Raw genomic sequence first — 114575 nt, 5'->3', positions numbered from 1 at the left:
TGCCGCTCGGTGTCCTTCGCGCCCATGTAGACGGTGCACTCCATGCCGAGCAGGGCGGCGGCGGTCGCGGTGGCGACGCCGTGCTGGCCGGCGCCGGTCTCGGCGATCAGCCGGGTCTTGCCCATCCGACGCGCGAGCAGGGCCTGTCCGAGTACATTGTTGATCTTGTGGGAGCCGGTGTGCGCCAGATCCTCGCGCTTGAGCAGCAGCGTGATCCCGAGTTCGGCGGAGAGGTTCCACGCTGGCGTCATCGGGGTCGGTCGGCCGGCGTAGACGGTCAGGAGCCGGTCGAGCTGCCCGCGGAACCGGGGATCGGCCCACGCCTCGCGGAACACCGCCTCGACCGCCTCGCACCCGGGATCAGCGACTCCGGGACGAACCGGCCGCCGTACTCGCCGAAGCGCCCGAGGTCGGTCGGCTCGCGCATGGCCGAGCTGCTCACCTCCGGACGGCCGGCGGCCACGAGAACTTCCCGCATGCGTACCTCCACAGTTCTATAACAGTTCTAGAACTGTGGCAGGCCAGCCGGGCGTCGTCAAGCCGCCGCCGGCCTTCACGCCGAGTTCGCGGCCACACAGACCACCCACGTCGACTTCACCGCCGGATACGTCACCGCCGACGACAACTACACCTGGATCTGCCAGCCCTGCTTCGAGGACTTCAAGGCGTCGTTCCAATGGAACGTCGTGTCGGCCCGGACCGACTCGTAACCGCCCTCACCAACTTCTGAAATACGGCCTAGCACCCCTGGGACCTGCGCTTTGTCGTCATGCTTGCGGACCGTGTCCCACGAGCGAGTAGCGCAAGAACCGCCAGAGGGTCCGTTCGCGGCCTGCCGCTGAAGTCATGGTGGGGGAGTAGCCGGCCGTCGCCAGTCCGCGTAGGTCGGCGATCCCCTGGTGGGGCTGGCTGAGCGTGGGGCGTAGGTGGCCCGACGCGACGCGGGCGGCGACGTGATCAGCGTCCTCCCTCGCTGGCTGGTCCGAGCGCCACCGGTGGCACGAGCCGCGGGCGGATTCGTTGTCGCGGATCTCCGCCCGAGACGGCCTCCTTCGGACCCACGATGACGTGGGGGACGAATGATGAGACGCGTTCACGGCCGGCGCGGGCGGAGCTGGAGGTGAGTTCCGCCCGTCCGCGGGCAAGCGCGGCGGCGGCACCGGTGCTGCGTCGGCCGGTCGCGCCGATGCTCGCGGCGCCGGTCGACGCGGTGCCCGAGGGTCCCGGCCTGGTGCACGAGCCGAAGTGGGACGGGTGGCGGGCGATCGCCTTCCGCGAGACCGACGGGGTGTACCTCCAATCGCGGGCCGGCCGGAACTTGACCACCTACTTCCCGGACATCACCCGCGCGATCCGGACGGCCATCCCGCCAGGCGTGGTCCTCGACGGTGAGCTGATCGTCTGGGAGCGTGGGCGAACCAACTTCGCGCAGCTGCAGCGGCGCGTCACCGCCGGCCGCACCCTGCTGCGCCTGGCACGCGAGTGCCCCGCGCACTACGTGCTGTTCGATCTGCTCGCGGACGCCGGCGGACAGGTAATCCTGGACCTGCCGCTGTCGCAACGTCGGGTCCGGTTGGAGCAGCTGCTCGCCGACGCGCCGGCGCAGCTCACCCTGACCCCGCAGACGGCCGACATGCGGCAGGTGTCGGACTGGTTGCTGCACTGGACCGTCGCGGCGGGCATCGAGGGTGTGGTGAGCAAGCGCCTGGGCGGCCGGTACGAGCCCGGCCGGCGAGGCTGGTCGAAGTTCCGGACCCGGATCGTCACGGACGCCATCGTCGGTGGGGTGACCGGCAGTATCCGCAGCCCGGAGACCGTGCTGCTGGGCCGGTTCGACCGGCGGGGACGGCTGCGATACACCGGCCGCACCCACCCCCTGACCACCATCCAGGCCGTGGAGCTGGCCGCGCTGCTCGCGCCGCCGCGGCTGCCACGCCGCGGCGTCGTGGCCCACCCGTGGCCGCAGCCGCTGCCCGCGTCCTGGTCCGGCCAACTGGACCAGCCCGAGCCGCTGCGGTACGTACAGGTGGAGCCGACCGTGGTGGCGGAAATCGACGCCGACGTGGCGTTCGAGCACCAGCGGTGGCGCCACCGGGTGCGGTACGCCAGGGCCCGGACCGACATGTCGGTCTACGACGTGCCGCTGCTCCTCGGCGAGGGCGAAGACCCGTTCGGGACGCCGAGCGGCTGACGGGCGGAACCGGCGACAATCCCTGGCTGGCTGGCTTCACAACCTCAGTCACCCAGGTTCTGGCTTCACAACCTCAGTCACCCAGGTTGAGGACGGCCGTCTACCCCCCGGGGGCGGCCGCCGGCCGTCGCTCTACGGCCCGCTGAAGCGAGCGACGACCGGGGCGTGGTCCGGCACGATGGCAGCCTCGCGGCTTCGGGTGGACACGCCGATGGAGGTGATGTCGTCGACGAGGGAGTCGATGCCGACCAGGCGCAGCTGCAGGTCGCGGGTGGCGAGGATGTGGTCGATGAACTCGCCATGTCCCTGGTAGATGCGGGAGTAGGCGCGGGCTGGGGGCAGGCGGCGCCCAAGGTTGGGACCGCGTCGCCTTTGTCAGGGCGGTGAACGTCCCCGTCGGCGGGTCCTTCAAGCAGCACGGTGGTGACGGCGTCGGGTCCGTCGTTGAGGTCCCCGCACAGGATCGTCGGCATGCCGGGCTGTCCGTTCACCGAGGATTCGGCGAGGACGTCATTGAGGTGTACGCGCAGGGCGACGGCTTCGGCGGTACGGCGCAGCAGGGCGTAGCCGGCGCCGCGGGCGCGCTCGTCCTCGTTGCGCGGATAGCGTCGTCCGCCCGGGTAGGTGAGCAGTTTGCTCTTGAGGTGAGCGGTCAGCAGCCGCAGGCCAGGGCCACCGCAGTCGACGTGCACCTGAACCGCTCCGCGGCCCAGGTGCGTGAGCGTCCCGCCGTCGACATCAGGAGACCGCCGGCAGGCCGGCCTGCGGCAGCGCGATGATCTGCGCCTCCTCGGTGAGGGCGTGCCGGGCGAGGACAGCAACACGGATCCCACGACCGTCCGAGTGGGCGGACACGACCGCCTGCCAGGGATCGCCGAGGCCGCCCGGAGATCGTCAGCGGCCGCCCCTGAGCCGATCTCTTGCAGGGCGACGACGTTGGCGCCGGTGCCGGAGATGAGCCCGGCCAGATAGGTGAGCTTCGCGGCGTAGGTTTCCGCGGCTGAGGGATCGGTGTCGTCGGGCCGGAACAGGCTTTCCACGTTCCAGGTCATGACGATCAGGTCGTTGCCACCGTCGCTCCCTGCACTCAGGTCCGCTACCAGCCTCAACGTCGCACTGCAGGCCGCCGGGAGATCCTCGACTGCCGCTACGTCGCCATGTCGACAGCCACGAGCAGGCCAGCTACAGGAGGGCCGCGAATGCTGACGGCGCCGTGCGGGGGACCGGGTGTGGAAATCAGTCTTCGCGGAAGTGCCTTCACCCCTTCACAAGGAAGACCTTCGATGGACATGATCGTTGGAGATGGTCGCTGTCCACCACGGGTTGCCCAGGAGGCCTACATGCGAGACACCCAGATGTCCACCCGATCCTCACTGCGGCGACGTGTCGCCGCGACGGCCGTCGCCGCGCTCGCCGGCGCGTGCCTGGTGGCCGTGAACGCGCAACCAGCGATGGCCACGCCTCCGGGAATCCCCTCCAAGGCGACGGCACAGTCACAGCTCAACGCCCTGACGGTGGCGGCGCAGGGCTCGACCAGCGGCTACTCCCGCGACCTGTTCCCGCACTGGATCACCATCAGCGGCACCTGCAACACCCGCGAGCAGGTCCTCAAGCGCGATGGCACCTCCGTCGTGGTCGACAGCTCCTGCGCTGCCACCTCCGGCCGCTGGTACAGCCCCTACGACGGCGCCACCTGGTACGCGGCCTCGGACGTCGACATCGACCACGTCGTGCCCCTGGCCGAGGCGTGGCGCTCCGGCGCCAACTCCTGGACCACCAGCCGGCGGCAGAGCTTCGCCAACGACCTCACCCGGCCCCAGCTGATCGCCGTCACCGACAACGTCAACCAGTCCAAGGGCGACCAGGACCCGTCCACCTGGCAGCCGTCGCTGTCGTCGTACCGGTGCACCTACAGCAAGATGTGGATCACCGTGAAGTACAGCTGGGGCCTGACCCTGCAGTCGTCGGAGAAGTCCGCGCTGCAGACGATGCTCAACACCTGCAGCTCCTGACCGCGCGGTTCCGGCCGGCGGCGCCGCCCTATCGGGCGCAACCGCCGGCCGGGCCTTGAGCCGTCACTGGGGCGGGGACGAGGTGGCGTCGCCGGCTTGCTTGCGCCAACTGCCGCCGGCGTCGGCGGCGAGGAGACGCTGGACGATCGCGAGGGCTTCGGGCTCGGTGTCGAACTCCCACCGCAGCACCCGGCCCGTCTCGGCGTCCCCGGCGCGGGCGACGACCTTCCATCGGACCTGGCGGGTCAGCCACACGTCGCGGCGGCCCAGGCGCCCCCAGATCCCGTTCCACCATCTTGCCGCCACGTCTTCCACCACGGCGTCGTACAAGTGTTCGACTGGCGTGTGTCAGCTAAGTCGGTGGTCAAGGGCGGTGTGGCGGCGGCCAGCGCCGACGGTGCGCACGGCGGCGGAGAGGGCGCGACGGGAGCCGACGAGGACGACGAGCTGTTTGGCGCGGGTGACGGCGGTGTAGAGCAGGTTGCGTTGCAGCATCATCCACGCGCTGGTGGTCAGGGGGATGACGACGGCGGGGTATTCGGAGCCCTGTGAGCGGTGGATGGTCATGGCGTAGGCGTGGACGAGTTCGTCGAGTTCGTCGAAGTCGTAGTCGATGCTTTCGTCCTCGTCGGTGCGCACGGTCAGGGTTTGTTCGTCTGGTGAGAGGGCGGTGACGATGCCGAGAGTGCCGTTGAAGACACCAGCTTGGCCCTTGTCGTAGTTGTTGCGGATCTGGGTGATCTTGTCGCCGATGCGGAACACCCGCCCGCCCATTCGCCGCTCCGGCTGGCCCTCGCGGTGCGGGGTGAGGCGCTGCTGGAGCAGGGTGTTGAGTGCGCCGGCGCCGGCGGGGCCGCGGTGCATGGGGGTGAGGACCTGAACGTCCCGACGCGGGTCGAGGCCGAACTTCGCGGGGATGCGGGTGCAGGCGACGTCGACGGTCAGGGTGGCGGTGGCGTCGGTGTCATCACAGGCGAACAGGAAGAAGTCCGGCAGGCCTTCCAGGAGGGGTGAACGGCCGGCGTTGATGCGGTGGGCGTTGGTGACGACGCCGGACTGGGCGGCTTGGCGGAAGATCTGCGTCAACCGCACCCGGGGGATGGCGGGGGCGGCGAGCAGGTCGCGGAGGACCTCTCCGGCGCCGACGGAGGGGAGTTGGTCGACGTCGCCGACCAGCAGCAGGTGCGCGCCGGGTGGGACGGCTTTGACGAGCTTGTTGGCCAGGATCAGGTCGAGCATGGAGGCCTCGTCAACGACGAGCAGGTCCACGTCGAGGGGGTTGTCCCGGTCGTAGGAGGCGTCCCCGCCGGGGCGTAGTTGCAGCAGCCGGTGCACGGTGGCCGCGGGGTGGCCGGTGAGCTCGGACAGGCGTTTGGCGGCGCGGCCGGTCGGGGCGACGAGGGTGACCTTGGCTCTCTTGGCGGCGGCGAGTTCGACGATCGAGCGGACGGTGAAGCTCTTGCCGCAGCCCGGCCCGCCCGTCAGCACCGCCACCTTCGATGTCAGAGCCAGGCGGACGGCCTGTTCCTGCTCGGGGGCCAGGTCGGCGCCGGTGCGCGCCTTCAACCACGCGAGGGCCTTGCCCCAGTCGACGCCGGCGAAGTGGGGTAGCCGGTCGGCCCGGTCGTTGAGCAGGCGCAGCAGGGAGCCGGCGAGGGACTGCTCGGCGCGGTGGAACGGCACCAGGTACACCGCCTGCACCGGCTCACCGTCCGGGCCGGGCAGCGTCTCGCGGACGACGCCCTCGTCGGCGGCGAGGTCGTCGAGGCAGCGGGTGACGAGGTCGCCGGGCACGTCGAGGATCTTCGTGGCGTCGGCGACGAGCTGCGCGCCAGGCAGGTAGCAGTGGCCGCTGTCGGTGGCCTCGGACAGGGTGTACTGCAGGCCGGCCATGACCCGCTGGGGGCTGTCGTGGGGGATCCCGACGGCCTGGGCGATGGTGTCGGCGGTCTTGAACCCGATGCCCCACACGTCCGCCGCCAACCGGTACGGCTCCTTCGTGACCACGCCGATGGACGCGTCGCCGTACTGCTTGAAGATCCGCACTGCTAGGGACGTCGACACCCCGACACCTTGCAGGAAGACCATCACCTCTTTGATGGCCTTCTGCTCCTCCCACGCCGCGGTGATCTTCGCCGTGCGCTTCGGCCCCAGCCCGGGCACCTCCACCAGCCGGGCGGGCTCCTCCTCGATGACCCGCAGGGTGTCCAGGCCGAAATGCGCCACGATCCGCTCGGCGAAGACCGGCCCGATGCCCTTCACGAGGCCGGAGCCGAGGTAGCGCTGGATGCCCTGGATCGTGGCCGGCAGGACTGTGGTGTAGGAGTCGACCTCGAACTGCCGGCCGTATTTCGGATGCGACGACCACCGCCCCGACAACCGCAGGCTCTCCCCAGGCTGCGCCCCCAACAACGACCCCACCACGGTCAACAGGTCCGCGCTGCGGTCGGTAGCCACCCGGGCGACGGTGTAGCCCGTCTCCTCGTTGACATACGTCAGCCGCTCCAGCACCGCGTCCAGCGTGGCAAGCGGCACACGGGCGGCGGCGGTCACGGCAACCATCGTGCCGGCTGCCCGATCCGCCCCGCCACCCGCCCCGACCGGCGGCACCGCCTGCGGCGGTCAGTCCGCTCGCCATACGCGGCGGGCGAGGTACCGCAACAGGTCCAGGATGTGGCGCTTATCCTCCGCAGGCACGGAATCGTTCGCCAGCCGCCGGGTCGCCCTGCTGTCGGCCTCGACCTCACCCGCGCCGCGACCGGGCGCCTGGCTTCCGGAAGGTCCCCGGGCAAGCGACCCTGCGGCAGTGTGGCTCACGGTAGACGCGACCACCTGGTGATCAACTCTCACTTCAGCGATGCCTGCGATCACCGCTGGCACTGGCCTTGACCGCACGCGACCAGGCCGCGGCGGTCGCCGGACGTTGGTAATGCCATCCGGACGCCGCGCCGGCCGGACTACCTCGCAAGCGCATGGGCTCCGGCCTGCTCCGACGGCGGCGACCGTCAGGAGGTGACCGGCGTCGTCGTACCTGTGGGGCTTGCCGGTGGTGACGACGGGTCGGTGGATGCGGAGCCGCTGGGCGCCGGGCTGCTCGGCCCCGGGGTGCCGCCCGACGGGGTCGGACCAGGTGTGGACGGGGCCGGGGTGGGGCTGCCGGACGGGCTGGGAGTGGCGGTGGTCGGCGGCAACGAGGGGGCGCCGGTCGATCCGGGCGTCGGACGCACCGTCGGCTTCGTAATCGGTGGCCTGGTGGCCGGGCTCGTGGCCGTCGGCTTCGGGGCGCCGGTCGCCGAGCGCGGAGTCGCCGGGTCGGCGGTCGGCTGGCGCAGCGATTCGGTCTGGGCCACCGGAACGGTCGGTGGGGCGACGTCGGTGGGAGACGGACCGGAGGCGACGTCCACACTGGGCGTCGCCGGGAGATCCGGCGTGGGGGTGGCCGGTGCCGGCCGGAGGTCCGGCGCGCCGGCGGCCCGCGCCTGCACGGCGCCGCCGGAATCAGCCTCGGCGTCTCCGATCAGCGCGAAGCCGAGACCCGCTCCGCCGACCAGCAGGGCGGCGAGGGCTCCGGTCGCGACGGGCAGCGCAGCCGAACGGGGTGGGCGGGGACGCCGGTGGGCGGGCAACGAACGCTCCTGACCTGCTGGGACGACTGAGCTGGCGCGACGACGCCGACCCCCGACCCTGCCGCCCGGCATGCGCGACCGCCAATGGCCGGACGGCGGAGGTGACCGGGATCACCACCAATGAGGCATGCGGCGGCCGAAGCAGCCACCAGACCGACATGTCGGACGAGCGCGCCGATGCGGCGGAGATCAACGCCCTGTTGCCCGGCTCGCCGAGCCGGAAATGCTGACCGGCATGGAGAAGCGCGGGCGGTCGGCGGCGTGGACCTGGCCACCGACCCGCCGGCCTGGCTGACCGGCCCGGCCAGGGACCGGCGCATCGCGCTGGACGCCGGGCAGCCTGGTCGGCCTGGTCGCAACGACCGGGCAGGCCTGCTACCCGCTCACCGTCAAGAAGGTGCTCACCGCCGGGGCGGCGAACCGGCTGTGGCTGACCGAGATCACCGAATACACCACCGCCGATGGGCCTACGCCACCGAGCTACCAGCGTCGGCGCGTTGCCGCATCCCAACCCAGGCGGGCAGCCGCTGTGATCGGCTGTGAACGGCGCCTGTAGGTCGTGGGCGTTGTGCCGCGCCAGCCACTGTCGGCGGTACGGTCGGGCGACCGTTGACTGCAGAGGAGGCGTCGTGGCGGGCCCGACACAGGAGCGAATTGAGCACTACGTGCGAATGTTCGAGCAGCTCAGGGAAGCTTCGGCGGATTTCGAGGAGTCCATGTGTTGGACGGTGGTCCGCCCTCACCGGGCGCGGTTGACAGTGGAGGAAGTGCTACGCCGGTTGCGCGGTGACCTGGACACAATGACGACGTGCCGGCCGGTTGATGTCAGATACGACGACGACGCGGTCTTCCTCGAACAGCGCGGCGACGCGGTCATCATCGTGGGGTACAGCGTCGACAGCGATGAGGAGGACGCGCTGCGGCGGCTCAGCCAGGACGCCACCGTTCATGAGGTGTTCTGGCTGATTAACAACTTCAACAGGCTTTACTACGCCGTCGACGGTGTGTTGGTCCCCGAGCTGGACGTGCTGTGCCCGCAGGACCGATGGGGTGCCGATCCGGACGCCTTGACCGACCACCTTGACGCGTTGCGTGACCTCCGCGATCGTGAGCGGGGTCCGTTCCCCGACTGGGAGACCGCCATGGCGACCGTGGAGTCGTTGACCGGCCTGGGACTCGATGCTGGCTGGTTTGACCGTCCCCAGTTGTTTGCGAAGATCAACCGCCGTTAGCTGGGCCCACGCCGGTTCGGGATCATCCGAGGTCGGCGGCGCCCGCACTCATTAGCCGCTGGTCGGGCGTTCGTTCATGGCCAGCAATGTCCGACTCCGAATAGAGGACGTCCGGGTCGGCGTGAGTACGGCCGCTCAGCACTCAGCGATCCCACTCCCAGTCCTGGACGGTTTGATGTACAGGGACCATGTTGATCCACATCTCTCCGTAGAACCGAGATCCACCCAACTGGTCCAGCAGCTTCTGTGCCTCCGTCTCGGTCGTGAAGGCCCCCGCCTGGAAGCGCGATCCGGGCTCACGCTCGTCCGTGTACTCGACCAACCAAGCAATGGCCGGCTGCCGGTAACCGGGCGGAGGTGATGCGCTGGCGTCCGTCACGGTCCCGATGGTGCCAGAACGGCCACTCGGCCCGTACTCTCATGGCCGCGAGGTGCGCGCTGTCAGGCGATGCGCGGGCATCGATCAAGGTGGTGTCGCTGCCTCGGCCGCCGGCGCGGCCCCTTGGGTCGGCACCGTTGCATTGAGCGTTGGCAAGATCGAGGCAGGCTTGAGCGGTGAAGTCACGACCCGTCCCGGCCCGTGGCTGCCTCCGAAGTCGGCGTTCGTCGGGTTCCGTTTCCCTGCGGAGGTGATCGTGGGCGCGGTCCGCTGGTACTTCAACCTCTCGTATCGCGACGTTGAGGAACTGCTGGTCGAACGTGGCGTCGAGGCCGATCACGTTACCGTCTACCGGTGGGTGCAGCGGTTCACGCCGCTCCTGGCCGACGCCGCCCGGTTCTGCCGCCACTCGCCAGCTGACCGCTGGTTCGTCGACGAGACCTACGTCAAGGTCAACGGGGTATGGCGCTACGTGTACCGGGCGGTCGACCAGTACGGACAGGTCATCGAGGTGCTGGTCTCGGCACGTCGCGACGCCGACGCGGCCCGGCGGTTCTTCCGCCGGCGCTGTCGACGTTGAAGGTGACACCCGGGGAGGTGGTCACCGACGCCGCGCCGGTCTACCCCGGTGTGACTGGGCGAGCTGATCCCGCAGGCGTGGCACCACGTCGAGCGGTACGCCAACAATCCGATCGAGGCTGATCACAGCCAGCGGAAACACCGCTTGAGACCGATGCGCGGACTACGAACGGACGAGACAGCGCAGGTGATCATCGCCGGGCACGCATTCATGCAGAACCTCCGACACGGCCACTACGAGCTCGCCATCGACGCCCCGCTGGCTACATGGCTCGCCGCGGCGTTTACCGAACTCGCCCAGACGATCTGACACTGCCCGACGAGGAGATCCGCTTCAGCGCCAGCCGCCCCGCCTCATCGCCGCTGCTCGCATAGATGATCGGGCGCACCGTCCCAGACGGTTCCTACTATGGCGACAGGGTAAGTAACCTCTCTGATGACCTGTTTGCCCTCGGTCTCGACCGAAAACTGCATCGACAACGGCTCATCCCCGATCTCGACCGAGCACTCAATTCGAGCTTTGACGTCGATCCAGGCGGTACCGCCGGGGCGTATTGGCGCGGACTGACCGGTATCACGGATCAGGACACCATGCCTCTGTGCCGTGGCCGCACGAACCGTGATCGGCGCCGGGCCAGCGTTGATCACCACCAATTGCCCGTTTACTTGGAGGACGCCCTTACCGTCCGAGCCTCCACTGCCGACTGATGCAGGGAAGGCCACGAGTGAGATCGAAGACCTCCGCTCCCGCTGCTGGCGCGAGTCGCGCAGCTCGCTGACAACGACGCCGCCAAGCACAACACCGACTACGAACGCAGCGACGAGCCGCAGGACCATCTTCTGTCTGGCCATCAGGCGGTCGGGGCTGGCGCCGCCTGCCTCGGCTGGCTGATCGTTGTACTCGTCCAGATCGATCACGTCACGCTCCGCCGACATGGCGTCAGCCTAGGGTCTGACTGACGGTGCGTGGGCCCCGCCGACGGCGGCATGAACCGCTGATCCTCACGGCCGGGTGCGATGGCTGACAGCGACCATCTCATTAGCAACAGCCTCAGGCGTAGGCCACCGTGCCATCCACGTGCCAGTAGCCAGTACCCCGGACGGTCACCAGGGGGCACGAACGGTCGCGGACTTCCAGCCCTCGACCTGGCCACCATGTTCTTGTCGGTCGTGATCTTTGTCCTTCCAAACTGACGGTGCGGGTTGATTGCCCTCGCCCGCTCCACCGGCTCCGGTCCAAGTCAGAGGCGGTCTTCCAACTTGGATCGAAGCATCCTTTCGGTCTGGACGGTCGGTTCGTGCACGAAGGGGTTCTGGAGCACTCGCAGTCGTATGGAGGCCACCTACGAACGGCTCAGCTGGACGCTTCGGGCGACGGCGATTACCTGGTCGATGGTGAACGAGCGCGGCGCCATCAACGTGAACCCGGATCCGTCAGCGAGCGTGGCGGTCAGCCGCCAGAACTGCGTGGCCTGGACGAGCCGGGCCGGCCGCTGGTTGACCGTGACGTTATTCGCCTTTTCGAATCCCTCGACGTCGGAATCCCGGCCCGTGTCCGGCTTCGGCGTCCATTGCACGTGCAGGTCAAGGTTCGGCTCGGCCGGGTCACGGTACGAGATGATCGAGCCGCCGTCCTTGAACCCACCGAGTCTCCAACCGTCGGGGACCAGGCCGACAGTGACCTTGAAGCCGACGCGTTGGGGCTGGTCCACCACCTGCCGGGCGAGTTGCAGAACGGCCTCCGCGCTGGCATGCCGGCCATTGCCGACGATGATCACCCACACGCCAGGTCGGCGCTCCCAGGTCAGCTGGACGGAGGCCACGCCCGAGCCGTCCGGGACCGAAACGATGCGGCCCGGCCGGCCGTCCACGCTGATGTCACGCTGCCCCCGGATTGGCTGGCCCTCGCGCGCTGTGCCGATCGTGAGCACCACGTCGCTACCGTCCGGCGCCAGATAGACGGCGATGATCGGGCCACCCGGATCAGCGGTGAACGACGGCTTACCAAGCATCGGCAACGCGTACGGGAACTCTGGTGCAGTCACGGCGACCAGCTTGATCCGGTCTGGCGAGGTCGAGTGCGTGCCGGTTGACCCGTCTGCCGTGACAGGCGGGCGGGTGGTGTTCTGTCGCGCCTCCGGCATGACCGCGATAGCCGTCGCCGCCATCGCGGCCAACCCCACCCCCGTGAGGGCCAGACGAGCGAGGAGCGGCCCGCGGCGAAACCTGGCCGCGCCAAGCCGGGTGAGTAGGGGGGACGGCCAGCCGGAGTACGACGCGGCGGTCGAGGCGTCCGAGATCTCGGCGAGCAGTCTGGTACGGGCGGCGCGCCGCGCCTCGTCTGACAGGTCAGGCCCGTCTGGCCCGTGCGTCTCCAACAACATGATCTCGTTCACCGGTCCTCCTGTAGCGAACTCAGCGCGGCGCGGGTCAGACGGCGGGCCCGGTTGATCCGCGAGCGCACGGTTCCGATCGGGATGTCGAGCGCGGCGGCGATCTCGGCGTACGAGAGTTGGGCCCAGGCCAGCAGCAGCACGTCCCGGTCCGCGGGCTTCAGCGCCGCCGGTGCCGCGGCGAGCTCGGCCCGCAGTGCCTGGGCATCCAAACGGTCATCGGGCAGGTCGTCCGCATGCGAGCCGGTCTCGAGGAGCCTGGCCCGGGCGAGCGCCCGATACCGGCGGTCCTCCTGGCGCACGTGCCGGTGCAACACGTTGGTGGCGATGCCGAACAGCCACGGCCGCACGTCGAGCTGCATTGGCCGGTAAGAAGCCCGCCGCCGGAACGCGACCAGGAACGTCTCGGCTAGCAAATCGTCGGCCGGCTCTCCGATCCTGTGGGCCATCGAGAAGTCGGCGTGCCGTAGAATCTGCATGGCGACCCGGGGATGCACGTCCAGGTCGACGAGCAAGCTCGCACAAGTCCGGCGGGCATCGTGCACGGTGATCCGCCGCACCCCGGCTCGCCGACATCGCTCCCACGCCCGGTTGAAGTTGCGCGGTTCGATCGGCGTGCCGTGGCGGGTGGTGAAGACCAGCGGGGAGTCCTGCCACTCAGGGCCGACGGCAGCCCGGTCCGCGGCCTGATCCGCCCCGGCGCATCCGAAGAGCTGTGAGGCAGATATCCGGCAGCGGAAGGACTGCATCGGATTCTCGGGTCTTGGTTTCCCGGCGCAGCAGTCTGTTACTGATTCGCTGGAGTTGCCACCGCACGGTCAATTCCCCCGCGCGCTCGTCGATCTCGTCCCACCCAAGACCCAGCAACTCCCCTCTGCGTAGTCCGAGAACCAGGATCAGCACCCAGGCCGCGTAGAGGGGATCATCGCCTGCCCTGGCAGCTTCCAGGAATTGGCGGGCCTCGTCGCTGTGCCACGCCCTCCCGGGCTTCTTTCGGCGGACCTGAAGTTTGACCAGGGACGCCACGTTCTTGGTGACCAGCTCCTCCGTGACTGCCTGGGCGAGGGCCGCACGAAGAGTGGCCCGGAGGCCCTTGATCGTGCTACCGGACGGGACAGCCCGGCAGCATGTGCCGGTCGCACAGCACAGTTGCTTTCCGCGTGGACGAGCAATGTCCTTCTCTTGCGCACAGCGCTGGCAGGTACGCGCCACCTGGTTGATCCACGTCTGGACATCCCGGACCTGCAGCCGATCCAGCCGCTTCGTCCCCAGACCAGGGGTGATGTAGAGCCGAACGAAGCCCTCGAAGGAGATGTAGGTCGCGGGTGCCAAGTTCGGTTGAACGATCTCGCGAAGCCAGTAGGAGAGGTGGTCGCCCACGGTCGGCACGCGCCGACCAACAGGGTGACGACGATGCGAGGTGCCGGCAGCCCGGGTCACCGACACGTTGAGAGTCGACGGGCGCGGCAACCGAGCACGAGCGGCATGGGCATGAACCCGGAGAAGGCGCCCGCGTCAGCTCGACGGCCAGGCGACCGTCGCTGACGGCTGCGTTCCTCTCGGTGAGTAAGAGCGACCGGCAATAGGTGTCACTTGAGGCGTCGGGTGGTGGGGCGGCTGTCCCACCGGTAGAGCGTTCGGGCACGGCGGATGAGTTGACGTACGGTGACGAGGGCGGCAGCCAGGTAAAGATAGAAGTCGATGATCTTCGCGTCGCGTTCGGTACAGCGGCGGATCTTGCCGTAGCCGTTCATCCACGAGTTCGTGCGCTCCACCACCCAACGTTTGCCGACCTGGATCGGGGCGGGCACGCCCTTGCGGGCGATCTCGCCGTGCAGGCCCAGTTCGTCGAGCAGGTCGCGGGTTGGGGTGTTGTCGTAGGCGCGCGGTCCAGGTGCATGGTCGCGCCTTCGGGCATCGGCCCGACCTGTGTCGCCGCCGCTTCGCAGGTCGGACGGAGCAGCGGCGAGTCATGCCGGTTGGCCGGCGCGGACACCACGGCCAGAGGGATGCCGTCGCCTTCGACCTCGGTGGAGCGCTCCAAGCCGCCGTTGCCCCGGTCCACCGGCGAGCGCCCGGCCCGCTCGCCGCCGCAGGGCGCCTTGGTAATCGCGCCGTCCACGCTGAGGTCCTGCAACGACAGGCCGATCATCTGGTCGTAGGCGGCCAGGGCCAACGCGTGGACCTTCTCGCCGATCCCGACCGCGGCCCAGTCCTTGCTCCGGCGCCTGGTGCGGTCCGAGCACCGGGTGGTGGCGATGCGTTCGTAGCCCGAGCCGTGCACAAGCGCGTCGATGACGTGCTCGCCTGCACGAACTGCCCGCCGGGGCGCAGGCCACCGCAGGGACGACGTCGCCCGGTTCCGGGTGGAGATCACCGTTCCGCAGGGCGCGCTGTCCGATCGCCGCAAGGCCGGCCTGGTCGCCGAAACGACGACCGTCGTGCTGGACGCGGCCGGGCTGTCCGACGCCGACGCGCAGCGCGTCTGGGTGCTCATCCACGAACGGCCCGACGGCACGTGGGGCGCGGGCGGGAAGATCGTGCGCTACGCGGATCTCGTGGCCCTCGCCGCAAAGTAGAGCAAGCCCGTCCGCCGATGCGGCGAGGCCAGCGCACGGAGGCGACGGTTTCGGGGTCAGCCAGGACCAGGGCCGACGAAGCCGTTGGGTTTCTGCGGTGGTGGCCGATGACCGGGGACGATGGTGGCGCGCCGCCGTCCGGCACCTGGACGGCATGGGCCGGCACCAAACCGGATCGTCGCATTTTGCAGGGATGGACCGGGAGCCGCGCGCGCAGGGTTGCCGGCGAGCTCGGCTGTTGCCAGAAGAGCCCACCGTCAGGTTCTTCAGTTCAGATACCGGTGCGGGCGTCAGACGGGTGAGACGACAACGTGCTTGACCTCTGCCATGTAGCGCCCGGCGGCCGCGGAGGCATCGTCCGGGGGGCTCCCGCTTTCACGCGCACGCATGTACGCCGCGTACCAGTCCCACCAGTCGTGCGGTGGGGCGATCGCCTCAAACGAGCCGTGGTGTTCGGCCGTCTCATGCAGGAGCTGCGCAAGATCTTCAACGTCCATCAGTCAAAACCTCCTCGGTCGTGCGGACTCGTCACCGTCCGGGTTGCCGCTCCTTGACCTCCTGCAGCAGCCATCCGTTGCCGTCCGGGTCGGTGAACGAGGCGAATGAGGCGTAGCTGCGACGGTCTGGGGCGGGGCCGTCCACCCGTTCTTGGTCGCCGGTGTCGTAGACGTTGTGGTAGACCTCGCTCACCTCCACGCCCCTGCTGATCAGGTCGGCGCGGGCTTGATCGATGTTGGAGACCACGAGGTAGGTGCCCTGGGCAGTGCCAGGCGCCGCGGGGGTGAGCCCGCGGCCGAGGTGGATCGAGCATGCCGACCCCGGCGGCGTCAGTTGCACGATCCTGAACTTCGGGCCGGCCTCGTAGTCCGCATCGAGCCGCCACCCCAAGCCCTGGTAGAAGCGCAGGGCGCGGTCGACGTCAGCCACAGGGATGACGACGACCTCGAGTTTCAAGAGCGTGGTCGGCTCCTTGACGACCTCCGTTGCGCCGCCCTGATCTTCCTGCGGGGTGCTCATGTCGACCTCCCGTGACGGATGCCCGGTTCGGTTCATGGCCCTGGATGAGCCCCCACCGGCCGGGGACCCGAGCGCCGGCTCCGGGTCATCCGTGGACCGGCTGATACGACAATTGTGGCTTGCCGGACACCGCCGATGAGGGCTGTTGGCGCAACACGCTCCCACCTCGGCAACCGCCCGTAGCTGCGTGGTCTTTGCCTTCGGCGGGTTTCCGTCCGGCGGCCGCCTCACGACCCTGACCGCGTACGAGCACCAATCCCTTGAAGTTGATCGATTAATTCGCGGGTGACGTGACGGTGATCCTCATGTTTGCCTGCGGTCTATGCGAGCGGGGGAGGCGGGGCTGGCGATCGACTGAGGTAGCGCCAGCACCACCGCGGTGGTGGCATGGCCCGACGGCAGCTGATCACCGCTGATGTTCGACGGCGTGCGCGCGCCGCCCAGCGCGGTGTTCCTGTCCCCGGACGGGAACCTGCTGACCGGGCAGCGATCGTGGCAGGGGGCCGTATCCCAGCCAGACCGGCTCATCCCCGCGCCAGGGCCCTCCGCCGAGCAGCGGCTCACCGTCGCCGGCGCGGAGGTCGACGCGCTGGACCTGGTCGTCGCGACCCTGCGCCGTGTCGCCGACGAGGCATAGCGGGCGGCGGGCTTCCCGGTGGAGGATGTGCGGCTGGTGGTGCCTGCCGGGTGGGGTCCGCGGCGGCGGACGTGGATGCGGCAGGCCGCCCACCGGGCCGGTCTGCCTCAGCCCCGCCTGTCGGGGCCCCCGTAGCGGTAGCGGGTCACCTGAGACGACCTGGTGGCAGCGGCCCGACCGCCGCGCCAGCGCCGGCAACCCCGATCAGGTCGGGTTCGCCATGATCCGCCCTGACCGTGGCACCCTGGAAGTATTCGGCCGCTCTCGGCAGCGCTACGGCGTGAACCCGGCCGGGACGTCCCCAACCCCGCCTTCGAGTTCGACGATGCCTTCGACCCCGACAACTGACCGGTCGAAGGGGCCACCCGTACCGGACAGCAGGCATCGCGAGCTGGGATCCGACCCGGCGGCGGGCTGGACGTGGCACGGCGGGCGAACGTCTTCGTTCGCCCGCGGGCTTGCGGTCCGGCTGCCAACTCACTGCACAGAGGCGCGCGGGCAACGTTTGGCCGACCGACCTACGCTGTTCACTTCTCTGCGGTGGGCGACGTTGTTCGCCCCCTTAGCCTCGGTCATGATCAACCCAGAGCAGCCGATCGAGGAGCTGAGCATGAGCCATCCCCAAGGGCACCTCCAGTCGGGAGAAATCGCCATCATTGGCCGGCGGAGTCTCCTTGCGTCCGCCGCCGCATTGGGCGGCGCGGCGGCGCTCGGTTCCGCCTCCGGCGCCAGCGCCGCCCCGGACAGCGCCGAGGCAGCCGGTACGGGCGTTGCGGACGGCGGGGCTGGTACGCCGCTCAGCTTCGCGGTGGTCACCGACACCCACGCGACTTCACCGGACACCACCCGTACGGAGCTGTTGCGTCGGATCTTCGCCGCGATCGAGAAGGCGACGCCGGACTTCGTGCTGAACTGCGGTGACATCACCGAATACGGCGGTGACGACGAATTCCAGACCTACCTGTCGGTCATCCCGCCCGCATTGCGCCCTCGCCTGCGGCACGTGCCCGGCAACCACGAGGCGCGCTGGGACGTACACGCCAAGGAGCTGTACCACCGGCTCTTCGGCCCGACGCCGTACTCGTTCGATGTTGCCGGGCTGCACGTGGTCGGGCTGGATCCGACCCAGGTGCTGCAGGAGCCCGGCGTCTTCGGCCGCGACCACCTGCGCTGGCTCGCGAACGACCTGCGCCAGGCCGGGCAGCAGCCGAGCCTGCTGTTCCTGCACTACCCGATCGGCGGCGCCAACTACTACGTGAACGATCAGGACGAGCTGCTGGACCTGCTGGCCGACTTCCCAGTACGGGCGATCTTCGCTGGCCACGTCCACACCGAGCGAGTCGACCGGATCAACCAGCTGACCCAGGTGGCGGCCTACGCGACCAAGGACGCCTACTACTACTGGGTCCGGCGGGAGGTCGTCGACCGGCTGCCGGTCCTGCGGGTGTGGCAGGTGACCGTCGCGCCCGACGGCTCGGAACAGCGCCGGGAGGTGACCACGATCCCGGTGGCCGACGCGGGTGTCGGCGTGGCTGCGGCGGCGACCGTGGTCGGACAGCCGAAGGGGGCGGCGATCGCGGTACGGGTAAGGCCCGGCCAGCCGGACGCGGTCGCCGCGGTCCAGACCCGGATCTACCCGCAGCACGTGTACGGCGGGCGGGACACCAGCGCGTGGACGGATCTGCCGCGCGTCGGTGACCAGTGGTGGGACGGCAACGTCGACATCTCCGCGGTGCCGCCGGGTGCGCACCGGCTGCAGGTACGGGTGACCGGCTCCGACGGCTCGTGGCACGAAGTGACCCGGGCGTTCGAGATCGCCCCCGGCGACCAGGATCCGCGGGAGCGGTGGGGGTTGCGGCTGACAGGCAGTGTGCAGGGAGCCCTCGCCGCGTACGGCGACCTGATCGTGGCGGGCTCGACCGGTGGCGACGTCGAGGCGTTCCGGGTGGGCCGTCCGGCCGACGCCGACGAGCAGGCGTTCCGGAATCATCCAGCGCCGCGAACGGCGTGGCGTACCCGGCTCGGCGGGACCTACCGGGGCTCCGCGTTCACCGGCGACGGTCGTACCGTCCTGATCGGATCCACCGACCACCACCTGTATGCGCTGGACACCCGCGACGGTGCGCCGAGGTGGCGGCACCGCACCGAGGAGCCGGTGCTGAGCAACCCGCTGGTGGCGATCATCGGCGGAGTCGAGACCGTTCTGTTCACCGCCGGGTTCACGCTGTACGCACTCGAGGCGGCCACGGGGCGGGTCCGGTGGACGGCTGACCTGCACGGCTTCTTCGCCGGCCGGGTGGCCTGCGACGGGGAGCGGGTGTACGCCGGCAGTGGCGACGGCAAGGCGTACGCGTTCGACGCCGCCACCGGTCACGAGCTGTGGTCGTACGCCACCAATACCCGGACCACGCCGTACCAGCGGCTCATCTACGGTCCGTGGGACAACGTCGTCACTTTGCTTCCCGGCGGGCTGGTGCTGGTCTCCACCGTCAGCAACGCGCACGCCCTGGATCGGGCGACCGGCGCGCAGCGCTGGCGGGTGTCCGGCGGGTTCGCATACGCGCCGCCGGTTGTCACGGCGTCCGGGCTGGTCCTCATCGACGAGTTCGGCCGAGCCCGGCGCGTCGACCCGCTCACCGGAGCGCAGGCGTGGCTGACCCAGCTCGGGCTGCGGGTTTTCAACGCCGGTCCCGTGGTCAGGGGGAACACCATCTGGGTGCCAACTGCCACCGGCCAGCTCGTCGGTCTGGCGCTGGCCAGCGGCGAGGTCACCCATCGCGTCGCGCTCACTACGGCCAACACCTTCAGCACGCCGGTCGTCGTCGATGACCTGCTGGTCAGCGGCGACCAGTCCGGCGTCGTACGCGGCATTGCCCTGCCCTGAGCCGACGCGGCCACCTCTGCGGGCACGGGTAGGCACACGACATGTGATCGTCGGGTGTGGCCCCGGTTGCTCATGGGGACAGCCCTTGGTTGATCATTCCTCTTGTCTGGGGGAAGAAGATCAATAGCGAGATCAGGTCCCAACTCGGACACCACCACTGACCGTGTCATCCCGAGGGGTGGTGGCCAGCGGGCGCAGCCGGCCACCACCCGCTTGTACGAGTTCGACGTTGACGGGCGCGTCCGATGCGGCCAGCCTGGGGGAAGCGGAGCGCGCGGTGTCCGGCGGGAGCACAACGTCGGCCGACGTTCCTCAGGACACTCGACGCCGCGGGCTGTAGGTGACCGGCCTCCCGATCCCGTCCGCGGGCAGAAGGGCCACACCACGGCGTCGGTCCCGTGCCAACGAAGGAACGGGCCGGTAGCTTCACGGCCGGGTGGGCGCGGGACTACCGTGGTCGCCGAGGACTACTGCATCCGGGAGCGGACAGATGCTCGATGTACGCGACCTCGATCTCGAGGAGATCGCCACCGCGCTGCAGGACCAGAGCGCGTACGAGTACCGCTGGCTCATCGACCCGGCCAGCGGAGAAATCATGATGTGGACGGCCGACGGCGGGATCGACGGGAAGACACCCGTGGACCTTGATGAACTCGATCTGGTCCCCATCGAGGGGTTACCGTCCTCCGTGTGGCACCGCGACATGGCCGACTTCGCCGAGCGGGTCAGCGACGAGCGAGCGGGACGCAGGCTCCTGCGGGCGATCCAGGGCAGGGGCGCCTTCCGCCGGTTCAAGGACGAGCTGTACGAGGAGTACCCGCACCTGCTGCCGGCCTGGCACGCCTTCCACCAGGCCCGGGCAACCCGCCGGGCCATCGACTGGCTCCTCGACAACTCCCTCATCGATGACGCCGCAGCGAGCAGCTGTCGGACAAAGCACCCCGACCCGGACGTGCCGTGAGACGACCAAGCCAACCAGCCAGCAGTGGCACACCCTGACGCCAGTTGCTCGGCCGTCGTCCGCTCGGCTCGGTGGTGCGGTCCAATGTGGCGGGTGCACCTGTCCGACCGAACCGGCTCCGAGCGGCATGTACCCGGCCGTCGAGCCGCTCGAACTGTGCGGTGGCTGCCTCGAACGCCGCAATCGCGTCGTCGTACCGGCCGGCGCTGTCGCGATCTCGCAGATCACACTGCTTCCACAGCGAGCGCTATCAAATGAACCGCCGAATGGCGACGATGTCACGACGCCATCCCTCCAATTGACTGATCTTGATGACGTCTCCGGCTGCTGGAGCCTGCACGATCATCCCAGCGCCGATGTACATGCCAACGTGGCGAGGGTTCCGCGGGCTTCCCATCGATCCAGGTATGAAGACCAGGTCACCCGGCTCCAGCAGCTGCGGAGAAGGCACGCCCCTGCCGGTGCGTACCTGATCGGTCGTCACGCGGGGGATGCTGATACCGGCCGCTCGGTAGGCCTGCTGGACCAGGGAGGAGCAGTCGCATTGGGTGTTCGGGTTGCCGGCGTGCGGATCTGTGCAGCTTCCCCCGAATGCGTAGGGAGTGCCAAGCTGCCGCAGCGCCCAGGAGATGGCCGCGACGACCGGCGCCGGGGTCGCCGGAGGCAGTGTGAACCCGTGCGGCAGTGACGCCGATGCGGCCGGCTCGCAGGATCCTGGTCCGCTGGTCACCGCGTCGACGAGTCTGTGGGAGTCGCCGGCCCATCGACCGTATGCGTCGGGGTAGGCCGACCGCTGCACAGCCTGCGCTGCCTCCGTCAGCGACATCTGCTGCCAGCCCGGCACACGAAGAAGCCGCTCGTAGAAGCCGCGCGCTTGGTATGCCGGATCCGTCAGCTGCCTCGTCGTACCCCACCCTTGGCTGGGGCGCTGCTGGAACACCCCCACCGAGTCGTGGTCGTTGGCCTCACCGAGGTGAGGCAGGTTGCGCAGCCCCGACTCCTGCAATGCGGTGGCCACGGCCACGATCCAGCCCCACCGCGGCACGCCTTGCGCCACGCCGACGTCGACGATGGTGCCGGCGATGTCCAACTGCTCGGCGTCATATGCCCCAAGGCCGCGGGCATCGGCACCAGGGCACGCTGCGCCGCCTCCCAGCGAACCGGACAGGAGAACCGGCAGCCCGAGGCAACTGACGAGAACCATCCCGACAACGGTGATGACGATTTTCTTCACTGTGGCTCCCCGGTAGGTCGATGCATCGGTGCAGCACTCCACCGGACGGCAGGCGTCGGTGCTGGAGACAGAAATGGCGGGTCGGGTGCCGCCGGGAAGGCGGCACCCGACCGGTGCGTCACGAGCGCTCCGCCGGCCAACCGCTGATGGCGCTGGGCGGGATGCTGGCCTGCAGCGCCTCCCCGATGAGGTGGGCGAGGGTGTAGGTGGGGTCGGCATCAAGGGCCCGGTCGACGGCGAGCAGGGCGAGCGCGCCGTTGCCGTGTTGCCAGGCGGTGTAGGCGAGCAGGCTGGCGGGCGCAGCGACCAGCCCGGGTTCGGCGCGCCGGGTGATGTCGGTCCATAAGGTGAGCCGGCTGGGGTGGTCGCTGCTGTGGGCGCCGGCGTAGTCCCGGACTTCGCGGTGCTGCAGCAGGATGGTGAGCCAGGCCGCCTCGTCGTCACTGAGCGCTCGCCCGTCTTCGTAACACTGGTGGGCGTTGCGGACGGCGGCGTATCCGCGTTCGGCCAGGTCCGCGTCGCGCTCGAGCGCCGCCATCTCATACAGGGCCCTGGTGGTGGCGTCGCTCATGCGCTGGCGGACGTCGCCGTCAACGGCGGCTATCTGGGCGGCGAGGTCGGTCCGGCTGGGCAGGGCGACCATCCCGGCGAGGGTCGCTTCGGCGGCGAGGACGCTGCTGTCGGGGTGGCATGGTGTGCCGTCGGCGGGGCAGCAGGCGGGGTCGGGGCAGGTGTAGGACCAGAAGCGTCCGTCGGTGACCCGCAGCGCGTCACGTACGGCGACGCCGGCGGCGGTGAGCGCGTCGCGGGTGGCGTCGACGGTGGGGGTGACGCGTGCGGCAGGCCCGTAGCCGACGACGATCACGCCGGTGATGCCGTTCTGCCGGGTGATGGCGGTGACGACCTGGTCGGCGTGCGCGGCGACGACGTCAACGGGCGCGCCGGCGGCGGGTAGGTCGGCGCGCATGGCGAAGGTGACGCGGGCGTTGCGCAGGGCGGTGACGGTGAGGCTGTCGGTGGGGTGGAAGCCGAGGAGGTAGGGAACGGCGGCGATGAGGTCAGCGGCACCGCGGATGCGCATGGTCGGCTGTGTCATAACAATTCCTTCCGGCAGGGGTGGGGGAGCGACAGCGCAGGGCGGCCCTTCCCGCGGTGGGGACGGGCCGCTCTGGCGGTCAGTTGTCGGTGCTGTCGGCCTGCTCGGCATCGGCCGAGGCGAGTTGGTAGCGGGCGGGTTGTTCGCCGATGAGCTGTGCGGTGCCGGCGCGGGCGAGGGTGTCGAGGGCCTGGCCGATGGCGCCGGTGCTGCGGCCGGGGAGGTAGACCGCGATGCGGCTGGCGGTCCAGCCGGCGATGCCACGGTGCTCAGGCAGCCGGTTGTCCCGCATGACCTGAGCGACGAGCTGCGGCAGCTCGCCGGGGCGCAGCCGGGGCAGCCCATTGGCGAGGATCCGCGGTTGACCCTGGCGGCTGTGGGGCTGGTCGCGGCGACACGCTCCGCAGTAGGCGGAGGTGGTCTGCCCGCAGCCGGGGCAGACGCCGGCCAGCTGCGCCTGGCAGCCCCGACACCGCTTCGGCGGCTCCTGCTCTTCGCCGGTGGGGCCGGCCGTGGACGCGTCGATCGGTTCCTCGACGGCGGTCGGCTGCCCGGCGCTGTCGACAGGCGGCACATCGGAGAGTTGCCGCCGGGTGGGCGCCCCGTCGGCCGGTTCCCCGCCGTCGACGCTGGTGATGTGCCGGGCGGTGGACAGGGGAGCTGGATCGGTGGCGGGGCGGCCACCTGTGCGCTCACCCACCTGATGCCCGTTGTCCGGGCCGTCACCTGGGGCTGGGAGGGTGAGCTGCGCGGTTGGTGTCGGTGTGCTCAAGGCGTGTCCTTTCCACGAAAGAGCCCGACACCGGGGGCGGCGTCGGGCTGGGGAGGCGGAGTGTCAAGCGGGCAGGACCGGGTGTTCGCCGGTGGCCCCCGCCCCGTCGTGCCAGAGGGTGCGGTCGCGGGCCGCCCACCAGCGCAGCAGGGACGAGCAGGCAGTCGCCTCGTCCGCGGCGGCGGGCAGCTGGTGCACCAGGTGCGGTTGCTGGGCGCGGTGGGCGGGATCGGCGTAGGCGGTGGGCTGCCACCCGTCCGGGTGGGGGCGGATGTCGCCGATGACGGTGCCGGAGGTGGCCAGGCCCCACGCTTCGGCGGCGACCCGGTCGGGAACGACGATCCAGCTGTCGCCGTCTGCGCCGAGGGTGACCATCCCGTGGCGAGGGTTGTACGGCGCAGGGAGCAGGTGGCGGATGAGCGGGTCGGCGGAGATCGGTCGGTGTTTGCGCCAGGCGCCGTAGGCGGTGACGACGGCGTCGCGGCCGGCCTCGTGCCGTTCAAGCAGTTGGAGCAGACGCAGGGTGTCGGCGTCGAGGCTGTGCGGTCGGGCGAGGGTGGCGTAGCAGGTGAGGGTGTCCAGATGGTGGGTGCAGTGCTGGCGCAGCCGGTGCAGGGTTTCGGTGAGTTGGCGGGCCGTGAGGGTGAAGTCGTAGGCGGCGCGGTGCAGTGCCACCGCGATGTCGGCGACGGGATCGCCGGCGGCGGCGTCGTGCCGCCACAGGTGGTCGGTGAGCACGTCGTTGGTGGCGACGGCGATCGCGGTGAGAACAGGGTCGTAGGACACGGGGACCTCCTTGGTGGGCTGCCCGGCGGGGCAATGTCGGGGATGCGGTGCTCGTCGCTTGCGTCATGGCCGGCAGGTGACCTCGACGGCGCAGTGCCTCGGTGTCAGGGGCGTGGGGCGGCGTGGACGGCGACGATGTGCCGGTCCCGCGGCAGGGCGCGCAGATACGCGGCGGCGTGGGCGAGGTAGCGCAGCCGGTCGGCGAGGCTGTCGCTGGCGGGCTCGAGGAGCCGGCCGTCGTCGGTCACCATGGCGTCGCCGGCGATCGCCCGCTGCCAGTGCAGGACGCCGTAGGTGACCTCACCCGCCTGGTAGGCCTCGAGCTCCTGCAAGTGCAGGGGTACGCGGGCGTGGGGGTGGCAGTTATGGGCGAGCATGGCCAGCACTCGAGGTTGGGCTTCGAACCGCCGCAGCGCCTGCTCAGCCGTGAGCCGCTGGTCGGCGCGGAAGTCGCGTAGCGGGCGGGCGGCGGGGATGCGGGCGACGACGTGGGACCACACCCGCCACCGGTAGACAGCGTCAGCGTGGGCGAGGGTGGCGGCGGCGGTCAGGTCCAGCCGACGCAGCCGACCACCGGCGGCGATGGCGACCGCGGCGCGGCGGCGCACGGGATGGACGAGGTGACGGGCCGACCAGCGGCTGATCACGCCGCTGATCGCCCGGCGGCGGACGGGAAACATTTGCACCGGGATGCTGGTGGCGAGGCGCTGCCGGTCGAGGATCTCTGAGGCGGAGAACCAGTCGGCGCAGGTGCCGGCGGGCATGCAGACGATGACGAGTCGGACGTCGGACACGACAGGGTGCTCCCTTCTGCAGGGGGAGGGGATCCGCAGGGGTTGCGTCACAGGGCGCGGGAGGCGATCGCGGGCCGACCGTTCGGTGGGCGAGGGGAATCGCGGTGGCGCGGGTGACAGGGGTACGGAGACAAGGTGTGCGGTGGACCGTAGCCGGCGCATCTGTCAACGCGGCGGTATCGACAAGCGGCTGACCTGCAGCGCCAGGTGTTGGACGTGATCTGTCAGGTGCTGTCAGGTCGATGTCCGTGTGATCGAGTTGCGCGTGTGCAGGGCGAACACCCCTCTCAGCCGATGAGCGGGTGTTCGCCAACGAGCGATCGTGCCTCAGTAGCGACGTGGCCGGAGACGTCCCAGCAGGGCAGCACGAGGAGATCAGGGAGAGACTCAGACGGGGGCTGTCTTTGCGCCTGCGGGCCGGTTTGGTCCCGCCACGGTGGGCGATCCAGTGGCGTTACGAGCGCGAAGGAGACGGCGAGGGCGTTGATGAGTCCATTACCTGCAGAACGCGTTGCCGGAGGTCGTCCCGGGCGGAGGGCCAGGGATGGGAGAAGGCGGCAGCTTCCAGCGATTTGGGAAAGATCCGCCGGACGCTGTCCGGGTTCTCTTCACCGTCCTCTGGGGCCTGGTACGTGACGGGTGGACCCAGATGCAAGGCGATCGGCATCGCCACCCCGGAGAGCTGGTCGATGTCGACACCAGCCGGGCCCTTGGCGACATCCGCCGGACTCAACCACGAGCAGTTCACCCATGTATAGATGGTGCGCACGTCGCTCGCGGTGTCAGCCCAACCCGGTGCCACCCCGAACACCGACGCCACGCAGACCGGCCGCGGGCCCGGTTCCCGGGTGACTTCGGTACGAAAGGTCGGGTCGTGTTCGAGCGCCTCCACGACCCGCGCGGCGAGTTGGTCGCGCAGCGGCTCAGGCAGCTTCCGCCCACTGGGCGCGGACATCCACCACACGACGAAGACACCGGACGCCGCGGCGAACAGCAGCACCAACGCCAGCACCCGCCATCGACGCATGTGCGAGCCTCCCCGTTCGGATCACGCGAGCCCAGAGCGACGAACCCCGACGGCGCCCGCCGACCGCGCGCGTTCGGCGCCGCCCTGTCGTGCCGAGTACAGGATGTGTGAGGGGATCCGGGTCAGGGCGCACGACGCCCGACGGCCCGCTCTGGTGATCGAACGACGCTACGGTTGACGTTGCGGTCCGTCCCCTAGAAGGAGCGCCCAACCATGATCCTCCCGAAGGTTCGGGACCCTCGCTTCATCACGGTTCGTCGCGGTGGGACCCTCACTGATTCGGATCATCATCTCCTCGCTCTTTGGGCGGCGTCGTGCGCGGAGCACGTCCTTCACCTGTTCGAGTCGGTTCAGCCTGAGGACCCACGACCACGTGAAGCGATCGAGCACGCCCGCGCCTGGGTGCGTGGTGAGGTCAAGATGATGCAGGCTCGCGCGGCGGGCGGCCATGCAATGGGCGCGGCCAGAGACCTGCGTGGGGCAGCACGGCATGCCGCGTACGCTGCTGGCCAGGCGGGGGCCGTCGCACACGTCGCCGCGCACGAACTCGGTGCGGCCGCCTATGCGATCAAGGCCGCACGTGCTGCCGCCCGGAAAGGCGAGAGCGATGCCGCAGGGCGAGTTGAGTGCCGATGGCAGCGTGACCAACTCCCGGAGGCGATTCGCGAGTTCGTGCTCGACGACCAGCGGTTGCGGAACGACATCTGCTGGTCGGTGTTTGACTGCTGAGCGGGCGTGTGGCTGCGAGCCCACCCCAGCGCTCATCCGAATCTGCCGCCGACCGGGCGTCACGTTGCGGCCACGAATTCCCTGTGGCGCTCGAAGCGCGGTCGTGCCGAGTCGAGAATTCGAGATCCAACTCAATGAAAGTCCCTACGAACGTACGGGACTTGGCTTCGAGCCCTACCCGGCGACGTTGGTCACCGCCGGCTTGTCGCTGGTCACTATCGTTACGCCGGGCGCGGACAGCCCCTTCAGTCGAGGGTTGCTCGACGCGCTCAGAAAGGCGCTGATCAGTCAGGCACACGGCTGATCTTTCCGCTGCGACCTACCGCTGGGCATCCTCATCTGCCGCGAGTCGCGCTGTCGTGCCGATGTGAGTGCGTACGCATCCGCCTGGTATACCTGACGGCCACGTCGTCCCACGCGTTTCTACCTATCGCAATTGCGTTTTGAGCACCCTTAAATCCTCGGACCGTTCTCCAGGCTGAATCAAGAAATCTGAGAGCTTGGAGCTGTTGGACCGCATACACCTTTCGATGGATTCTTGATATGGCTCTAGCCAATCCAGAGTCATGCGGCCTTCCTCGTAGGCGGCACCCCAATAGAAGGGTTCACCCTTTTCGTCCGGCACAAAGGGCAGCGAGACGATCATATGGCCGACTTCCGTCAAGGCTGGACTGCCGTTTGTCTCTACCGCAACCTTGATCTTGTAGAGGGAGACTCCATGAATAGCGGAGGTCTCGGGATTCTGAAGGCGCACGAGAAAGCGGTCCGCCTCGTCCGGTGCTATCTGCTGGTTGATGCGGTGTTCAATTGAGTCGCCAGGCTTGGTATTTGCCGGAATCACTAGGTCGTACTTCCCGGAAACCGGAATCTCTCCCTGTGTGGCGCACAGGTCGACGCTCAACTGATCTTGGACGGAGAGGATGATCTTCCTCGTGACCACCCTTGCGTCTCCCTTGTTGTGGACTTTGATATCGATACTGGCTGGCTCGATCGTACCGTTGCCCGTCGTGTTTTCTACGGCCATGTCGATAGCTTCCAACGTGCCTTCGGCAGGAAATATGCGACCGACGAGCTTCTCCCCGACTGGAGTAACGGCAGCGCCAATAACGAGTAGTGCAACAGCTCCAACGGTTGCGATAACGCGGCCATTCAGCAATTCGTCGAGACCGCGTCCTCGCTTCTCAATCGAACGCCGACCACCGGCATCCCGACTCTGTCTTTTGGGTCGGGCGCGGTTAGCCATCGTATCGCGACCAAGTCATCTGAGACTCTCCCCCTGAATCAAGAGGTATAAATTCTTACTGCTGTCACTGTCTACCGTGGCAGTGTCGCGCAAAAGGGAGGTAATCAGCAATTGCGGACGAGAACAACGTGTGTCGGTTTCACGACAACACGGGCGCGTGCCCCGACACCGAGTTCGACTGACGGACGCAGAGTCCGCCCCACCGGATTGCCCCTGCGTCGAATCGCGGCTCTTCGAGGTTAGTGGGGGGTCGCGGAGGTCGGCAGTATCCTGAGTGGACCCCGGGTGAGGATGCCCGTAGCTCTGGGCGATCATGCCTGTTGTCGAAGCAAGATGATCACAAAGAAGAGCTACGGGCGTGGTTAACGATACGACGCGACTGCTGGGCCTTGACGGCCTGGCCGTGGTGGGTAGGCGCCCGGCTGCCGCAGAGCCACACCAACGCCGAGGTGGTACGCGCGGCGAGCGGCGCCGGGTTGGCGCGGCGCGATCTCAGCGAGCTGGCCCGGTTCCTAACCGCGCGAGATTCAGCGTGAGCGAGGGGCTCAGCCGCGGGCGTGCCGCCGCAGGATGTCCGCCAGTTCCTTCGGCCGACTGAGCGCGACGCAGTGACCCGCGGCGATCTCGTCGGGGGTGATGCCCAGGCGCTCGGCCACCTGCCGGCGCATGAAGTCCGGCGGGAAGAAGCGGTCCTGCGTGCACAGTACGAACCCGGTCGGCACGTCCGGCAACGCCTTGAGCGGCCACGGCGCCCGCATGGCGGCGGCTGAGGGGTGGTTCCGCTCCTTGCTCATCGCCTCCTCGGCCAGCGCCCGCGGCATGCCGTGATAGAAGGACACGTACGGGTCGTCGTTGCCGGTCAGGCCGCCGTCGCGGGCAGCCTGTTCCCGCACCGCGGCGCGGTAGCCGGTGTTGGCCCACCAGTCGTCGGGTGTCTCGCCCGGTGCTGGGATCATCCCGGCTACGAAGACCAGCGCGTCCACCGAAAGCCGGTCGGCGACCAGCGGTGCGGTGAACCCGCCGAACGACTGCCCCGCGACGACCAGGTCCGTCCGGTCGCCGACGGCCGCTACCACCGCGTCGGCGTAGTCGGTCAGCTGCGCCGTATCGTCGTCGGCTGGCAGGTCGGGGGCCACCACGTCGTGCCCGTGCGCCCGCAGCTCGGCCGCCACCAGGTGCCAGTACCAGCCGACGTCACCCGCTCCATGGATCAGCACGAAGGTACTCATTAGCCGGAGTCTAGGCACCGGCCGGCCGAAGACAGTGGCACCCCTACCGTGAATGTCGCGCCCTCACCCGGGGCGCTGCGCACGCCGACCGCGTCGGAGACGACCGGATCTGCCGATGTGCGGATGCTTGGTGCCGAGAAGAAGCGTCACCCGTGAGCCGATGCTTCGCGTGCGTCGAGGAGTTCCTCCCAGTGTTCCTGAGCCCAGGCGCACGCGGCGGCCATCGGCTGGAGCAGGCTGCGGCCCAGCGGGGTCAGTCCGTACTCGACGCGACGCACCGGCTCGGGGTGGCTGGTGCGCTTGATCAGGCCGTCGCGTTCCAGTGTCCGTAGTGACTTGGTGAGCGCTTTTGCGGTGATGCCACGCAGCGGGACTCGAAGCTCGGAGAACCGCCGCGGCCCGCGCTCCAGGCACCGGACGATCATGCCGGCCCACTTGTCGCCGATACGGATCGGCGACAGATCGGAGGGGCAGACCGGGTCGAACATTTCGGGGTCCAGGGGCGTCGTCACGGCCCCACGGTAGCCGGTATCCGATCGGTAACCGCGTGCCCGGATACGGTCTGCGGCGGCGTCGGCGATCGGGCCGGTCCAGGGAGGCGAGGTATCGGATGGGCAAGATTGTGGTTTTCGGTGCGGGCGGCCGGGCCGGACGGGCGGCCGTCGCCGAGGCGCGCCGACGTGGTCACCAGGTCACCGCAGTGGTCCGCGATCCAGGCAGGCACGGCGGCCCATCGGCCGACGGCGTGCACCTGGTGGCCGGTGACGTGACCGACGGGGACAGCGTCGCCCGGGTCGCCGCTGGACACGATGCCGCGATCAGCGCCGTCTATGACGCCGCGGCGCAGCCCGACACCTTCTACACCGGCGCCGCCCGCGCCCTGCTCGACGGACTGGCCCGCGCCGAGGTGGCGCGGCTACTGGTGGTCGGCCTGGCGTCGGTGCTGAAGACCAAGCACGGGGTGGCGCTGATGGACACGCCCGGCTATCCGCAGGAGTACCGCTTGTTCTACCTCGCCCACGCCGCCGGTACGCAGGTGCTGCGTACCGCGACCACCGGGGTGGACTGGCTGGTCGTCAGCCCTGCCGGCGACTTCGACCACGGCGGCGCACGCACCGGGCGGTACCGTACGGCGGTGGCCGACGCGGCCAGTCGCGTCTCGTACGCCGACCTCGCCGTCGCGCTGATCGACGAGATGGAGACCCCTACGCACCACCGGACTCACCTGGGCGTCGAGGCCGCCTGATGGCCGAGGAAATCTCTGACAGCCCGAGGCCCTGGGTGGCCGAACACATCCGCCGTTTCGTGGAGACCAACGGCAACGCCCGAACCGGCATGAACGACCTGTTGCTGACCACGCGTGGCCGCAGGTCAGGAAAGCTGCGCCGGACCGCGCTGGTCTACGCACGAGACGCTGATCGCTACGTTGTCGCCGCGTCCAACGCGGGAGCCGACCGGCACCCCGCCTGGTACCTCAATCTCCTCGCCGATCCCGACGTCACCGTGCAGGTCGAGGCCCAGACCTTTCCAGCGCGGGCGCGGACCGCCACGGCCGAGGAAAGGCCGAGACTGTGGCAGCTGATGATTACGATGATGCCGTCCTACCGGGAGTACGAGAAGGCGACCGCGAGAGACATCCCCCGTGGTGATCATCGAACCTTCTCCTTGATCTGGCGCGCTCACCACCAGCACCGCAATCAACGGGGGTTCGCGGCACTACACAGCGTCCGTCCACCGAGGTACTGTGCGACCTCATGTAGATCGCCACCAGGTCCGTTCGACAAATCCCCCCGGAGCTACCGGGCGAGGTCATGCCCGCTCAGCTACTCCTTCAGGTATCCGGTGGCGGGGTCGATCTCCGCGAGGAAGTTGCGGACGGCCTCCTCCATCTCGGGCAGGGTCATTGCGGAGCCGTCAGCTCTGGTGATCCCGAAGCCATAGTCGTGCGGCCCGCTGAGCCAGTCGAAGTCGTACTCGCCGGTCTTCTCAGCACGCTCACGAATGCGAAAGTCCTGCCCGTCGACCGTCATCATGATCGGATCATTCTTGGCATGGCGCGGTCTCGTGTGCTCGGGCGCGAGGCCCGGCTCCGGTTCGGTTGACATGCCTGCTCCTTTCCGCGGCCGCCCGCCGGGCTTGCCACGGTCGGTATTCACGGGGCCGGTTTGTAGGCCACCACCTCGACTACGCGCACATCTTCCGTCACGTCGGTCACCGTAGCGGCCCGGTACAGCCAGCCGTACAGACAAGACCGCCGGCCAACGCCAACACGACCCGACAGTGACGGACGGCCTGACCAGAGGCGGCCTGTCCTGATCAGCCGACCGTGATCTTCTTCTAACCACCAGGCCACCGCGGGCCGTCCACGCCAACCCTTGACAGCCGCTATTGAGACTCGTCCGGTAGCGCGCTCCATCCCGCTGCATGCCGACATGCGGGCCGCAGCTCGGCGCCACCAGGACCCCCTGTGTTTGGTCGCGCTAACCCGACGGCTCACCCACTGCCCCCGGGTTTGTCTCGCCGCGGCCGTGCAGGTCAAGCTCACCGTCACGCCAGTTGGGGTTGCGGGGATGGTCGCGGCCGTGGTCGCTGGGAAGCTCCGTGAGGTTCACCCGGCGCCATGCGTCGGCCGGCAGCCACCCCGCGGCGGCCGGGTCAGTGTCGTGGGTGGCGGTCGCCACGGGGACGGGGAGGTCCATGCGGCGCAGGGCGTGCTGCAGGTGGGCCTCGCGCCCTCCTGGGGGCAGCCAGAATAGCACCGGGTAGCGGGGGCCGCCCCGCCGGACGAGGTCTGCGTACCGGCCGAGCTTCGCCACCAACCGCGGCAGGGATTCGGTGCCCCGGTCGCACTCGAGGAAGAACCCCACCGTGCGGGCTGCGGTCGTCCAGAGCCCGTGGCCGTCGGGGTGGACGGTGAGGAACTGCCGGGCGGCCATGGCCTCGGACCACCAGCGGTCGAGGCTGGTGTCAGCGCTGGTGCGGGCGGCGTGGTGCAGGCGCACGAAGAACTCGTTGACCGCCACGAGGTGGGTGAGGGTGGGGCTGGCGGACAGGCGTAGCAGCCGTTCCCGGTGGCTGCGTTCGGTGGGGGAGGGGCGGCGGGTGACGGCGGCTTGGAAGCGGGTGCCGGCGAGCCCGAGGACCCAGTGCCAGGGGTGGCTGCCGCCGTCGGCCCGGGCGAAGCGGAACCGGTCGAGCAGGTCCAGGGCGCGCAGTTCGACCAGCCGGATCTGGCAGGTGCGTTCGGCGCGGAATGCGAGCCGGTGGATCTGGTCGGTGGTGAGGACCTGATGCTCGTCGAGCAGGTGCAGCAGCCACCGGTCCCTGTCGGTCAGGTGCGGGTAGATGAGGAGCAGGTTGTAGGTGGACATGCAACATCACCCCCTTCGAGGGGAAGGGCTTCCCGGTAGGGAGTCCGGACGGGCCGACCGCAAAGGGATCAGGCGTTCTCGCAGGTGGGGTGCCTGACAGCGGCGGGACATGACCGCGGGTGGGGGCTCGTTTCGGTGACACCCCCAAACGCGCCCCCATCCGCGCGCGGAAACGCACCCCCGCGCGCGGTCACCGTCGACGGCCCATGGACCGGCGGGCGGCGCGTTGGATGGCCGGCTCTCCGCTGCGGGCGTGGGCGGCGGCGCACGCCTGCCGGATCGCGGTGGCCTCACCGACCGGCGGTGCGGGCGGGTTGGTGGTGAAGGTGAACGCGGGCAGTTCCCGGTTGCCGACGAGCAGCCGTGCGGCGGCGGTGTGTACGTCGAGGTGGGCGAGGTCGTGCTCATCGATGTCGGGGCGGGTGTGGATGGCCAGGTCCTTCGCGTCGGAGGGGTCGACGGTGAAGTAGATCTTCGTGCGGGCGTTCGCCGACACCGCAGCCTGGGTTTCCTTCGGTAGTTGGGCCAGGTTCTGATGGGCCAGGACGAGGCCGAGGCGGAAGCCGCGGGCCTCGGCGAGCATGTCGTCGACCGAGCCGGGCAGGGTCAGGAAGTTCTGGCATTCGTCGATGTAGATCGTGGCGTCGCGGCGGGCCGTTTCCGGTTGGGTGGCGCGGGCGATGGCGGCCTGCCACGTGCGGGCGACGATGAGGGAGCCGAGGATCCGGGCGGTCTCCTCGCCGAGGATGCCCTTCGGCAGCCGGCACAGCAGCAGCCCGCCATCGAGGATGTCGGCCATCTGGAACGACGAGCGGGCGGTGCCGATGACGTCCTTGACGAAGTCGCGCAGCAGGAAGGCGCGCAGCCGGGCGAGGACGGGGCCGATGACCTGCGCCCGCAGCCCGTCGTTCATGGAGTCGTACCACTGCCAGAACCCGCCGAGGCCCTCCGGGTCGGTCAGGTCGTGGGTGAACCGGGCGCGGAAGCCGTGGTCGTTGAGCAGCGGGGGCACCAGCGACAGGGTGGGGTTGGCGTGCCGCATCAACGTCAGGCAGGACACGCGCAGGGTGTCGTCGATGCGCGGGCCCCAGTGCCGTTGGAAGATCTTGGCGAAGATGCCGACGAGATTGTCGACGGCCAGGTGCGCGTCGCCGGTGTCGTCGAGGGGGTTGAAGCAGGCGGGGTTGGGCTGGTCGGGGTCGATGATGGCGATGCGATCGGCGTAGGTGGCGGGTAGCCGGTCGAGGATGTCGGTGACGAGGTCACCGCGGGGGTCGATGACGACGGTGCCGCGGCGGGCGTGTACGTCGGCGAGGATCATGTTCAACAGCAGGGTGGACTTGCCGACGCCGGTTTTGCCGACGAGGTGCACGTGTTGCCGGGAGTCGACGACGTGCAGGCCGACGGAGTGCCCACCGACCTGGGAGCGGCCGAGGACCTTGACGCTGCGTCCACCCGACGGCACGGCCACCGGCGCGGGGACGGCCTTCGCGCGGGCCCGGTCAAGGCCGGGCACCGCCACGTCGCGGGGGATGGCGGCCAGGGCGGCGAGTTCTTCGACGGTGGCGAGGAAGCCGCGGCGCAACCGCCGGCCGGCGAGGACCGCGACGGGGCGTCGGGTGGGGATGCGGCGTAGCCGGTTGGGGCGGGTGTAGGTGGCCGCGGCGGCGTAGATGGTGTGGGCCACGGCGGCGAGGCGGTGGCGCTGCTCCTGCGTCCGGTCGGGTCTCGGGTCGGCGGCCACGGCGTAGCGGACGGCGATCTCGAAGTGCGGCACATTCACCGCCTTGACCACGGCGGCGCGGTGGTGGGCGTCCGCGATCGGATCCCGGCGGATCGCCCGGGCCTCGGGCCGAGCGGGGCGTGCGGGCGGGTTGAACAGTTCCACCAGCCACAGCAGCGGCGTCACCGCGACCGTCACGGCCGCGTTCAGGGCGATGGCTGCAGCGTCCGGGCGGGCGCCGGTCGCGGCTGCCCGGCGGGCGGCGGCGACCCGCCGCGTCGGGGCCGGCCTGGCGAGGACCTGAAGGCAGGCATGCTCCCGGGAGCGGATGGCGGCGCCGGCGGCGAGCAGAGCCCGCAGCGGGTCGTTGTGGTGCTCGGTGCGCAGTGGCAGCGTGTCCGGGTGCTGAGGCCACAGCGCGCCGCCGTCCTGATCGGCGAGGTCAGGAATGGGTGGACCGGCGTCGGCGGTGGTGAGGGTGCAGCCGGGCCAGGCGGCGGTGACGGCTGCTTCCACGGCGCCGTCGGCGACGGTGCCGGGCACCCACAGGCGGATGGTCAGGCTGCGGCCCGTCCACGTGTACTCCCAGCCGACGTGCGGGTGCCCGCGTAGCCACCACCAGCGGCGTGCCGGGGCGAGGACCCCGGCCATGGTGGTCCACAGGGCGGCGGCCGACTCGGCGTCGACCTCGGGCGGGGCGGCCACGGTCACCCACCGGGCGCCTGCGCAGTGTCGGCGGTGCCGCCATCGCAGTAGCTGGTCATGGCCGGCCACGGCCGCCACCGCGGCGACGGTCAGCAGAACAAGAGCAATCATGGGTCGCCTTCCACATGTTGATGCCTTCCAAGACGTCGACACCGTGCCGTCGCCGGGTCAACGGGTTGTGCTGGCTGCGGCCGCCCAGCTAAACCGGCGACAGGACGAGCTGCTCAGTCCGAAGTCGCTGACTGCGGCTACCTATCTCTGTGGCGGGTGCCGCCGCGGCCCTGCCAGGGGCGCCCTGGCAAGTGCGGCTTGCTGCAGGGCATGCCCGCCGCCTACCTCGCGCAGGACAGTCCGCGGTGGATCACCCCGCGGTGGAGGCCGGCCCGCACCAGGTCAAACCTGTGCGACGGCAGCACTCTCTGCCGCTACGCAAGATCATGGTTATGAGCCTGCAGACCAGAGCCACCGTGCGGAGCGGATGCCATCCGGGCAGCTCCGACAATTGATTCTTGGGACGACCTTCGCATGACCCGCGGCACACGACGGCGGGTCACGCCGTGGCCGCGGGCGCCAACATCAAGGCGCTGCAGCAGATGCACGTCGTACGGGTGGCAACTTGATCTCTGAGACCGAGCTGCCCGCCATGGCGTACCTGCTCGATCCTTGCCTGGCCTGTGGAATGCCCCCTCGGCACCTGCGGAGTCAGCAGCCGGCAGTCGACTGCGTGACAACTGGATGGGACCAATGACCAACAGGTAGGGCGACGGATGCATTGGCTCGCAGCCAGATTGGAGAGCCGTCATCGGCAGCCGGTCATCTCTCAACTGTCTGCCCACGGCGGCTCTGCTGACTGCTCATGCCCGGCGGCGACCACCCGAGGTGCCGACTGCTGGCTCCTCGACCGCCCGATCTACCAGGGGTGCCGGCAATCCAGCGGGACTGGTTACCGCCAGCCCATGCTCGCGCGCCGATGCCACCGCCCGGAACGGCACCCGCGTCCCACCAGCGACGAGCAGGCCTTCCCCGCGGCCCGCGGACACCAGCAGCCGTGCCTCGCCAGCGGTGAGCCCGAACGCGTCAACGACAGCGTCAATGGCCTGGCTGGACTGGCGCAGCAGCACCTGCGTCGCCGCATTGGACACCACCGCAACGCCCAGCTCGGTGGCGAGCAGATCGGCGGCGTCCTGCGTCACCACGGTGAGGCCGGCCGCCCGTTTGCGGGCGGCTTTGGCCATGCGGGCGAGAAACCGCGCACCTTCACCATCACGCATGAGCAGCCACGCCTCGTCGACCACCACCAGCCGGCGTCGCGTCGCCGCCCGGTTGTCCACGTCGCGCCAGATCGCATCCAGCGCCAACATCGTCCCGACGGTGCGGAGTTCGTCTGGGAGATGCCGCAGCGACCAGACGGTCAGGTGGGAGCGCGGATCGACCGTGGTGGGGCCGGTGAACATCTGCGAGTGTGAGCCGTGCGTCCAGGGAGCCAGTCGGGCGGCCACGCCGCGGGCGATCTCGTCCCCGTCGGTGAGGGTGGCGGCGAGATCGGGCAGCAGCGGAGCGGGCCGTTGCCACGTCGCGGGGTCGCTGGTGATGCCGGCCCGTCGGTAGGTGTCGATGATCGCCCGGTCCAGGGCGGCCTTCTCCGCTGCATTCAGGGCTGTCCCCGTCCCCGTCCCCAGCATGACGGCGATGACGGAGTGCAGGGCCAGGCCGCGGCGGGTCAACGTGTCGGGACGATCATCCGCGGGCAGGTCGAGCGGGTTGACGCGCACCCCGTGCTCGCCGAGTCGCACCACCGCGCCGCCGACGTGACCTGCGAGCGCCACGTACTCGTCCTCGGGGTCGATGACCGCTGCGTGCACCCCCTGGTACAGCTGGCGCAGCAGGTCGCACTTGACGAAGTAGGACTTGCCGGCGCCGGACCGGGCCAGGACCACCATGTTGTGGTTGTCCTGCGCCCACCGATCCCACATGAGCACCCCCGCGGAGTCGGTGTTCACCCCGTACAGCACCCCACCGACCTCCGGCAGCCGCCCCGGCGGCGGCGCGGCCAGGTCGGCGCTGGCGAACGGGAACGCCGCGGCCAGAGCGTCGGTGTCCATGACCCGGCGCATTCCGACCGCGTCGGCACCCAACGGCAGGGTGGTGGCGTAGCCGAGGTGGTGGCGGAAGGTGGTCGGCTGCAGATCCAGCAGCACCGCCGCGGCCGCCGCCCGCACGCCGGCCGACACGTCGGCGAGCTGCTCGACGGTGCGGGCGTGGACGGTGACGTAGACGCCGACGCGGAACAGCTTCGCCGCTCCACGTGCCACCCGGTCGGCGAGGTCGGCGGCGTCCCCGGCGGCGGCGTCGACGACGGGGTCGCCGAGGCGGCCTTTATCGGCGTCGAGGCGGCGGCTGGACTCCAGCCGGGCGCGCTGCTTGCGCAGCATCGGCGCCGCGAGGACCGGCGGGACCGGGTCGACGTGCACGGCGACGGTCACCCGCGCCGGGTAGGACAGCAGCGGCTCCAGCCACGCCGGGCCGACGTCGGCGGGGTAGCCGCACACGGCGAACGTGGCGGCGTAGCCGTCGCCAACCCGCACATGCCCCGGGGTGACCTGCAGCGCGGCAGGCGCCGGCGCCAGCTCATCTGTCATCGGTTGCTCCTGATGATCGGGGTGCCGGGAACCGCGCGGGGGCCCGGCACCGGCGGGTCGTAGGGGTCGGCGGCCGCGGCGAGGGCCGCCGTGACGGCGGGACCGTCGAGGACCTGCGCCGTGACACCGACGGCCGCCAGGGCACGGACCGCCGGCTCGTGGGCGCCGGCGACGGTGACGGTCACCTGCCGGCGCAGCGGTTCCCGCTCGGCGTCCAGGTCGCGCAGGAACGCCGCGTAGTCGGTGGCGGCGTCGCGCAGCGCCGGATGCGGCAGGGCGTCGGTGTGCACGGCGTCGGCGTAGGGGGCGAGCAGGTGGCGGTGGGCGGCGACGACGATCTGCGCCGGTGCGGTGAGCGCGTTCAGCCAGCGGCCGAACCCGTCGAGCAGCCCCCGCTGCTCGTCGACGGTCCGCAGGGCGATGTTCGTGGTGCCGCAGGCGACCAGCGTGCGGGCGGTCCCGTCGACGTGCACCGTGCCGTCGGCGGCGATGGCGACTGCGGCGGCGCGTAGCGGGGCGGGCACCGGCGCAGGGGCGTCCAGCACCGGTACGCCGCCGGGCTGCCCGGGGGCCTGCAGCCGGGGTGTGCGGCGCAGGGTGAGGCCGTGGCGCAGCCACACGTCAAGGGGAAGGCCGTCGCGGCGGCCCAGGGCGACCACCGCCGTCACCGCGGCGACGGGTACCGCCAGCGCCAGCCACACCGGCAGCGGCAGTGCCGGCCCGAACTGTGAGTAGACCGCCCAGCTGGTCGCGCCGACGCCGGCAAGGATCGCCAGCTGCCGGAACGACAGGCCCCAGGCGATGCGGTCGGGGGTGTCGATGTCGGCAGGTACCCGGGTCGTGTAGGGCTGCTCCATCCGTTGCCTCCCAGGGGTTGGTGAACGATCGGTGTGGCGGGGTCAGCGTCTGATGGGCAGCCGGCGGGTCACCGACTGCACCACCAGCGTGCGCAGCACCACTCCTGCGCTGCTGCGACCCGATCCGTTGTGCAGGGCGTAGCGGCCGATCAAGGACGGGATCTTCACGGTGAACCACAGCACGCCCGCGGCGATGAACAGGTTCACCACGTCCGTGCTGCCCGCCGGGGTCAGCAGCACGGTCATGTTGGCGTCCGAGTCCAGCAGCAACCGCACGCCGGTGGTGAAACACAACGCCTGCGCGACCGGCGTGGCCAGCGTGCCCAGCAGCGCACGCCACCACAGCTGCGCCGCCGGCTGCAGCTGCGGCAGGCAGTAGCAGGCCAGAGCCAGCGGCGCGAGACCCGCCAACACGATCAACGTCATGATCCGCACCAGCCAGGTGGCCAGCAGCAGGTAGAACAACACCACGATGATCACTGCGATTACCACCGCCACGACGGCGGACGCCGGGTCGGTCATCGCGGACACCAGATGCGCCCGCACGAACTCCACCGACCGGGGACCGCTCGAGGCGTCGCCGACAAACGCGGCAGTGACAGAGTTCGCCACCTCGATCAGCACCCGGCACACCGGCACCCCGAACGCGGACATGACGAACCCGAACACCAGCCGCGGAAGCAGGTCCTTCACCTCGTAGCGGACCTGCACCGTGCCGTGGACCATCGCCGTCAGGCCGGCCACCACGACCGCCAGCGCGAACGCCGCCCCCACAATCGCCGCCGAGCGGTCTGCCAGCATCCGCACCTGCGGGAACACCGTCACGTCGGGGGAGGTGAAGAAAGTGGCGCCGAGCAGCGACACCAGGGCCGACAGCATGCCCTGCACCCGCTGCGCGAGCCAGCCGACCGCGTCGTCGAGCAGCCAGCCGGTCACCTCAGCCGCCGAGGATGCCCTGCAGCACCCGCAGGATCACCGGCGCCAGCACCGCCAGGGCGTAGCCCATCAGCGCCGACTTCAGGTTCCCCTTGGCTTGCTCCACCTGCGCCGGATCGCCGCCGGCGGTCATGTAGCGCAGGCCCCCGATGACCAGGAACAGGGTGGCCACCGCGGCGAGGATGCCCATGATCCAGTTTTGGATGCCGTCGATGACCTGGGGGATGGTCTTGACCGGTGCGGCGTAGGGCAGCAGTACGACGGAGGTGAGCAGGGACGTCACAGGCATGGTGGGCTCCTTCACGGTGAGCCGGACGCGGCGGCACCCGGTGACCGGCCGGGTAGGGGCGCTCCTCCCTCTCGCGATCAAAGGTTGGTGGTCAGTACGCCAACCGGATCCCGACCGGCCACCGGCGGCTGCCGCCGCGGCGGGCACGCCATCAGCGGCATGCACCCGCCAATACCTGTGCTGTCAGACGCAACGAACTCCACGCCGACCTGACACAACCTGACAGACAGCCTGGATGCGGCAGGCCCGCGACGCCATGCGCGGTGCCGGGCTGCGCACCGACGAGGAATCCGTCATCCGCGGCCGGGACATCGTCCGTGACTGGGTCAAGACCGGCGCCGGACCTCGGACGCGCGATGCCATCCTCCGTCACGTCGCCGATGAGGACCTGCTCGCCCGGCAGGGCACCCTCGTCTTCGCCGTGCGCGCCATCGACCAGGCCGCCCACAGCTTCCAGCCCGCACTGACGGTCGACTTCTTCCACCTCTACGATGGCGACCGGGATCGCCGCCGGCTCCGCAACCCGGACGACTGGCAGAAGGTCGTCGCTCCGTCCCTCGCGCAGGCTGTCCGCGATCTGGAAGCCTTCGGCGTCCGCCGGGTACACGTCATCGGTGCGATGCGGTTACCCCTCTGGTTCGCGATCGGGGTACGCCTGCCCGACACCCGCGGATGGGCCTGTCCCTCGACCAACGCACCGTCGAGTGGTGCACCGATACGCCCCCGGCCGACGTTGACGCACGTGTCCTCAGTCGCGTCAGCCTCGACCAAGGGCCTGACCTCGCCGTCGCTGTCGCGTTCACCCACGACGCCACCGCCGACGTAACGGCCTACCTTCGCGACACCGTCGCGCCGATCGCGAGCTGATCGTGCTCGGACCCACCGGCGGTCCCGGGCAGACCTCGGTACCCGACGCCTTGATTGCTCGGCCACCATTGGAACCTCATGCCACCCGCGGTGGTGTACGAGCACCTTGAGCCCGGCTCCGCCCCATCACGACGGTCAGTTGAACAACGGACCGCGACCCATCGCATGGCGAGCGGATCCCTGCGTGGGGCGAGGCCAGCTGCGGCGATGACCTCTTCGTCGATGTCCGCTCAGTCCTGCTCGGTCAGAACGTGGTCGGTGGCGTCTTTGCCTGCACTGAGAAATACACCAATCGATCTGCGCCGCAACCGACAGCGATCCTTTCGTCACCGCGGCGCCCCGGGTCCCGGAGACGACTTACCGACACGGTGTCGGCACGATAGCCACACTGTTTAGGTAACTACGCAGGGATGGAGGTCGCTTCGAGTCCGGCGATGATCAGCGTGGGAAGTTGGCGGGGCGAAGTGCGGCTAGGACGTCCCTAATGAGCTCCTCCGACACGTCGTGGCGTTGCCGGCGGATCGCCGCGAGAATGCGCTTCGGCCCCCAGTCCGGAAACTCGTCCATCTTCGTGATGATCAGTTTCAGCATCTCGTCACTGGGCGGCGGCAACGGGTTGCCGTGGCGGTCGCGCCGCTGGATCGGCCGGAACAGGCGCTTGCCGATGTCGTCGTCGAGGACCACGTAGACCTCCCGCTGCCGTCGGTATGAGCCGACGCTAGGGTTGGCCGTTCGTGCGGGTCCATGACCGTGTGACCGCGCGAACATGACGAAGACGTGCACGAACCTGCCGTATCGGCGGAGCTGACCGGCTCGGTCGACGGTCCCGGATGTCTAAGCTGATGCTCCATCTTCCGTCCGGTCGCATGCGCGGGAAGGGGCCTTCGTCAGCTGTGGCCGTCCACGTCGCCGTCGTCGACCCGCTACCGATGTTCCAACAGGGCGTCGCCACCGTCCTGGCAGCGGCGGGATACGCAGTGGAGGAGCCTGCTGACGTGCTGGCCTGGGTACGGCGTGATTCCCGGGTCGTGGTGTTGCTGACCCTCGGCGGCGAGCGCGAGTGGGATCTGCTCGGACAGCTGCGGGGGAAGGAGCCGGCGCCTGCTGTGATCGCACTCCTCGAGGAGGGAGCCCCGGTGGGGCTCGGGGTGCGGGCTGTCCGGGCCGGCGCGCGTTCGGTGCTGTGGCGTCAGGTGACCGCCGGAGCCTTGCGGCGCACCGTGGACGCAACGGTCGATGGGCAGGCAGTGCTGCCCTCGGTGGTGGCGGCGGCGCTCGCCGCCGGAACGCCGACGACCGCCGGACGGCAGTCGAGACTGTCGGAGGAGCAGCTGTCGTGGCTGCGCCGGCTCGCCGTTGGCGTGACCGTCGCGCAACTAGCCGACGACGTCGGCTACTCGGAGCGGGCGATGTATCGGCTGCTGCATGCGGTCTACCAGGAGATGGGCGTCAGGACACGCGTGCAGGCGATCATGCAGGCACAGGACTCTGGCTGGCTACGCCCTGAAACGGGCGGTCCTACGGCCGGCCCGCCTGGTCGTGGATGATCGCGTTGATGACCGGCTGAAGGCGGCCCGGCCGCCGGCCGCACTCATCGAGGTGCCCGACCAGTTCCGCGAGCCGGTTGGCGATGCCCGGAGCCGCCGGCGCAGTCTGGTCGCGGGCGGAACGGAACGCGGCAGTGGCGTCCTGGAGGGCCCGGTCGTCGGTCAAGCCACGCCAACTGAGCGCGTACCCCTCGAATTGCCGTGCACCGACGTCGCGCGGGTCACGGCGGCGTCGCTCCTGCGCCTCGCGTCGCAACTGCTCGAACCGGCGGTTCGCCTCTGCGGTGTGGCCGCGGAGAGCGGCCACCAAGGCGCGCAGTGCAAGCACGACGAGGGATCTGCCGGCCCGCCTGTATCGGTCAGCGCGCTCGATCGCATCGCCCGCCTCGTCCAGCTCGCCGAGTCGTAGGTGCGCGACGCAGAGGGTCGTCTGTGCCTGCAACTGGATCACCGGGCTGTGCTGCCGCCGTGCCGCGGCGAGGGCCATCGCGGCCGTGTCCAGCGCCTCACGGCAGCGGTCCGGGTGGAGCAGCAGGTCGGCTCGCCCGTCGAGGCACGCGGTGCGCAACGCTGGGTCCGCGTGCTCGGCCGCTTCCAGCTCGGCGACGCCGACGAGCCGCGCGGCGTTGCCCATCTCGCCCAACTCCGCGTGCCATCGGCCCAGTTTCAGCGCGATGTTGACCGCCCGAGATGCACTGGCGTGCTGCGCGCTGAGCAGCGCCATCCTCGCCAGCTGCATCGCCGCCGCGTACTCGCCCCACCGGCGGTGACAGTCGGCGAGCCCTTCCAGAGCGCCCATCCGGTCTTCGATGTCGGTGTGCTGCTCGGTGTCGGTGTGCTGCTCGGCCATGGACAGGGCCTCACCGTAGAGGTCGGCAGCCCGTTCGGTCTCGTTGTGCTCCCAGTGCATCGCGGCCATGTTGGTGAGGATCTTCCGCCGGCTGGGTAGGTCCTCGAGACTGGTTTCGTAATCCAGTGCCTTCGCGAAGGCGTTGTTCGCCGCGTCGAACCGCCCGCGGATTGCGTAGAGGTGGCCGAGGGCGTTGTAGTTGGACATCTTGTCAAAGGGGTCGTCCAGCAGCTCCTTGATTTCCTCGCGGCGGTCGAGCAGGAGTAGCTCGCAGTCCCAGCGCTGGAGCACTTCGTCGATGAACTCCATCAGCTCGTATGCGGCGCCGTACAGCTCAGCGCGCAGCAGGATGTCCAGCTCGGCGAAATGCGGTTGCAGGTCGTCGACGTCGTGGACGTCGGCGTTGCGCTTGCGCCGCCGGGAGAGCTCCTCGGCCGCGTCGTGCAGCAGGTCCTGCCAAGTCGTCGCGCCGTCGAGACGGCTATCGGCCGGTGCTTCCAGCATCCGGCGAAGGTTGGCGGCGGGGATGCAGTACCGCCCGTCCGGTGTCTGGTCGACCACGTGCCGATTCACCAACCTTCCCAGCGCCGCTCGAACGCGCCGCTCCGACAGTTCTGTCCGAAGGAGGGTGGCGACCGCGGCCGCGTCGACTGGCGTCCCGTATGCGGCGAGCGCCACCAGTGCCCGGCGCGACGCGTTGGGCAGATTGTCGATCAGCTCGTCGGCGAGGAACTGCGGAACCTGTCTCGCCGGTAGCGCCGATATCCGTGCGGCGAGCGTGTCGGCCTCGAACTCGCTGTCGGACCAGGCGACGACGGCGTGCAGCATGTCGGCGTGGCGAGGGTTTCCTTGCAGCTTACCGCAAAGCATCGTGAGCGTGGGAGCCTCCAGGATCGCCAGACCGAGCCGTCCGCCGGGGTCGAGGCGAGCGAGATACGTGCTGAACTCTTTGCTTTCGAGGCCTTCGATGTTGATGCGCCGTGCGGTGTCGGGCCAGGTGTTGCCGTCGGCAGACGCCGGCTCGACCCGGGTCACGAGGATGACCTTGACCGAGTCGTGCGGCGTGGTCGACAGGAACTCAAGGGCTTCGTCAAGATCGGTGTCGCGCACCTCAGGCCGGCCGTCCCGCAGCAGACGCTCGGCCTGGTCGATGATGATCGCTACCCGTTGGTCGAGGGTCTCCACCGCTGACGCGAGCCGCGCGAGTGACGACTCGCCGCGCCGGAGACGGCCGGCTGGCACGACCCCGGCCTCGATATCGTCGATGAGGGTCTTCAGGTCCAGCTGCGGCGCCGCGGCGGCGTTGTGGCGGTAGGTCTGGGGGCGGGTCTGCGGAAGCTCACGGTGGACCTTGCGGACCAGCGCCGACTTGCCGACGCCGGCCGGTCCGTGCACCACGATCACGTTGGGCCCCGGGCCGAGGATGGCCGCGCGGAGCGCTGCCTGTGGACGCTTCTGGTTCAGAAACTCGCCGGTCGAGGCCGGGCTCGCGTCGCCCGGAAGTCGTTGCTGCGGTGAGGGGATCCGGTCCGCCGGTGTGACGACCAACGGCTTGCCGTCCTCGAACACCGCCGGGGTAAGCCGCTGCGGCGCACCTTCCGGCTGCTGCGTCACCATCGTGTGCGCCAGCCGCGCCGCCAGCCGCAGGCACCACCAGCGGCCGGGCGGCCCGATGGACCGGTAGGTGGTGTGCAGCAGCGCCGAGGCCAGGAGCGAGACCGGCAGCTGTTCCGCCCACATCTCCTGATAGCCCGCGTGGATGAAGGGCGCGTCGCCGGGGTCTCGGAGGGTGTCGACGACATCGGTCAGGTCGGCGGGAAGCTGACGCCCTACGGTGGGCCTGGGCCGCAGAACGTACTCCAGCAACGCGTTCTGCTGTGCGGCCCCCATTGTCCTCGCTTCCGTCGCCAGGATGGAGACCAGCAGGGTCGCCGGGTCGCGGGTTATCGGCGCTGCGTTGTCAAAGGTGGCGAGATCGATCAACCGAAACGCGGCCGGTCGTGGGATGCCGTCGATGGTGGGCACTAGGATGTTGTCGACGTGTAGGTCCCCGTGGGTGCGCCCGGCAAGACAGGCCAAGGGCCCCTTGGTGGACGGGCCTGCGGCCGACGTCAGCGCGAGCGGGTTGGGAAGGACGCCGTCCTCGGCGGTCTCGATCCAGCCAATGGTGGGGGCAAGCAACCAGTCGGGAAGAAGGCCGCCGCGAAGCTCGCTCTGCAACATGCTTGGCAAGGCCAGTCTCGGTGTCGAGTAGTCCCGGCCGGTCCAGTCCTCCAGCAGTGCAGCGCGAACCGTCCGGCAGGCGTCTACGCGGTCGGTGCCGGTCAACTTCGCAAGTGTCTGCATGAGGCTGAGCGAGCCGCCGGCGATCTGCTGGCCGATGACGATCTCGCCGTCGGGGCACTCCACCGGACCGAACGCCAGCTGCACAAGATGTCGCTCGGCGAAGTCCGCGTTCCAGGACCGTTCCAGGGCTTCCTGATGGTGTTCGCTTTCCGGCCGGCCCACCCCCGGCGGGCAGACCTTGGCGATACATCGTCTCGGCCTCGGATGCTCGGCCCGGTCGAGGGAGATCTCGACAGCGGCAAGCCGCGCGCCCGTGTAGCCCTGGGCTTTCCATTCCGAAACGTCGATCTGGATGCGCTGGTTGACCAGTTTCAAGGCCCGCACGACTGCGGCGGCCGGTCCGTTGCCGAGCGCCTCGGCGAGCCGGTCTACCCCGCTCATGAGGGCCAGGTGCCGTGAGCCGGTGGCCGGCAACCCTGAATGAGCTCGATGCGCCGCATACCGCACCGCCTTGTCCGCGCTGGTGTGAACCTGGCTGTCTGGCAGTGATCTGCCGCGAGTGTCACACACCTGCAACCGCATTGGTGCTAGCTGTAGCGGCACAATGGCGTGACTGTCGGGGTATTGACAGATCAGTAGCGTGTCGATGGTCCGGTGCTGCCCGCCGAGGAGCGGGTCATCGGCACTGCGGCTGGGTGATCAAGGCTGGGCGGTCGTGTTGATCCGCGCCTCAATCAGGCTCATGCGGTACTCGAAGTCGCGCTTGTCTCGGTCGTGGTATCGGCGGAAGAACCACACCGGCATCCGCGGCTGCTGCCTCCGCATTTGGAACAGCACATCCTGCACCTGCCGCGCAAACACCATCCATTCCGGACCCGTCGTCAGCGGCGACGCGGCCGGGTCGCCGGATGCCTTGACCACAATCTCCCGCACTCGGCTGCGCTCCCAAGTGTTTGAGAGCTGGGTCCGATAGTTGTCGAGGCACAGCAGCAGCAACCCGAGCGACGGCACGAACCACGTGCTGACGAGGTCGGGAATGCGCAGATCGGCGACGGTCCCCACGACTACTCCGGCGGCGCACCACAGCACCGAGATCGTGAGCAGCAGCTGCGCATATCGCTTCCGCACTCGGGAGCCCCAGCCGAGGTTCTGCTCTAGGCAGAACAGCACGTCGTAGGGTGGCCGGACGTCGGCGACGAGGTAGTAGTCGCGCAGACTCTGCTCGTCGCCGCGGAACCGGTACTTGAGCTCGCTCACCTGATCGTCGGTCAGCTTCTCGCCGACCGTCACGTAGTTCCATGGTAGGTCGAACAGCTCCGTGTCCAGCATTTCCTGCAGGGTTGCGCTCGTGCGCTGGTAGCGGGCTGCCCAAGGGGCGACGACGATGGCGTAGAACCCTGTCCAAACGGCGCCGATCACAGCGACCGTCGATGCGGCGGCCGGGATGGCCCGCGCAATCACACTCAGTGCGGCGACGGCTACCGAGATCAGCAGTGCGGCGGTGTGCGCCCGTTGAGCGTGCCGGTGAGCCACTGCGATCGCGCGGTGAAGGTCGATGAATCGCCTATCGTTCTGTCGGGCTGCGAGCCCAGCCATCGGACCTCCCCTGACACTCGATCAGCGGTGCCGTCGCATTGTTGCATGCAAGGTCATCGTTGGGCGGGCTGGCGGGACGTAACTTATTGTGAGTCAGTGAGCACCCGGTGTTCTTCCGGATAGTTGCCGGAGTCGACGACTCTGCCGCGTCGCGCTCGCGCTCCGTGCCGTCGCTCGGGGTCCGGCAGTCCTCCCCGGCCGGTTCAGGACCGGAGGAACGCCGCGGTGGCTACTCGTCGACGGGGGCTGGTGTGCCTGCGGCGCGGCGGATGAGGTCGACCAGCAGGCGCCGGTTGGCGGGCAGGTCCGCCTCGGTGAGCCGGATGCGGTAGCGGCCCCACCGGGTGTTGTAGGCAAGGACGTCAAGTCCGGAAGCCCCGAGTACCTCTGACACGGTATCGTCCCGGGGTATCCGGAACTCGACGATGGCGTGCTCGCGGCGCGGGCCTACCTGTACGAAGTTGTCGGCGATCCCGTCCCAGGCCAGCCCGATGTAGTGCCGGTTGTACTTGAGTGACATCCCGGGCGTGACGTCGTTGACGAGGCCGAGGATGGTGTCGGCCAGGGCGACCGATGATTGCGATCCGCGGTTAATCCAATAGGTGCGGTCGGTGGCCTGGCCAGCCTCGCCCTCCTCGTCGGTTCCGCGGTGCACCTGGCTGAGGACCGTTGTCGCGGTGAGGGTCAGGACTCCTCCGACGTCGTGGGCCCGCATTTGGATCGCGATGAGCGGGATCGCGGCATTGAACAGGCTGATCACGTTTAGGAAGCGGCTGGTGATGTCCTCGGCGACGATGACCGCGACGTGCTCATACTGCGGGTACCGCTTCCTTCGATGACCGACGTGCCATGGTACGTCTGCTCGTCCGCCGGCGGTCCCAGTATTCGCTTGTGCGGATGATATGCGCCTCGTCCGTGGCACCCAGATGGATTTCGACCTCGTACCGGGTCAGGGTCTCCGGGTCGTGCAGGAGCAGGTCCAAGCGCCCGGCGCGCGGCTGGCGCCGTTCGACGTCTTTGACGACCAGGTCGCCGAGCCCGAGCAGGTTAGGGTCCTCGGCCAGCAGGCTCTGCAGCCAGTCGGCCCGACCTTGTCCCCCCTTCTACCGCCCGTAGGTGGGAGGCGTCGACCACCGCGTAGGCCAGGTCAAGCGCCCCGGCCGCACGCAACTCTGCCAGCAGCACCTCGTGTAGGCGCTGCCATACTCCCCGCTCCTGCCAGAGGCCAGCCGCCGCCAGCACGTCGACCCGGACACCCCGAACACGGTGATGGGCAGCTTCTGCCACGGGATGCCGGTGCGCGCGACGAACAGGATGCCGGCCAGGGCCGCCCGGTCGTCACGGGCCAGCCGGCCGGGGTAGCGGAACCGGCGGCTACGAGCAGGGATCAGCGGCGCGAGCCGCTCCCACAGCCCGTCAACGATCTCCTTCTCACGCACGAGCCACTCATGTACCGGCTACCACCACCGACTACAAGCGACACGCCGAACTCAGAGTGAAACCATCTCTAACAGCGGTAGTGGAGCGCGGTACTGCCAGTGCGATAGGCCGGACCGTTCCAAGCGAGATCGGTCAGAGGCTCATGGAACGTTGGTCGCCCAAGCGAGAGCTTCGCCGATTTGGGCAGCCAGCGGGAAAGACGACTGTGTGCCTGCACGGGTGACGCTGGACGTTGCGCAGGCACAGCCAAGTCGGGCGGCGGTCGCGGGTGAGAGGCCGGCAGCCAACCCGTAGGAGAAGGCCCCCACGAAGGCGTCGCCCGCGCCGGTGGTGTCAACCACCTCCACCGGTACTGGCGTGATGCGGACAACTGGTCGAGTGCCGTTGAATACCGCGGCGCCCGCTTCGCCGAGGGTCGCCACAATGTGGACGCCGAGGCGTTGCGCCAGGTCGGAGACCGCAGCGTCCGTCGGGCCGCTGGAGATGCCCGAGTCTTTGGAGAGGAACGCGAACTCGACCTCGTTCGGGATGAGCCAGTCAGTGACCGCCAGCAGGTCGGGGCTGATCTCGGCTGCGGGTGCGGGGTTCAGGACGGTGATGGCTCCCCGTTCCTTGGCCGCGCGGAAGCCGGCGGTGGTCACGTTTTGCGGGACCTCGAACTGCCCGATGACGACGTCGACGCCGGCGACGGACTCGACCGCGGTCCTCGCCTGATCCTCGGTCATGCAGGCGTTGGCGCCCGGAACGCAGACGATCCGGTTGTCGCCGCCCGCCTCCACCCAGATCGGGGCTACGCCGCTGCTGACGTCCGGAGTACGCGTGACGAACGTCGTATCTATCCCGGACGCGGCGAAGTTCTCCAGCGTCATGTCCCCGAAGGCGTCGACGCCGAGGCAACCGACCATCCAGACGTCCGCTCCGAGCCGCCGTGCCATGACGGCCTGGTTGGCTCCCTTGCCGCCGAACCCGAGCGCGAAGTGATCACCGACCAGGGTCTCGCCGGCGTCGGGGACGCGCGGCATGTACGAGATCATGTCCACCATCGTGCTGCCGATGACGACGATGCGTACCCCTTCGGCGGCGGTCATCCTGCCCCGTTCCATGCCTGAGAGTGCGTGCTCGGTCGCATGCCTGCCCCCTCCGCGGTCCTGATCTTCTCCAAGTGCTTGACGGGATGCTCGCACGGATTTACGGTCCACTGCAATCGATACCAGGCTTCGATTTCAGAGGGACGGCGGCCAGGATGTCTGAAGCGACGATTGCCGACGTGGCGCGCCGGGCGGGCGTGTCCGCGGCGACGGTCTCGCGGTTTCTCACCGGCCATTCGGTCCGCGCGGCCGATCTGATCAGGGCGGCGATCGAGGACCTGGACTACCGCCCGAGCCCGCTTGCGCGCAGCCTGCGCTCGGGGCGTACGCGGTCGATCGCCGTCATCGTTCCCGATGTCACCAACCCGTTCTTCGCCGCGGTCGTCAAGGGCGCCGAGACCGTGGCACGGCAGGACAACTACAACTTGTTCCTCTACAACACCGACGAGGACGTGGAACGTGAGGTGGCGGTGCTCGCGGATCTTGTCGGTCGGGTCGATGGTGCCATCCTCGCTCCTACCGTCGAGTCGGACGAGGCACCGCTTCGGGCGCATCAGGCGGGTCTGCCGGTCGTCTTCCTCGACCGGGAGATCGACGGGTCCCCGATGTTCGACGCCGTGCTGGTGGACAACGCGGGTGGAAGCCGACGTGCCGCCGAGCACCTGCTGGATCTCGGTCACCGGCGGATCGCAATCGTCAACGGCACTCCGCACTCGACCCCCGGGCGACAGCGTTGTGAAAGCTTCCTGGAGACGCTGAAGTCGCGGGGAGTGGAACCTCCGGGGCCCTACCAGGAGCGTGGCGACTTCCGCGAGGAGGGCGGCTACCAGGCGGTGATGCGCCTCCTCGCGCTGGAGTATCCGCCGACGGCCATGTATGTCACCAACAATTTGATGACGGCGGGGGCCCTGCGAGCTTTGCATGACATCGGCATCCGGGTGCCGGACCAGCTCTCCATCGTCGGCTTCGACGATCTCCAGCTCGCCGCCCTGCTGTTGCCGCCGCTCACGGTCGTCGACCGGCCGATGGAGGAACAGGGTGCGCTGGCCATGCGGCTTCTCCTGCGGCGACTGCACGACAACCAGGACTCGGTGCCGCGTCGAATCGTGCTGGAGACCAAGCTGCTGGTCCGTGGATCGACCGCACCGCCGCCCGACGCGCGCCCGCGACCGGGGCTCCGAGCGCAACCCACAGCCGTCAGTTTCTCAACAACTCGCCGACCCTCGAACTGATTGGACATCGACATGCCGACCACTCGACGCGACTTCCTAACCGCGACTGCGAGGATCCTCGGTGGCGGAGCGCTCCTGGCCGCGTCAGGCGGGGCTCTTGCGGCCTGCTCCGGAGACGATGAGCCGGGGCGCGGCGCCGAGGGCCCCAGCCCCGTCACGTTCCAGCTGGGATGGCTGGCGAACGTCGAGAACATGGGCATCTACGTCGCGGACGACGCGGGCTACTTCACGAGCGAGGGCCTGCAGGCCACCATTGTCCCGGGAGGACCATCGCTGTCCGTGGGTCCACTCGTGGCCAGCGGGAAGGCCTTCGTCGGGCTCGACTCGGTGGATACCGTCGCCCGAGCCCGAAAGGAGGGCGCTCCGCTGAAGGTCGTCGGTGCCACCCTGCAGAAGAACCCCTCGGCGGTGATGTCCCTGGCCAAGAACCCCATCCGCACGCCCCAGGATCTCGTCGGCAAACGGCTTGGCGTGCAGCAGTCGGGCACCGAAATTTACAACGCCTTCCTGACCGCCAACGGCGTGGACCCCAAGTCGGTCAAGTACGTGCCGGTCCAGTTCGACCCGGCCCCTCTCGTCAACGGCGAGGTCGACGCCTTCGCCTCCTTCCTGACGTCGCAGCCGATCCAACTTCAGGGCCGGGGGATCAAAACGGAGACCTTCCTGCTCGCGGACCACGGCTACGGCCTGTGGGCCGACGCCTTCGTCGTCAACGAGGCAACCCTCGCGGACAAACACAAGCGGGCGCGGCTGGTCAACCTCATGCGCGCCAGCGTGAAGGGCTGGCAGGACGCCGTCAAGGACCCGGAGCGAGGCGCGAAGCTGGCGGTCGAGAAGTACGGCAAGAGCCTCCAACTCAATCTCCAGGAGCAGCTGCAGACAGCGAAAGCGTTCGTCCCGCTCATTTCGACGCCGGAGACGACGACCAGCGGCCTGTTGACCATGTCCAAGGAGGGCATCGAGTCCAACATCAAGACGATGGCAGCCGTGGGAATCACCACATCCGCCGAGGACCTGTTCGACACGACGATCCTGCAGGACGTCTTCCACGGAAAGCCCACGGTGTAGTCGTGACAACGTCAGAGATGAGCTTGGGACAGTCCGATCCGTGGACCAAGGTCAGGACGCTGCACGACCTCGCAGCCGACGAGGTGATCTCCGCGCTGCAGAAGGCCATCCGTCGTGGCGAGCTCGAGGAGGCGGTACTGCTCGCCTACGAGATGTACGCGACCAGTGAGGAACTCGAGGAGTGCCTCTGGCAAAGGTTGCAGGTCATCTCCGTGGAAGACGTCGGCTCGGGGTCCTTCCTCGAGCCGGTCATTGTGGACACCGTCTACCGCATGCATGCGCGCGTCCCGCGGGGCCGTGGCGACCGCTTCCTCTTCGCCGTTCATGCCATCCGCGCGCTCGTCGCCTGCACCAAGGACCGCACCTCCGACGAACTCGCCAACTGGGCGGCGGGTGTCGTGCAGAACGGGCAGCGCCTGCCCCGGATTCCCGACCACGCCTTGGACATGCATACCCGGCGGGGTCAGGAGATGGGGCGTGACCTGCTCCATTTCCTCGAAACGGGTGCCTATGTCAACAACGAGGTCCGGGACAGGGACATGAGATACCGGGACTGGCTGCTCGCCGCGGCGAAGGCAGGACGGATATGAGCGAGGTGGCGGTCGGGGGTGGTCCGGTTGGCCCGATGCCCGAGGCCGCACCAGCCCAGGGCCTCCTGGCCAGCGGCGTGACGAAGTCCTTCCGGATGGGCCGGTCCACGGTGTTGGCGCTGGACGAGGTAGATCTGTCCACCACCGCCGGGTCCTTCACCACGCTTCTGGGACCTTCAGGATGTGGAAAGTCGACCCTGCTGCGGATCTTCGCCGGGCTCGAGACCGCTACCTCCGGACAGGTGCGTGTGCACGGTCAGGACCCGGACAGGATGCGTCGTGATCACCGCGTCGGAGTCGCCTTCCAGGATTCCGCGCTCCTGCCTTGGCGCAGTGTCGAGGCCAACATCCGGCTCCCGTACCAGATCGCTGGCCGGAAGGCGGTGCCTGCGGAAATCCGCGATCTCATCAAGCTGGTCGGGCTCACCGGCTTCGAACGTGCCCGGCCTGGTCAGCTCTCCGGCGGCATGCGACAACGTGTGGCCATCGCACGTACGCTGGCGATAAGCCCCGACGTGCTTCTGCTCGACGAGCCGTTCGGTGCGCTCGACGAGATGACCCGGCAACGTCTCAACGTCGAGCTTCAACGGATTTGGCTGGAGCGTGCGACCACGACGCTGTTGGTGACTCACTCCATCCCGGAGGCCGTCTTCCTGTCCGACCGTGTCGTGGTGATGGCACAGCGACCGGGTCGCGTCCTGTCCACGGTCGACGTGCCGCTTGCTCGCCCCCGCACTCCGGAGGTCCTGCGGAGCCCTGAGTTCCATGCCCTCTGCGACCACCTGGGTGAAGTGCTTTTCAGCCAGCAGTCCCCGGAAGAGACAGGGCTCCGATGAATCTGAACGTGCCGGTGCGGGCTTCCTCGCCGTTCGCGGCTGTGCCAGCCTGGCTGAGGCGGGCGCTGCCTGGCGCGGCGGGGCTCGGCCTGGTGCTGCTCGTCTGGACCCTGCTCTCGAGCGGTTTTGCCGAACTGGGGGTCATTCCGTCGCCCCTCGATGTCGCCGTCAAGATTTGGCAGGACCGCGCCTCCCATCAGGCGAACATCGCCGTCACGCTCCGGGAGGCGATGGTCGGCTATGCCTGGGGCAACGTGACTGCGATCCTGCTGGGCATGCTCTTCGTCCGGGTCCCGGCTGCCGAGCGGGTGCTGCTGCGCCTGGCCATCGCGAGCTACTGCGTCCCACTCGTGGCGATCGCTCCGATCCTCGTGGTCGTGCTTCCCGGTGACGCGCCGAAGGAAGCCCTCGCAGCGCTGTCCGTGTTCTTCACGACGCTCGTCGCGACGGTCGTCGGCCTCCGCTCCAGTGACGCAACATCCGTCGACCTTGTTTACGCCTGCGGCGGGTCGACCTGGCAGACGCTGCGGCTCGTGCGGATCCGTGCGGCACTCCCGAGTCTTTTCGCCGGCCTCCGTATCGCGGCCCCTGCCGCACTGCTCGGGGCGATCATCGGCGAGTACCTGGGTGCGAGCCGCGGGCTGGGTGTCGCGCTCGTCCAGGCACAGTCGTCGTTCGAGGTCGAGCGCACCTGGGGGATAGCGCTGGTGATATCGGCCCTGGCCGGCCTACTGTATGCCGCCACCGCCGTCGTCGCCCGGCTGTTGACGCCGTGGGCCGGCACGCAGCTCGATGTGGGGAACGGCGCCGGCGACGTCGCCGCAGGCAGGGACGGCAGGTTCTCCCGAGCACTGGAAGCGGCCGGATTCCTGTTGCTGTCCGTGGCGGTGACGCTGGCCGGGTGGTACGCGCTGCTGCGACTGTTTGACCTGAACGGATACTTCGCCAAGACCCCGTCCGACGTCCTGCGCTATGTCGTCTCCGACCCGGACGCCGCGACGCATCGCCACGAGCTGTGGCTCGCGCTGAAGGTCACGATGGTGGACGCGGCGGTCGGCTATCTCGTCGGCACCGTCGCGGCCGTGGTGATGGCGGTCGCCGTGGTGACCGTCCGTGCGGCCGAACAGACCCTGATGCCGGTGGCCATCGTTCTTCGATCCGTCCCGCTGGTGGCCATGGCACCGCTGATCGCCCTAGTGTTCGGCCGCGGCCTCGTCGGTGTGACCGTGGTCGTCGCATTGGTTGTCTTTTTCCCCACGCTGGTCAACCTCTCCGTCGGGCTACGCGCGGCGCCGCTGCCGGTGTGCGAGCTGATCAGCTCGCTGGGCGGTTCGCGGTTTCACATGGTGACCAAGGTGCGCCTTCAGTACGCGTTGCCCGCGCTGTTCGCGTCGGCACGGATTGCCGTACCGGCGGCGCTCGGCGGTGCGACCTTGGCCGAATGGCTGGCGACAGGCGACGGCCTGGGCAACCTACTCGTAATCTCTTACAGCAACTCGCGATTTGGCACTCTGTGGGCGGGAGCCGTTCTCATCGTCGTCGTCTCGGTTGGACTCTACGCGTTGATCAGCGCCATCGAGCGACCGGTGCTCCGGCGCTACACACCGCACTACTCGACGCGCTGAGTCCCAGTCACGCGGGTCGGGAATTCGGCGGATGTCGAACCCGAGATAGATGTCGGAGAAGCTCTCCATCTAGGACATGCTGAGTATCTGACCAATGATCTCTCACGGTGGCCAACGCGTGTCTGGTCCACTGACGTCATGGTGCCTCCCGGCGTCGCTGCCATGTTGGCCTCTGCCCGCGGACGGTAATCAGCGGCCCTCGTGCTGTCACCTAAACACCGTTCTGCCGGTGGCAGCCAGCAGGTCCTGGAACTGCTTCAGCGCCGCCTCGGCGCTGTCGTCCTCAGCCATACCGGCAGGCTACCTGGGGTTACGGAGCAGTCACAGCAACAGGCCGGCCCCCGGGGGCATCCCTGGGGGCCGGCGGGTTGCGTGGTGTTCAGGCGGCGGGCCGCTCCGCGATGCGGTCGATCATGCGGTGTAGCTCGCCGACGCGCACGGTGATGACCTTGTCCTCGTCCTGGGCTGCCCTGAGTCGGGCTTCGTCGGCCAACTCGCGCAGTAGGTCACTGGGGGTTAGGTCGCGGCGGTCGGCTTCCTCCTCTAGCCAGAGGGCCAGCGCCTCGTCCTGCTTGCGCATCCTGACCGAGTAGGTCATTCTCACGGGCCGCGCCTCCCGTTCCACGGTGGCGCCGGTGAGGTCGATGGGTTCCTGGGAGAGCCTGAGCGCGTCGTCACGGTTCATGGTTGACCCCTGTTCAGCAGTGCCTCGGCGCTGGTGATTTCTGCGCCGGTAAGGTGTCGAGCGGTGACCACCAGGTACTGGTCGTCGCCTTCTTCGATGAGGGTTACCGCGAGGAGCTGGGCGTCGCGGCCACGGCCGATGATCCGCAGGACGGCTCCGATGTGCTGGCGGATCTTGGGATGGGCGTAGCGCAGGACGTAGACCACGTCCTGCCAGGTCACCTTGTTGGCAGCGAGGGCCTTGTAGCTCTCGTCGTCCCAGCGGTATTCCTCATCCACGGACCGAGTATACATCTGTAGACACCAGGTCAGGGGGCACTCGCCGAGGGATCTGAGGCCCGCCGCGGCCACGATCATTCACCGGGCCACCGTCGCGCCCTTGGTGATCCGGCGCCGGCGTCCCGTCGATGCGGTGGCGAGATGCGGATACCGGTCGGCGAAGCCGATGCAGGCGTCGATGACCTCGTGCAGGATCGCGGCGTCGCTGCGGGGCACCTCCGCGCCGCACTGACCGGCGAGGTGCCCGCGGACGAGCCCCATCACCGCGGCCTCCATGACCAGCCGCCGCTCGAACGGCCGCAGCGTGTCCACGGCGCGCCTGACAGTGAGGATTGAGGTGATGTACGTGGATCTTGCCGGTTGACATGGGGCGCCCTGCAAGCCCTTTCAAGGGGCTCCGTGCCGGGATGCTGGGGCACCATGGAGGGCGCGGGCAAATGATTCGGCAGCTCGTCAGGCCGATGGGGGCCAGTGGCGCGAGCAGACCGGCGAGGCGGCTACCCAGTCGCCGAGGTGAGGCCCATCCTCACACTTGGACGCTGTCCTGCTCGGCCGTCACCGGGTTGTCTGGAGCCTTCACTGGGCCGTCGAACGACGAACGACAACCGACGACGACCAGCAGCACCCGAAGAAACAGTAGGTCACCCCTCCTGTTACAGCGACTGACCTTGTGGCGTCGACCGTTCAGATATGGCCCTTCGCGGTTGCGAACGCCCACGCGGCCAGCAAGTACTGGTCGGTGATCTCTCCAGCCGCGATCATTGCAGCCAGCTCGGCCGAGGTGCAGAGCCGGCGCTCGTCGATACCCTCGGTGACAGCCTCGGCCGGCAGCATCACGGGCAGCGTGTCGGCCGCCAACCGGGCAAGGTAGATCTCGTCGAACGCACCCTCGGCGGCAAGCCTGCCCAGCGGCTCGATCTTCGCGGTCGCGACGCCGATCTCCTCAGCCAGCTCCCGTGCCGCGGTAGTGGCGCCGTCTGCGCCACCTTCGGAGAAGCCACGCGGTATCTCCCACTGCCAGCCGCGCAGCCCATGTCGGAAGTGGCGGACCAGCAGGATTTGGCCGTCGTTGAGCATGGGCAGGATGGCGGCCCCGGTGCCGGAATCGGCGCCGAGCAGTCGGATGTATGGCCCTATCTTCCCGTCGCGAAAACGGACCGTGTCGCGGACCAAGATGGCGAATCGGTCCTCGTATACGACGCCCATGTCGCCGTACTCTGCGGGCCGCCCCTCCGCGCGCAGCTGCTCTGCCGCCGTCTCGGCTGCGGCAAGCTGGGAGGCTCGGTCGAAGACGATCTCGAATGCCGCGCCGGGCGGATTGGCGAACAATCCTGGCCGCTCTGCCCGCAGCTCGTCGTAGCGAGCGAGCCGCTGCTCGCGCCGCTCCTGGTCTGCCCTCATCCCCGTCCTCCCGCCTCGCGTCCCGCCGTCACGCCGCTGGCATATAGCCATGCAGCACGGCCCGAGCGTACGCGGAGATCGTGAATCCGTCCTTGATCGTCTCGTCTCGGATCAACCGAGCCAGCTCGGCGGCCGACACGAGGCGAACCTCCGTGATGCCCTCCTTGCGGTCGGCGGTCGGCGGTCGGCGGTCGGCGGTCGGCGGTCGGCGGCTCACCCTCCACCTCGGCAAAAGAGCCGCACGGATGTGGCGGTCAGACCGGTGTCCGGATAGACCGCGCCGAGGGTTGTGCAGCGCAGTCGGCGACACGCCGATCTCCGCGGTCAGTTCGCGCCGCGCGTCTTCGGCCGGGTCGGCACCGGGCATGCCGAAGCCGCGAGGCAGCTCCCAATGCCATTCTGGATGCTGTGCGGAATGGCGGAGCAGGACGACGTGCTCCTCGTGGAGGGGCAGCACCACGACGCGGCACCACGACGCCGCTCGCATTGGGGAACGGGACTGCCCGGTAGGTATGTGCCGAGCCGGCCACTCGGTTTGCGGACCGCGTCGCACAGGACCATCACGTACTGCTCGGCTAGACCACGCCAGTCTCAACCTTGAAGGGCGGGGCATTCCATACTGTGCCAGCTCAGCGGTTTGGGCGTCCTCAGCGACGGCGACCTCGGCGGGGTCGAGCCGACCTCGTCGCCGGCACCGGCGGATGGGCGAACATGTCCGGGAAGCTCTCCGGCAGGCTGGCGTACATCGATGCTCTGGCTTTTTCATCCGCGCCGTTCCGACCCGCTCCGTGATCTATGTAGAGCGTTCGGTCACCGTACCGTCCGGGAGACCTTGAACGTTCGGTCCTACTCGGACCTCGGCAGCCGCGGATACCTTGGGCGCTCCGGGACATTCCGACCGGCCGAGGTGGCGCATGTACAGCGACCGCATCATGGACTTCGCGGACGGCTTCGACATCGAGGAACTGATCCGCCGATACGACGCCGATTTCGATGTCCCGCTACGTCACGAGTATGCCCTCGGCGTGCTTCGCATGGCCGGCGCCTTCGAACGAGCCGACCGTGCCGATGTGGGCGCGGTGGCCCGTCGGATCGGCGCGCACTGGTGCGACATCATTCACTGCGACATGGTCTACGACCACTGGACCGCGCTGCGCCGAATCGAGGCTTCTCGGTCGGACGTCGAGTGGCTGCTCGGCCAGCCGCAGGGCGAGTTCGTGGCGTACGTGACGGCCCGCTGGTACGACGGCGCCGGCAAGATTCACTACCGGCTGGGAAGCTTCGCCCGGGCGCTGCGCGACTTCGAGGCGGCCCATCGGGTGGCTGCGGCGGCCGGTCTCTGGTGGTGCCTGCCCGACATCCGCAGCAACGTGCTGCGCACGCCGTATGAGCAGAGCCGGCAGGCTGGCGACCAACGCCCGGCGGAGACTATCGCCGCCTTGCGCGCCGAGATCGACGATGCGACCGCCGTGGCGGAAGGGCATGGCATCGATCCCGACTCTGCTGGTGCAGTCGAGGACTACCGCGGGCGGGAGTTCCTGCGCGGCCTATCGAGCTTGCTACACAACCTGGCGCTTGCTGAGAAGGATTCGGGCCCGGGGCAGCACGTGGCCTCGCTGCGCGACTCGATGCGGTCGATCGCCATCTCCAGGGCGCTCGGCGACGAGTTCCGGATCGTGCAGTCCGTCAACCACCAGGCTCTGCTCAGCGACGACAACACGGCACGGATCCAGTTCACCGAACTGCTTAATGAGCGATACGGGCGCGGTGCGCTGATCGCCCGCCAGCAACTCGCCCGGCTGGAGGCGAAAGAAGGGAACGCCGAGGGCGTCGAGCAGCTCGCCAGTCTGCTCGAGGAGGTGATCGGCGACCTGCACGCGGGCGGCAGCATCGGCACTGATGTCGAGCTTGCCGACCATACGATGCGGCACTACGTGACAGCGGTAAATGCGCTGGACGACGCGATCCGCCATCGCCACGAGGCTCGCGTGGCCGACCTGCGCCGGCGGGTCGCCGAGTCGGTGCGCCGGGCAGTGGCGTTGCCCGCATACAAGCGGGCGTACGCCAAGGCCGTACGCCCCAGCTTCCTGGAGCGGATCGCCCAGGAGCTCGAAGAGATGGCTGCCGCTTCCGGTCCGGAGCCGGCCGAACGCGCGTTCGGCCTTGTCGAGGAGTCATCGGCTCGCGAGCTGCTGGACATGATGGCGACCGCCGAGCTTCCCCGGCTGACGCTGCCGACGGCACCCCGGGCGGCGGCAGCCGAAGCCCTGGCGATCCCGAACGCGGCCGAACGGCCGGCCGGCAGCCGACGCGGCACCGGCGTGCGCCGGGCGGCCGTGACGGCGGCACACGACGAGCGTCAGGCCACCCGGATCGCGGAGCTTGCCCGCCGGGAGACCGAGTTCGAGAACCAGTTCCTCACTCAGCCGCTGGAGGCGGCGACGCACGATCCGGAGATCGCCCACCGGCTACGGATGTTTACGGTCAATAACGACCACACATGCGTGGTGCGCTACTTCGCATACGGTCCGGCATCCCCGGACCGCATTGGCGCCTTCGTCTTCCAGCATGGCGAGATGCGCGTGACGACCGGCATCCCTTGCGCCGATGTCGCTGCTCTGGTCCGCAAGTTGATGACGCCGAACGAGCGAGGCGAAATCGTCGCGCCGTCGGTCAATCTTTGCCGGGAGATCTGGGAACTGCTGATCAAGCCCGTCTGGCGTGAGGTCGACAGGCCCGAGAAGCTGGAGCACCTCGTCCTGATCCCGACCGACGACATCTTCGCCATTCCGCTGCACGTGGCCTGGGAGCCCGGAGCCGAGGCGCCGGTTGCCGCACGAGTACCGCTATCTCAGTCGGTCAGCGCCACCGCTTTCGTCAACCGCGGCCGAAGCCTGCTGAAGCGGCAGCCGGTCAGCGAGACGGACGACCTCGCCGCCATCGTGGCGGCCGACGACAGCGCCCGCGGCGGCGAGCGGGGCGTCTCCGGCCGGGAACTGCTACACACCGACTGGTCGGAGGAGGATCACATGATCCTTGCCGGGAACTATCCACGGGCGCTGGAGCACGTCGAACGCAAGTTCCGGGCGGACGGGACCGGGCTGAAAGCGATCGCCGATGCGAAGCCGGAGTTCTTCATCTATGCCGGCCACGGCAAGTACGACGAGACCTACGGGCAATACGGCCCCTACCTGGTGCTGCCCGACGGCGACTTCCTCACCCAGTACGACGTCGCCCTGCGCCTGCGGCTGCCGCGCAACAAGCTGGCGGTCCTCGGGGCCTGCCTCGCAGGACAGGGTACGCAGACTGACGGTGGCGACATCGGCGGTTTTCTGCGCGCGCTGATGGCCACCGGCGCCGGCGCGATCGGCGCTCCTTTGTGGAGCGTGCTGGACGACGAGATCGTCGACACGGTCCGCGCGTTGTTGCAAGCGAGCCGCGCGGCGGCTCGGGCCGGATCTGCCTTCGACGTGGTGGTCAACCTGCATGCCCACTATCGGAAGGTCGTGGCCGAGAAGCCGGAGCCGCACGTACTGATCGAGAGCCTTCCACTCACCGTCTACCTGTAAGGAGCTGGGCGATGCCCGTGTACAACGACGAGGTGGCCAACACGGTCCGCGCGGTACTCGCCCTGCGGCGCGCGCCCACCGAGTGGGCAGAGATCTCGCCGGTGCTCCTGCGATTGCGTGAGGCGGTCCGCTCCAAGGAGGAGAACCAGGTCGGCGCGACCCATCGCGCGCTGCGCCATTACGTCCCCACCCGGCGGGTTGACGGGTTCGGGCACGAGCTGGACCTCGAGAACGACGAGGGCGTGTCACCTGGACCTGGCCTGCGCGAGGTGGCGAACTCGCTGCTCGCCGAGCTCGGTTTCCCGGAGCCGCCGGCAGATGCCGAGCCGGCCGCGGGCGACGGCCCCGTGCGGAAGCTATGATCGCGCCGCTGCGCGACCCGGCCGTTCTCTTCCACGTGTTCACCCGGGCCGAGAGCGTCCTTGCCCACGAGGACACCCCGTCCCGGCTGGCGGTGACGCAGCTCTGGGAGCGGGCGCGAAGTCGCGAAATGACCAAGTCCATTCTCCACCGCTGGCCCGTCGAGCTGGAGCTGCCCCGGGACGGTGGCCAGGCCGGTGCGCTGACCGTGCTGGGCGCGGCCCAGTGCACCGCGCCACATGAGCTGCGCCAGATCCTCGTCTATCAGCAGCGCGACATCGTCGCGGTCAGCGTTCTCGAGGCGGTGCAGGGCGGCACCAAGCCGTGGAGCGAGTTCGACGTGGGGTGGCTGGACGAGTGGACGGCGCCGGCCAGGGACATGGTCGGCACCGTCTTGGTGCACGTCGGCTTGGCCCGCGACGCCGAGGAGCGGCGACTGCCGGCGCTGCTCAGGCAGCTTCCCGACCCGCCGAGCCGCTGGTCGGTCTGGCGGCCCAGTCCTGAACAGCTGATCGCTGAGTTGCCTTCGGCCAGGGCAGGGCGGCGCGGCGCCGATCGCCGCCTCTTCGCTATCGCCGGCCGCGACGGTGGCCGAGTCCAATCGGCGTGGTTCACCAACCCGCCGCACCGCGGTCTGCCTCGGTTCACCCGCTACCTCGAGCATTCCGCGCGGTTACGCCACCAGTCACGGCTGCTCGCCGCCGCCTTGCCTGGGATCCGAACGACTGTGGCAGCGGTCAATCGGGACACCGCTGCGCTGCACGGGGCACTGCAGGCGAAGGGGCCCGCCCTGGACCGTGTCCTGCGGGCCGAGCCGATGCTCGTCGAGGTCGACGCAGGCCGGCGCCGGGTGGTGGGCTACCTCGCCGACGTTCGCGCGATGGCCGCGACCGCGCAGCTGGCCGTGCACAACCTGGCTGAGCTCGTTGGTCCGGGCCGCGTCGCGGAGAGCGACCGCGAGCTCGGCCAGTGGACTTTGGAACAGCTCCGGGTCGAGGAGACCTACCTGGAATCGGTGCGCCTCAAGGCGTCGGAGGTGGGCGGACTGGCGGCGACAGAGGTGAACGGATCGCTGCAGCGCGGACGGGACAACCTCGTGCTCGCGCAGGTGAGCGTGCTGAGCGCGTTGACTCTGGCCTTGACCGCCGCGCAAGCCCTGGGGTACCAACCGCCCCTGCCGCACCGTACGTTCGGGCCGCTGGTCTCGCTGGCCGGAGCAATAGCACTTGCCCTACCAACAACCGTGCTGCGCTGGTGGCGGGGCGCCGGGCCGGACCGCGAGTGGCCGATCATCGATGTGGCCTGTGTGGCGCTCACTGGCGCCGCGCTGGGCTGGTTCATCGAGACTTGGTGTACGGCGAGGCAGCCGTGGCTGGCCATCGGGTGCGCCGTGGGCGGCGGTGTACTAGCCGGGCTCTCGGCCGGCTGGCGGATCCAACGGCTGCGCCGAGCGGTCGCCGCGGTGAAGCCGAGTTCCGGCGACGTTTCGTGAGCGTCGCCGCTACTGATGTCCGCCACATGCCGGCACGGACCTAAGTCGGTGCGGGCGACCGTCAAAGCAGCCAACCGAGCAGCCAGGCCGGCGAGCATGGGCGGACGATCACGGACGATGGCAGCCAGTCAACCAACGGAAGCGCCCGGGGGAGCAGGGACCGGCAGCCGACTCGTAATGCGCCGACCAGAGGTCGGGGGGCCAGGCAGGGGCGCCCTTGGGGCACGCGGTCGGATGCCGGTGTCGGCAGCTAAGAACGCCGAACGCGTGGGGCAGATAGGGGGCACAAGACATCGTGAAACGTCGTCAAACAGCAACCAACCACGGCAGACTTAAGAGGCGGGGTGAGCAGGTGTCGGACGCTGCTCCGCTGGTGGCGGGACAGCGGCTCTTAGTTCCGCTTCAACGTCTGACGGCGGTGCCGGGTCAAACCGACCTCGTCCATCTCGTCAGGGCATGCCTGCGTATCGGAGTGGGAGCGGAGGTCGGGGCCAACGCCACGCAACGTAGGTCACGATGGCGAACGTGATCACAAGTACCACCGCAAGGAGGATGATCCACCAACCGGATTGATCCCCAGCCTCGCGCACTCTGGAGCAAGGGTCGCTCTTGGCGTGGTGGACCCGGATGCGCTAACCGCTACTCATAGCCCGGTTTGCGTCGACCGTAACGCGCAGACGTGATTGACACACCTCGCCACGATTTGTACTGAATTGAACTGTCAGGAAGGTCCTCACTCCGAGATGCTCGACGTCAAGCACCTGAGCGACTGCCCCTGATCCCCGACCCTCGTCTGCGATCGACCATGTGGTTATCGCCGGGAGCGCAATCGCAAAGACCAGACCGAACGTCGAGAACGCCCGCAGGAAGTTTCGGCTTGGCCGTCGCGGGTTCATGGCCGGACTCTAGAACAGGTCAGCAACGAGGCTCGCGCGGTCAATAGAACCGACCACGGATCTACAGGCAGCCGAGGTCTGGGCCGTCACCGGGCCGTCTGGCCGTCACCGGGCCGTCAAACGCCGACCAAGGACGACCGACGACGACCGGCAGCACTCGAAGAAGCAGCAGGCCAGCCGCCATGTGACAGCGGCTGGCCTGGTGGGCGACGGACGAGCCGACCTGTACGCCGGAGTCTGTGAAGGCGTGCCTGGTGGCCCGTTCCGCGTGCCGGGTCGGCGCGCCTCGCGCGGCACTTCTTTCGCAACTCGGTTACGGCGGAGCGCATGGAGGCTGCCATCCGAGTACCGTCGATTGTGGCGGCCCGCCGGAGTAGCGGCCGGCGGCCCGCCGCCCAGACCGCTACCTGGGAGACGACGATGACCGACCCCACGACCTTTGGTGCGCGTCTTCGCGCCCACCGCGAACGTGCAGGGAAAACGCGTCCAGTTCTCGGTGGACTCGTCGGCCGCAGCGCCGAATGGGTCAAAGCCCTGGAGAATGGCCGTCTCCTCCCGCCCCGCCTACCTATGCTGCTCCGCCTGGCCGATGTGCTCGACATCTCCGACCTGGCGGAGCTGACCGGCGATCAGTCCCTGCCGGTGGCATCGGTAACCCGCGCTGGCCACCCCGATGTCGACAACGTCGCCGCCGCCATGCAGCGCACTGCCGTGCCGGCCGGCGATCCGACGCCCGTCGACGTGCTGCGCGGCCTGGTCGACCAGGCGTGGGCGCTGTGGCACCGGTCGACCGTCGAGCGTACGGCGGTCGCCGCGGTGCTTCCCGGGCTGCTGGCTGATGCGCAACGCAGCGCCCGCAGGCTGGACGGCCTGGCCCGCCGGCAGGCGCTGGTCGAGTTGGCGCGCGTCTACCACCTTGCGCAGTTGTACATGGCCCATCAGCCGTATTCGGAGTTGGTGTGGCTCGCCGCTGACCGGGCGATGCTCGCCGCTCAGGACGCAGACGACCCCGCTGTCATCGCCGTAGCCGCCTGGTACTACGCCCACGTCTACCGCGGAGCGAACCAGGTCGACGCCGCCGAGCAGGTGCTCGTCGACGCCGCGGGCCTGGTTGACCCGGCTGCGGGTGGTGAGCAGTTGGCGCGGTGGGGGCAGGCGCAGCTCGGCATCGCGCTCGGGCACAGCAAGGCCGGGCGGGCCGGGAAGGCATGGCGCGCGTGGGACGCCGCCGAGGAGGCGGCGAGCCGGCTCGGCAGCGGGTACGCCCACCCCTGGCTGATGTTCGGGCCAGCCGCCTGCGCGGCGTACGCGGTCACCATCGAGACGGACCTGTGTCGAGCTGGTGAGGCCGTCCGGCGGGCCGACACAGCTGACTATCGGGCGCTGCCGTCGCACACCCGTCGGGCTGGCGCCCTGATCGAGGCCGCTCGGGCGCACATGCTGCACCGAGGCGAGGTCGCGGTGGTGCATCTGCTCGGACGGGCGCTGCGAGAGAGCGTGGACACGGTGCGGCACCATCCGTACGCCCGCACGTTCGCTCTGGAGCTGTCGAACCGGCCGGGCACGGTCGGGGAGGACGCGCGGGAGCTCGCTCTCGCGATTGGGGTGATGGGGTAGCGCTCCCTCGGGTACAAACTCTCCCCGCCGCCGCCCGTGACCGCTCGTAACGTCCAGGTCACTGGCGGCGGCGGGGCTCTTTCATGCCCGACACCCGATAGGACCTGACGAGACTTCGCCGCCGCCTCCCGACGCTCGACGAGGAGGCGGAACCTGTGGCGATCTGGTCCGAGCTGTGCAAGCTGGTGCGGTGGCTGGTCCAGCGGCCGGAGCCGCCGCCACCGCCGGGCACCGGGCAGCGGTACCAGGCGAGCGAGCAGGCGGAGGCGCAGCGGCGACTGCTCGACCAGGCGGAGCGGTTGCGGGAAACGCAGTGGTACCGCGAGCCGACGCAGATAGTGCCGACTATGCCGGTGACGCTGGGCCAGCGCACCGGCTACGGGACGAGGGGCCACGGGTGAGCCGAGTGGGGGCCGGCTCTCATGGCATGTCGGCTCCAGACAGGCAGCGCGTCTCGTACGACGAATATCTGCTCGCGACCGCCCTGACCCTCGCCCGACGGCACCGGCCGGTCTGGTCCTGGCAGAGCTGGCGGCGAATCTGCCGATGCGGTGTTGAACTGCCCTGCCATACCCGGCACCGGATCCCGATCAACCGTGGTCACTGGCCGGACGGAGAAGCCGAGTGAGCGACTATCAGGAGCAGGCGATTCTCGCGGTACACGTCCGTGGGCTCGACGGGATGTGCGTCGGTTGCCGAGTGTGGTGGTCGCGGCTGGTGCCGTACCGATGCTGGCAGGTGGATTGGGCAACCAGGCGGCAGGCCTGGACGATCACCACTCGGTTCCTGGCTGGTGAGCGGTGACCACCCACAGCCCGGTCATGCCGATCTGGAGCTGCGGAGGCTGCGACCTTCCGTGGCCCTGCTCGACTCGGAGGCGCGAGCTGCGGGCGGAGTATGCGGACGCTCCAGTGTCGCTGGCCCTCTACCTCGGCTCCTACCTCGTCAAAGCCGCCGAGGACATGCCCTGGACGTCGGCTGGCGCGTTGCACCGCCGCTTCCTCGGGTGGACCAGGGAGGACGAGCGGTCGAAGCCGGCAGCACAGCAGCGAACTACAGCAATCGCGCCAGCCGACCCAGACCGAGACGACCCTCCGCAGGCCGGATGACCTCGGACGACACCGGATCCGACGGCCTCGCCGAGAGTTCACACCCAAGATGTCATCGCTCCGAATTCCGGTCCGGCCCATGTAGGCAGAGGCGGGGCGTCTCACACCCGAGAACTGGTCCAACTGCTCACTGCGTGGCGGTTGATCGCACCGGGCCGCAGAGCCGCCGAGGCGCCCTGGGGCAGGGACGTTGGCTTCGGCCGGTCATTCGGGGCCCGCGAGCGCTTCGCTTCGGCACGGGCCGCAGTTGTGCGCCGGGGATCCCCGGTGGCGGGGGCAGTGCCGGTCGACGGAGCGCCTCGGGCGCCGGCGCGCGCGTGGTTCTTTAATGGTTAAGGACGGTTTGTAGGAAGCGTGCTTCCGGCCGTTTGGTAGCACACTTCCTGTCGTTGGGAAGTCTGCTTCCGGCCGTTCCCGTTGCGGGGGGCAGCCAGCTTCCGCCTTCTCGGATGACGACCGGAAGTCTGCTTCCGGCTGTTCAGGGGAACCCCGGAAGCCTGCTTCCGACCGTTCCGCCTCAACCGCAATCTCGGGTGTTGGGGCAGTTGGCACGGTGCGGCGCCGCTCGATTGCCAGATCCCAGACGATCGGGCGCCGGTCGAGCGGGACGAAGGCGGTGTGCCGCTGGTCGCCACGGCGGATCAAGCCGCGGCGTTGCAGTTCGGCCAGGTCGTTGCGGACCGACCGCACCGACTTGCGGGCGTAATGGGCGAGGCGTTCCTGGGACGGGTGGGCACCGCGTCCGTCGCTGTGGGCGTGGTTAGCAAGGCCGAGTAGGACGGCCAGGCACGATGGCGGCACGTCGGGGGCGTCGTGGAGCGCCCACACGATCGCTTCCAAGCTCATGCGTTTCTCCTTGCGAACGGCAGGGATGAATGGGCGAGGCAGGGGCTGGCTGCCCGCAACGGTGAGGCGATCACCGAGGGCGTGCGCGGTTGGCGCGTACGGCGAGGTCGCCTCGGTGGATGGCGGCGGCGAGGGTCTGCTCGGCACGTCGGCGACGCATCCGGATCACCGGCGCGGACACGTCAAGCTCGGCGGCGAGGTGATCGACGAGGGTTCCACCGAGGCGGGTGGCGCCGATCAGTTCGGCCTGCTCGGCGGTGATGACGCCGGCGGTGACGGCGCGCGCCAGGACCAGGTCCGGGTGCCCGTACGGGAAGCGTGGGGTGCGGGAGCCGACCGGCAGATCGTGGGGGAGTTCCAGCGTGGTTTCCGTGCGGCGTGCGGCGTGGCCTGTACGCCACGCGGTCCAGCACAGGCGCAGCCATACGCGCGGTCCCTTGAGGTCGTCGCCGCGCAGGGCCTGCAGGAACCCGGCGACGACCTCGGAGCCGATGTCGTCGGCCTGCTTGGCAAAGCCGTGCGCCAGCCGGGAGGCGATGAGGGTCAGTCCGGGCACGGCCACCCCGACAGCGCCGACCACCCACGCCGGGCCGTCGGCGCGGGCGTGGGCGGACAGGATCCGCCACACCGCGTCCGACACACCGGTGTCGACCCCGCCGACCAGCAGGTCGCGGACGGTGTCGAGGGTCAGGCGACGCCGGGGCAGCCCCGGCACGTCACGGCCGTCGAGCTGCAACGGGTCCGGACCGCGGACCAGCAGGGCGAAAGCCCGGTCGGCGGCGGCGATGGCGGAGATGGGCATGTGCGCTCCTCGGCTCGATCGGTTCGAGGCCGCCCATTCCAGTGCCACCTGCTGACAGGACGGATCGCTGTCAGATGCGGTCAGGCAGCGACATGTTCCGCCGCCGGGGCTGTCAGGCCCTGTCGGGCGGCCCCCGGGTTCGGCGGGCCTGACCTGCGCCGTCTGCCTGTTGGTCAGTACGTCACCGGTCCAGGGGCACACGCCCATGACCGACCGCCGCCCGTCACCCCGTCCGACCGGTCACCTGGTGCCCGTGCAACCGCCCGTGCCGATCACCGTGTGGCACCTGCCGACCGACACCGAGCTGGTGTCGGCTCCGCTCGCCCAGCGCCTGATCGCCAACTTCACCCACCGCCGCGACCTGATCCTCGACGGCACCAACAGCGCACACCTCCAGCGAGCCGCGCACCTGGCGGGCCGCCGGATCCGGCGCCGTCTCGCGAGCCACGAGCGGGCCGCGCTGATCGTCATGCAGTGGCCGCGGCAGTCCGCGGCGGGGTGGCTGCGCACGCACACCGACCGGCTGCGTCGCGCCGGTTGTCTTGTCGTCGCCCTCGCCAGCGGCGACGCCATGATGCATCCGCGCGTCATCAGCGCCGCCCGGGCGAGGGGACTCACCTACGTGCAGCACCTCGTCGCTGTCGAAGCCCCGGCCACCGACCGGATGAGGGTGCATGCCGACGTCCTGGTCTTCCACGGAAGGGCCGACGGGTGAACCGCAGCCCGGAATGCCAGCCTGCCTGCCTGATCGCCGCGGCCGATGATGTTCGGCCGCGCCGCCGCCCCACTCCCGACGACGCTGACCCCACCTCGCCGCGCAAGCCATCATCGCCAGTGCGCGAGGCCCGCTCTGCGAGACGTCGGGGTGGGCGCAGGCCTGTCAGGTCTGACGGAGTCGCAGTGAACTGCCTTCCGGTAGGCCCTGTCAGGCACCGGCCGTAGCGTTCGCGGCACATCGCATCTTTCTCCGACGCCCGCCGGCGCCCAGCCGCTTCTCAGGCCCACCTACCCAGGTCGGCCCGTGACAGCAGACCGCCGCCCCGGCGTCCGCAACTCCCAGGCGCAGCCCGCGGCTCGGGACGTCGCCGCACGTGGACGTCCGACGAGCCGGCCGGCACTGGTGGACATCACCACCGCCCGCCGGCACCGCTGACGACATTCACACCAGCTGCCAGCACGCCGTGCGGGCGCATCCGCCTGCCCTCGGCGCTGCCCGCGCCCCACCCCAACTGCCTGCCGCAATCCAGCGACGTGCGCGAGGCAGCTGGACTGGGAGCAGCTTCAGTACATCGCCGGACAGCTGTGGCCCCTCACCGACGACGACGGCGAATCGGCCTACCTCAAGAAGATGGCCCGCGAACGGAGCCTGCGGCACCTGTTCGACGAAGCCGACACGCAAGCAGCCATCCGCGGCACCGCCTGGGCCGGCTACCAGGCCATCACCGAGTGGCTTGACCACGAGCAACCCGCCCGCAGCGCCCACCACCGCGCCCACAAGGTCCTCTCCGACGGCGCCGCCGCGGCGATCAAACGGCGCGCCTTCACGCTCCTGTCCGCCTGAACGCCCACCCACAAAGGGGTGAGCCGGTTTCCGGCTCGCCCCTTCCTGCTACCGGAAGGAACCACCGTGACCGAACACCACCCCGACCTGCCCGCGGAGATCGCCACCGCGCCACCCCCCGTGCTCACCCTCGACGGCCACACCGCCGTCATCGGCGACGTCCGCTTCATCTGGCGCGACCACTGCAGCTACTGCCGCCGCCAGTTCACCATGGCCACCAATGGCGGCCGGATCACCGCCGGCATCGCCGTCGACGGGCGGCGGGGACCGCACTGGTACCAGCGGTGGCAGCCCGCCGCAGCCCCTGAGCCGCCGCCGCACTGCCCCAACCCCCGCTGCCGCCGCCCCGCCCCCTTCGCCGCGAACCCGCGCAGCCACATCGCCCGACACGTCGACACCGAAACCATGACCTACCGGTACGGCGACCCGTCACCCGTCTACAGCAGCCACCAGCTGCTGCGCCAGGTGTGGGACGTCATCCGCGCGACCTACCCGGAACTCGCCGCCCAGGCCGACATCGCCGACCGGCGTCGCCTCGGCATCCGCTGACCGCGCCGTCGCCGCACCCCGCGACCCGCACCGGCCCGCCCTCGTGGCGGGCCGCTTCTCGTTTCCCCGGGCCCGGGACGCCAGCCCCACAGCACGCGTCCCGGGCCTTTCCAGAGGAAGGAACACAGTGTCCACCATCGCCATGGCTGGCCTTGCCGCCGCCCTCGGTTTCCTACTCGGCGCAGCGACCACGCGGCCCGCACTGCGCCGGCTGCGCCGCGAGCTCGCCGCCGCCGTCCAGCAGGCCCACCACGACCCGCTCACCGGACTGCCCAACCGCACCGGCGCCACCCGACTGTTCATCCGGTTCGCCGAGGCCGGGCGCAGCCTGACCGTGACGCTGATCGACCTCAACGACTTCAAAGCCGTCAACGACACCTACGGTCACGACGCCGGCGACGCCCTCCTCGTCGCTGCCGCCGACCGCCTGTCGCACACCGCGGCGCATCACGGCGGCGTCGCCGCCCGCCTCGCCGGCGACGAATTCCTGCTGCTCCTGCCCGCCGACGACCACGACCACCTCCATCCGCCCGCCGCCGCGCTCGTCGCCCTCACGCCCCCGATCACCGTCACCGGCGCCGACGGCACCCGCGCCACCCTCACCCCGCACGCCAGCGCCGGCGTCACCTACTTCAACGGCCTCGACGGCACCCTCGCCGGCCACCTGCGTCAAGCCGACATCGCCCTCTACCACGCCAAGCAGCGCCGCGACCACATCGCCAACTACCACCCCGGAATGCACATGCCCCCGCCGATACAACGTCGCCGACGGCTACGCGACCACCAGGCCCACCGGACGGTGACCCGACGGCAGGTGCAGTCTTGAACCCCACCGCCTGCCAGGTCTGCCGCCAACTGCTCAACCGGTACACCGACCTGGCCACGGGGGAGTGGGCATGGCGGCACCCCGCCGCCGCCGGTCGGCCCGACCACGACCCGCAGCCCGTCCCCGCCGACACCGTCGCCGCCGAGTACCGCTGCGACTTCTGCTCAGACCCGAAAGTCATCTACGTCCACCGCACCCGCAACGTCGACGCCCACTTCATCGCCGACGACCACCACCAGGTCCACCGCTACGGCACCGACTGGGCGGCGTGCATCACCTGCTCCATGCTCGTCGAGGCGCGCGACGCCGAGGGTCTCGCCACCCGCGCCCAAGCCGCCATCGGCGCCGACCTCACCGGCGACGCCCGGCATGCTCTACGCCAGCTGCAAGCCACCATCGTCGACAGCCTGCAAGCCGGTCGAACCCTCACCTCCGTGGGGGAGTGGCAGCAGATGCCCGTGGCCGCGACGCGGCTGCCGAAAGTCCGCGACCGGCTTACCGCCCTGCTCCGGGGGCCGGACCAGATCGACCTGCTCCCGGCCGAGCCGCGACAGGCCGTCGCCGACGGATTGGACGGCGCCCGCCTCTACTGGGTCGACCCCGAATTCACCGACCTGACCCGCCACGCCACAGCGGCACTGCCCGACACCCCGTTCGAGTCCACGGACCTGCCCGCACCCCACGGCTTGCTCGCCTGGGCGCTGCCACTGGAGACCATGGCCGCCCTCAGCTGGACCAGTACGACCAACGGTGTCGTCGCCGTCGGATACCGCGCTGTCGGCGCCGGCCTGCAAGGACCGGACCTGCAACGCCTCCGCGAACACGTGGGCTGGCTCATCCCCACGTGGTGCACACAAATCCCCGACGGATCGATCCTCGCACCCACCAACCCCGCCCAACCGCTCAACGCGACGCTCCTACTCATCGCCCAGCAACTGGCCCAGACCTCCCACGCTCCCGTCGACGATCGCATCCGCAAGGCCTATCGCCGGCAGAGCCGGCATGAGCCCGAGGTGCGCCTGATCCAGTTCCGGGGCAGCCGAGGGGCATCGCGCTCCGACGGAAACGGCGGGCAACCCACCGGCGAAGGCGTCAGCCGGGAGTACCGGTGGTGGGTGCGTGGACACTGGCGCCGGCAACCTTACGGGCCAGGTCGGAGCCAGCGCCGGCTGATCTACATCAACCCTCAACTGCGCGGTCCGCAGGACAAGCCGATCAAGGCCACCACCACCGTGCGGGTCATCAGGCACCACCAAGGTTGACGGCCTGGGCGGTGGCAGCTCCTCACTGCCACCGCCCAGCGGGCGAACAGGGGCACGGGACTGCCCCCGGTCGTCGTTGCGGCACGTGTCGCCCAACGTGGCGCGGATGCCGATGACCGAGATTCCGCCCCCGCACGTGGTCGGACGAACAGTGGGAATGGGTCAAGCTCGGTTGCGACGCTCGCGGCATGGACGAGAAGTGGAACGTGTTCGTGCCCGAGCTCGGCCGGGAACCAGACGTGGGGCAGGTCTGCTTGTGGCCCGTGGGGCGGTACCTGTGGAATCGGCTGGCGTCGGAGCGCGACGTGGTGATGAGGTACCGGAGTGACGTGGGAGAAGGGCCGTCGGCGGAACAGGAAGCAGACCGCCCACGGGCGGCCGACGTGGATGCTGGCGCCGGGTCCGCCGCTGGTGCGGCCTTACCGCGGCGACGTGCTGGTGTCGGCGTCGGTCGGACCGGCCGGCGACCTCGTCGCGCTGTGGGCTAATGCGGCCGACAACGCGGCGCTGCGGTCGGTCGGTCACCACCCAACCGGGCTGGGCGACATTCCCTGACCCGACCAGCGACCGTCCCGTAACGGTGCGGGCGAGCAGGCAGGCCGGCGACAGCGTCCACGTCACGCCGTTGCCGGGGCTGGCGGCGGCCCACCCATCGGTGCAGCCCCTGCCGCACGGACGGGTGCTGGTGGTCGGAGCCCGGTGCCGGTGGCGCCCGGACGACCCGGACCGCAACGCGGTGATCTACGACAGCGAGGGACACATCGAGGCCCGGGCAACCCTCGGCGACGGCATCGAGCACGTCTTCACCACCACCTCCGGTGAGGTGTGGGTGGGGTACTTCGATGAGGGCGTGTACGGCAACTACGGCTGGGGTGACCGGGACGCCCCTCCGCCGATCGGCAACATGGGCCTGATCCGCTTCTCACCCGAGCTGCAGCCAGCGTGGCGCTTTCCGTCCCATGTGGACAACACCTTCGGCGCGATTAGCGACTGTTACGCCCTCAACGTCACCGACGATGCGGTCTGGACCTGCTACTACACCGACTTCCCGATCGTGAGGGTCCAAGGTGGGGAGGTCACCGGGTGGCGCAACCCGATCGACGGAGCCAGAGCCTTGGCTGTCAGCCACACCCGGATCGGATTGCTCGGCGGGTACGGGCCGGACCAGGACCGGTTCGTCGTCGGGGAACTGGACGGCGACGCGCTGCGCGTCGCCGGCGAGTACCGGCTCGTCCTGCCCGACGGCGGCCCGCTTCCGGCCCGTGTGACGGCTGTCGGCCGCGGGCCGGTGCTGCACCTGGTCACCGACGAGCACTGGTACCAGCTGCACCTGGAGGACGTCCCCACCAGGTGAATATGGGTCAGCCGGTCGGCTCCGGCGGCGGGTCGGGGAGCACGTCGGCGATCCGGTCGCGGTCGTAAGGGACTGGCATGGCGGCTATTCGAACCCTGCGGCCTTCGTCAAGCCAGCCTTCAATGGTAGGCGCTAATTCTCGTGGAGCTATGCGAGCCACCCATGTCCCGCACATGGTGTGCAGTGAGTTCCCCCCGCTTTGATGGAACGGTGGTTACCTGCTGCCGGCTGGTGCAGGGGTAGTGATAGTTGGTTCGGCTGGTTCCTTCTGGCGGGCGTGCCAGGCGGTTTCGTGCTCGTCGGGGCTGAGGTAGCCCAGTTCCTTTTGGATGCGGCGGGTGTTGTACCAGCCGTCGATGTAGGCGAAGATCGCGTTCTCGGCCTCGTCGCGGGTGCGCCAGCTCGTGCGGTAGACGAGTTCGATCTTCAGCGTCGACCAGAAGTTCTCCATGAGCGCGTTGTCGTACGAGTCGCCGACGGAGCCCATCGAGGGCAGGATTCCGTTGTCCTGCAAGCGTTCAGCGAAGCGGAAGGACGTGTAGTTGGACCCCCTGTCGCTGTGGTGGATCAACTGGCCGTCGCGGACGTCGCGGGACCAGATGCCGTATTCGAGTGCGGCGAGGATGAGGTCGGTGTCGCAGCGGTCGGAGGTCTTCCATCCGACGATCCGGCGGGAGAAGGCGTCGCGGACCGCTGCCAGCCAGAACACGCCTTCGCCGCATGGGATGCGGGTGGCGTCGGCGACCCAGAGCCGGTGCGGCCCGGTTGCGGTGAACTGACGGTTGACCAGATCCGGCGCCGGCGTCGCCCGCGGGTCCTGCTTCGTGGAGCCGCCGCGCCAGCCTCGGCGCAGGAACGCACCCTGCCAGCCCTGCTGCGCCATCAGCCGCTCCACCCGCTTGCGGCCCACGCGGATGCCGTCGCGGCGTAGCTGCCGGTGCACCCGGTCCGTAGGTGTGCCCCGACGCGGTCCAGATCTCGTGAATGTTGGACAGCAACCCCAGGTCGACTACGTCACGGTCGCAGGGCTGTTCGACCTGCTTGACCCACGCGTAGTAGGTCGAGGCGCCGACGTTGAGGACCCGTAGCAGGAGCGCGACCGCGAACTGGTCACGGTGTTCATAAATGAACGTCATGACCGCCGCCGGGTCGGGTCGAGCTCCGCCGCGAAATACGCGCTCGCCGCTTTCAGGATCTCGTTCGCCCGCCGCAGCTCGGCGACTTCTTTGCGCAGCCGGCGGTTCTCCTCGGCCATCTCGCTGGTGGGCCGGTCGTGACGCTCGCCCGCGTCGGCCTCGGCCTGCCTGATCCAGTTCCGCAACGCCTCGTGATGCACGCCGAGCTGCTCGGCCAGGCGCCGGATCACGGGCTTCGGGTCCGACTCGCGATACAAGCGCACAGCGCGCTGGCGTAGCTCGTCGGGGTACTTCTTCGGTGCTGCCACGGACGACTTCCTCCCCATGGCCATCAGACCATGATCGAGAAGCTCCATGAAAGCGGGGGTGGCTCACTTGCGGCCGCGTTCGGAGCGCTTTGTTTCATAGCCAACCTGACGCTCAGCACTGGCCGGATGCGCCTGATCGCGCTCGTTTGGGTAGTCGTCGTGCCACTGTGGATTCAACGCTACCGCCAGCACCGCAACGCGCGACGACGTCGGTAGTTCGGCTGCCAACGTCCACACGAGGACTACAGCAACCCGCTTCGACCGACGTGCGACGCCGCGCTGATCTGCCGCGACCCGCGCGTGCTCGCCGACCGAGGCGATCACGCTCGGTAGATAGCCTCTGAGTCGAGCGGGCATCCTGAACTGCCGATGTGAGGGCGTTCGCCGCGCGGTACTGAGGGAGGCGCGATGGTCCGAGACTGCGGTCACCGCTCGTCCGCTATGCCGCCTCTGGCCAATCGGACACGATGACCAGAGGGACAGACTCCGGCGACCGGTATTCGTCATCCGAAAGGTACTCGATGTGCTGATGCCGGTGAACCCCGCGATCCTCAGCGCTTTTCGGCTTGCTCAGCCACACCGTCGAGGGCGTCCCAAAGGATGTCGAGATACCGATGACCGCCGGAAAGATGCAGCGTTGCTTCGCCTCGAAGGCTGACGGTCAGCGGTCCTGCTGTCCGCTCCTGAACGACAACTCCGCCCGAAACCTGAGCTTCCACCCGCTCCCAAGGCTCGCGGAGCAGCCGGGCAAGGGCACGAAGAGCAGCCGGCGGTCCGGCAAGCTCTAGTTCGCCGTCACACGTCGAAAGACGGCACAGCCGGTAATCGTTCACTGGCGCAGTCTTCCTCATGGCCGGGACACGCCCTCGCCTGCAACCGAGAACGAACCGAAGCATCCTCACATGCCGCGAACCGCGCGCTACGGGGTGTTACGGCAAGCGAATCGCGTCGGCGGCGGGTCGTGCCGATGTGCGGAAGACCGTCATTCTCGATGGCGACGTTCGTAGGCGCGGATCACTCGAAGCGTGGGATCCGCGCTCTCTGGTGTACACAGCCGATCGGTCAGAAGGAAATCAGGCAAGGTGAACCCGGCTGCATGCTCGTGCTCGGCCAGCACGAACGTTCCGCCCCGCCTCTCAGGCTGCCATCCATGCTTCAGCGCGTAGCTGATGACGGCTCGAACGTCGGCCGATGCCGGATAGGCGCCGTCGGTCGCGCATGCTCCCCACGGTGCCGGCCAGGCGACCGACAGCAGATCCGCCTGGAGTGCCTGGCTCGTCCTTCCAGCGCCCCAGACCCGCAAGCGAATGCACCGGTGGCAATCACCGCTGCCCTGCACGTGATGAATCTCCGCGCGCCACACGAAGGTCCGCGCGTCGATTCGCAGCTGCCGCAGTCGAGTCCGCACGTGGGTCACCTCGCGGTCGATCTTTCCGGTCAATGGATGCCAGCCAAGGTACTTGCCCGTGACACGTGCCGCCGATCGGGTCGCCGTGGTGTGCACGCTCATGCCGCGAACAGCGCGCTACGGATAGCGATGGCGGGCCAGGCTGGTCGGCGTCGGCCATGGACCCGCAGCTCCACCGATGGCCAGGCTCTGACGGTGAGTTCGGCAGACCGGCTGTTAAGTCCCGCTGTGATCGGGGCGTTGACGTACTGGCCAGGCATCGTTCACGCGGTGGCGCCGACGCCGGTGGACCTCGGGGTCCTGCCGCCGTTGTTCAACGAGCTGCTCGACGAGTGGCCCTGGTGGGACCGCGCCTGGCGGGTGACCCGGGTGGAGCCCGCCCGTCCGCGTGAGATCGCCCGGGACGAACCGCGTGCCGTTTCGAGGTTCACCGAGGTGACCGTGCCTGGCACGGTCAGCCGCGATGCCGGGGACACGTTGCCGTTGTCCGCGCGGGTCCGGTTCAGCGATGACCGGCTGATCCGATTCCAGGCGAAGGTAGGCGACGTCGTCATCGGGCCGGGATCCGCCGCGGCAGGCGTGCCCGAGCCGCACCCTTTCGGTTCAGTGCTCGCCAGGCTGATGGATCTGCGTGGGATCTCGGTCAAGGAGATGGCCGTACGGTGCGCCCGGTCGATGTCGACGATCAACATGGTGCGTAGCGGTGGCTGGAATCCGCACCAGATCCTGGTCGCGGAACTGGCCGAAGCACTGGAGATGTCCGAGAAAGATCTGCTCGCCATCACCGGGCTTGACGTTCACTCCTGACGCTCCGGATCGCAGGTCAGCGGAGACGCGCCAAGATCAGGTGCGCGGATCTGGTTCCCCTCTAGGTCAAGGGGTCATGGCAGGTTTTGTTCTAGGCTGTTGGGTGGCGGGTCCGGGTTGTGACTTGTCCGAAGAGGCGGCTGTCGGGATCAGGCCGTCCGCGCTGGATTGCAGAGTCGCTCCCGAGTGTCCTCCCGGGCCCGTTTCCCCAGCTCCGCTGGTTCTGGCGTTGTGCAGCATCCGCTTGTAGACGACGTCGGACAGGTGGCGTTTGAGGGCGCGGAGCGCCTCCATCGTTGTTTTGCCTTCGGCGAGGCGGCGCCGGTAGTAGGCGCGGCCGGGCGTGTCGTGGCGTAGTTGGACGACGGCCATGATGTGCAGGACCCGGTTGATGCGCCGGTTGCCGGCGCGGGAGAGCCGGTGGCGGCGCTGGTCGCCGGAGGACGCCTCGAGCGGGGCGGTGCCGTTCCAGGACGCGAAGTGCGCGGCGGTGTGGAACCGGCGGATGTCGCCGATGTCGCCGATCAGGCGGGCTGCCCCGGACGGGCCAATGCCGTGCAGGTCGGTCAGGGTGCTGCCGTGCGCGGTGATGAGTTGACGCAGCTGCTTGTCCGCCGCCCGGATCTTGGCGTCGATCGTGGTCAGTTCCTCGATGAGTTCGCGGGCCAGATCGTGACGGGTCTGGGCGACGATGCCGTCCGGTGGCGGCGCGGTGCGCAGCAGGTAGCTGGCCTGGCCACGGGTGAGGAACTTCTTCGCTCCGCCCGGGATGAGTTCGAGCAGCAGGTGATGGATGCGGCTGACGGTCTCGGTGCGGCCCGGCCGAGTTCGTCGCGGCGCTCAACGAGTAGCCGGATTACGACCGTGACGTCGTCGGGAGTGACGGTGCGCAGGCCGCGGCTGCGCAGGCCGGCGACTGCGACGCTGTGCGCGTCGACCGCGTCGGTCTTGCGGCCCTGGCCGGTGTCGAAGACCCGCACCCGTGCGGACAGCTTGGCCGGTACGTCGAGGACCGTCTCGCCGTCGGCGACCAGCCGCTGGGCGATGTGCCGGCCCCACACCGTTGCAGCCCTCGACCGCCCACACCCGGTCGCTGAACGCGCGGCCGGCCGCCAGCATCTGCCGGTAGCCGTCGCTGTCGGTGCCGAAACGGCCCCGGGTCAGGACTTTTTCCCGATCGTCGATGGCTTCGATCGTGGCCGACCGCTTGTGCGGATCCATCCCGATCATCACGCGACTCATGTGCCGGTTCCTCCCTCACCGTCAGACCGATTGATGTCGACAGGGAGGGCAAAGCTACTTTGAGCTGCACAAACCCCTCTTGAGCCACTCCCCGGACGGTGGCCGGCGGGCGCATGCCAGATGAGAGTCACACCCCGGATCCAGTGGACAGCCGCGAAGAGAGCGAACCCACCAGCTACCTCGACCCAGCCTGGCCGGGCACGGGTCGTAGATCCAATTTAAATAAGTAGCCGCGATCCGAGCGGTTGGCAGAGCTGGGCGGGGAAACAGATTGGGAGCGGCGCTCCGCGCGAGATGCGGGACCTGTCGGCGCATCTCGTCGACGGCTGGCCGCGTACGGGGACTCGAGCCGTTAGGACGGCGAGTTCGCCAAAATGTGCCGTGCCCGGGCTTCGTCGGCCGGCGCGACCAGCACGCGCACTCCCTCTAACTGGAGTGAGCCCAGTTCGCCACCCGCGTCGTCGGCGGTGACCCAGGCGTCGATGCCCTCGCTCTGCAGCAAGCCCGCCACAATGTCGCCCTCGGCGCGGCTCGAGACGCTGGCCACGGGCACCGTCCGGTTGGTCACGAACCGAACCATACTGCGTACGGGGATTGTGATAGTCAGGAACCGCCGTGGCGAGCATCCGCTTCCGGCAATCCGCTCGCCGCGGCGGCTGGGCCGGAGCGGGAAAGTGCCGCCTTGTAGGGCGCTTCGGGGCCCTGGCGGTTTCGTCGTAGGTTTGATCGGGTCGCCTGTCAATCTCTACTGTCGCACCGTGGGTGTGGACTGGAACGCAGAGCTGGTCGACCAACTTGAGTGGCACTGGCAGCATCAGCTTCGGCCACGGCTTGACGGGCTGACCGATGACGAGTACTTCTGGCAGCCGGTCCTGGGCGCCTGGACCCTCAGCCGGCGCGGCCAGAGTTCTGCGCCGTTGTCGGTCGGCGCAGGCGAATTCACCTTGGACTACGCCAGCCCGCCACACGACCGCGCGCCGATCACCACGATCGCCTGGCGGCTGGCGCACCTCATCGACGTGTTCGGACCACCGACCGCACCCCACTTCGATGGCTCGCTTGCCGGTCACCGGGCCGTCGCCTACCCGGGCACCGCCGAGGCAGCACTGCGGCAGCTCGACGACGGGCACGATGCGTGGATCCGCGATGTCCGCCACCTCGGCGCAGCCGGATTAGCTCAGCCGCAAGGCGCCATCTCACCGCCGGAGTACGCGGATGCACCGATGGCGAAGCTCATCCTGCACGTACACCGCGAGGTCATTCACCACGGCGCCGAGATATCCCTGCTGCGGGACCTCTATCTATGGAAAGGCAGCCGAGGTCACCTATGACCGGGTAGTCCTTCCGATCTGGTGCACGCTCATGCCGCTCCGGGCGTGCTGGCGCTCATCGCCGCTGGTGACCCACGGTGATGTATGGCTGCCTTTCCTGCTCCCGCTTCCGGCGTCGTACCTACCGATCAGCTTGTTTTGCGCGCCGCGGTGTCCGCCTTCCTGGGCCGCTACCGCGGCCAGACTCGCGTCCATACCGAGTCCGACCTGCGAATCTTCCTACGCTGGTGCACCGACCATGACCTCGACCCGCTGGCTTCGGCACGGGCAGACGTCGAGCGGTACGTACGCTGGCTGCAGGACGTACGCCGGTACCAGCCCTCGACGGTCTCGCGCCGCCTGTCCGTCGTCGTCGGGTTCTATCGGGTCTGCGTCATCGACGCCATCTTGGACCACTCGCCGGCCGACTACGTCCGCCGGCCGACGGTGCCGGCCGAATCGCCAACCCTCGGCCTGGGTCACCTGCAGTTCGAGGCACTGATCACTACCGCTCGACTGTCGACCAACCCGAACGACTTCGCCCTGGTCGCGCTTCTGGGCCTGCTCGGTCTGCGGATCTTCGAAGCCTGCGGGGCCAGCATCGCCGACCTGGGCGAGGGGAGTTGCCCCCTGGTCCTGGACACTTGAACCTTGGATCGTGATGGTCCGGGGAGATCAGGAGTCCCTGACAGATGGTGAACAAGCACTACCCCGCGGAGTTCAAGGCCGACGCGGTCGCGTTGTACCGGTCTCGGCCTGGGACGACGATCGCGCAGATCGCTGACGATCTCGGCGTCAACCGGGAGACGTTGCGTAGCTGGGTCCGCGCCGATGATCGACGCAGGGGCGCAACGGCCGGGTCGGCGGCCTCCGTGGCGGGCTCGCAGGCGTCCGGTTCGGTGGAGGACGAGAACGCGCAGTTGCGGCGGCGGATCCGGGAGTTGGAAGAGGAGCGGGACATTCTGCGGAAGGCGGCCCGGTATTTCGCCGGGGAGACGCGCTGGTGAACCGCTTCCAGTTCGTCGCCGACCATCAGCAGCGCTATGGCGTGAAGCGGTTGTGTCAGATCATCGGGTTGTCCCGGTCGAGCTACTACTACTGGCGGTCCACGGCGTCGGCCAGGGCGGCACGAGAGGCCACGGATGTCGCTCTCGCGGGCCGGATCCGGGCGGTGCACGCCGAGCACGACGGCACCTACGGGGCACCGAGGATCACTGCTGAGCTGCACGATGCCGGACTGCGGGTCAACCGGAAGCGGGTCGCACGGGTGATGCGGCGCTTCGGCGTGCAGGGTCTACGACTACGCCGCCGCGTCCGCACGACGGTGCCGGACCCGGCCGCGGCGAAGGCACCGGACCTGATCGGCCGTGACTTCACCGCCCCGGCCGTCAACCAGCGCTACGTCGGTGACATCACCTACCTGCCGGTCGGTGACCGCGGCTTCCTCTACCTGGCCACCGTCATCGACCTGCACTCCCGCCGCCTCGCGGGCTGGGCGATCGCCGACCACATGCGCACCGACCTGGTCATCGACGCCCTCCACGCCGCGAAGCGCACCCGGGGCAGCCTCGACGCAGCGATCCTGCACACCGACCACGGAGCCCAATACACATCGAGGGCCTTCGCCGCAGCATGCCGGGCCGCCGGCATTCGGCAGTCGATGAGCGCGGTCGGTAGCTCTGCCGACAACGCCGCCGCCGAATCATTCAACGCCACCTTCAAACGCGAAACCCTCCAAGGCCGCCGCGCCTTCACCGACGAACGCGAAGCACGGCTCACCGCGTTCCGCTGGCTGCACCGCTACAACACCGTCCGACGCCACTCTCGGCTCCGACAGCAATCCCCGATCACCTACGAGAGAAACGCCTGTCAATCCCCTGGAATCGTGGAGGGCTCCGTTATGCGGCCTGGGCCTCCAGGGCGCGGGTCTCTGATCGTTCGTAGTCGATGGGTGAGCGCCAGTCGCAGACGGAGTGCCGGCGGCGCTGGTTGTAGAAGTCGGTGATCCAGGTGGCGATCTTCAGGCGGGCTTCGGTGCGGGTGCGGAAGTGGCGGCGGTGGACGTACTCGACCTTGATGGTGGAGAAGGTGGCCTCGGCGACGGCGTTGTCGAAGCAGGACCCGACCCGGCCCATCGACTGGCGTACCTTCCATCGGGCGCAGGCCCGGGCAAAGTCGGCCGAGGTGTACTCGCTGCCCCTGTCGCTGTGAAAGATCACCCCTTCCACGCGGCCGCCGCGGGTGACGGCGGCCATGTTCAGCGCTGCGACGACCAGCCCGGCGTCGTGGTGGGCGCCCATCGCGTAGCCGAGGATCCGGCGCGAGTACAGGTCGATGACAGTGGCCAGATAGAGCTTGCCCTCGTCGGTGCGGATCTCGGTCATGTCGCCGCACCAGGCGACATCCGGCGCCGGCGCGGTGAACACCCGCTTGACCAGGTCCGGTGCGGCCGGACGTTTGCCCTGGCGGGTCAGGCTGCGCCGGCGGCGCTTGATACGGGCGGCCAGGCCGAACTCGGCCATGAGCTGCGCGATCGTGTTGTCGGAGACCTGCCAGCCCTGCTCGCGCAGCTCGATCCCGATGCGCGGGCTGCCGTAGGTGCCGCCCGAGTCGTCGAAGACCTTCGTGACCGCGGCTGCCAGCCGGGCACGCCGATCATCGCGGGGCGTTGGCGGCCGGTCGCGCCATTTGTAGAACCACGACTCGGACACTCCGAGGGCCCGGCAGGCGATCGCGTGCGGCACGTCATGCTCGGTCCTCTGGGAAGCGATGAACCCGGCCACGCTCACCGGCCCGTCGCTTCCTTGACCCACAGGACCACGGATCGCTTGAGGACATCACGCTCCATCGCCAGCTCCGCGTTCTCCCGCCGCAGCCGGGCCAGCTCCGCCCGCTCGTCCTCCGACAACTGCCCGGCAGCGGCCTCACCGCGAGTCTCGCGGTCCTTCTTCACCCAGTTGGCAAGGGTGCCGTCGTTGATCCCCAGGTCACGCGCGACCTGCGCGATCGACTTCCCGGTCTCCCGCACGATGCGCACCGCGCCCGCCCGGAACTCCGGATCGAACTGGCGTCTCGTCTCAGCCATGAACCTCTATCCCTCAAGCTCTGGCCTCCACGCTACGAGGGGAATGGCACGCCCGACCGGCACCGGCTACGCTGGCCCCCGCCGCATAAACCCCGTGTCCAGGATCAGGGGTCAAGCCCCGAGGAGCACGGCCACCGGGTAGTGCGCGTGCGCGGCAAGGGTGCCAAGGTTGTGCTCGTCCCGCTGCCACCCGCGGTGGCCCGAGCCATCGACCAGGCCGTCGACGACCGCACCACCGGGCCGATCCTTCGAAACACCCTCGGGGCGCGGATGGACCGACACGTGGCAACCCGCCGACTCAAGCACCTGGCGGCCAGCGCCGGGATACGGATGCCAAGGATGCACCCGCACATGCTGCGCCACACCTTCGTCACAACCATGCTCGACGCTGGCGTCAGCCTGTGCGACGTACAGATCGCCGCTCGTCACGCCGACCCTCGCACCACCATGCGCTACGACCGCGCCCGCAAGAACCTCGACCGGCACCCCAACTACATCCTCGCCGCCTACATGGCCTCTGGAACGTAGCGACCACAACGAGCGGATCTGGCACCCCTCTGTGTCATCCATGAAGGAGCGGGGCCGGTCAAGTCTCTGGTTTTGACCTGCTGACGTTGGTTTTTCCGGTTCCGGCAATGGGTTTTGGGCAGGCGTGTGTGCGGTGCCGGGGTCAATGGCTGGGCCGTAGGCCCACCCCGCAGGGGCTTGGCCTCGACGCCGGCGCCGTGCGCGCCATGCTCGTGATGCCGGAAGGCGTTGTGGGTGGTCGCGTCGCCAGGTTCCGACCGATGCCGGAAGGGCAGGCCGATGGGTTCGGCTGCCGGTCATCCATTCGCCCACGGAGAGTCGGGGCATGGTGGTTTGCGACCGTGACCGGACGGGGTCAATCAAGCGGGCGGCCTCGCCGTCGGCCGACGGGGGTCAGACACAGCACGACCACGCGTCCGGTCACGTCCGGTCACGTCCGAACCTGCTCACGCCGCCGCTCGGGCCGGTGCGAGGGCGCGGATGTGCCCGTCGCGCAGGCCGTAGTAGACGAGGGTGAGCAGCTTGCGGGCCACCGCGACGGTGGCGATGTTGCGTCCGCGTCGCTCAGCGACGCGGGCGCGGGTGGAGGTCAACCAGCCGGCGGCGTGTGGGACGCCGTGGGCGGCCTCGACGGCGGCCCACCGCACGAGGGTGGAGCCCTGCTTGGTGATCCGTCCCCGGTGCACGACGAGGTCGGACTCGCGGTGGCGTGGGGTCAGTCCGGCCCACGAGGCGAGTTGCGCCGGGCCGGGGAACCGGTCGACCTCGCCGATCTCGGCGACGAACACCGCCGCCAGGACCGGGCCGACACCAGGGATGGCCTGGATAGCGGTATAGCCGCGAGAGCAATCGTCAAGACTTGTGGATGAGAAATCTTTGATCAGGCTGCGGCAGTGATGGTGGTGGGTTCCTGATCTGTCCGTTCGACGAGGTGGCCGCGTTCGAAGCGGGCGCCGGCGCGGACGAGGGCGACAAGGTGTGGTGCGTTGACCGCCCGCCACCGGGCCTGGGCGGCCTCGATGAGTTTGAACGCCATGGCCAGACCGGCGGCCTTCGATCCAGGGCCCTTGGTGACCTTCGTGCGGTGCCGCACGGTCGCGAACGTCGACTCGATCGGGTTCGTGGTGCGCAGGTGCACCCAGTGCTCGGCGGGGTAGTCGTAGAACGCGAGGAGCTCGTCGAGGTCGTCGGTGACCTTGGCGACGGCCTTGGCGAACTTGGCGCCGTAGGCGAGCTTGAACGCGGCGACGGCGCGGCGGGCGTGGTCGCGGTCCTCGGCGTTCCAGACCTCGGCGAGGGCCTTCTTCGCGCCGGGATGCGCGGACTTCGGCAGCGCCGCGAGGACGTTGCCGATCTTGTGGAACCAGCAGCGCTGCTCACGGGTTTCGGGCAACACCTCACGTAACGCCGACCAGAAGCCGAGCGCGCCGTCGCCGACGGCCAGGACCGGGGCGCGCATCCCGCGGCGTTTGCAGTCGCGGAGCAGGTCCGCCCAGGAGCCGGACGACTCGCGGTAGCCCTCGGCCAGGGCGATGAGTTCCTTGGTGCCGTCGACGCGGACGCCGATCATGACGAGCAGGCACAGTTTCTCCTCGTCGAGGCGCACGTTGAGGTGCACCCCGTCCGCCCACAGGTAGACATAGTCCACACCCGAGAGGTCGCGGTCGGCGAACTGGCGGGCCTCGTCCTGCCACTTCACCGTCAGCCGGGTGATCACCGCCGCGGACAGTCCCGAGCCGGTGCCGAGGAAGTTCTCCAGCGCGGGGGCGAAATCCTGCGACGACAGGCCATGCAGGTAGAGCAGCGGTAACACCTCGGTGATCTTCGGCGACTTACGGCACCACGCCGGCAGGATCGCCGACGAGTACCGCTGACGCTCGCCGGCATCGTCGACGCGTTTGTCGTTGACCCGCGGCGCGGCGACCTCCACCGCCCCGGCCGCGGTCAGGACCTTCCGCGGCTGGGCGTGACCGTTACGCACGACCAACCGCCGCCCGGCATCGTCGACGTCGCCGGTGTGCGCCGCGATATACGAAGCGACCTCGGCTTCGAGGGCAGCGGCGAGCATCCTGCGGGCACCGTCCCGCACGATCTCGTCGATCAACGACCCACCCGTCCCGGCCGGGACCGATCCGGTCGCTGGCGTGGGGTCATCAGGGTTGACTACCGTGAGCACGGGCGTACCTTCCCGACCCGCGCTGGCAGGCGCGGGCCTTGCTGGAAACCTTCATCGGCTATCCCCGGGAAGGTACGCCCCTCCCAAGGTCATCCACAGGTTTCAAGCATTGCTCTAGCCGCGATGCCCGGCGAGTCTGGCCCGGATCGGTCCGCCGACCGCGTCGATCTCGAAGTCAACCGCGTCGATCAGCCGGCACAGTGAGTCCACCCGACCCCGATACGCCCCGTCCAGCGGTGCGCAGGACAGCAGTTCCCGCCCGCCGACGCCGAACAGATCCGACACGGAGATGTGCACGCCCTGCTTGGCCAACACCGCATGCACCGATGCCTTCAACCCGCTGCGCCACGCGACCAGCTTGGCCCGATACCGCACCAGCTCCCGCAACTCGCGCACCGCCGGCGGCGCCGGATACGCCTCCGGCAACCTGCCCATCCGCAGCAGATCCGCCAGGTCCGCGGCATCACGGGCATCATTCTTCACCCGCCGGTAGGCGAACCCTTTCACTCCCAACGGATGCGCCAAATCAGGACGATAGCTGCGGCCGGCAGTATTCCGGCCCCGACCGCGAGAGCGATCATGCCGACCCGGGTGGTGGTGACAACCGCGTCATCGGTGTGAGTGGCGGGCGGTACCTCGCCCAGCATCGCGACGATCCGTTCGACCGTGCGCACCTGGCAGCGGCCATTGGTACGGTACTGACCCCCACGCAGGTCCCACAGCGGTGAGTCGACCCGGAAGTACACGTGGTCGCCATTGGTCAGGTCGAGACGGACCTCGACACCGCGGCGGGAGAACTGACCGAGCAGGTGACGGGGCACGCTGATCCGGTGCAGCGCTGTGTCGATGTGCAGGTGCCGGGGTGTCATGACGAACCGGGCCGCCGGCCCGGCCAGGTAGCAGCCAGCGGCACAGGCGGCCGCCAGCACCAGTTCGAGCAGGCTGCCCAGGCGGGGCTGGGTGTCCCAGTTAACGAGAGCGGCCAAGACGAGCCCACCACCAGTGATAGCCATCATCAGATAGGCGATGCCGCTGCGGCGGTGCACCGAGCATGACCGCGCCTCGACGTGGTGTACCACCGCGGACGGTGCTGGTACCGGTGGAAGAGACGCGTTGCGGTAGCGCAACGCACTTGCTGAGCTGATCCGCCCGGCAACCGCCACGATGAGGGCGACCGCGCCGAACGTTGCTGGGAGCCCGTATCCCGCGTCCCCACGGGCCGCCTCGGCCGGGGTGCGGGTCGCCCACAACACCACCGCAACACCCAACAGCGCGAGCCCAACACCCGACACGATCAGCGTCAGGCGCCGTGTCCACACCAGCGCGCCGTTGTCGTGCCACTCGACCGACCGCCGACCCACCGCACACTCCCCAAACAGTGCCCGGCCACATCGACCGGCGAGGGTCACGATAGAGCCATCAGACAAGGGCCTGCGGCATGCCGCACAGATCCACGGCGCTCACATGCCGCCGATCGCGCGCCTCCGACTTGGAGCCGCGCTACGAGACCAGGTCGCCGAGTTCCGCGACGAGACGTCGCATGTCCTCGCCGGCGTCAAGGGTCACCATGACGGATGCCTCCCACGCACTCGGGTCGTAGCCCCGAGGGCCCCGGATGACGAAACGGAGATTGACGTGACCTCGTCGGTCATGCGTCGCGTCGATGCGGAGGTCGTGTTCTAGTGACTCCCAGGCGCGCAGGCCGTCCCATCCCTCATAGGACTCGGCGAGGTCGGCTGCCCACGAAACGATCCTGTCGACATTGAGCGTCCGGACCGAGGTCACAGCACGGACGCCGTCATCGGCCAGCTCGCACCGCAGGTCGAGTACCTCGTCGTTCCACGGCCGCTCGGCGCTATGAAGACGGACGGACCCAAGCCCCGCCTCGGCGGTGATTTCGACGCCGTCATTCAACTGCCTCAACACCGGGAAGAGCATGCCACTGGCGCCCGCTGGCGTCGCGATGTTTTGACGCCCACTCCCCGCGTCGCGGCGGCTCACTCTTCTGCCGCGAGTCGCGCGCTACGCAACGTCACGATGCTCGGTCGGGTCGGCGTCCGGTCGTGCCGAGTTGAGTGAGCCCAACATCCGAGTCACTGTGCCGGCTCAAGGGTGAGCAAGGATGTGACCTATGCCCCATGAGCATCATGTCTTCCACAACCCGCCGTCAGCGACACCGGCCGAGGTGCACGCAGCACTCGATCGCGGTGATCTTTCCGGCGTACTGAATGCCATGGTCGGCACCGCACTGTACGGCGACGGGGACTGGAAAGAGCTACAGGAACTGCATCTTCAGTTACTCACGCACGACGACCATCAGGTCAGCGCCCTTGCCGCAACGTGTCTGGGTCATATAGCGAGGGTCTATCGTCAACTGGACGAGGGCCGAGTAGTCGGCACGCTGCGCCGAGTTCGGTCGATCCCACACCTCAGTGGTACTGCCGACGACGCGCTGGGGGACATAGAAGTCTTCCTCCATCCACGGCGCGCACGTTGGCGCGGACGTTTGTGGAGAGCGATGCGTCCTTGGACGTGGATCTGACGTCAATAACGGAAGGCCTCTGCTGCGCGCACAGCCATCGGGATCTGCCCCAGGGAAGGCGTCGTGGTGCAATCGCCGGCTGGTACCGGTAAGAACCGGGACGTTTCGTCCCGCGTTGTGGGTCGTCCAGGGCACCGAAACGTGGTCGTGCCGTCTTCCGAAGAGGGCCATGATTGGTTCCGTGACCAGCTTCCCTGCGCAGGCGCGCCGCGTCCGTGACAGCACGCTTTCTCCGCAGCGTAGGCTTTACGCGTTGCGGGAATGCACGCTGCACTGTGCTCCGTACGGATTCCGTGCCACCTGGCACCACCTCGTCGTCTCCGCCCGTATCCCACGCAGGCTCGCCGACGATCTCGACGCACTCGTCCGCGCCGTTGACGAGCTACAACGGGCACGCGACGTGGTCCTGCCGCGGGCGCAGGAGTATGCCGCCGGACGGCGACGAGAGAAGGCGACTGGCAGGCGAACCCCACAGACGCCCCCGCCCTGGAACTCGTGGGGCTGGTCCCGGATCGCCTACTGTCCCGACCCTGAGCACCACCCGACGGCACCGCTCGCCACGGTCGCCCAGGCGGTCCTCGACCGTTACGCGGCCGGTATCGGCGTCGACACGCACTGCCTCGTATGCGGCATCGAGCGGCGCCGCCCGGACCGCGCATGCCCGACCTGTGGCGTCCATCCGGACGGCCCCGCCGCACGCTGGCGTGCCTATCCCGCCGAGGAACGCTGGCAGCGGATCTGGCACCGCGAGCTCGACGATCGGCCGACGCCCCTCGCCCCATGAGTTCCACGTTCACTAATCTGCACGCCCTGCGTGCGCGCCGGTCGTCGGTGCGTTGCCACGGTAGGTGACCCCAGATGCCGTGGCACACGCTCCTGCCCCGATGGCGATCGCCGACTCCTACTCGCCGGCCGAGTGCCAGGCGCGTTCGAACTCGTCTCGGCCGATCATGCACGCCATCCAGTCCTCCTCCGGGTCATCAAGGCTGACCTGACCCAGACCTCCATACTGGTCTTCCTCATGGTCGGGCCCGTAGCCGAGCAGAGGGCCAGCGTCGTACGCCTCCACTTGGCGGACAGGCCAGCCGCTGTCATCGACCTCGAAGTACCAGACGGAGTGTCCCCAACCGTCGAACTCGTCGCCCCGCGAGTCATCCCAACGACGGCGGAAGTATCGGGTTGGCATGACGAAAGCGTGCGCTGGCTCCAGCACGCTGATCTGCCGCAGTCCGGGCGCTACCTTCGTCGGTGAGCAACCGGATCTGCCGATGTCCGTGCATTGTCCGCCCTCTACGCTGATAGGTAGGTAGCGATCCACCCGGTCCGGCGCTGTCGTGATCCTTCGCACGGCCGCCTCGATGTGATCGTCCACCATGTCCAATCCGCCACCGCAGTCCGTGCCGAAGAGCAAGGCTCGCCGGCTCAGTTGGACCCTGGCGGTAGTGACTGGCCTGCTCCTCTTCTGCGGGCTGCCGCTTGGGTTCGCTCGGTACTCCGACCGCAACGAATCGCGCGAAGCGGACAAGGAGATCGGCCGATACCTGACCCTCGTGCAAGAACGCGATCGCGCTGGCGCCGACGCGATGCTCTGCGGCGGAGACGACACGAGCGCCGCCGAACTGCCCGGCATGAACCAACCGGATTGGCACCTCGCGCTCGTGGAGTCCTTCGCCATTGTCAGCACATGGGATTGGTCATCGGTGATAGACGGCCACGGCAGGGGTTGCCGAGTCCGACTGGTGTTCGCCGGCGGATCGGCCGCGGAAGTAGAGCTGGCGGTGGAGGTGATAGCAGACGACGCATGCATCGCTACGGAGATTCCTTTCTAAACGAACAGACCTGCACCACCGCGCTGAGCGGGGCCGCCGACGGCATCCGGATCTGCCGCGATCCGCGCAACGCAGCGTGACGAGCCGGGCCGACGCTCGGCACCCACAACTGCCGAGATCAGTGCATCAGTGTGTGAGGGATGCGGCGCGTTGGGAAGCTTCGATAATTCGTTGCTCGCTTGTTGGAGGCGGCCGTCCGGCACGCACTCGGCGCGGCGGGTGCGGGTCCGGCCCGTAGCAGCGGGTGAAGGGGATAAATGGCTTGCACAGGCGCCGGGCTGAGAGTTTGACTGCTCGCCATGCCTTTCCCCTCACCGATGTAGGGTTCCCGACACTCATGTCATATGGGCCGGCTGAGACCTCGGGGTTTTCGTTTTGTCTCAGTGGGTGTCATCGGGGTGAGTCCCAAAGTGGTGGCATTTCCTTGGCCGCGGTCGAACCGGCATGGCATCCGTAAGTCGCCATAGTGGATCTTCCCAGGTCGCGCTGGGCGGGCTCCAGGACGCGCTGGTCTTGCCCGGCGGGCAGGTGACCTGCCGCGTGATGTCGTGCCGTTCCTCGTGCGCTTCACGCGGGGTCGGGTGCGGATGGTCGGTCAGGAGATGGTCCTGGCTTTGACCGCGGCGCCCTCGATGACCACGTCTAGACAGTCGCGGAACAGGTCGTCCACGGTGCGGCCGGGTCGGAAGTATTCGGCGATGGCGGCGACCGCGGTCGGGTGCTGCTGGGCGAATGTGGCCATGTCGAAGTGCTGCAGCGCGTCCGCGTCCGGGCGGGGGGCCTGTTCTTCGAGGACGTGGCCGACCGTGAAGCGCTCGACGGTCAGGACGATCACGCGGGCCTGTCGCAACGGGATACCGCGCGCCACCAGGGTACTCATTGCCAGTTCCGAGATCGCTGCCATCTTGAGGGAGAGCTGGGAGGCTGAGATGACCCGGGCGCCGTCCGGATGGGCGAGCAGCGCTCGGCGCAGCCGCTCGGCCAGGCCGCTCAACCAGTCCTGCCAGTGTTGATCCGGCTCGGGCGGTGACATGTCGCCGAACTGCTGGTCGAGGATCGCGTCGGCAATCGCGGTGACCAGGGCCGCCTTGTTGGGCAGATGCCAGTAGAGGGTCGGCGATTGCACACCGAGCCGCGCGGCGAGTTTGCGCGTCGTTACGCCGTCGAGACCCTCGGCGTCGAGCAGGGCGACGGCCTCGGCGACGATCCGCTGCCGGTCTAGCGCCAATTCGGTACCTCCCGCCGGCACTCTATCAGTGCTAGAGTGCCTCTATCACTGATAGAGAGGGAGATGAAGATGACAAACGAGCGCTCGTTGCGCGGCCTGCTGCACTGGGCGACACATCGCATTCCCGGAGTCCCCGCGCATGCCGAGCGGCCGGCCGGGCACCAGGGCACGGCAGTCCACGGCCGCGCGCGGCGCCCCGGCGTCGCCCCTCGCCCTTCGCTGAACCGCAGGTGGAACCACTCGCCCGCCCGCCCTCCCCGGTTCATGAGGGCCTGGCAGCGTCGGATCGCGGCGTTCTTCGGCCGGGAGCTGTGATGAAGGCGGCGGTGTTGCACGAGATCGGTGGCATCCCTCGCTACGAGGACTTCCCGGATCCCGTGGCCGGCGACGACGAGGTGGTCATCGACGTGCAAGCGGTCGCGGTCGAGAACGTCGACAAGCGCATCGCGGCCGGCACGCACTACGCGAGCCAGCAGTACACCGCACAGCTGCCGGCGATTCCCGCCTTCGACGGCATCGGCGCACTGTCCGACGGCACCGTCGTCGGGTTCGGCAACCCACGCCAGCCCTACGGCGCGCTCGCCGAGAAAACCGTGGTGCCCAAGGGCGCGTACGTGCCGATCGCGGAGGGTATCGATCCGGCGATCGCGACCGTGCTGGGCACGGCGATCACCGGCATGTCCATCAAGACCGCCGCTGGCTTCGTGCCGGGCGAGACCGTGCTCGTGCAGGGCGCCACCGGGGTCGCCGGGCGACTCGCGGTGAAGGTGGCCCGGCTGCTTGGCGCCGGACGGATCATCGCGACCGGCCGCGACGACGACCAACTGCGTGAGGTACAAACCCTCGGCGCCGACGAGGTGATCAACACCGCCGTGCCGGACGAAGCGCTGACGCAGGCGTACCTCGATGCCAAGGGGGATGGCTACGACGTCGTGGTGGATTACCTCTGGGGCCGGCCCACCGAGATCCTGTTGCGATCGCTGGTCCCGCAGTCATTCGCGTTCCCGAAGCCGACCCGGCTGATCCAGATCGGCGAGTCGGCCGGCGCCGGGATCGTGCTCGCTGCGGAGAGCCTGCGCACCTCCGGGGTCGAGATCTACGGTGCGGCCAAAGGGCTCGGCCCAGAGACCATGCATGAGGTGTATGGCCGGGTCGTGACGTGGGCACAATCCGGCGAGCTGACGTTCGACGTGGTGAAGGTCCCACTGAGCGAGATCGAGACCGCTTGGCAACGCACCGATCTCCGGGGCAGCAGGCTCGTTGTGGTGCCGTGACCGGCAGGCCGGATCGCGGTAGCCGCTGCGCCACAAGTCAGCGCCTGCCGACATCCGGTACTTCGCGCGGTTCAATAAGGCCGGCCAGAACCGCAACGATGGCGCTCCCACGTCGGTGCCGGAAATGACATCCATCTGGGTCAGGCCACCCCTTCAACGCACAAGCTGACAAACCGCAACGACCAATTCGACGACGAAACCCGCGAGTTCATCGAAGAAGCACTCGGCAAGGTCATCCCGGCCATGGGATATGAGTGACGGCTCTGGCTCTCCACCTTGACGACGCCGCGTCGCGCCCCTCGAACGCCCGGTAAACGCTGCTTCAGCCGAACCGCATCGCAGACCACTCGTTCCTAACTTTCCGGCCGTCTTTTGAGCCCGCGCTTATGGGCGGGTGCACGCTTCTGCCGCCGGCCGAGCGTCACGGAGCGCAGCTGCTGTCCACGGGTGACGGCGCGCGGTCGTGCCGAATCGAGTGTGGTCAGTGTGTTTGGGTCTTCCAGACCGGCAGTTGGGGCTCGTCGTTGTGCACGATAATGTTGGCGTGATCGGTCGGGTGCACCGTAGCGAAGTAGAACTGTTGGGAGGGGATGTAACGCTCGCGCCAGCGCCGTTCGACTTCGGCCCGAGACGACACCCGGCGCTCTCGGATCACGGCACGATCCACCGTTTTCTCGAGTGCCGTCGACACAAAGATGCGCAGGTCCCACCGACCAATCAGTTCCGGGCGCATGAGGAAGACGCCGTCGAAGACCAGTACGGCGTCGGCTGTGGCAGTCGTGACCGGCGGGGACAGCGCAGTATCTCCGGTGCGTTCGTAGACCGCGTGTTGGAAGCGTCGATCTCCGCCGGGGCCGAGCGGATCGAGCAGAACCCGGTTCAGCGCGTGGTAGTCGTGGGTGTCGAAGTAGCAGCCTTCGGCCGAGTACTCGCCGCGCGGATAGCGCTGTGCCCGGGGGAAGAGGAAATCGTCGATCGTCGCGCGGATGACGTCGCGGCCCTGTTCGCGCAGGACGACGGCCAGCTCGTCGGCGAGGGTGGTCTTGCCTGCGGCGGGCGGTCCGTCGATGGCAACCCGCGTCGGGTGTGCGACGGTGACGGACCCGACTGCCTCAGCCAGGAGGCCGAGCATCTCGTCGCGGTTGCCTTGGTCCATGGTCTGCCCCGTCCCAGTCTCGCGAAAGTCGCCGTGTCGGGCCGACCTTATGCGCGTCAGCCTTTTCGCGCCTGCCAATGCCCGAGTGAGCCAGCTTGCCCATGCGGAAGTGGCTGCGGTCGTGGCGCAAACGCACTGTCATGCCGGCGCTGGTCGCGCGGCATTGCGTGAACGTCCTACCGCCAGTTGCGCGTCTTGGCTGACCAGCCGGGCGTCTGGTCACCGGGCGACGAGGCGCAACGGAGCTGAGTCGACGAGCTGCGTCGTGGCTCGCTACCGTCGCGCGATGAAGCGCCTGCGGCGGTACCGCTATGTCGGTCCGGCAGAACTCCACGACAGAATTCCGGCAGCGGAGGCGGTCATCGTCGTTTCTGGCGCCGCTCTTGACCGCTGGCTCGCCGGGCGTGCACGAGCCGAGCTGGACGGGCCGTTCACCTTCGTCGTGGCGCTCGACGGTCGCCTCAGGCTCGCCCCGCGCCGCAGCGAACACGTCGCCTTGGCCGCCGGCCGAGACGTGCTCGCCGCGGGCGAGATGACGTTGACGCACGATGCCGATGTTCGCCGCGTGCTTGACAAGACCAACCAGTCGACCGGCTACTGCCCCGATCCCGACTGCTGGACGGCAGTAGGCGAAGCGCTCGACGGCCTCGGCCTGAACCCCGGCAACTCAGCGTCAAGATCGTCTTCCGCCGGTGCCTTTCCTGCGGCGAACGCAACATCGTTCGCGACGGCGACTTCACCTGCGCCCTGTGCGACACCGCTCTGCCGGCGCTATGGGACTTCGCACCCGCTCGATCGGCATTCCAGCCGACATCCGCTTCTGCCGCGAGTCGCGCGCTACGCAACGTCACGATGCTTGGTCGGGTCGGCGTCCTGTCGTGCCGATGACAGTGCAGTGCCGACCGTGGAAGCTGACGATCTCATGCGGGTATCGGGCCGATCTGATTGCGTCGGGGCCGGCCGGCGCTGCGCGCGGGGTTTCGATCGGGATTCGTGGGCGCTACCGCAGTTGGTCGCGGCGGCGGGTCAGGTTGGCGGTCTGGGCGGTGTTGCCGGCCAGCTCGATGGCTTTGTCGTAGGCCGCGCGCGACTGCTGACTTTGGCCCAGCCGGCGCAGCAGGTCGGCGCGGGTCGCGTGGTAGGCGTGATAGCCGGCCAGCTTGTCCTCAAGACGGTCGACGGCCGCCAGTGCCACCTCCGGGCCGTCGAGTTCGGCGACCGCGATGGCTCGGTTGAGGGCGATGATCGGCGAGGAGTCGAGGTGGACGAGTTGGTCGTAGAGGGCGACGACCTGCGACCAGTCGGTGTCGCGGATGTCGCGGGCGGAGGTGTGCACGGCGTTGATCGCGGCGAGGATCTGGTAGCGGCCCGGAGCCACCCCGGCAGCGGCGAGGCGCTCGCGCACGAGCCGGTGACCCTCGGCGATCAGCGCCTTGTCCCATGCCCCACGGTCCTGCTCGTCGAGGGTGACCAGTTCGCCGCTGGCCGAAACCCGAGCGGTGCGGCGGGCCTCGGTGAGCAGCATCAGCGCCAGCAGCCCGGCCACCTCACCGTCCTCCGGCAGCAGAGCGCGGATCAGGCGGGTGAGCCGGATCGCCTCGGCGGTCAGGTCGTGACGTACGGGATCGGTGTCGGGGCCGGTCGCCAGGTAGCCCTCGTTGAAGACGAGATACAGCACGGCGAGTACGCCGGAGACGCGTGCCGGGAGATCCTCGGCCGCCGGCACGCGATAGGGGATCCGAGCCGCCTTGATCTTGGCCTTCGCGCGGGTGATCCGCTGCTCCACGGTGGTCTCCCGCACCAGGAAGGCGCGGGCGATCTCGGGCACGGTCAGACCGCCGAGCATGCGCAGCGTCAGCGCCACGCGGGCTTCCATCGCGAGCGCCGGGTGACAGCAGGTGAAGATCAGCCGCAGCCGGTCGTCGTCGATGGCGCCGAGAGGCTCGGGTGGGGTGTTGTCGTACACCATCTGAGCCTCCTTGTGCTTGTCGTCGCGCTTGTTCTCGCGCCGGATCCGGTCGATGGCCTTGCGAACGGCGGTGGTGGTCAGCCAGGCGCCGGGGTTGGGGGGTACGCCGTCGGCCGGCCACCGCTCCACGGCGGTCGCGAACGCCTCGGCCGCGGCCTCCTCGGCGATGTCGAGGTCACCGAAACGCCGGGTCAGCGAGGCGACCACCCGGGCCCACTCGTCGTGGTGGGCCCGGGTGACCGCCTCCTCGACGTCGCTCACTGGAACGGCCGCACCTCGATCTTCCGATCGCAGACCTTCGACGCCTCGGCGGCGAGATTGAGCGCCACATCCAGATCGGGGACCTCCCACACCCAGACGCCGGCGAGGTACTCCTTCGACTCCACGAAAGGCCCGTCGCTGAACACCGCCTGCTCGCCCCGGTTGTCGATGACGGTGGCCGCGTTCGTGTCCGCGAGTCCGCCCGCGAAAACCCAGTAGCCCTCGGCGATCAGTCGTTCGTTGAACGCGCTGATGGCAGGCCGCCTGTCCGTGCTGCCGGGATTGCTCTTGTCATCGATCACGGAAACCAGGTACTGCATCTGAAGATCATCTCCTCTGGTGTCAAGACAGCGTGGTTCGGCGGTCAGGGACTTCAGGCCGTTGCATACCGCGGGCGCCCGGCCGGCCGGTAGACCTGGATCGTCACGCCCTTCGAGTCGACCCGCGACTCGACCAGGTCGAGCGCAAGATCCGGACCGGTCTCCGGGAACAGTCTCGCGCCCTGGCCGAGGATCACCGGGATCACGATCAGAGTCATCTCGTCGACCAGATCGTTCTCCAGCAGCCACCGGGTCAGGGCGCCACTGCCGTGTACCTGCAGCTCACCCCCGGGCTTGGCCTTCAGCTCACTGATGGCCGCCCCGAGGTCATCGCGGAGAACGGTCGTGTCCTCCCAACGCGGCGCGGTGAGCGTGGTCGAGGCAACGTACTTGGGGGCCTCGTTCAAGGCCACGCCGATGGGATGTGCGCGCATCTGGTCGATTGATCCCCAGGAGCCGGCGAACAACTCGTAGGTGCGCCGGCCGAACAGGAACGCGTCGGCGCGCTGGTAGGTCTGCGTGATGAACGTCCTGGTCTCGTCGTCACCCGCCCCCCGGGCCCATCCGCCGCGCTCGAATCCGTTCCTGCGGTCATCCGACGCGGCGCCGTTTCCCTGCATCACTCCATCGAGGGTGACCTGGGTCATGGTCGTCAGCTTCATGATCGCGGTTCCTTTGCCTTGGCGCCGCCCCTTGTGGGCGGCCTCACCCCAGCTACGAACACCACCGCCCCGATCCGACACCCCCTCCCGGACTTCTTTGAGGAATTTTCCGGGACGCCGGTCGTCATCGCTCCGACAACACGACAGTTTCGCAGCGACTGCGCTCCGCCTCCTCAAGCACGCCCAGCGCGGACAAGCTCCTGGACCAGATCGACCGATCACGAAGATCCTGACTAGTCGTCCGCACATGCCGCCGGTCGTGCGCGCTGCCGCTGCCGAGGTCGTCACTGTCCGTACCGATGGGCCGGACGGTGGCCGCGCTTCGCGGCGTCCTGCCTTGCCGATGAGAGCACGATTGCCGCGAGCACCGACGGATCGAGTTGATCCCGCTGCTAGGCTGCCGTCGGGGTGACGACCGCACAACCGCGACATAGTCTTCAGCAGTGGACACACCGGCCCTCACACCCCGCGTGCTCGTGATCGGACTCGATCCGTATCGGGTGCCCGGGCCTTGGGACCCCAAGCCGGTAGCAGACGGCATCGAAGTCGGACGGACCCGCTTCACCGAACACGGCGTGGGGACTGAGTTCTGTTTGTTCGGTCTCGACGGCAGCGACGACATAGAGGCGGTCGTCACCGCCGCCCTTTGCGCGCAGCCTTGGGAATGCGTCGTCATTGGTGGCGGTGTGCGCAATCAGCTGGAACTGTTCGAACGCGTCGTCAACCTGGTGCGTCGGCATGCTCCCGACGCAGCGATTGCATTCAACGCGACCCCGGCGGACACCTTCGAGGCAGCCGCCCGCTGGGTGGAGATTCCCGGATGATCGCCCATTCCGCCGAGCGGGCGGCCGCCCTGAACCGCCGTCCGTGCTGACGCACACAGATGCCGCTGACCACGTGCATGTCATGTTTCGGCCGGCTCGTCCGACGTGTCGTAGCGCGCTGATCTGCCGCGCAAGGTGGGTGAGCGGGTGTGGCTGGCAGGCCGCTCGTCCTTCCCCGGCGACCGGCGCGCATTCCATCGTCAGGCGCTGGAGCTGGGTTCGCTGGGCTTGGATCAGTTGACGGCCGCCCTCCAGGGTGACCGCGCGCCACTCGTGCACCGCGGTGAAACAAGCCAGGGACCGCGCTTGTAGCTGCACGTCCTCGACGTCCGACCAGTCTGAACCAGGGCCAGACTTAACAGCGCGTACGACCTTGGTATATCAACACGGTCATGGTCCATTTCCACGTCCGGATCTGCCGCTGGTCGCGCGTTGGAGGTTCCGGTGGTGGTGCACATCCGAAACTGCCGATGTCCGGATGTTGATCAAGTTGCCCGTCGAGGGAACGGTGACCGGACAACTTCATGGCCCGCGTCGCTTTGCGACGGGAGCTCTTGTTGGCGCTGTTCGTTGATCGAACGGTCTTCGAACAGCGGGTGCTCCGTGAATTGATCTTACCTTGCGCTGGCCTTCAGCCGCTGCCAGCCCGTGACCAGGCGGGCGCCGTTGTCGCGCAAGGCCACCCCGAGCCGGGTGGCCGGCACCATGAGCGTGGCGGCCGTGGCGAACCCGTTCTGCTTGGGCGCAATGAGCTTGCGGTGCTCGTGCTCGTAGGCCTTCAGGCCCTGCCCGAGGTCATTGCGGTGCTCGGCCAGCCTGCGCGCGAGCGTGTACGCCCCCGCCATCGCCAGGCTCGACCCGTCGCCGAACAGTGACACCGAGGACGCGGCGTCGCCGAGCAGTCCTATGCGCCCCTGGGACCAGGTGTCGAGGCGTACCTGGCTGACGGCATCGAAGTAGAGGTCTCCGGCATCGCGTACACGCTCGATCAGCTCGGGCACGATCCAGCTGCCGCCCGCGTACGCCTGCTCGACGGTGCGCTTGTGCTGGGCGGTGTCGCGGTAGTCGTAGCCGGGCACGGGTTTGCTGCGCCAGATGAACGCCGCGATACCGCCGTGGCCGCGCACCGGATGGACGGAGGCGAGGCGGCCGGGCATGCCGTAGAGCAGCACGTCGGTCGTCGGATTGAGCTCGCGCTCGACGGGCAGGGTGGCCACGTAGAGCCCGCGGTGCCTGACGAAGTCCGTCTCCGGTCCCCAGGCGAGCCTCCGGACCATCGAATGCTGTCCGTCGGTGCCGATGACCAGGTCGAACCGGCGCGGTGCATCCCGCTCGAAGGTGACGTCGACGCCGCTACCGTCCTGGGTGAGGGCTGAGATGGAGTCGCTGTAGATGAACTCGGCGCTACCGGTCACGGCGTCGGTGATGATCGCGGCCAGGTCGGCCCGGGGCACCTCGACCTCGGTGGCCCGGTTGACCGACAGGTCGACGCGGCTCTTGCGCCGTCCCTGTGCGTCGATGAAGGCGAGGCCGGTCGTCGCCGTCGCGGCCGTACGCAGCCGGGGGAGCAGGCCCATCTTCTCGGCGATCGGGAATGCCGGTCCGCGTACGTCGACGGGGTTGCCGCTGGAGCGCTGGCCGGCGGCGCGCTCGACGATCGTCGGCGCGAATCCGTTGCGGGCGAGCCAGTACGCGAGGGTCGGGCCGGCCACGCCGGCGCCGGAGATGAGTACCGTCTTCGCAGTCATGGGTTGACTGTATGACCAAATTTGAAATCTGGTCAAGTGTTAGGATGTCGGTGTGACTGCCCGCACCGATCGTGAGACGAAGATCCTCGAAGTCGCTGCCGACATGCTGCTCCGGCACGGCTACCGCCGCGTCACCATCGACGACGTCGCCGGCGCCGCCGGCATCGGCAAAGGCACTGTCTACCTGCATTGGAAGACGCGCGAGGAGCTGTTCGCTGCCGTGTTCGCCCGCGAGGTACGCGGCGCGATCGCCGACATGGTGACCGCCCTGCGCGCCGACCCCGCCGTCGCGCTGCTGCACCGTTTCGCCGCGGAGTTCTTCCTGGCGATCCTGCGCCGCCCGCTGCTGTACGGCATGGTGGTCGGCGATGTGCAGATGTGGGGCAAGCTCGTCGGCTCCGAGGCCGGCTACGACGGCGGCCGGCACAACAAGGTGATGGCGTCCTATGTAGACGTTCTGGCCGCGCGACGCCTGGTGCGTACAGATCTGGCGACGCCGGAGCTGACCTACGCCTTCCAGTCCGTGTTCGAGGGCTTCATCTACGCCGAGCGTACGGTCGGTTCAACGGGTACGCGCGACGAGCGGGCGCGGTTGCTTTCGGCCACGGTCGAATCGGCGTTCTCCCTGCCGGGTACTCCCGACGTCGCGCTCGCCGATGAGGTTGCCGCGCTGCTGTCCGGCCTAGTCTGATCCGCACACGAATCCCCCAACGGACAGCACCTTCTGCGCTCACGCCGAGATGCCTGGCCGTTACCTGCGCACTCTCATATAGGGCGCTCGTTCCTCTGTCACGGGGGGTATTCGTGCAGGGAGCAGCCGAGGCCGCGACTGCCACGAAACATCCGGATCTGGCTTCGACGAGCTCAGGGTCGACGCGGAGATGCGACGTAGCAAGGAGGGCGTATCCATCGTCGGCACGTTCCATCAGGGCTTCTACGGCGGGGTGGTCCTGGAAACAGGATCGGTTGATCGGCCGCGGGTGATTGGTACGGGCGAGGTGCGCGACCTGCTCGTGCAGACCCGCGACGCCACGTTCGACCAGCAGCTCCTCCACATCGCGATAGGAGAGGTTGAACCGCAGATACCAGCGCACCGCGACGATCACCTCGGTCGGGAACCGGAACCCGGCCAACGCCGACTTCGGCGGCAGCCACGGGTCAGGCTGGCTCGATGACCTCACTGCTCAAGTCTGCCTCGATCTTGCCAACGCTCAACGCATCGGAGCCCTGCCGTGAAATCCTCACCGCCCCTTCCGGCCGTCTGGCGGGCGCGCTGACGATGATCGACTTCTCGTGCTTACACCGTTTGTCGTACAAACCCGAGAGTTCAGGGCGTCACGATCGCGAATCTCGGGTCAGGCGCATCGAGGTGGCCGAGCAGGCGCTTGAGAGCGTCAGGGGCACCGTCGTAGGCGATGCCGCTGAGGCCCTTGCCGGCCAGCATGCCCAAGAGGTCCCGCTTGGTCAGGGTGAGGCTGAGATCGGGTTGCCCGGCCGGCGGGTTCTGCTGCTGGATGAGCACTCCGTTGCGCAACGTCGTCCGATACGACTCGCCCAGGTCGGTGAACGTCCAGTCGATGGTGATCGTGTCGTGCCAGGCGTTCGGCCCATCGACCCGGATCGCCAGGGTGTCGAAGATCTGCTCGACCGACAGCACCGCAGCCATACCGCTGCCGAGGTCGATCGTCGTCATCTTGGTTCCATGGCGCAGCTCCTGCGCGCCGGTGAGGTAGAAGTTGCGCCAGACGCCGTTCTCCGCCCCGTGACCGAGCCTCTCGTACACCTGAGCCAGCAGTTCCTTCGCGTCGCCGTGATCCGGGTCGGCGAAGACGGCGTGCTGCAGCAGTTGCGCGGCGAACCGCAGGTCCCCGCCGGCCACGTAGTCGCGCGCCTTCGCCAGGACGGCGTCGACACCGCCGAAGCAGTCGACGTATCGCTTGGCGGTCTCGGCCGGCGGGTGCTGCCACAGGTTGGCCGGGTTGCCGTCGAACCAGCCGAGATACCGCTGGTAGACGGCCTTGACGTTGTGCGACACCGAGCCGTAGTAGCCGCGCGCGTGCCACGCCGTGTCCAAGCCCGGCGGGAGCTGGATCAGCTCGGCGATCTCGGCCCCGGTGTAGCCCTGGTTGAGCAGCCGCAGCGTCTGGTCGTGCAGGTAGGCGTACAGGTCGCGCTGCTCGGACAGGAACCGCATCATGTTGTCGTGGCCCCAGGTGGGCCAGTGGTGCGAGGCGAACAGGACATCCGCCTGGCCGGCGAACATGGTGATCGCCTCGGTGAGGTACCGCGACCAGATGCGGGCGTCGCGTACCAGGGCGCCGCGCAGGGTCAGCACGTTGTGCATGTTGTGCGTGGCGTTCTCGGCCATGCACAGGGTGCGGCGGTCGGGGAACAGGAAGTTCATCTCCGACGGCGCTTCGGTGCCCGGCGTCAGCTGGAACACGATCCGCACGCCGTCGACGGTCTCCTCCTGCCCGGTGTGCGTGATGTGCACCGTGGGCGCGAACAGCGACACGGTCCCCGCGGAGGAGGCCAGCCCCAGCCCGAACCCGATCTGCCCGGCCGGCCCGGTCGGCAGCGTCGCGCCGTACATGAACATCGCCCGGCGGGTCATCGCCGTGCCGGCGTACACGTTCTCCGCCACGGCGTGCTCCATGAAGCCCACCGGCGCGAGGATCGGGACGCTGCCGTCGGTGACGCCGGCAGCGCCGCCGAAGTGATCGGCGTGGGAGTGGCTGTAGATCACCGCGGCCACGGGACGGTCGCCGCGGTGTGCCCGGTACAGGCCGATCGCCGCCGCGGCGGTCTCCGTGCTGAGCAGCGGGTCGATGACGATCACTCCGGTGTCGCCTTCGACGACGGTCATGTTCGAGATGTCGAGGCCGCGTACCTGGTAGATGCCCTCGGCGACCTCGTAGAGGCCCTGACGGGCGCACAGCTGGCCCTGCCGCCACAAGCTCGGGTTCGCCGTGTCCGGACAGTCGTCTGCGAGGAAGGCGTATGCCTCGGCGTCCCACACGATTCGCCCGTCCGAAGTCGTGACGACGCCAGGCTTCAGCGCCGCGACGAAGCCCTTGTCGGCGTTGTCGAAATCGGTCCGATCGCCGAAGTCGAGTGCATCGTCCATTGCAGAACCTCCGTCCGTGTACGCCTGAGAAATGCTTGAGACCTGTGAGTCGGGTCGGCAGGGGTGGTACGCCTTCCCGATGATCGGTTGACGGCCGACCTGCGTGCCTGGCGGGAGGCAGGCGCGTTGTGCCTGCCTCCGGCACGAACGCCCGCCGCGGTCGAGCTCATCGTGAGGATGGTGGGGCCGGGTTGTCGGCCGATGACGGCGTGGCGGCAGCCGTGCGCAGGGCGGCCGGCGCGCCCGCAGGAACGGCAGGCCGGACCGGTGCGACCGGGGCCAGGCGCTCGTACGCGGAGCCCAGAGCGGGCCTCGGGTCGGGCTCGCCGCAGTTTGGCCAGTAGGACATGGCGCGCTCGGCCTGGGCGGTGATGGTCAGCGACGGGTTCACGCCGAGGTTGGCCGACACGGTCGAGCCGTCGGCGACGTGGATGCCCGGGTGGCCGAACAGCCGGTGGTACGGGTCGACGACGCCCGTCTCGGGAGAGTCGCCGATCGGGCAGCCGCCGATGAAGTGCGCCGTCATGGGGATGTTGGCGATCTCCCCGACGGTGCCTCCCGCAACGCCGTCGATTTTCGCAGCGACCCGGCGTGCCACGTCGTTGGCGGCGGGGATCCAGGTCGGGTTCGGTTCGCCATGGCCGGGGCCGGAGGTGAGCTTGTAGCCGCCCAAGCGGGTACGGCGCCCATGGACGGTGATGGAGTTGTCCAGGGCCTGCATCACCAGCAGGATGATGGTCCGCTCGGACCAGTTCTTCGGCGAGAACCAGGTCCACTGCCGCGGTTGGGTGAGCAGCGTCTTGAGCCAGGTGATCCAGCGGGGGCGGCCTTGGTCGCCGTCGGTGAGCGCGCTCTGGAGGAACGCCATCGCGTTGCTGCCCTTGCCGTAGCGCACCGGTTCGATGTGCGTGTGCTCGTCGATGTGGATCGAGGAGGTGATCGCGACCCCGCGGGTGTAGGCGGGGTTCTTGGCTCGTGCCTTGGCGCCGAGAATGGACTCGGAGTTGGTGCGGGAGAGCTGGCCGAGTTTGCCGGAGATGTGCGGCAGCGACCCGGTGTCGCGCAGGCGGTGCAGCAGCTTCTGGGTGTTGTAGGTTCCGGCGGAGAACACTACGTGCGCGGCGGTGAAGGTGCGCCTGTTCCGCTTGCGGCGCGCGGACTTGCCCGTCGTCACCGTGTTGACGGCGTATCCACCGGCCGGCAGCGGCTCGACGTCGACGACTGTGGTCATCGCGTGGATTTCGCAGCCGTTCTGCTCCGCCAGGTACAGGTAGTTCTTGTCCAGGGTGTTCTTGGCGTTGTAGCGGCATCCGGTCATGCAGGAGCCGCACTCGATGCAGGTGTTGCGCTTGGGTCCGGCGCCGCCGAAGAACGGGTCTTCGACCTCGGTGCCGGGCTTCCCGCCGAAGAGCACTCCCACCGGGGTCAGGGTGAACGTGCCCCCGACCCCCATGTCGTCGGCCACCGACTTGATGACCTTGTCGGCTTCGGTGACGGTGGGGTTCATGGTGACTCCGAGCATGCGTCGAGCCTGGTCGTAGTGCGGCTCGAGCTCGTCCTGCCAGTCGGTGATGTGGGCCCACTGCGGGTCGGTGAAGAACGGTGCGAGAGGCTCGTAGAGCGTGTTGGCGTAGTTCAACGAACCGCCACCGACGCCCGCGCCTCCGAGGATCACGACGTCGCGCAGCAGATGGATCCGCTGGATGCCGTACAGACCCAGCGCCGGGGCCCACACGAACTTGCGCGCGTCCCAGGAGGTCTTGGGCAGCTCCTCGCTGGTGTAACGCCGGCCCGCCTCGAGCACCCCGACCCGGTAGCCCTTCTCGGTCAGACGCAGTGCGCTGACGGATCCACCGAAGCCGGAGCCGATGACGAGGACGTCGTAGTCGTGAGCACTCATGACATGCAAACCTTCCGCAGAAGTGTCAGAACGGTGATCAGCGCTGGGGCCGGTTGAGGCAGTGATCGTTCCGGGTGGCGTCAACCGTCAGCGCCGTGCATCAGCGGCTCGTAGAGCGTGGGCCGGGTTCGGTGGCGGCAGTGATGTCCGACGTGACCTCCGAGACGACAAATGCGTTAACGACAGTATCGTTATTGTTGATCGGCAGGGCAAGAGCCTGACGGCAGGAAGGTGGGCCGTCCTCCGGCGAGGACCGGCTCGGGCCGGCGAACCGCGGCCCGAGCGATCAATGTCGGCCACCACCGGGCTCGGCGAGGAGCTGCGCCGTCATCTGACGTTGCACCAGCGGCAACTGATGCAGTACCAGGAGATCGAGCGGCGCGACTTCCCACCCGAGACGGGCGAGGGGGACGACCGGTTGCAGCACGCGATTCTGCGCGCGGGAATCGCCATGGAGACGTTCTGGATCGAATGGCTGACCCAGACGGTGCGGGACCTACCGGACCCGTGACCGCGCGTGAACAGCCTGTCGGTTCAGGATCTGACGGGCAACGCCGCAGCGCTGTGGCAGAGGGGTCCCCGGGCCCGTCCCGGCGCCGCCCCGCGACGCCGGGACGGACGGTTCACCCCCGCAGCGCAGAGGCAAAGATGGCCGGCAGCGCGCTCCAGCGGGGCCGGGCGGCGAACGCGACGAGGCGGCGGCCGGTCGTCGCGGCGGTGCGGTTGGTGACGAACCACGGCGGCTTCGGGGTGAGGCTGAACTGGCCGGTCATGACCGAGCGCGGCAGCGGCCGGAACGGGCCGTACACCACGGTCCGCTCGGGACGGTGCAGCAGCAGCGAGTTGTGCACCACGCCGCGGCCGCTCTGGATGTCGTCGAGCGTGTGCCCGGGGAAGGCTCCCCAGGTGGCGCGCGCGGTCAGGTAGCCCACGCCGGTCCAGGCGTTGACGCCGATGGTGCCGTAGCGCAGCCGGGCGATGCTCTCGCGCAGGTGCGCGCCCAGCTGCCGCTGCGTGCGGGGGTCGATGATCAGGTTGGCGCCCAGCGTGCCGTGCATGCGCTCGTTCGCGACGTCGACCGCGGCGTTCAGGAACGCAAGGCCGGTGCCGGGCAGCTCGGCTACGGCCAAGACCGGGCCGAAGTACTCGGTGCCGAACGCGGACTCCGCGTCGTCGCCGAGGTCCGGGCCCCAAAGCACGGTGCGCTCGGCGGTGCCGCCGACGGCCTCGAAACGGGGGTGCTGTCGCCGCGCCTCGGCCACCCGGACGTCGCAGCCCGGGTACCAGGCGGGACGGGCGGGCGCGTTCGTGAACGCGGCACGCAACGCGGCATAGAACTCCTGCTTCTGCGGCCAGTCCTTGCTGACGATGACGACCTGCGCCGCGATGCAGTTGAAGCCGCTGTTGTGCAGGCGCTGGGTGGCGATGTGCTCGGCCTGGAAACGGATGTCCGCCGCGGACCAACGGCCGGGCAGCACAACGGTCGGCGACACCCCGCCGAGCTCGCTGGTGACCGGCTTGTCCAGGCGCGCCGTGCCCGCGGCCTTCGCCGCGGCACCCGCCTCGCCCGCACCCCAGACGATCGCGTCGTGGGTGGCCTCGCTGCCGGTGATGTGTACGGCGTCGACGCCGGCGTGGGTCACCAGGTGGTCGCCGACCTTGGCGTCGCCGGTGACGATGCGCAGGTAGCCGCGGTCGATGAACGGCGCGAACACCGCCTCGAACACCGGCAGCAGCGCGTCGGTGACCGGGTTGAGCTTGAGCAGGACCACCCGGTTGTACGCGTACAGCTGGTAGAGCACGTCCAGTGGCGCGATCGAGGTGATATTGCCCGCGCCCATCACCACGGCAACTCCGGCCGTCTGCTCGGGCGCGAGCAGGCCCAGACCGGCCCGTTCGCGGGTCTCCCGCACGGTGACACCCGGCTCCATCCACACCTCGGCCCGGAAACCGCTGAGCAGCAGCCGGTCGAACACGTTGTGCGGCAGCACGTCGACCGAGACGCGCCCGCCCGGCGCGGCGCCGACCGGGTACCCGGCCAGCAGGTCACGGCCTGCCTCCAGCCGGGCAAGCGTGTCGGACAGCGCCCCGGCGTAGCCGAGCACCGCCCACGGGCCGCTGGTCCACTCCTCGCCCAGCAGCGGCGAACCGGCGGGCAGCTGCTTGATGCCACCGGCGACGCGTACCCACTCCTCGGCCTGAGCGGCGACGTTCGCATGCACCTGCAGCAGCAGGTCGCGGCGTGAGGCGAGCGACTCCCCGGCCCAGCGATGCTCACCGTCGCGCAACGCGGCGATCATCTGGTCCAGCTGCGCGGTCGTTGCAGTGCTGATACTCATTTGGCGAGGTCCTTGGCGGCAATGAGGTCGGCGGAGGGCAGTCGAAGATCATGGGCGCGAACGTCATCGCGAACACGGCCCAGGCGGGTACGAGGGATCGGGCCGCCGCTTGCCGCTCCTTCCGACGGCAGGCGGCGGTGTTCAGGTGCAGGGCGAAGCCGGCGGGGTGTCAGGCGATCACGTCTGCGGGCGTCGACACCTCACGCTTGAGGATCTTGCCGGTGGGGGTTTTCGGCAGCTCGTCGACGATCCACACGTGCCGCGGGTACTTGTACGCCGCGGCCTGCGCCTTGACGTGCTCGCGCAGCTCGTCGGGGGTGGCGGTGGCGCCGTCCTTCAGCGCGATCGCGGCGCAGACCTCCTCGCCCAGCTCCGGGTGCGGGATGCCGATGACGGCCACCTCGCGCACGGCCGGGTGCTCGTAGAGCAGCTCCTCGATCTCGCGCGGGTACACGTTGTACCCACCACGGATGATCATGTCCTTCTTGCGGTCGACGATGAAGAAGTAGCCCTCGTCGTCCATGCGGGCCAGGTCACCGGAGCGGAACCAGCCGTCGGCGTCGATCACCTCGGCGGTCGCGTCGGGGCGGCGCCAGTAGCCCTTCATGACGTTGTGGCCCCGGATGACGATCTCGCCGACGCCGTTCTCGACGTCGCGAAGCGCCATCTCCACGCCGGCGATGGCGGTGCCGATCGAGCCGGGCTTGCGCTCGCGGTCGGCGTGGTTGAACGACGCGATCGGCGAGGTCTCCGACAGCCCGTAGCCCTCCAGGATGATGCAGCCGAACTCGGCCTCGAACGCGCGAATGACCTCCACCGGCAGCGCCGCCCCGCCCGATGCGCACATCCGCAGGCTGCTCACGTCGAACTTCGCCCGTTCCGGGTGGGCCAGCAGCGCGACGTACATGGTCGGCACGCCCTGGAAGATCGTGACACGGTGGTGGTGGACGGTGTCGAGCACGGCGTGGGCGTCGAAGCGCCGCACCAGGGCCAGGCAGGCACCTGCCGTGATCGCCGTGTTGAGGCCGCAGCCCTGGCCGAACGAGTGGAACAGCGGCAGCGCCCCCAGCACGATGTCCTGGGCGGTCAGCGAGAACAGGTCGACCGCGATCTGGGCGTTGCGGGTCAGGTTGGCGTGGGTCAGCTCGGCGCCCTTGGGGGTGCCGGTCGTACCCGAGGTGTAGAGGATGACGGCGGTTTCGGTCGCGTCGCGCTCGACGATCCCGGTCTCCGGCGTGGTCCCGGCCAGCAGAGTCTCGAACTCTCCCGGCGTCACCAGCAGGCACTCCGTGCCGGCGGTGGCCGCGCCGGCCGTGGCGTCCTCGGCGAACCCGTGCCAGGCCAGCACCAGCTTCGCCTGCGAGTCGCCGAGGTAGAACGCCACCTCACGCGCCTTGAGCAGCACGTTCATCGGCACCACGACGGCACCGGCGCGCAGGATGCCGTAGTAGGCGGCGGCGAACTGCGGCACGTTGGGCAGCATGATGCCGACCCGGTCACCCGGCTGCACGCCGCGGTCGCGCAGCAGCCCGGCCACCCGGGCGCTGGCCTCGTCGAGCTGCGCATACGTCAGCACCATGTCGCCGAACCGGATGGCCGGGGCGGCGCCGTCGCGGGCGACCGAGGCGGCCAGATTCCGGGCGAGGTTGGTCATAACCAGGTCTCCCTGTCGCGAGTGGGTGGAGGTGGAGGCTTCAGTTCGTGGCGGGCGCGGTCGCGGCGACCGTGGCGCAGCTGGTACGGGGCGAGTCGAAGCGGTCGCGGGCGCTCGGCCAAGGTGCGATCGAGGGCGGCCGCATCGATGGTGCCGCTGGTCGCGAGGCTCCTTGTGAACAGCGGCGGACCCGGACGGCGTGGCGTGTCACTGCGCCAGGCGCCGCCTGTCACGGTCCGGGTCGACGAGCGTGACCGCGGCGGTTCCGCCCAGCAGGAGCACGACTCCCGAGATCAGGACGGCGTGCTGGTATCCGGCCGTGCCCTGGGTGTCGACCAGGCGGCCGACCAGGATTGGGGCGATCAGGCCCGCTGTGGTCACGACACCGTTCATGATGCCGAGGGCCCCGCCGCGGCGTCCCGCCGGGGCGATCTCCGCGACGGTGGTGACCGCGATGGTCGCCATCACTCCGCAGATCCCGAACCCGAGGACCAGCAACAGCACGGTGAGTGCGCCGTGCTGGCCGGCGCCCAGGGCGAGGCAGCCCGCCGCGCTGACCATGAGGGTGATGCCGCCGACCCGGGCGCGGGCCCGCCGGCTGCTGACCCCGCGCCGCAGCAGCCATCCGGTCAGCCCGGCCTGGCCGAGCAGCGCCACGGCGTTGACGGCCCACAGCAGCGCCACCAGGTTGGCCGAGGTGGCCTTGGAGTAGCTCAGCCCGTCATGCAGGTACGAGGGCAGCCAGGCGACGACTAGGGCGACCATCCAGTAGGTGCTGAAGTAGCCGGCGGTGACGCCGATCCAGGAGCGGGTCCCGAGGATTCGCCGGTAGCCGACACTGCTCGGGGTCGGCTCGGAGCCGGTCGCGGTCGCCGCGTCGTCACCGGTGTCCGGGTCGGTCGCCACCGCGTGCCGGCCCTCCCCGCCGACGAAGGCCCACACCAGCGCCCAGAGCAGGCCGGCGACGGCCACTACCGCGAACGCGGACCGCCAGCCGTGCTGCGTGATCAGCCAGGTCAGGCCGGGTGCGGCGATCACTACGCCGAAGGTGGTGCCGGCGGTGATCAGCGCGCTGGGCAGGTTGCGCTTGTTGTTCGGGAACCAGGACAGGGTGGTCTGCTGGGCGATCGGGAAGGCAGGCCCTTCTGCCGCGCCCAGCACGATCCGTGAGGCGAACAGCATGGCGACGCCCGCGCCGAGCGCCAGCGGCGCCTGGGAGACCGACCAGAGCAGGACCATGCCCAGCAGCACCCACCGCGGCCGCACCCGATCGGCGAGCAGCCCGCCGAGCGCACCGAAGATGGAGAAGAGCAGGAAGAAGGCGCTGTTGGCGAAGCCGAACTGGGTCGCGGACAGGCCCAGGTCCTCCCGGATCGGGTCGGCGGCCAGGCCCAGAATGGACTTGTCCGCGAAGTTGACCATCATGAATACGATGAGCATGGCGGTGACGACCCATGCGCGGCGCCGACTGTCTGAAGTTCTCTGGGAGGGACGTGCGGGCGTTGCGGGTGCGACTTCGGTGTCGGTCACGGTGGCTCCGCGGTGGCTGCGGTGGACGGGGGACGGGACTGCGGGTGTTTCAGGACAGCGGGAGGCCTGCGATCGCGATGCGCTCGATCACCCGGCGCCGCCGGGTGTTAGTCGTTGATCGCGTAGTGCTCGGTGGCGATGTTGTCCGAGATCACGACCGAGTCGGGCGGCCAGCTGAAGCGCGCACCTGTGTTCAACCGCGGGCAGGCCGGGGCGCAGGGCGACGATCCGATCCGAGGTCATCGTGAGGTCCCATGCGGCTTGAGGGTGAGCCCCGGGGTGGTGGTGTCCATGTGACCTCCGACACGCTAGATTCGTAACCGGTAGTATCGTTATCGGCGGTCGGCGAGGCAAGAGCCGGACGGCAGAAAGATGTCGCCGCCATGACCCCACGCGGCCATCAGCTACAGCTGGTGTCGGGCATGCTGCGGCGGCAGAAGATGCGGGATGCCTTCCGGCGTTGGTCTCAGGCCGGCGAGCCCACCGCGCGAGCGATCATGTCGGTCAGGTCCGCGGCGAAACGCTCGTCGGGTAACTGCTGCTCGATCACCAGGCGAAAGATCAACGGCGCCGCCACCAGCGTGGCCGCAGACTGAACGTCGATGTCCGCACGCACGTCACCGCGGGCGATGCCCCGCTCGAGGATCTTCCTCGTCTCACCCATGGTCCGGGAGACATACCGCTGATAGGCGCCGCGCACCTCACCGGCCTCCTGCACCGCCGCGATCAGCCCCGCCAGCAGTCGGGCCGTCCCCGGAATCCGGTAGACGTCCAGACGCGCGTCCAGCACCGCCCGCAGCTCGGCGCGGAAATCGCCCAGATCAGGCACAGCGAGCACTCCGACCCGGGTCTCTGCCGCGGCGATGACCAAATCGTGCTTGCCCGGCCAGCGCCGGTAAATGGCGGGCTTGCTCACCCCGGCGCGAGCGGCCACCGCGTCCATCGTGACCGCGGCCAGACCCTGCTCGGCCACCAGCTCCAGGACCGCGGACAGCACCGCACCGGTGACGTGCTCCTGTCGCGGACGCCCGGGCCCCCGCTCCACCCGACCCACCTGTACACCCGCCATGCCCGAAGCCTACGGGCGAAGCCGCCCACGCCAAGCCCGACCCGGCCCGGCTCGGCCCGGCGGAAGAGCCTGTGCCGCCCGGGCCGGGCTTTGGGCGAACGCGCCGGCGACGTCACGGCGTTCGACCAGGCATTGCGGCCCCGGCTGCTGGGCGTGTCCACGTCCGGGTACTACGAGTGGCGCGGCCGCGGCAGGTCGCCGCGTCAGGTGGTTGATGAGGCGCTGACCGACACGATCCGTCAGGTCCATCAGATGTCGCGGGGCACCTACGGCGCGTCGCGGGTGCACGCGGAGCTGCGCCTGGCCGCCGGGGTGCGGTGCGGGCGCAAACGCGTCGCCAGACTGATGCACCACGCAGGTCTGCAGGATCATCGACTCCCAAAGCGTCACGGGCGTCTATCGGCGCCGCCGACACGGCTGCACCGTGCGCGCCCAGACGTTGACGGACCTGGGTGCCTGGGCAACGTGAGCTGGGGATCCGTGCGTGAACGTGTCGGTGCCGTACTTCCGGATGTCGACGTGCAACCCACGGCCACGTCGGTGGCGGCGCCGGTGATCTTCCGCGTGGTGGTCGAGTGGCGGCTGCCGACGCTTGCTTCGGCGCAGCCTGACCGGTCGGCATTTCCGGCCGCAGGTTCGCCAGCCCGAGCCGGTCTCGCCGCCGAGCGGCCCATTTTCCTGCTGTCAGCGTCTTGCCCTGCCCACCGTAGATAACGATACTCTCGGGAATGTATTGGCATTGTCTCGGAGGTCACGCCTGGAGATCACTGTCGCCACCGCACCCGGACCACCCGCCCTTAAGACCGCTGACCACGGCGATAACCGCCCCTCCGCGTTATCGGGGGAACCTCATCACGAGCCAGGAGTCGTAGTTAATGCCAGCACAGACGCCGCCGGAGACCATCCAGTGTGGGCGAATGCCAGCGCTGACCGGACGCGAGATCGCCGTTCCGAACCAGGCGCCACATGCTCAGATCCTTGGCCTTGGTGTGTACCGACCGCGCCGCGTCGTCACGAACGAGGAACTCTGCACCTGGATCGACTCGTCCGACGAATGGATCAGGTCACGGTCCGGGATCACGGAACGTCGCTGGGCCGAACCCGACGAGACACTGGCGGCAATGGCCGTCCAGGCGGCGTCTGAAGCGCTGGCCGACGCCAGGATAGCCGCATCTGATGTCGGCTGCGTGGTGGTGGCCACGGTGACGCATCTCGAGCAGACACCGTCGGTCGCCGCACTGATCGCCCACCAGCTCGGAGCTGTCAACGCCGCGGCTTTCGACATCTCGGCCGGGTGCGCCGGATTCTGTCACGCGGTGGCGCTCGGCCGGGACATGGTCCATGGCGGCAGCGCCGGCTACGTCCTAGTCATCGGCGCGGAACGGCTATCAGAATTCATCGACAGGCATGACAGGGCGACAGCATTCATCTTCGGAGATGGAGCGGGTGCCGTGGTAATCGGCCCGGCACAACGACCGGGCATCGGCCCAGTCGTGTGGGGCGCGGACGGTGGCCAATACGGCGTGATCGGCCAAACGCGCGACTGGAAGGCGTACATGGACGACCCCACTGGTCCACGGCCCTTCATACAAATGTCCGGGCAGCAGGTGTTCCGTTGGGCGTCCTATGAAATGGCGCCTGTGGCAAACAGAGCATTGCAGGCCGCAGGCATCACCGTTAACGAGCTCGACGCCTTTATCCCGCACCAGGCCAACATGCGGATCATCGACACAATGGTCAAAGCGCTCAAGCTCCCTGGAGATGTGCCGGTGGCACGCAGCATTGCCGAGATGGGCAACACCTCGGCCGCGTCGATCCCACTGGCGATGGAGCAGATGCGACGCACCGGCAAAGCCCCCCGAGGGGGGACAGCCCTGCTCGTAGGTTTCGGCGCCGGCCTTTCATACGCCGCACAAGTCGTGACGCTGCCCTAAGGGACGTCTCGAAACCCCGGTGTCTGTCCCCTGAGGACGGGCGCCGAAGATGTCGTGGTGCAGGTGATCTCCTCAGCCCGGCCGGAGTGGATCTTCCCGTTCACCGGTCTGCAGCCCGCCCAGTTCCTCCGGCTGGTCCGGCTGGTCGCCGAGCGCGGCGGGGACGCCATCGCTGACGGCCGGCCGGGCCGGCAGTGGGCACTCGACCTGCCCGACCGGGTGCTGCTGGTCGCCGTGTACTGCCGCACCAACCTGACCATGCGGCAGATCGGCCCGCTGTTCGGCGTGTCCCACTCCGCCCCGCACCGGGTCATCGACACCCTCGGACCGCTGCTGGCCCTGGCCCCGGTCCGTCGGCGTCCGGTCGATCAGATCGCCATCGTCGACGGCACCCTGATCCCGACCCGGGACCACCGCCTCGCTGCCCCAAGCAAGAACTACCGCTACTCGACCAACCTGCAGGTCGCCATTCCAGCACCCGCCTGGTCATCGCCGTCGGCGACCCGCAGCCGGGCAACCGCAACGACACGATCGTCTACCGCACCTCCGGCATCGACCAGAAGCTGGCGGGCCGTCGGCCATGGCCGACGGCGGCTACCGCGGCAACCCCGACGTGATCATCCCGTACCGCAAGAACCGCGACGGCAGCCCGCTACCAGCCTGGAAGGAAGAGCTGAACGCCCAGCACCGCACCGTCCGCGCCCAGGTCGAACATGCCCTGGCCAGGATGAAGTGCTGGAAGATCTTGCGCGACTACCGCCGCGCTGCCAGTACATTGACCGACACCGCTTCGGCCATCGCCCACCTGCACAACATCGCCCTCACCGGGTGAGCACCAGCGCGGCCACGGGCAACGCCTTCACCGAGTTACGAGACGTCCCTTAGTCCTGGTGGCGCAGTGCGAGGATCGATCACCCCGGGACACACCGCTACCGTTACCCATGAACGTCCTCCTCCTGCGATGGGACACCAAGCCCGACAAGCGCATCAGGGGGACGCTCCTACGTCCTGCATCGACACGCAGAACGTCTTTCTATGCCGCCGACCGCGCCCCACGCAGCGTCACCGCGCGTTGAGCAGGTCAACGTCCGGTCGTGCCGATGGGCGCGCCGGGAGTGACAGCACGGTACGACGGCGTGGGGCGGTGTCATGTTGGCCCAGCAGCAACCTCGGCGTTACTCCGGAGAATGCAGAACTCGTTACCCTCGGGCGAGCACCGCGGGACTGTGGATTTAACGGTGTTTCCGGCCTGACCCGCCGCTTCTTGCGCACCCTGGGCGGGCGTTTCAGGCCCTCGTCGAGCCACAGCCGGCGGGTGCGTTTCCGGTTGACCACCAGGCCCTCGCGGGCGGCGATCGCGTGGGCCTTACGCCACCCCCACCGCGGATACTGCGCGGAAATCTGCCGCAGCCGCGCCCGAAGCACCTCATCAGCGTCACGACGAGCCGGCGCCGGCCGGCGTTGCGCCGACCGGTGCTGCCCGACCAGCCGACACGCACGTCGTTGGGACACTCCGAAGCGCTGCTGCAGCACGGTCACGGCGCGGCGGCGGCGCTCCGGACTCACCAGTTTCCCCGGTTCAGCTCCTTGAGCATGTCGATGTCCAACAGCTGCTCAGCGACGATCTTCTTCAGCCGGGCGTTCTCCCGCTCCAGGT

At 68.9% G+C, this 114575-nt stretch carries 111 protein-coding genes and 11 pseudogenes (2 of these 122 cut by a window edge); 52 read left to right on the top strand and 70 right to left on the bottom strand.

Translation table 11 applies throughout. The annotated features are described in order from the left end of the window. Window positions 1–427: pseudogene (gene trpB / locus EV384_RS23200) on the bottom strand (tryptophan synthase subunit beta) (it extends 733 nt beyond the left edge of the window). Window positions 428–1120: 693 nt separating this feature from the next. On the opposite strand from trpB, the gene EV384_RS23195 reads away from it, so the two are divergent. Next, a complete protein-coding gene (locus EV384_RS23195) occupies window positions 1121–2191 on the top strand; it encodes an ATP-dependent DNA ligase (RefSeq protein WP_242624221.1) in 1071 nt (356 codons plus the stop codon). Between the two features lie 77 nt (window positions 2192–2268). On the opposite strand, the gene EV384_RS37360 is transcribed toward EV384_RS23195, so the two are convergent. Next, entirely contained in the window at window positions 2269–3243 is a 975-nt protein-coding gene (locus EV384_RS37360) for an endonuclease/exonuclease/phosphatase family protein (RefSeq protein WP_165440036.1), read from the bottom strand. A gap of 288 nt (window positions 3244–3531) precedes the next feature. Here EV384_RS37360 and EV384_RS23185 point away from each other — a divergent pair, with 288 nt between their 5' ends. Beyond that, on the top strand, window positions 3532–4203 hold the full coding sequence (locus EV384_RS23185) for an HNH endonuclease family protein (RefSeq protein WP_130336505.1): 672 nt from the start codon (window positions 3532–3534) through the stop codon (window positions 4201–4203). 63 nt (window positions 4204–4266) lie between these two features. Here EV384_RS23185 and EV384_RS23180 read toward each other — a convergent pair whose 3' ends face one another. Both EV384_RS23180 and recD2 read right to left on the bottom strand, forming a co-directional pair. Continuing rightward, window positions 4267–4509, bottom strand: a complete 243-nt coding sequence (locus EV384_RS23180) for a hypothetical protein (protein WP_242624220.1) — start codon at window positions 4507–4509, stop codon at window positions 4267–4269. A 42-nt stretch (window positions 4510–4551) separates the two neighbouring features. Further along, window positions 4552–6765: an SF1B family DNA helicase RecD2 gene (gene recD2, locus EV384_RS23175; RefSeq protein WP_130336501.1), complete on the bottom strand. Its 2214-nt coding sequence runs from the start codon at window positions 6763–6765 to the stop codon at window positions 4552–4554. A 450-nt stretch (window positions 6766–7215) separates the two neighbouring features. Here recD2 and EV384_RS23165 point away from each other — a divergent pair, with 450 nt between their 5' ends. From EV384_RS23165 to EV384_RS23160, 3 genes are all read left to right on the top strand, one after another. Next, window positions 7216–7842: a hypothetical protein gene (locus EV384_RS23165; RefSeq protein ID WP_130336497.1), complete on the top strand. Its 627-nt coding sequence runs from the start codon at window positions 7216–7218 to the stop codon at window positions 7840–7842. An 88-nt stretch (window positions 7843–7930) separates the two neighbouring features. After that, the gene (locus tag EV384_RS36845; RefSeq protein ID WP_278045635.1) at window positions 7931–8059 is read left to right on the top strand and encodes a hypothetical protein; all 129 of its coding nucleotides are present in this window, start codon (window positions 7931–7933) and stop codon (window positions 8057–8059) included. A 399-nt stretch (window positions 8060–8458) separates the two neighbouring features. Beyond that, the gene (locus EV384_RS23160; RefSeq protein WP_130336495.1) at window positions 8459–9061 is read left to right on the top strand and encodes a DUF6461 domain-containing protein; all 603 of its coding nucleotides are present in this window, start codon (window positions 8459–8461) and stop codon (window positions 9059–9061) included. Window positions 9062–9203: 142 nt separating this feature from the next. Here the strand turns inward: EV384_RS23160 and EV384_RS23155 are convergent, their stop codons facing one another. Beyond that, window positions 9204–9440 (bottom strand): hypothetical protein, encoded by a 237-nt coding sequence (locus tag EV384_RS23155; RefSeq protein WP_130336493.1) that lies wholly within the window; start codon window positions 9438–9440, stop codon window positions 9204–9206. Window positions 9441–9447: 7 nt separating this feature from the next. On the opposite strand from EV384_RS23155, the pseudogene EV384_RS23150 reads away from it, so the two are divergent. Beyond that, window positions 9448–10329, top strand: a pseudogene (locus EV384_RS23150) (IS6 family transposase). 44 nt (window positions 10330–10373) lie between these two features. On the opposite strand, the gene EV384_RS23145 reads toward EV384_RS23150, so the two are convergent. The 5 genes and pseudogenes from EV384_RS23145 to EV384_RS23125 all read right to left on the bottom strand — a co-directional run. After that, window positions 10374–10955: a hypothetical protein gene (locus EV384_RS23145; protein WP_130336491.1), complete on the bottom strand. Its 582-nt coding sequence runs from the start codon at window positions 10953–10955 to the stop codon at window positions 10374–10376. A gap of 407 nt (window positions 10956–11362) precedes the next feature. Beyond that, the gene (locus EV384_RS23140) at window positions 11363–12415 is read right to left on the bottom strand and encodes a hypothetical protein (protein WP_130336489.1); all 1053 of its coding nucleotides are present in this window, start codon (window positions 12413–12415) and stop codon (window positions 11363–11365) included. Further along, window positions 12412–13161, bottom strand: coding sequence for a sigma-70 family RNA polymerase sigma factor (locus EV384_RS36255; RefSeq protein ID WP_130336487.1), 750 nt, complete (start codon window positions 13159–13161; stop codon window positions 12412–12414). The genes EV384_RS23140 and EV384_RS36255 overlap by 4 nt, the downstream gene beginning before the upstream one ends. Continuing rightward, window positions 13070–13792, bottom strand: coding sequence for a tyrosine-type recombinase/integrase (locus tag EV384_RS23130; protein WP_165440035.1), 723 nt, complete (start codon window positions 13790–13792; stop codon window positions 13070–13072). Before EV384_RS23130 ends, EV384_RS36255 begins: the two co-directional genes overlap by 92 nt. 209 nt (window positions 13793–14001) lie before the next feature. After that, window positions 14002–14717 (bottom strand): annotated as a pseudogene (locus EV384_RS23125) (transposase family protein); the annotation flags it as partial. Window positions 14718–14778: 61 nt separating this feature from the next. On the opposite strand from EV384_RS23125, the gene EV384_RS23120 reads away from it, so the two are divergent. Further along, window positions 14779–14991, top strand: coding sequence for a tautomerase family protein (locus EV384_RS23120; RefSeq protein WP_207232426.1), 213 nt, complete (start codon window positions 14779–14781; stop codon window positions 14989–14991). 290 nt (window positions 14992–15281) lie between these two features. Here EV384_RS23120 and EV384_RS23115 read toward each other — a convergent pair whose 3' ends face one another. Together EV384_RS23115 and EV384_RS23110 are read right to left on the bottom strand one after the other, a co-directional pair. Beyond that, window positions 15282–15488 carry a bleomycin resistance protein gene (locus EV384_RS23115; protein WP_130336481.1) on the bottom strand — a complete coding sequence of 69 codons (207 nt, stop codon included), beginning with the start codon at window positions 15486–15488 and terminating at the stop codon, window positions 15282–15284. A gap of 31 nt (window positions 15489–15519) precedes the next feature. Further along, window positions 15520–16008 carry a VOC family protein gene (locus EV384_RS23110; RefSeq protein ID WP_130336479.1) on the bottom strand — a complete coding sequence of 163 codons (489 nt, stop codon included), beginning with the start codon at window positions 16006–16008 and terminating at the stop codon, window positions 15520–15522. A gap of 415 nt (window positions 16009–16423) precedes the next feature. Between EV384_RS23110 and EV384_RS23105 the strand changes: the two genes are divergently transcribed. From EV384_RS23105 to EV384_RS23095, 3 genes are all read left to right on the top strand, one after another. Then, window positions 16424–16645, top strand: coding sequence for a hypothetical protein (locus EV384_RS23105; protein ID WP_130336477.1), 222 nt, complete (start codon window positions 16424–16426; stop codon window positions 16643–16645). A 610-nt stretch (window positions 16646–17255) separates the two neighbouring features. Then, window positions 17256–19529, top strand: a complete 2274-nt coding sequence (locus EV384_RS23100) for an outer membrane protein assembly factor BamB family protein (RefSeq protein ID WP_165440033.1) — start codon at window positions 17256–17258, stop codon at window positions 19527–19529. Window positions 19530–20019: 490 nt separating this feature from the next. Further along, complete coding sequence (locus tag EV384_RS23095) at window positions 20020–20490, top strand: UPF0158 family protein (protein ID WP_130336473.1); 471 nt, start codon at window positions 20020–20022, stop codon at window positions 20488–20490. 250 nt (window positions 20491–20740) lie between these two features. Here EV384_RS23095 and EV384_RS23090 read toward each other — a convergent pair whose 3' ends face one another. The 6 genes from EV384_RS23090 to EV384_RS23065 form a co-directional block, all read right to left on the bottom strand. Beyond that, window positions 20741–21724 carry a C40 family peptidase gene (locus EV384_RS23090; RefSeq protein WP_242624219.1) on the bottom strand — a complete coding sequence of 328 codons (984 nt, stop codon included), beginning with the start codon at window positions 21722–21724 and terminating at the stop codon, window positions 20741–20743. 118 nt (window positions 21725–21842) lie between these two features. Further along, window positions 21843–22820, bottom strand: a complete 978-nt coding sequence (locus EV384_RS23085) for a DUF4192 domain-containing protein (RefSeq protein WP_130336471.1) — start codon at window positions 22818–22820, stop codon at window positions 21843–21845. 79 nt (window positions 22821–22899) lie between these two features. Beyond that, the gene (locus EV384_RS23080) at window positions 22900–23520 is read right to left on the bottom strand and encodes a hypothetical protein (RefSeq protein ID WP_130336469.1); all 621 of its coding nucleotides are present in this window, start codon (window positions 23518–23520) and stop codon (window positions 22900–22902) included. Window positions 23521–23655: 135 nt separating this feature from the next. Further along, window positions 23656–24378: a hypothetical protein gene (locus EV384_RS23075; protein WP_130336467.1), complete on the bottom strand. Its 723-nt coding sequence runs from the start codon at window positions 24376–24378 to the stop codon at window positions 23656–23658. 104 nt (window positions 24379–24482) lie between these two features. After that, window positions 24483–25172: a hypothetical protein gene (locus EV384_RS23070; protein ID WP_130336465.1), complete on the bottom strand. Its 690-nt coding sequence runs from the start codon at window positions 25170–25172 to the stop codon at window positions 24483–24485. 454 nt (window positions 25173–25626) lie between these two features. Next, window positions 25627–26199, bottom strand: a complete 573-nt coding sequence (locus EV384_RS23065) for a hypothetical protein (RefSeq protein WP_130336463.1) — start codon at window positions 26197–26199, stop codon at window positions 25627–25629. A gap of 213 nt (window positions 26200–26412) precedes the next feature. Between EV384_RS23065 and EV384_RS23060 the strand changes: the two genes are divergently transcribed. Together EV384_RS23060 and EV384_RS35510 are read left to right on the top strand one after the other, a co-directional pair. Then, entirely contained in the window at window positions 26413–26928 is a 516-nt protein-coding gene (locus EV384_RS23060; protein WP_130336461.1) for a putative immunity protein, read from the top strand. Window positions 26929–27031: 103 nt separating this feature from the next. Then, window positions 27032–27232 (top strand): hypothetical protein, encoded by a 201-nt coding sequence (locus EV384_RS35510; RefSeq protein ID WP_207232425.1) that lies wholly within the window; start codon window positions 27032–27034, stop codon window positions 27230–27232. Between the two features lie 123 nt (window positions 27233–27355). Here EV384_RS35510 and EV384_RS23055 read toward each other — a convergent pair whose 3' ends face one another. The 3 genes from EV384_RS23055 to EV384_RS23045 all read right to left on the bottom strand — a co-directional run bounded on the left by EV384_RS23055 (window position 27356) and on the right by EV384_RS23045 (window position 29912). Continuing rightward, window positions 27356–28171 (bottom strand): hypothetical protein, encoded by an 816-nt coding sequence (locus EV384_RS23055; RefSeq protein ID WP_130336459.1) that lies wholly within the window; start codon window positions 28169–28171, stop codon window positions 27356–27358. Between the two features lie 545 nt (window positions 28172–28716). Next, window positions 28717–29400 (bottom strand): alpha/beta fold hydrolase, encoded by a 684-nt coding sequence (locus EV384_RS23050; RefSeq protein ID WP_130336457.1) that lies wholly within the window; start codon window positions 29398–29400, stop codon window positions 28717–28719. A 146-nt stretch (window positions 29401–29546) separates the two neighbouring features. Beyond that, a complete protein-coding gene (locus EV384_RS23045; protein WP_130336456.1) occupies window positions 29547–29912 on the bottom strand; it encodes a winged helix-turn-helix transcriptional regulator in 366 nt (121 codons plus the stop codon). A 98-nt stretch (window positions 29913–30010) separates the two neighbouring features. Between EV384_RS23045 and EV384_RS23040 the strand changes: the two genes are divergently transcribed. After that, window positions 30011–30646: an NAD(P)-dependent oxidoreductase gene (locus EV384_RS23040; protein ID WP_130336454.1), complete on the top strand. Its 636-nt coding sequence runs from the start codon at window positions 30011–30013 to the stop codon at window positions 30644–30646. Further along, window positions 30646–31041: pseudogene (locus EV384_RS36250) on the top strand (nitroreductase family deazaflavin-dependent oxidoreductase); the annotation flags it as partial. The gene EV384_RS23040 and the pseudogene EV384_RS36250, both read left to right, overlap by 1 nt. Before the next feature lie 182 nt (window positions 31042–31223). Here the strand turns inward: EV384_RS36250 and EV384_RS23030 are convergent. From EV384_RS23030 to EV384_RS23000, 7 genes are all read right to left on the bottom strand, one after another. Beyond that, on the bottom strand, window positions 31224–31505 hold the full coding sequence (locus EV384_RS23030; protein WP_207232732.1) for a hypothetical protein: 282 nt from the start codon (window positions 31503–31505) through the stop codon (window positions 31224–31226). A gap of 375 nt (window positions 31506–31880) precedes the next feature. Next, window positions 31881–32771, bottom strand: coding sequence for a replication-relaxation family protein (locus EV384_RS23025; protein ID WP_130336450.1), 891 nt, complete (start codon window positions 32769–32771; stop codon window positions 31881–31883). 190 nt (window positions 32772–32961) lie between these two features. Beyond that, window positions 32962–35310, bottom strand: a complete 2349-nt coding sequence (locus EV384_RS23020; RefSeq protein ID WP_130336448.1) for a type IV secretory system conjugative DNA transfer family protein — start codon at window positions 35308–35310, stop codon at window positions 32962–32964. A 743-nt stretch (window positions 35311–36053) separates the two neighbouring features. Continuing rightward, entirely contained in the window at window positions 36054–37838 is a 1785-nt protein-coding gene (locus EV384_RS23015; protein ID WP_130336446.1) for a VirB4 family type IV secretion system protein, read from the bottom strand. Continuing rightward, window positions 37835–38695, bottom strand: a complete 861-nt coding sequence (locus EV384_RS23010; RefSeq protein WP_130336444.1) for a PrgI family protein — start codon at window positions 38693–38695, stop codon at window positions 37835–37837. The genes EV384_RS23015 and EV384_RS23010 overlap by 4 nt, the downstream gene beginning before the upstream one ends. A gap of 42 nt (window positions 38696–38737) precedes the next feature. Further along, entirely contained in the window at window positions 38738–39631 is an 894-nt protein-coding gene (locus EV384_RS23005) for a conjugal transfer protein TrbL family protein (RefSeq protein ID WP_130336442.1), read from the bottom strand. 1 nt (window position 39632) lies between these two features. Beyond that, complete coding sequence (locus EV384_RS23000; protein WP_130336440.1) at window positions 39633–39920, bottom strand: pilin; 288 nt, start codon at window positions 39918–39920, stop codon at window positions 39633–39635. Window positions 39921–40155: 235 nt separating this feature from the next. Here EV384_RS23000 and EV384_RS22995 point away from each other — a divergent pair, with 235 nt between their 5' ends. Continuing rightward, entirely contained in the window at window positions 40156–40746 is a 591-nt protein-coding gene (locus EV384_RS22995) for a hypothetical protein (protein ID WP_130336438.1), read from the top strand. Window positions 40747–41225: 479 nt separating this feature from the next. On the opposite strand, the gene EV384_RS22990 is transcribed toward EV384_RS22995, so the two are convergent. Continuing rightward, window positions 41226–41471 carry a hypothetical protein gene (locus EV384_RS22990; protein ID WP_130336436.1) on the bottom strand — a complete coding sequence of 82 codons (246 nt, stop codon included), beginning with the start codon at window positions 41469–41471 and terminating at the stop codon, window positions 41226–41228. 209 nt (window positions 41472–41680) lie between these two features. Here EV384_RS22990 and EV384_RS22985 point away from each other — a divergent pair, with 209 nt between their 5' ends. Further along, window positions 41681–42334, top strand: a complete 654-nt coding sequence (locus tag EV384_RS22985) for a helix-turn-helix transcriptional regulator (RefSeq protein WP_207232424.1) — start codon at window positions 41681–41683, stop codon at window positions 42332–42334. Here EV384_RS22985 and EV384_RS22980 read toward each other — a convergent pair. From EV384_RS22980 to EV384_RS22960, 5 genes and pseudogenes are all read right to left on the bottom strand, one after another. After that, window positions 42306–45911 carry an AAA family ATPase gene (locus EV384_RS22980; protein WP_165440032.1) on the bottom strand — a complete coding sequence of 1202 codons (3606 nt, stop codon included), beginning with the start codon at window positions 45909–45911 and terminating at the stop codon, window positions 42306–42308. The genes EV384_RS22985 and EV384_RS22980 overlap by 29 nt on opposite strands. Window positions 45912–46169: 258 nt before the next feature. Beyond that, window positions 46170–47066: an S-4TM family putative pore-forming effector gene (locus tag EV384_RS22975; RefSeq protein ID WP_130336432.1), complete on the bottom strand. Its 897-nt coding sequence runs from the start codon at window positions 47064–47066 to the stop codon at window positions 46170–46172. Between the two features lie 229 nt (window positions 47067–47295). Further along, window positions 47296–47826: a hypothetical protein gene (locus tag EV384_RS35505; protein ID WP_207232423.1), complete on the bottom strand. Its 531-nt coding sequence runs from the start codon at window positions 47824–47826 to the stop codon at window positions 47296–47298. 318 nt (window positions 47827–48144) lie between these two features. Further along, a pseudogene (locus EV384_RS22965) lies at window positions 48145–48505 on the bottom strand (transposase); the annotation flags it as partial. A gap of 141 nt (window positions 48506–48646) precedes the next feature. Continuing rightward, the gene (locus EV384_RS22960) at window positions 48647–49594 is read right to left on the bottom strand and encodes a ribokinase (protein WP_165440031.1); all 948 of its coding nucleotides are present in this window, start codon (window positions 49592–49594) and stop codon (window positions 48647–48649) included. 155 nt (window positions 49595–49749) lie between these two features. Between EV384_RS22960 and EV384_RS22955 the strand changes: the two genes are divergently transcribed. From EV384_RS22955 to EV384_RS22935, 5 genes are read left to right on the top strand one after another with little or no spacing between them, the layout of a single operon-like run. Then, window positions 49750–50826 (top strand): LacI family DNA-binding transcriptional regulator, encoded by a 1077-nt coding sequence (locus tag EV384_RS22955; RefSeq protein WP_165440030.1) that lies wholly within the window; start codon window positions 49750–49752, stop codon window positions 50824–50826. Then, a complete protein-coding gene (locus tag EV384_RS22950; RefSeq protein ID WP_130336424.1) occupies window positions 50827–51894 on the top strand; it encodes an ABC transporter substrate-binding protein in 1068 nt (355 codons plus the stop codon). Window positions 51895–51896: 2 nt separating this feature from the next. Beyond that, window positions 51897–52484 carry a hypothetical protein gene (locus EV384_RS22945; RefSeq protein ID WP_207232422.1) on the top strand — a complete coding sequence of 196 codons (588 nt, stop codon included), beginning with the start codon at window positions 51897–51899 and terminating at the stop codon, window positions 52482–52484. Next, window positions 52481–53320, top strand: a complete 840-nt coding sequence (locus tag EV384_RS22940) for an ABC transporter ATP-binding protein (RefSeq protein WP_130336423.1) — start codon at window positions 52481–52483, stop codon at window positions 53318–53320. The genes EV384_RS22945 and EV384_RS22940 overlap by 4 nt, the downstream gene beginning before the upstream one ends. Then, window positions 53317–54945: an ABC transporter permease gene (locus EV384_RS22935; RefSeq protein WP_130336421.1), complete on the top strand. Its 1629-nt coding sequence runs from the start codon at window positions 53317–53319 to the stop codon at window positions 54943–54945. The genes EV384_RS22940 and EV384_RS22935 overlap by 4 nt, the downstream gene beginning before the upstream one ends. A 379-nt stretch (window positions 54946–55324) precedes the next feature. Here the strand turns inward: EV384_RS22935 and EV384_RS22930 are convergent, their stop codons facing one another. The 5 genes from EV384_RS22930 to EV384_RS34995 form a co-directional block, all read right to left on the bottom strand. Next, on the bottom strand, window positions 55325–55630 hold the full coding sequence (locus EV384_RS22930; RefSeq protein WP_130336419.1) for a hypothetical protein: 306 nt from the start codon (window positions 55628–55630) through the stop codon (window positions 55325–55327). Continuing rightward, window positions 55627–55908: a hypothetical protein gene (locus EV384_RS22925; protein WP_130336417.1), complete on the bottom strand. Its 282-nt coding sequence runs from the start codon at window positions 55906–55908 to the stop codon at window positions 55627–55629. Before EV384_RS22925 ends, EV384_RS22930 begins: the two co-directional genes overlap by 4 nt. Window positions 55909–55986: 78 nt before the next feature. After that, window positions 55987–56220 carry a hypothetical protein gene (locus EV384_RS22920; RefSeq protein ID WP_130336415.1) on the bottom strand — a complete coding sequence of 78 codons (234 nt, stop codon included), beginning with the start codon at window positions 56218–56220 and terminating at the stop codon, window positions 55987–55989. A 372-nt stretch (window positions 56221–56592) separates the two neighbouring features. Then, window positions 56593–57309 (bottom strand): NUDIX hydrolase, encoded by a 717-nt coding sequence (locus EV384_RS22915; protein ID WP_130336413.1) that lies wholly within the window; start codon window positions 57307–57309, stop codon window positions 56593–56595. Window positions 57310–57337: 28 nt separating this feature from the next. After that, complete coding sequence (locus EV384_RS34995) at window positions 57338–57769, bottom strand: NUDIX domain-containing protein (RefSeq protein WP_165440029.1); 432 nt, start codon at window positions 57767–57769, stop codon at window positions 57338–57340. Window positions 57770–58223: 454 nt separating this feature from the next. Here EV384_RS34995 and EV384_RS22905 point away from each other — a divergent pair, with 454 nt between their 5' ends. From EV384_RS22905 to EV384_RS37090, 6 genes and pseudogenes are all read left to right on the top strand, one after another. Continuing rightward, window positions 58224–60878 carry a CHAT domain-containing protein gene (locus EV384_RS22905; protein ID WP_130336409.1) on the top strand — a complete coding sequence of 885 codons (2655 nt, stop codon included), beginning with the start codon at window positions 58224–58226 and terminating at the stop codon, window positions 60876–60878. Window positions 60879–60889: 11 nt separating this feature from the next. Then, window positions 60890–61240, top strand: coding sequence for a hypothetical protein (locus tag EV384_RS22900; RefSeq protein WP_130336407.1), 351 nt, complete (start codon window positions 60890–60892; stop codon window positions 61238–61240). Continuing rightward, a complete protein-coding gene (locus EV384_RS22895; RefSeq protein ID WP_130336405.1) occupies window positions 61237–62730 on the top strand; it encodes a CATRA conflict system CASPASE/TPR repeat-associated protein in 1494 nt (497 codons plus the stop codon). Before EV384_RS22900 ends, EV384_RS22895 begins: the two co-directional genes overlap by 4 nt. A gap of 1316 nt (window positions 62731–64046) precedes the next feature. Further along, complete coding sequence (locus tag EV384_RS22885; protein WP_130336403.1) at window positions 64047–65243, top strand: helix-turn-helix domain-containing protein; 1197 nt, start codon at window positions 64047–64049, stop codon at window positions 65241–65243. 155 nt (window positions 65244–65398) lie between these two features. Next, window positions 65399–65644 carry a hypothetical protein gene (locus tag EV384_RS22880; protein WP_130336401.1) on the top strand — a complete coding sequence of 82 codons (246 nt, stop codon included), beginning with the start codon at window positions 65399–65401 and terminating at the stop codon, window positions 65642–65644. Window positions 65645–65708: 64 nt separating this feature from the next. Further along, a pseudogene (locus tag EV384_RS37090) lies at window positions 65709–66047 on the top strand (hypothetical protein). Between the two features lie 509 nt (window positions 66048–66556). On the opposite strand, the gene EV384_RS37355 reads toward EV384_RS37090, so the two are convergent. Then, entirely contained in the window at window positions 66557–67198 is a 642-nt protein-coding gene (locus EV384_RS37355) for a helix-turn-helix domain-containing protein (protein WP_423202914.1), read from the bottom strand. Between the two features lie 70 nt (window positions 67199–67268). Further along, the gene (locus EV384_RS22860) at window positions 67269–68000 is read right to left on the bottom strand and encodes a hypothetical protein (protein ID WP_130336394.1); all 732 of its coding nucleotides are present in this window, start codon (window positions 67998–68000) and stop codon (window positions 67269–67271) included. 265 nt (window positions 68001–68265) lie between these two features. On the opposite strand from EV384_RS22860, the gene EV384_RS22855 reads away from it, so the two are divergent. The 8 genes from EV384_RS22855 (at window position 68266) to EV384_RS22825 (ending at window position 73552) form a co-directional block, all read left to right on the top strand. Next, window positions 68266–68715: a hypothetical protein gene (locus EV384_RS22855; RefSeq protein ID WP_130336392.1), complete on the top strand. Its 450-nt coding sequence runs from the start codon at window positions 68266–68268 to the stop codon at window positions 68713–68715. Between the two features lie 306 nt (window positions 68716–69021). Then, window positions 69022–69153 (top strand): hypothetical protein, encoded by a 132-nt coding sequence (locus EV384_RS36840; protein WP_278045634.1) that lies wholly within the window; start codon window positions 69022–69024, stop codon window positions 69151–69153. Between the two features lie 15 nt (window positions 69154–69168). Continuing rightward, window positions 69169–69561: a DUF932 domain-containing protein gene (locus EV384_RS22850; RefSeq protein ID WP_130336390.1), complete on the top strand. Its 393-nt coding sequence runs from the start codon at window positions 69169–69171 to the stop codon at window positions 69559–69561. A 66-nt stretch (window positions 69562–69627) separates the two neighbouring features. Then, window positions 69628–70110: a hypothetical protein gene (locus EV384_RS22845; RefSeq protein WP_130336388.1), complete on the top strand. Its 483-nt coding sequence runs from the start codon at window positions 69628–69630 to the stop codon at window positions 70108–70110. 127 nt (window positions 70111–70237) lie between these two features. Beyond that, a complete protein-coding gene (locus EV384_RS22840; protein WP_130336386.1) occupies window positions 70238–70936 on the top strand; it encodes a GGDEF domain-containing protein in 699 nt (232 codons plus the stop codon). Beyond that, window positions 70933–72198, top strand: a complete 1266-nt coding sequence (locus EV384_RS22835) for an AcrVA2 family anti-CRISPR protein (protein ID WP_130336384.1) — start codon at window positions 70933–70935, stop codon at window positions 72196–72198. Before EV384_RS22840 ends, EV384_RS22835 begins: the two co-directional genes overlap by 4 nt. A gap of 324 nt (window positions 72199–72522) precedes the next feature. Then, the gene (locus tag EV384_RS22830; protein ID WP_130336382.1) at window positions 72523–72753 is read left to right on the top strand and encodes a hypothetical protein; all 231 of its coding nucleotides are present in this window, start codon (window positions 72523–72525) and stop codon (window positions 72751–72753) included. Between the two features lie 25 nt (window positions 72754–72778). Beyond that, on the top strand, window positions 72779–73552 hold the full coding sequence (locus EV384_RS22825; protein WP_130336380.1) for a hypothetical protein: 774 nt from the start codon (window positions 72779–72781) through the stop codon (window positions 73550–73552). Between the two features lie 214 nt (window positions 73553–73766). Here the strand turns inward: EV384_RS22825 and EV384_RS22820 are convergent, their stop codons facing one another. From EV384_RS22820 to EV384_RS22800, 5 genes are all read right to left on the bottom strand, one after another. After that, complete coding sequence (locus EV384_RS22820; protein ID WP_130336379.1) at window positions 73767–74495, bottom strand: IS3 family transposase; 729 nt, start codon at window positions 74493–74495, stop codon at window positions 73767–73769. A 189-nt stretch (window positions 74496–74684) separates the two neighbouring features. After that, on the bottom strand, window positions 74685–75044 hold the full coding sequence (locus EV384_RS22815; RefSeq protein WP_130330906.1) for a transposase: 360 nt from the start codon (window positions 75042–75044) through the stop codon (window positions 74685–74687). 15 nt (window positions 75045–75059) lie between these two features. After that, window positions 75060–75320 carry a hypothetical protein gene (locus tag EV384_RS22810; protein ID WP_130336377.1) on the bottom strand — a complete coding sequence of 87 codons (261 nt, stop codon included), beginning with the start codon at window positions 75318–75320 and terminating at the stop codon, window positions 75060–75062. Between the two features lie 227 nt (window positions 75321–75547). Beyond that, window positions 75548–75829, bottom strand: coding sequence for an Imm32 family immunity protein (locus EV384_RS22805; protein WP_130336375.1), 282 nt, complete (start codon window positions 75827–75829; stop codon window positions 75548–75550). 149 nt (window positions 75830–75978) lie between these two features. Then, window positions 75979–76506, bottom strand: a complete 528-nt coding sequence (locus EV384_RS22800) for an integrase (RefSeq protein ID WP_242624217.1) — start codon at window positions 76504–76506, stop codon at window positions 75979–75981. Window positions 76507–76599: 93 nt separating this feature from the next. Here EV384_RS22800 and EV384_RS22795 point away from each other — a divergent pair, with 93 nt between their 5' ends. Then, on the top strand, window positions 76600–77211 hold the full coding sequence (locus tag EV384_RS22795; RefSeq protein WP_130336373.1) for a helix-turn-helix domain-containing protein: 612 nt from the start codon (window positions 76600–76602) through the stop codon (window positions 77209–77211). 66 nt (window positions 77212–77277) lie between these two features. Here EV384_RS22795 and EV384_RS36245 read toward each other — a convergent pair whose 3' ends face one another. Both EV384_RS36245 and EV384_RS22785 read right to left on the bottom strand, forming a co-directional pair. Further along, on the bottom strand, window positions 77278–77727 hold the full coding sequence (locus tag EV384_RS36245; RefSeq protein ID WP_242624518.1) for a transposase: 450 nt from the start codon (window positions 77725–77727) through the stop codon (window positions 77278–77280). Window positions 77728–78805: 1078 nt separating this feature from the next. Beyond that, window positions 78806–79021: a putative signal transducing protein gene (locus EV384_RS22785; protein ID WP_165440028.1), complete on the bottom strand. Its 216-nt coding sequence runs from the start codon at window positions 79019–79021 to the stop codon at window positions 78806–78808. Window positions 79022–79217: 196 nt separating this feature from the next. Between EV384_RS22785 and EV384_RS22780 the strand changes: the two genes are divergently transcribed. From EV384_RS22780 to EV384_RS22770, 3 genes and pseudogenes are all read left to right on the top strand, one after another. After that, on the top strand, window positions 79218–79784 hold the full coding sequence (locus tag EV384_RS22780) for a DinB family protein (protein WP_130340754.1): 567 nt from the start codon (window positions 79218–79220) through the stop codon (window positions 79782–79784). 84 nt (window positions 79785–79868) lie between these two features. Beyond that, window positions 79869–80411 carry a phage integrase N-terminal SAM-like domain-containing protein gene (locus tag EV384_RS22775; protein ID WP_130336369.1) on the top strand — a complete coding sequence of 181 codons (543 nt, stop codon included), beginning with the start codon at window positions 79869–79871 and terminating at the stop codon, window positions 80409–80411. A gap of 44 nt (window positions 80412–80455) precedes the next feature. Continuing rightward, a pseudogene (locus EV384_RS22770) lies at window positions 80456–81630 on the top strand (IS3 family transposase); the annotation flags it as partial. 31 nt (window positions 81631–81661) lie between these two features. Here EV384_RS22770 and EV384_RS22765 read toward each other — a convergent pair. Continuing rightward, complete coding sequence (locus tag EV384_RS22765) at window positions 81662–82507, bottom strand: IS3 family transposase (RefSeq protein ID WP_207232345.1); 846 nt, start codon at window positions 82505–82507, stop codon at window positions 81662–81664. Window positions 82508–82548: 41 nt separating this feature from the next. Then, on the bottom strand, window positions 82549–82848 hold the full coding sequence (locus EV384_RS22760; protein WP_130334535.1) for a transposase: 300 nt from the start codon (window positions 82846–82848) through the stop codon (window positions 82549–82551). 141 nt (window positions 82849–82989) lie between these two features. Here EV384_RS22760 and EV384_RS22755 point away from each other — a divergent pair, with 141 nt between their 5' ends. After that, the gene (locus EV384_RS22755) at window positions 82990–83376 is read left to right on the top strand and encodes a tyrosine-type recombinase/integrase (protein ID WP_278045633.1); all 387 of its coding nucleotides are present in this window, start codon (window positions 82990–82992) and stop codon (window positions 83374–83376) included. Between the two features lie 446 nt (window positions 83377–83822). On the opposite strand, the gene EV384_RS22750 is transcribed toward EV384_RS22755, so the two are convergent. The 5 genes from EV384_RS22750 to EV384_RS22730 all read right to left on the bottom strand — a co-directional run bounded on the left by EV384_RS22750 (window position 83823) and on the right by EV384_RS22730 (window position 87490). Continuing rightward, entirely contained in the window at window positions 83823–84194 is a 372-nt protein-coding gene (locus EV384_RS22750; protein WP_278045685.1) for a transposase, read from the bottom strand. A gap of 62 nt (window positions 84195–84256) precedes the next feature. Further along, window positions 84257–85552 carry an IS256 family transposase gene (locus tag EV384_RS22745; RefSeq protein ID WP_165439937.1) on the bottom strand — a complete coding sequence of 432 codons (1296 nt, stop codon included), beginning with the start codon at window positions 85550–85552 and terminating at the stop codon, window positions 84257–84259. A 114-nt stretch (window positions 85553–85666) separates the two neighbouring features. After that, window positions 85667–86077, bottom strand: coding sequence for an IS110 family transposase (locus EV384_RS22740; RefSeq protein WP_207232418.1), 411 nt, complete (start codon window positions 86075–86077; stop codon window positions 85667–85669). Then, window positions 86056–86913 carry a hypothetical protein gene (locus EV384_RS22735; protein WP_130336367.1) on the bottom strand — a complete coding sequence of 286 codons (858 nt, stop codon included), beginning with the start codon at window positions 86911–86913 and terminating at the stop codon, window positions 86056–86058. The genes EV384_RS22740 and EV384_RS22735 overlap by 22 nt, the downstream gene beginning before the upstream one ends. A gap of 139 nt (window positions 86914–87052) precedes the next feature. After that, window positions 87053–87490 (bottom strand): DUF6228 family protein, encoded by a 438-nt coding sequence (locus tag EV384_RS22730; protein ID WP_130336365.1) that lies wholly within the window; start codon window positions 87488–87490, stop codon window positions 87053–87055. Between the two features lie 193 nt (window positions 87491–87683). Here EV384_RS22730 and EV384_RS22725 point away from each other — a divergent pair, with 193 nt between their 5' ends. Both EV384_RS22725 and EV384_RS22720 read left to right on the top strand, forming a co-directional pair. Beyond that, window positions 87684–88094: a hypothetical protein gene (locus EV384_RS22725; RefSeq protein ID WP_242624215.1), complete on the top strand. Its 411-nt coding sequence runs from the start codon at window positions 87684–87686 to the stop codon at window positions 88092–88094. Between the two features lie 181 nt (window positions 88095–88275). Then, window positions 88276–88878, top strand: a complete 603-nt coding sequence (locus EV384_RS22720) for a hypothetical protein (RefSeq protein ID WP_130336363.1) — start codon at window positions 88276–88278, stop codon at window positions 88876–88878. Between the two features lie 117 nt (window positions 88879–88995). On the opposite strand, the gene EV384_RS36240 is transcribed toward EV384_RS22720, so the two are convergent. After that, window positions 88996–89469, bottom strand: coding sequence for a hypothetical protein (locus tag EV384_RS36240; RefSeq protein WP_242624214.1), 474 nt, complete (start codon window positions 89467–89469; stop codon window positions 88996–88998). Window positions 89470–89536: 67 nt separating this feature from the next. Between EV384_RS36240 and EV384_RS22710 the strand changes: the two genes are divergently transcribed. Next, a complete protein-coding gene (locus EV384_RS22710) occupies window positions 89537–89923 on the top strand; it encodes a hypothetical protein (RefSeq protein ID WP_130336361.1) in 387 nt (128 codons plus the stop codon). Between the two features lie 595 nt (window positions 89924–90518). Here EV384_RS22710 and EV384_RS22705 read toward each other — a convergent pair. Next, on the bottom strand, window positions 90519–91151 hold the full coding sequence (locus EV384_RS22705; RefSeq protein WP_130336359.1) for a TetR/AcrR family transcriptional regulator C-terminal domain-containing protein: 633 nt from the start codon (window positions 91149–91151) through the stop codon (window positions 90519–90521). A 69-nt stretch (window positions 91152–91220) separates the two neighbouring features. On the opposite strand from EV384_RS22705, the gene EV384_RS22700 reads away from it, so the two are divergent. Next, complete coding sequence (locus EV384_RS22700) at window positions 91221–91466, top strand: hypothetical protein (protein ID WP_130336358.1); 246 nt, start codon at window positions 91221–91223, stop codon at window positions 91464–91466. After that, the gene (locus tag EV384_RS22695; protein WP_130336356.1) at window positions 91466–92425 is read left to right on the top strand and encodes a quinone oxidoreductase family protein; all 960 of its coding nucleotides are present in this window, start codon (window positions 91466–91468) and stop codon (window positions 92423–92425) included. The genes EV384_RS22700 and EV384_RS22695 overlap by 1 nt, the downstream gene beginning before the upstream one ends. Before the next feature lie 481 nt (window positions 92426–92906). Here EV384_RS22695 and EV384_RS22690 read toward each other — a convergent pair whose 3' ends face one another. From EV384_RS22690 to EV384_RS22670, 4 genes are all read right to left on the bottom strand, one after another. After that, entirely contained in the window at window positions 92907–93581 is a 675-nt protein-coding gene (locus EV384_RS22690; RefSeq protein ID WP_130336354.1) for a cytidylate kinase family protein, read from the bottom strand. 1000 nt (window positions 93582–94581) lie between these two features. Then, entirely contained in the window at window positions 94582–95811 is a 1230-nt protein-coding gene (locus EV384_RS22680) for an RNA polymerase sigma factor (protein ID WP_130336352.1), read from the bottom strand. Continuing rightward, window positions 95808–96131, bottom strand: coding sequence for a YciI family protein (locus tag EV384_RS22675; protein WP_130336350.1), 324 nt, complete (start codon window positions 96129–96131; stop codon window positions 95808–95810). Before EV384_RS22675 ends, EV384_RS22680 begins: the two co-directional genes overlap by 4 nt. Window positions 96132–96184: 53 nt before the next feature. Beyond that, entirely contained in the window at window positions 96185–96793 is a 609-nt protein-coding gene (locus EV384_RS22670) for a dihydrofolate reductase family protein (RefSeq protein ID WP_130336348.1), read from the bottom strand. Between the two features lie 443 nt (window positions 96794–97236). Here EV384_RS22670 and EV384_RS22665 point away from each other — a divergent pair, with 443 nt between their 5' ends. Then, complete coding sequence (locus tag EV384_RS22665) at window positions 97237–97617, top strand: hypothetical protein (RefSeq protein WP_130336346.1); 381 nt, start codon at window positions 97237–97239, stop codon at window positions 97615–97617. A 132-nt stretch (window positions 97618–97749) separates the two neighbouring features. Then, a pseudogene (locus EV384_RS37350) lies at window positions 97750–97929 on the top strand (hypothetical protein); the annotation flags it as partial. A 302-nt stretch (window positions 97930–98231) separates the two neighbouring features. Here the strand turns inward: EV384_RS37350 and EV384_RS22655 are convergent. Beyond that, entirely contained in the window at window positions 98232–99365 is a 1134-nt protein-coding gene (locus EV384_RS22655; protein WP_130336344.1) for an FAD-dependent monooxygenase, read from the bottom strand. Between the two features lie 52 nt (window positions 99366–99417). On the opposite strand from EV384_RS22655, the gene EV384_RS22650 reads away from it, so the two are divergent. Continuing rightward, a complete protein-coding gene (locus tag EV384_RS22650; protein ID WP_207232417.1) occupies window positions 99418–100056 on the top strand; it encodes a TetR/AcrR family transcriptional regulator in 639 nt (212 codons plus the stop codon). Between the two features lie 313 nt (window positions 100057–100369). Here the strand turns inward: EV384_RS22650 and EV384_RS22645 are convergent. The 3 genes and pseudogenes from EV384_RS22645 to EV384_RS22635 all read right to left on the bottom strand — a co-directional run. Then, window positions 100370–100516: pseudogene (locus tag EV384_RS22645) on the bottom strand (IS6 family transposase); the annotation flags it as partial. Between the two features lie 176 nt (window positions 100517–100692). After that, the gene (locus EV384_RS22640; protein ID WP_130336342.1) at window positions 100693–102492 is read right to left on the bottom strand and encodes an alkyl/aryl-sulfatase; all 1800 of its coding nucleotides are present in this window, start codon (window positions 102490–102492) and stop codon (window positions 100693–100695) included. Between the two features lie 166 nt (window positions 102493–102658). Further along, the gene (locus EV384_RS22635; protein ID WP_130340749.1) at window positions 102659–104392 is read right to left on the bottom strand and encodes a GMC oxidoreductase; all 1734 of its coding nucleotides are present in this window, start codon (window positions 104390–104392) and stop codon (window positions 102659–102661) included. A 289-nt stretch (window positions 104393–104681) separates the two neighbouring features. Between EV384_RS22635 and EV384_RS22630 the strand changes: the two genes are divergently transcribed. Further along, window positions 104682–104903, top strand: a complete 222-nt coding sequence (locus tag EV384_RS22630; protein WP_130336340.1) for a virulence activator alpha C-terminal domain-containing protein — start codon at window positions 104682–104684, stop codon at window positions 104901–104903. Window positions 104904–105015: 112 nt separating this feature from the next. Here EV384_RS22630 and EV384_RS22625 read toward each other — a convergent pair whose 3' ends face one another. The 4 genes from EV384_RS22625 to EV384_RS22610 all read right to left on the bottom strand — a co-directional run bounded on the left by EV384_RS22625 (window position 105016) and on the right by EV384_RS22610 (window position 110984). Then, a complete protein-coding gene (locus EV384_RS22625; protein WP_130336338.1) occupies window positions 105016–106731 on the bottom strand; it encodes an aldehyde dehydrogenase family protein in 1716 nt (571 codons plus the stop codon). A gap of 169 nt (window positions 106732–106900) precedes the next feature. Then, window positions 106901–108385, bottom strand: a complete 1485-nt coding sequence (locus EV384_RS22620; protein ID WP_130336336.1) for a long-chain-fatty-acid--CoA ligase — start codon at window positions 108383–108385, stop codon at window positions 106901–106903. A gap of 207 nt (window positions 108386–108592) precedes the next feature. Next, window positions 108593–109825 carry an MFS transporter gene (locus EV384_RS22615; protein WP_130336334.1) on the bottom strand — a complete coding sequence of 411 codons (1233 nt, stop codon included), beginning with the start codon at window positions 109823–109825 and terminating at the stop codon, window positions 108593–108595. Window positions 109826–110381: 556 nt separating this feature from the next. Continuing rightward, window positions 110382–110984, bottom strand: coding sequence for a TetR/AcrR family transcriptional regulator (locus tag EV384_RS22610; RefSeq protein ID WP_130336332.1), 603 nt, complete (start codon window positions 110982–110984; stop codon window positions 110382–110384). Here EV384_RS22610 and EV384_RS37345 point away from each other — a divergent pair. The 3 genes and pseudogenes from EV384_RS37345 to EV384_RS22595 all read left to right on the top strand — a co-directional run bounded on the left by EV384_RS37345 (window position 110925) and on the right by EV384_RS22595 (window position 113750). Further along, a complete protein-coding gene (locus EV384_RS37345) occupies window positions 110925–111698 on the top strand; it encodes an IS3 family transposase (RefSeq protein ID WP_423202913.1) in 774 nt (257 codons plus the stop codon). The two genes, EV384_RS22610 and EV384_RS37345, sit on opposite strands and share 60 nt — an antisense overlap. A gap of 203 nt (window positions 111699–111901) precedes the next feature. After that, on the top strand, window positions 111902–112918 hold the full coding sequence (locus tag EV384_RS22600; RefSeq protein ID WP_130336328.1) for a beta-ketoacyl-ACP synthase III: 1017 nt from the start codon (window positions 111902–111904) through the stop codon (window positions 112916–112918). A 57-nt stretch (window positions 112919–112975) separates the two neighbouring features. Next, a pseudogene (locus EV384_RS22595) lies at window positions 112976–113750 on the top strand (transposase family protein). A gap of 425 nt (window positions 113751–114175) precedes the next feature. Here EV384_RS22595 and EV384_RS36230 read toward each other — a convergent pair. Continuing rightward, window positions 114176–114575, bottom strand: a pseudogene (locus tag EV384_RS36230) (transposase); its annotated part runs 187 nt beyond the window's last position; the annotation flags it as partial.

Origin of the sequence: Micromonospora kangleipakensis, from assembly GCF_004217615.1 — a bacterium.
In the GTDB taxonomy this organism is placed as follows: Bacteria; Actinomycetota; Actinomycetes; order Mycobacteriales; family Micromonosporaceae; genus Micromonospora; species Micromonospora kangleipakensis.
This window is presented reverse-complemented; position numbering and strand designations above follow the sequence as displayed.

Coding starts and splice junctions, on each gene's coding strand:
- EV384_RS23085 (WP_130336471.1), bottom strand. CDS start 22,820: ATGACACAGCCGACCATGCGCATCCGCGGTGCCGCTGACCTCATCGCC.
- EV384_RS23095 (WP_130336473.1), top strand. CDS start 20,020: ATGCTCGATGTACGCGACCTCGATCTCGAGGAGATCGCCACCGCGCTG.
- EV384_RS22980 (WP_165440032.1), bottom strand. CDS start 45,911: ATGAGCGGGGTAGACCGGCTCGCCGAGGCGCTCGGCAACGGACCGGCC.
- EV384_RS23105 (WP_130336477.1), top strand. CDS start 16,424: ATGTTCGACGGCGTGCGCGCGCCGCCCAGCGCGGTGTTCCTGTCCCCG.
- EV384_RS22670 (WP_130336348.1), bottom strand. CDS start 96,793: ATGAAGCTGACGACCATGACCCAGGTCACCCTCGATGGAGTGATGCAG.
- EV384_RS23110 (WP_130336479.1), bottom strand. CDS start 16,008: ATGAGCACCCCGCAGGAAGATCAGGGCGGCGCAACGGAGGTCGTCAAG.
- EV384_RS23065 (WP_130336463.1), bottom strand. CDS start 26,199: ATGCGTCGATGGCGGGTGCTGGCGTTGGTGCTGCTGTTCGCCGCGGCG.
- EV384_RS22900 (WP_130336407.1), top strand. CDS start 60,890: ATGCCCGTGTACAACGACGAGGTGGCCAACACGGTCCGCGCGGTACTC.
- EV384_RS22695 (WP_130336356.1), top strand. CDS start 91,466: ATGAAGGCGGCGGTGTTGCACGAGATCGGTGGCATCCCTCGCTACGAG.
- EV384_RS22690 (WP_130336354.1), bottom strand. CDS start 93,581: ATGGACCAAGGCAACCGCGACGAGATGCTCGGCCTCCTGGCTGAGGCA.
- EV384_RS36255 (WP_130336487.1), bottom strand. CDS start 13,161: ATGCAGTCCTTCCGCTGCCGGATATCTGCCTCACAGCTCTTCGGATGC.
- EV384_RS22915 (WP_130336413.1), bottom strand. CDS start 57,309: ATGAGGGCAGACCAGGAGCGGCGCGAGCAGCGGCTCGCTCGCTACGAC.
- EV384_RS22675 (WP_130336350.1), bottom strand. CDS start 96,131: ATGCAGTACCTGGTTTCCGTGATCGATGACAAGAGCAATCCCGGCAGC.
- EV384_RS22930 (WP_130336419.1), bottom strand. CDS start 55,630: ATGAACCGTGACGACGCGCTCAGGCTCTCCCAGGAACCCATCGACCTC.
- EV384_RS23020 (WP_130336448.1), bottom strand. CDS start 35,310: ATGATTGCTCTTGTTCTGCTGACCGTCGCCGCGGTGGCGGCCGTGGCC.
- EV384_RS22630 (WP_130336340.1), top strand. CDS start 104,682: ATGTCGGCCACCACCGGGCTCGGCGAGGAGCTGCGCCGTCATCTGACG.
- EV384_RS22620 (WP_130336336.1), bottom strand. CDS start 108,385: ATGACCAACCTCGCCCGGAATCTGGCCGCCTCGGTCGCCCGCGACGGC.
- EV384_RS23010 (WP_130336444.1), bottom strand. CDS start 38,695: ATGGAGCAGCCCTACACGACCCGGGTACCTGCCGACATCGACACCCCC.
- EV384_RS22975 (WP_130336432.1), bottom strand. CDS start 47,066: ATGGCTGGGCTCGCAGCCCGACAGAACGATAGGCGATTCATCGACCTT.
- EV384_RS22615 (WP_130336334.1), bottom strand. CDS start 109,825: ATGCTCATCGTATTCATGATGGTCAACTTCGCGGACAAGTCCATTCTG.
- EV384_RS22935 (WP_130336421.1), top strand. CDS start 53,317: ATGAATCTGAACGTGCCGGTGCGGGCTTCCTCGCCGTTCGCGGCTGTG.
- EV384_RS22940 (WP_130336423.1), top strand. CDS start 52,481: ATGAGCGAGGTGGCGGTCGGGGGTGGTCCGGTTGGCCCGATGCCCGAG.
- EV384_RS36240 (WP_242624214.1), bottom strand. CDS start 89,469: ATGGTGGACGATCACATCGAGGCGGCCGTGCGAAGGATCACGACAGCG.
- EV384_RS22640 (WP_130336342.1), bottom strand. CDS start 102,492: ATGGACGATGCACTCGACTTCGGCGATCGGACCGATTTCGACAACGCC.
- EV384_RS22815 (WP_130330906.1), bottom strand. CDS start 75,044: ATGGAGCTTCTCGATCATGGTCTGATGGCCATGGGGAGGAAGTCGTCC.
- EV384_RS37360 (WP_165440036.1), bottom strand. CDS start 3,243: ATGACCTGGAACGTGGAAAGCCTGTTCCGGCCCGACGACACCGATCCC.
- EV384_RS22610 (WP_130336332.1), bottom strand. CDS start 110,984: ATGGCGGGTGTACAGGTGGGTCGGGTGGAGCGGGGGCCCGGGCGTCCG.
- EV384_RS37355 (WP_423202914.1), bottom strand. CDS start 67,198: ATGAGCTTGGAAGCGATCGTGTGGGCGCTCCACGACGCCCCCGACGTG.
- EV384_RS22655 (WP_130336344.1), bottom strand. CDS start 99,365: ATGACTGCGAAGACGGTACTCATCTCCGGCGCCGGCGTGGCCGGCCCG.
- EV384_RS22995 (WP_130336438.1), top strand. CDS start 40,156: ATGCGGCAGGCCCGCGACGCCATGCGCGGTGCCGGGCTGCGCACCGAC.
- EV384_RS22635 (WP_130340749.1), bottom strand. CDS start 104,392: ATGAGTGCTCACGACTACGACGTCCTCGTCATCGGCTCCGGCTTCGGT.
- EV384_RS23000 (WP_130336440.1), bottom strand. CDS start 39,920: ATGCCTGTGACGTCCCTGCTCACCTCCGTCGTACTGCTGCCCTACGCC.
- EV384_RS23050 (WP_130336457.1), bottom strand. CDS start 29,400: ATGAGTACCTTCGTGCTGATCCATGGAGCGGGTGACGTCGGCTGGTAC.
- EV384_RS23025 (WP_130336450.1), bottom strand. CDS start 32,771: ATGTCCACCTACAACCTGCTCCTCATCTACCCGCACCTGACCGACAGG.
- EV384_RS23015 (WP_130336446.1), bottom strand. CDS start 37,838: ATGACAGATGAGCTGGCGCCGGCGCCTGCCGCGCTGCAGGTCACCCCG.
- EV384_RS23185 (WP_130336505.1), top strand. CDS start 3,532: ATGCGAGACACCCAGATGTCCACCCGATCCTCACTGCGGCGACGTGTC.
- recD2 (WP_130336501.1), bottom strand. CDS start 6,765: ATGGTTGCCGTGACCGCCGCCGCCCGTGTGCCGCTTGCCACGCTGGAC.
- EV384_RS22700 (WP_130336358.1), top strand. CDS start 91,221: ATGACAAACGAGCGCTCGTTGCGCGGCCTGCTGCACTGGGCGACACAT.
- EV384_RS23040 (WP_130336454.1), top strand. CDS start 30,011: ATGGGCAAGATTGTGGTTTTCGGTGCGGGCGGCCGGGCCGGACGGGCG.
- EV384_RS23100 (WP_165440033.1), top strand. CDS start 17,256: ATGAGCCATCCCCAAGGGCACCTCCAGTCGGGAGAAATCGCCATCATT.
- EV384_RS23055 (WP_130336459.1), bottom strand. CDS start 28,171: ATGGCTAACCGCGCCCGACCCAAAAGACAGAGTCGGGATGCCGGTGGT.
- EV384_RS22625 (WP_130336338.1), bottom strand. CDS start 106,731: ATGAGTATCAGCACTGCAACGACCGCGCAGCTGGACCAGATGATCGCC.
- EV384_RS22730 (WP_130336365.1), bottom strand. CDS start 87,490: ATGCTCTTCCCGGTGTTGAGGCAGTTGAATGACGGCGTCGAAATCACC.
- EV384_RS23145 (WP_130336491.1), bottom strand. CDS start 10,955: ATGTCGGCGGAGCGTGACGTGATCGATCTGGACGAGTACAACGATCAG.
- EV384_RS22895 (WP_130336405.1), top strand. CDS start 61,237: ATGATCGCGCCGCTGCGCGACCCGGCCGTTCTCTTCCACGTGTTCACC.
- EV384_RS23060 (WP_130336461.1), top strand. CDS start 26,413: ATGATCCTCCCGAAGGTTCGGGACCCTCGCTTCATCACGGTTCGTCGC.
- EV384_RS22885 (WP_130336403.1), top strand. CDS start 64,047: ATGACCGACCCCACGACCTTTGGTGCGCGTCTTCGCGCCCACCGCGAA.
- EV384_RS22800 (WP_242624217.1), bottom strand. CDS start 76,506: ATGAGCGTGCACACCACGGCGACCCGATCGGCGGCACGTGTCACGGGC.
- EV384_RS22760 (WP_130334535.1), bottom strand. CDS start 82,848: ATGGCTGAGACGAGACGCCAGTTCGATCCGGAGTTCCGGGCGGGCGCG.
- EV384_RS23115 (WP_130336481.1), bottom strand. CDS start 15,488: ATGGACGTTGAAGATCTTGCGCAGCTCCTGCATGAGACGGCCGAACAC.
- EV384_RS22955 (WP_165440030.1), top strand. CDS start 49,750: ATGTCTGAAGCGACGATTGCCGACGTGGCGCGCCGGGCGGGCGTGTCC.
- EV384_RS22860 (WP_130336394.1), bottom strand. CDS start 68,000: ATGCCCATCTCCGCCATCGCCGCCGCCGACCGGGCTTTCGCCCTGCTG.
- EV384_RS22775 (WP_130336369.1), top strand. CDS start 79,869: ATGGCTGCCTTTCCTGCTCCCGCTTCCGGCGTCGTACCTACCGATCAG.
- EV384_RS23030 (WP_207232732.1), bottom strand. CDS start 31,505: ATGTCAACCGAACCGGAGCCGGGCCTCGCGCCCGAGCACACGAGACCG.
- EV384_RS22905 (WP_130336409.1), top strand. CDS start 58,224: ATGTACAGCGACCGCATCATGGACTTCGCGGACGGCTTCGACATCGAG.
- EV384_RS22725 (WP_242624215.1), top strand. CDS start 87,684: ATGCCCCATGAGCATCATGTCTTCCACAACCCGCCGTCAGCGACACCG.
- EV384_RS22600 (WP_130336328.1), top strand. CDS start 111,902: ATGCCAGCGCTGACCGGACGCGAGATCGCCGTTCCGAACCAGGCGCCA.
- EV384_RS22960 (WP_165440031.1), bottom strand. CDS start 49,594: ATGACCGCCGCCGAAGGGGTACGCATCGTCGTCATCGGCAGCACGATG.